The sequence below is a fragment of the Streptomyces purpurascens genome, from assembly GCF_045040895.1.
Classification (GTDB): Bacteria; Actinomycetota; Actinomycetes; order Streptomycetales; family Streptomycetaceae; genus Streptomyces; species Streptomyces purpurascens.
Window position 1 is genome coordinate 2,271,479 of record NZ_CP108341.1, and the last position, 112,359, is coordinate 2,383,837.

109 protein-coding genes, 1 tRNA gene and 1 pseudogene (2 of these 111 only partly in view) are annotated in these 112,359 nt (G+C 71.1%); 52 read left to right on the forward strand and 59 right to left on the reverse strand.

All coding sequences use genetic code 11. The features are described from left to right. Both OHU35_RS10375 and OHU35_RS10380 read left to right on the forward strand, forming a co-directional pair. Positions 1-391, forward strand: partial view of a LacI family DNA-binding transcriptional regulator gene (locus OHU35_RS10375; protein WP_189730991.1) — the 3' portion only. The gene continues 683 nt to the left of window position 1, outside the view; only the last 391 of its 1,074 coding nucleotides appear in the window; its start codon lies off the left edge, out of view; the stop codon is at positions 389-391. A gap of 57 nt (positions 392-448) precedes the next feature. Beyond that, positions 449-1,357 carry a carbohydrate kinase gene (locus tag OHU35_RS10380; RefSeq protein ID WP_189730989.1) on the forward strand — a complete coding sequence of 303 codons (909 nt, stop codon included), beginning with the start codon at positions 449-451 and terminating at the stop codon, positions 1,355-1,357. Positions 1,358-1,363: 6 nt separating this feature from the next. Here the strand turns inward: OHU35_RS10380 and OHU35_RS10385 are convergent, their stop codons facing one another. Next, positions 1,364-2,227, reverse strand: a complete 864-nt coding sequence (locus OHU35_RS10385; RefSeq protein WP_189730987.1) for a helix-turn-helix domain-containing protein — start codon at positions 2,225-2,227, stop codon at positions 1,364-1,366. Between the two features lie 101 nt (positions 2,228-2,328). Here OHU35_RS10385 and OHU35_RS10390 point away from each other — a divergent pair, with 101 nt between their 5' ends. Beyond that, entirely contained in the window at positions 2,329-2,892 is a 564-nt protein-coding gene (locus tag OHU35_RS10390; protein WP_189730985.1) for a YceI family protein, read from the forward strand. A 65-nt stretch (positions 2,893-2,957) separates the two neighbouring features. On the opposite strand, the gene uvrA is transcribed toward OHU35_RS10390, so the two are convergent. After that, positions 2,958-5,990, reverse strand: coding sequence for an excinuclease ABC subunit UvrA (gene uvrA, locus OHU35_RS10395; RefSeq protein WP_189730983.1), 3,033 nt, complete (start codon positions 5,988-5,990; stop codon positions 2,958-2,960). 222 nt (positions 5,991-6,212) lie between these two features. Between uvrA and OHU35_RS10400 the strand changes: the two genes are divergently transcribed. Further along, positions 6,213-6,902, forward strand: a complete 690-nt coding sequence (locus OHU35_RS10400; protein WP_405505190.1) for a maleylpyruvate isomerase family mycothiol-dependent enzyme — start codon at positions 6,213-6,215, stop codon at positions 6,900-6,902. A 35-nt stretch (positions 6,903-6,937) separates the two neighbouring features. Then, positions 6,938-7,591 (forward strand): MBL fold metallo-hydrolase, encoded by a 654-nt coding sequence (locus OHU35_RS10405; RefSeq protein WP_189730979.1) that lies wholly within the window; start codon positions 6,938-6,940, stop codon positions 7,589-7,591. 558 nt (positions 7,592-8,149) lie between these two features. Here OHU35_RS10405 and OHU35_RS10410 read toward each other — a convergent pair. Both OHU35_RS10410 and OHU35_RS10415 read right to left on the reverse strand, forming a co-directional pair. After that, positions 8,150-9,781: an MFS transporter gene (locus tag OHU35_RS10410; RefSeq protein ID WP_405505191.1), complete on the reverse strand. Its 1,632-nt coding sequence runs from the start codon at positions 9,779-9,781 to the stop codon at positions 8,150-8,152. Between the two features lie 94 nt (positions 9,782-9,875). Then, positions 9,876-10,892 carry an NAD(P)/FAD-dependent oxidoreductase gene (locus OHU35_RS10415; RefSeq protein ID WP_405509203.1) on the reverse strand — a complete coding sequence of 339 codons (1,017 nt, stop codon included), beginning with the start codon at positions 10,890-10,892 and terminating at the stop codon, positions 9,876-9,878. A 25-nt stretch (positions 10,893-10,917) separates the two neighbouring features. Between OHU35_RS10415 and OHU35_RS10420 the strand changes: the two genes are divergently transcribed. From OHU35_RS10420 to OHU35_RS10445, 6 genes and pseudogenes are all read left to right on the forward strand, one after another. Further along, positions 10,918-11,217: a hypothetical protein gene (locus OHU35_RS10420; protein ID WP_405505192.1), complete on the forward strand. Its 300-nt coding sequence runs from the start codon at positions 10,918-10,920 to the stop codon at positions 11,215-11,217. 90 nt (positions 11,218-11,307) lie between these two features. Next, positions 11,308-11,931 (forward strand): TetR/AcrR family transcriptional regulator, encoded by a 624-nt coding sequence (locus tag OHU35_RS10425; RefSeq protein ID WP_359895285.1) that lies wholly within the window; start codon positions 11,308-11,310, stop codon positions 11,929-11,931. 14 nt (positions 11,932-11,945) lie between these two features. Beyond that, positions 11,946-12,056: pseudogene (locus tag OHU35_RS10430) on the forward strand (MBL fold metallo-hydrolase); the annotation flags it as partial. Between the two features lie 368 nt (positions 12,057-12,424). After that, positions 12,425-13,297 carry an ABC transporter substrate-binding protein gene (locus OHU35_RS10435; RefSeq protein ID WP_405505193.1) on the forward strand — a complete coding sequence of 291 codons (873 nt, stop codon included), beginning with the start codon at positions 12,425-12,427 and terminating at the stop codon, positions 13,295-13,297. After that, a complete protein-coding gene (locus OHU35_RS10440) occupies positions 13,294-14,196 on the forward strand; it encodes an amino acid ABC transporter permease (RefSeq protein WP_405505194.1) in 903 nt (300 codons plus the stop codon). The genes OHU35_RS10435 and OHU35_RS10440 overlap by 4 nt, the downstream gene beginning before the upstream one ends. Then, positions 14,193-14,945 (forward strand): amino acid ABC transporter ATP-binding protein, encoded by a 753-nt coding sequence (locus tag OHU35_RS10445; RefSeq protein WP_189730968.1) that lies wholly within the window; start codon positions 14,193-14,195, stop codon positions 14,943-14,945. Before OHU35_RS10440 ends, OHU35_RS10445 begins: the two co-directional genes overlap by 4 nt. A 53-nt stretch (positions 14,946-14,998) precedes the next feature. Here the strand turns inward: OHU35_RS10445 and aroQ are convergent, their stop codons facing one another. Further along, positions 14,999-15,472 carry a type II 3-dehydroquinate dehydratase gene (gene aroQ / locus OHU35_RS10450; protein ID WP_184596819.1) on the reverse strand — a complete coding sequence of 158 codons (474 nt, stop codon included), beginning with the start codon at positions 15,470-15,472 and terminating at the stop codon, positions 14,999-15,001. A gap of 103 nt (positions 15,473-15,575) precedes the next feature. Here aroQ and OHU35_RS10455 point away from each other — a divergent pair, with 103 nt between their 5' ends. Beyond that, positions 15,576-16,622, forward strand: a complete 1,047-nt coding sequence (locus OHU35_RS10455) for a S66 peptidase family protein (protein WP_405505195.1) — start codon at positions 15,576-15,578, stop codon at positions 16,620-16,622. Between the two features lie 95 nt (positions 16,623-16,717). Beyond that, positions 16,718-18,016 carry an MFS transporter gene (locus tag OHU35_RS10460; protein ID WP_189730964.1) on the forward strand — a complete coding sequence of 433 codons (1,299 nt, stop codon included), beginning with the start codon at positions 16,718-16,720 and terminating at the stop codon, positions 18,014-18,016. On the opposite strand, the gene OHU35_RS10465 is transcribed toward OHU35_RS10460, so the two are convergent. The 7 genes from OHU35_RS10465 to OHU35_RS10495 all read right to left on the reverse strand — a co-directional run bounded on the left by OHU35_RS10465 (position 18,006) and on the right by OHU35_RS10495 (position 26,699). Beyond that, the gene (locus OHU35_RS10465; protein ID WP_189730962.1) at positions 18,006-19,106 is read right to left on the reverse strand and encodes a calcium:proton antiporter; all 1,101 of its coding nucleotides are present in this window, start codon (positions 19,104-19,106) and stop codon (positions 18,006-18,008) included. The genes OHU35_RS10460 and OHU35_RS10465 overlap by 11 nt on opposite strands. Positions 19,107-19,169: 63 nt before the next feature. Next, the gene (locus OHU35_RS10470; RefSeq protein ID WP_189730960.1) at positions 19,170-19,472 is read right to left on the reverse strand and encodes a hypothetical protein; all 303 of its coding nucleotides are present in this window, start codon (positions 19,470-19,472) and stop codon (positions 19,170-19,172) included. A 129-nt stretch (positions 19,473-19,601) separates the two neighbouring features. Continuing rightward, positions 19,602-20,603, reverse strand: coding sequence for a TerC/Alx family metal homeostasis membrane protein (locus OHU35_RS10475; RefSeq protein ID WP_189730958.1), 1,002 nt, complete (start codon positions 20,601-20,603; stop codon positions 19,602-19,604). Positions 20,604-20,827: 224 nt separating this feature from the next. Further along, positions 20,828-22,846, reverse strand: a complete 2,019-nt coding sequence (locus OHU35_RS10480) for a TerD family protein (protein WP_405505196.1) — start codon at positions 22,844-22,846, stop codon at positions 20,828-20,830. 77 nt (positions 22,847-22,923) lie between these two features. After that, positions 22,924-23,502: a TerD family protein gene (locus tag OHU35_RS10485; protein ID WP_189730949.1), complete on the reverse strand. Its 579-nt coding sequence runs from the start codon at positions 23,500-23,502 to the stop codon at positions 22,924-22,926. Positions 23,503-23,641: 139 nt separating this feature from the next. Further along, positions 23,642-25,789, reverse strand: coding sequence for an excinuclease ABC subunit UvrB (uvrB, locus tag OHU35_RS10490; protein WP_405505197.1), 2,148 nt, complete (start codon positions 25,787-25,789; stop codon positions 23,642-23,644). 40 nt (positions 25,790-25,829) lie between these two features. Beyond that, positions 25,830-26,699, reverse strand: coding sequence for an MHYT domain-containing protein (locus OHU35_RS10495; protein WP_189730945.1), 870 nt, complete (start codon positions 26,697-26,699; stop codon positions 25,830-25,832). Between the two features lie 285 nt (positions 26,700-26,984). On the opposite strand from OHU35_RS10495, the gene OHU35_RS10500 reads away from it, so the two are divergent. Next, positions 26,985-27,857: a glycerophosphodiester phosphodiesterase family protein gene (locus OHU35_RS10500; RefSeq protein WP_189730943.1), complete on the forward strand. Its 873-nt coding sequence runs from the start codon at positions 26,985-26,987 to the stop codon at positions 27,855-27,857. 82 nt (positions 27,858-27,939) lie between these two features. Then, the gene (locus OHU35_RS10505; RefSeq protein ID WP_189730941.1) at positions 27,940-28,494 is read left to right on the forward strand and encodes a methylated-DNA--[protein]-cysteine S-methyltransferase; all 555 of its coding nucleotides are present in this window, start codon (positions 27,940-27,942) and stop codon (positions 28,492-28,494) included. A gap of 39 nt (positions 28,495-28,533) precedes the next feature. On the opposite strand, the gene OHU35_RS10510 is transcribed toward OHU35_RS10505, so the two are convergent. Further along, positions 28,534-28,962, reverse strand: coding sequence for a VOC family protein (locus OHU35_RS10510; RefSeq protein ID WP_189730939.1), 429 nt, complete (start codon positions 28,960-28,962; stop codon positions 28,534-28,536). Positions 28,963-29,064: 102 nt separating this feature from the next. Between OHU35_RS10510 and OHU35_RS10515 the strand changes: the two genes are divergently transcribed. Next, positions 29,065-29,970 (forward strand): pseudouridine-5'-phosphate glycosidase, encoded by a 906-nt coding sequence (locus tag OHU35_RS10515; RefSeq protein ID WP_405509204.1) that lies wholly within the window; start codon positions 29,065-29,067, stop codon positions 29,968-29,970. After that, positions 29,967-30,920 (forward strand): carbohydrate kinase family protein, encoded by a 954-nt coding sequence (locus OHU35_RS10520; RefSeq protein WP_405505198.1) that lies wholly within the window; start codon positions 29,967-29,969, stop codon positions 30,918-30,920. The genes OHU35_RS10515 and OHU35_RS10520 overlap by 4 nt, the downstream gene beginning before the upstream one ends. 112 nt (positions 30,921-31,032) lie before the next feature. On the opposite strand, the gene OHU35_RS10525 is transcribed toward OHU35_RS10520, so the two are convergent. Beyond that, positions 31,033-31,827 carry a methyltransferase domain-containing protein gene (locus OHU35_RS10525; RefSeq protein WP_405505199.1) on the reverse strand — a complete coding sequence of 265 codons (795 nt, stop codon included), beginning with the start codon at positions 31,825-31,827 and terminating at the stop codon, positions 31,033-31,035. A gap of 240 nt (positions 31,828-32,067) precedes the next feature. Here OHU35_RS10525 and OHU35_RS10530 point away from each other — a divergent pair, with 240 nt between their 5' ends. Continuing rightward, positions 32,068-33,195: a magnesium and cobalt transport protein CorA gene (locus tag OHU35_RS10530; protein ID WP_405505200.1), complete on the forward strand. Its 1,128-nt coding sequence runs from the start codon at positions 32,068-32,070 to the stop codon at positions 33,193-33,195. 59 nt (positions 33,196-33,254) lie between these two features. Here the strand turns inward: OHU35_RS10530 and OHU35_RS10535 are convergent, their stop codons facing one another. Both OHU35_RS10535 and OHU35_RS10540 read right to left on the reverse strand, forming a co-directional pair. Then, positions 33,255-33,680, reverse strand: coding sequence for a CBS domain-containing protein (locus tag OHU35_RS10535; protein WP_189730931.1), 426 nt, complete (start codon positions 33,678-33,680; stop codon positions 33,255-33,257). Between the two features lie 134 nt (positions 33,681-33,814). Then, positions 33,815-34,456: a uridine kinase gene (locus OHU35_RS10540; protein WP_405505201.1), complete on the reverse strand. Its 642-nt coding sequence runs from the start codon at positions 34,454-34,456 to the stop codon at positions 33,815-33,817. Between the two features lie 159 nt (positions 34,457-34,615). On the opposite strand from OHU35_RS10540, the gene OHU35_RS10545 reads away from it, so the two are divergent. The 3 genes from OHU35_RS10545 to OHU35_RS10555 all read left to right on the forward strand — a co-directional run bounded on the left by OHU35_RS10545 (position 34,616) and on the right by OHU35_RS10555 (position 37,656). Then, a complete protein-coding gene (locus OHU35_RS10545; RefSeq protein ID WP_359895304.1) occupies positions 34,616-35,299 on the forward strand; it encodes a DUF2293 domain-containing protein in 684 nt (227 codons plus the stop codon). Between the two features lie 281 nt (positions 35,300-35,580). Next, on the forward strand, positions 35,581-36,060 hold the full coding sequence (locus tag OHU35_RS10550) for a DUF1772 domain-containing protein (protein WP_189730925.1): 480 nt from the start codon (positions 35,581-35,583) through the stop codon (positions 36,058-36,060). 105 nt (positions 36,061-36,165) lie between these two features. Further along, on the forward strand, positions 36,166-37,656 hold the full coding sequence (locus tag OHU35_RS10555) for a glutamate synthase subunit beta (protein ID WP_189730923.1): 1,491 nt from the start codon (positions 36,166-36,168) through the stop codon (positions 37,654-37,656). A gap of 21 nt (positions 37,657-37,677) precedes the next feature. On the opposite strand, the gene OHU35_RS10560 is transcribed toward OHU35_RS10555, so the two are convergent. The 3 genes from OHU35_RS10560 to OHU35_RS10570 all read right to left on the reverse strand — a co-directional run bounded on the left by OHU35_RS10560 (position 37,678) and on the right by OHU35_RS10570 (position 39,666). Further along, on the reverse strand, positions 37,678-38,031 hold the full coding sequence (locus OHU35_RS10560; protein WP_405505202.1) for a transposase: 354 nt from the start codon (positions 38,029-38,031) through the stop codon (positions 37,678-37,680). 67 nt (positions 38,032-38,098) lie between these two features. Then, entirely contained in the window at positions 38,099-38,227 is a 129-nt protein-coding gene (locus OHU35_RS10565; protein ID WP_267944485.1) for a VOC family protein, read from the reverse strand. A 203-nt stretch (positions 38,228-38,430) separates the two neighbouring features. After that, the gene (locus OHU35_RS10570) at positions 38,431-39,666 is read right to left on the reverse strand and encodes a glycosyltransferase (protein WP_189731276.1); all 1,236 of its coding nucleotides are present in this window, start codon (positions 39,664-39,666) and stop codon (positions 38,431-38,433) included. 245 nt (positions 39,667-39,911) lie between these two features. Here OHU35_RS10570 and OHU35_RS10575 point away from each other — a divergent pair, with 245 nt between their 5' ends. Next, on the forward strand, positions 39,912-40,784 hold the full coding sequence (locus OHU35_RS10575) for an IS5 family transposase (RefSeq protein WP_405505203.1): 873 nt from the start codon (positions 39,912-39,914) through the stop codon (positions 40,782-40,784). A 48-nt stretch (positions 40,785-40,832) separates the two neighbouring features. Here the strand turns inward: OHU35_RS10575 and OHU35_RS10580 are convergent, their stop codons facing one another. Next, positions 40,833-41,321, reverse strand: a complete 489-nt coding sequence (locus tag OHU35_RS10580) for a carboxymuconolactone decarboxylase family protein (RefSeq protein ID WP_189728809.1) — start codon at positions 41,319-41,321, stop codon at positions 40,833-40,835. Positions 41,322-41,368: 47 nt separating this feature from the next. Here OHU35_RS10580 and OHU35_RS10585 point away from each other — a divergent pair, with 47 nt between their 5' ends. The 4 genes from OHU35_RS10585 to OHU35_RS10600 all read left to right on the forward strand — a co-directional run bounded on the left by OHU35_RS10585 (position 41,369) and on the right by OHU35_RS10600 (position 45,667). Further along, the gene (locus OHU35_RS10585; protein ID WP_405505204.1) at positions 41,369-42,790 is read left to right on the forward strand and encodes a PLP-dependent aminotransferase family protein; all 1,422 of its coding nucleotides are present in this window, start codon (positions 41,369-41,371) and stop codon (positions 42,788-42,790) included. Positions 42,791-43,523: 733 nt separating this feature from the next. Further along, positions 43,524-44,267, forward strand: coding sequence for a hypothetical protein (locus OHU35_RS10590; RefSeq protein WP_405505205.1), 744 nt, complete (start codon positions 43,524-43,526; stop codon positions 44,265-44,267). A 70-nt stretch (positions 44,268-44,337) separates the two neighbouring features. Beyond that, positions 44,338-45,420: a hypothetical protein gene (locus OHU35_RS10595; protein ID WP_189728814.1), complete on the forward strand. Its 1,083-nt coding sequence runs from the start codon at positions 44,338-44,340 to the stop codon at positions 45,418-45,420. Then, positions 45,413-45,667: a hypothetical protein gene (locus tag OHU35_RS10600; RefSeq protein WP_405505206.1), complete on the forward strand. Its 255-nt coding sequence runs from the start codon at positions 45,413-45,415 to the stop codon at positions 45,665-45,667. Before OHU35_RS10595 ends, OHU35_RS10600 begins: the two co-directional genes overlap by 8 nt. 57 nt (positions 45,668-45,724) lie before the next feature. Here the strand turns inward: OHU35_RS10600 and OHU35_RS10605 are convergent, their stop codons facing one another. From OHU35_RS10605 to OHU35_RS10615, 3 genes are all read right to left on the reverse strand, one after another. Beyond that, a complete protein-coding gene (locus OHU35_RS10605) occupies positions 45,725-46,537 on the reverse strand; it encodes an SAM-dependent methyltransferase (protein ID WP_359895317.1) in 813 nt (270 codons plus the stop codon). A gap of 108 nt (positions 46,538-46,645) precedes the next feature. Next, positions 46,646-46,900, reverse strand: coding sequence for a DUF397 domain-containing protein (locus OHU35_RS10610; protein ID WP_184596785.1), 255 nt, complete (start codon positions 46,898-46,900; stop codon positions 46,646-46,648). Next, positions 46,901-47,761 carry a helix-turn-helix transcriptional regulator gene (locus tag OHU35_RS10615; RefSeq protein ID WP_189728819.1) on the reverse strand — a complete coding sequence of 287 codons (861 nt, stop codon included), beginning with the start codon at positions 47,759-47,761 and terminating at the stop codon, positions 46,901-46,903. 243 nt (positions 47,762-48,004) lie between these two features. On the opposite strand from OHU35_RS10615, the gene OHU35_RS10620 reads away from it, so the two are divergent. The 3 genes from OHU35_RS10620 (at position 48,005) to OHU35_RS10630 (ending at position 51,422) form a co-directional block, all read left to right on the forward strand. Continuing rightward, positions 48,005-48,664 (forward strand): ATP-binding protein, encoded by a 660-nt coding sequence (locus OHU35_RS10620; RefSeq protein ID WP_405505207.1) that lies wholly within the window; start codon positions 48,005-48,007, stop codon positions 48,662-48,664. Next, positions 48,661-49,095, forward strand: a complete 435-nt coding sequence (locus OHU35_RS10625; protein WP_405505208.1) for a hypothetical protein — start codon at positions 48,661-48,663, stop codon at positions 49,093-49,095. Before OHU35_RS10620 ends, OHU35_RS10625 begins: the two co-directional genes overlap by 4 nt. A gap of 353 nt (positions 49,096-49,448) precedes the next feature. Continuing rightward, positions 49,449-51,422 (forward strand): ABC transporter ATP-binding protein, encoded by a 1,974-nt coding sequence (locus OHU35_RS10630; RefSeq protein ID WP_405505209.1) that lies wholly within the window; start codon positions 49,449-49,451, stop codon positions 51,420-51,422. 24 nt (positions 51,423-51,446) lie between these two features. Here OHU35_RS10630 and OHU35_RS10635 read toward each other — a convergent pair whose 3' ends face one another. The 6 genes from OHU35_RS10635 to OHU35_RS10660 all read right to left on the reverse strand — a co-directional run bounded on the left by OHU35_RS10635 (position 51,447) and on the right by OHU35_RS10660 (position 57,981). After that, positions 51,447-51,629 carry a hypothetical protein gene (locus OHU35_RS10635; protein ID WP_189728827.1) on the reverse strand — a complete coding sequence of 61 codons (183 nt, stop codon included), beginning with the start codon at positions 51,627-51,629 and terminating at the stop codon, positions 51,447-51,449. 155 nt (positions 51,630-51,784) lie between these two features. Beyond that, the gene (locus tag OHU35_RS10640) at positions 51,785-52,474 is read right to left on the reverse strand and encodes a DUF899 domain-containing protein (protein WP_405505210.1); all 690 of its coding nucleotides are present in this window, start codon (positions 52,472-52,474) and stop codon (positions 51,785-51,787) included. Positions 52,475-52,553: 79 nt separating this feature from the next. After that, positions 52,554-53,735, reverse strand: coding sequence for a cytochrome P450 (locus tag OHU35_RS10645; RefSeq protein WP_405505211.1), 1,182 nt, complete (start codon positions 53,733-53,735; stop codon positions 52,554-52,556). 17 nt (positions 53,736-53,752) lie between these two features. Continuing rightward, complete coding sequence (locus tag OHU35_RS10650) at positions 53,753-55,117, reverse strand: amidohydrolase (RefSeq protein ID WP_405505212.1); 1,365 nt, start codon at positions 55,115-55,117, stop codon at positions 53,753-53,755. 23 nt (positions 55,118-55,140) lie between these two features. After that, the gene (locus OHU35_RS10655; RefSeq protein ID WP_405505213.1) at positions 55,141-57,039 is read right to left on the reverse strand and encodes an FUSC family protein; all 1,899 of its coding nucleotides are present in this window, start codon (positions 57,037-57,039) and stop codon (positions 55,141-55,143) included. Positions 57,040-57,204: 165 nt separating this feature from the next. Continuing rightward, positions 57,205-57,981, reverse strand: coding sequence for a nucleotidyltransferase domain-containing protein (locus tag OHU35_RS10660; protein WP_405505214.1), 777 nt, complete (start codon positions 57,979-57,981; stop codon positions 57,205-57,207). A gap of 185 nt (positions 57,982-58,166) precedes the next feature. Here OHU35_RS10660 and OHU35_RS10665 point away from each other — a divergent pair, with 185 nt between their 5' ends. After that, positions 58,167-58,580, forward strand: a complete 414-nt coding sequence (locus OHU35_RS10665; RefSeq protein WP_189728840.1) for a RidA family protein — start codon at positions 58,167-58,169, stop codon at positions 58,578-58,580. 10 nt (positions 58,581-58,590) lie between these two features. Continuing rightward, entirely contained in the window at positions 58,591-59,196 is a 606-nt protein-coding gene (locus OHU35_RS10670; RefSeq protein ID WP_359895329.1) for a gamma carbonic anhydrase family protein, read from the forward strand. A 1-nt stretch (position 59,197) separates the two neighbouring features. Here the strand turns inward: OHU35_RS10670 and OHU35_RS10675 are convergent, their stop codons facing one another. Next, positions 59,198-59,920 (reverse strand): aspartate/glutamate racemase family protein, encoded by a 723-nt coding sequence (locus OHU35_RS10675; RefSeq protein ID WP_189728844.1) that lies wholly within the window; start codon positions 59,918-59,920, stop codon positions 59,198-59,200. 5 nt (positions 59,921-59,925) lie between these two features. After that, positions 59,926-61,401, reverse strand: a complete 1,476-nt coding sequence (locus OHU35_RS10680) for an NCS1 family nucleobase:cation symporter-1 (RefSeq protein ID WP_405505215.1) — start codon at positions 61,399-61,401, stop codon at positions 59,926-59,928. 147 nt (positions 61,402-61,548) lie between these two features. Here OHU35_RS10680 and OHU35_RS10685 point away from each other — a divergent pair, with 147 nt between their 5' ends. Further along, positions 61,549-62,214, forward strand: a complete 666-nt coding sequence (locus OHU35_RS10685; protein WP_359895532.1) for a GntR family transcriptional regulator — start codon at positions 61,549-61,551, stop codon at positions 62,212-62,214. Positions 62,215-62,239: 25 nt separating this feature from the next. On the opposite strand, the gene OHU35_RS10690 is transcribed toward OHU35_RS10685, so the two are convergent. The 3 genes from OHU35_RS10690 to OHU35_RS10700 form a co-directional block, all read right to left on the reverse strand. Beyond that, positions 62,240-62,962: a uracil-DNA glycosylase gene (locus tag OHU35_RS10690; protein WP_189728849.1), complete on the reverse strand. Its 723-nt coding sequence runs from the start codon at positions 62,960-62,962 to the stop codon at positions 62,240-62,242. Positions 62,963-63,034: 72 nt separating this feature from the next. Continuing rightward, positions 63,035-64,366, reverse strand: coding sequence for an MFS transporter (locus tag OHU35_RS10695; protein ID WP_189728851.1), 1,332 nt, complete (start codon positions 64,364-64,366; stop codon positions 63,035-63,037). Next, positions 64,363-65,052: a helix-turn-helix transcriptional regulator gene (locus OHU35_RS10700; protein WP_229873345.1), complete on the reverse strand. Its 690-nt coding sequence runs from the start codon at positions 65,050-65,052 to the stop codon at positions 64,363-64,365. Before OHU35_RS10700 ends, OHU35_RS10695 begins: the two co-directional genes overlap by 4 nt. 122 nt (positions 65,053-65,174) lie before the next feature. On the opposite strand from OHU35_RS10700, the gene OHU35_RS10705 reads away from it, so the two are divergent. Next, positions 65,175-65,693 (forward strand): RNA-binding S4 domain-containing protein, encoded by a 519-nt coding sequence (locus tag OHU35_RS10705; RefSeq protein WP_189728853.1) that lies wholly within the window; start codon positions 65,175-65,177, stop codon positions 65,691-65,693. Positions 65,694-65,732: 39 nt separating this feature from the next. Here the strand turns inward: OHU35_RS10705 and OHU35_RS10710 are convergent, their stop codons facing one another. The 4 genes from OHU35_RS10710 to OHU35_RS10725 all read right to left on the reverse strand — a co-directional run bounded on the left by OHU35_RS10710 (position 65,733) and on the right by OHU35_RS10725 (position 67,326). Further along, complete coding sequence (locus OHU35_RS10710) at positions 65,733-65,858, reverse strand: hypothetical protein (RefSeq protein ID WP_267943667.1); 126 nt, start codon at positions 65,856-65,858, stop codon at positions 65,733-65,735. A 12-nt stretch (positions 65,859-65,870) separates the two neighbouring features. Then, positions 65,871-66,329, reverse strand: a complete 459-nt coding sequence (locus OHU35_RS10715) for a DoxX family protein (protein WP_359895337.1) — start codon at positions 66,327-66,329, stop codon at positions 65,871-65,873. Between the two features lie 66 nt (positions 66,330-66,395). Beyond that, positions 66,396-66,635 (reverse strand): hypothetical protein, encoded by a 240-nt coding sequence (locus OHU35_RS10720; RefSeq protein WP_359895339.1) that lies wholly within the window; start codon positions 66,633-66,635, stop codon positions 66,396-66,398. A 10-nt stretch (positions 66,636-66,645) separates the two neighbouring features. Beyond that, positions 66,646-67,326, reverse strand: a complete 681-nt coding sequence (locus tag OHU35_RS10725) for a class I SAM-dependent methyltransferase (RefSeq protein ID WP_359895341.1) — start codon at positions 67,324-67,326, stop codon at positions 66,646-66,648. 161 nt (positions 67,327-67,487) lie between these two features. Here OHU35_RS10725 and OHU35_RS10730 point away from each other — a divergent pair, with 161 nt between their 5' ends. Further along, positions 67,488-67,751 carry a DUF6343 family protein gene (locus OHU35_RS10730; RefSeq protein WP_189728859.1) on the forward strand — a complete coding sequence of 88 codons (264 nt, stop codon included), beginning with the start codon at positions 67,488-67,490 and terminating at the stop codon, positions 67,749-67,751. Positions 67,752-67,788: 37 nt separating this feature from the next. Here OHU35_RS10730 and OHU35_RS10735 read toward each other — a convergent pair whose 3' ends face one another. The 4 genes from OHU35_RS10735 to rpsA form a co-directional block, all read right to left on the reverse strand. After that, positions 67,789-68,169 carry a M48 family metallopeptidase gene (locus tag OHU35_RS10735; RefSeq protein ID WP_189728861.1) on the reverse strand — a complete coding sequence of 127 codons (381 nt, stop codon included), beginning with the start codon at positions 68,167-68,169 and terminating at the stop codon, positions 67,789-67,791. A gap of 50 nt (positions 68,170-68,219) precedes the next feature. Further along, the gene (gene coaE / locus OHU35_RS10740; protein WP_405505216.1) at positions 68,220-68,858 is read right to left on the reverse strand and encodes a dephospho-CoA kinase; all 639 of its coding nucleotides are present in this window, start codon (positions 68,856-68,858) and stop codon (positions 68,220-68,222) included. A 30-nt stretch (positions 68,859-68,888) separates the two neighbouring features. Then, complete coding sequence (locus OHU35_RS10745) at positions 68,889-69,827, reverse strand: PAC2 family protein (RefSeq protein WP_189728865.1); 939 nt, start codon at positions 69,825-69,827, stop codon at positions 68,889-68,891. A gap of 233 nt (positions 69,828-70,060) precedes the next feature. Then, entirely contained in the window at positions 70,061-71,566 is a 1,506-nt protein-coding gene (gene rpsA, locus OHU35_RS10750; RefSeq protein WP_189728867.1) for a 30S ribosomal protein S1, read from the reverse strand. 346 nt (positions 71,567-71,912) lie between these two features. Between rpsA and OHU35_RS10755 the strand changes: the two genes are divergently transcribed. Further along, positions 71,913-72,767 (forward strand): class I SAM-dependent methyltransferase, encoded by an 855-nt coding sequence (locus tag OHU35_RS10755; RefSeq protein ID WP_189728869.1) that lies wholly within the window; start codon positions 71,913-71,915, stop codon positions 72,765-72,767. A 16-nt stretch (positions 72,768-72,783) separates the two neighbouring features. Then, positions 72,784-75,345, forward strand: coding sequence for an ATP-dependent helicase HrpB (hrpB, locus tag OHU35_RS10760; protein ID WP_405505217.1), 2,562 nt, complete (start codon positions 72,784-72,786; stop codon positions 75,343-75,345). Here the strand turns inward: hrpB and OHU35_RS10765 are convergent. From OHU35_RS10765 to OHU35_RS10775, 3 genes are all read right to left on the reverse strand, one after another. After that, positions 75,335-76,327, reverse strand: a complete 993-nt coding sequence (locus tag OHU35_RS10765) for a DUF3068 domain-containing protein (RefSeq protein ID WP_405505218.1) — start codon at positions 76,325-76,327, stop codon at positions 75,335-75,337. The genes hrpB and OHU35_RS10765 overlap by 11 nt on opposite strands. Before the next feature lie 25 nt (positions 76,328-76,352). Then, a complete protein-coding gene (locus tag OHU35_RS10770; protein WP_184596728.1) occupies positions 76,353-76,487 on the reverse strand; it encodes an SPW_0924 family protein in 135 nt (44 codons plus the stop codon). Between the two features lie 138 nt (positions 76,488-76,625). After that, positions 76,626-78,371 (reverse strand): lytic transglycosylase domain-containing protein, encoded by a 1,746-nt coding sequence (locus OHU35_RS10775; RefSeq protein WP_405505219.1) that lies wholly within the window; start codon positions 78,369-78,371, stop codon positions 76,626-76,628. Positions 78,372-78,686: 315 nt separating this feature from the next. Between OHU35_RS10775 and OHU35_RS10780 the strand changes: the two genes are divergently transcribed. Further along, entirely contained in the window at positions 78,687-79,544 is an 858-nt protein-coding gene (locus tag OHU35_RS10780) for a DUF4184 family protein (protein WP_405505220.1), read from the forward strand. Here the strand turns inward: OHU35_RS10780 and OHU35_RS10785 are convergent. Both OHU35_RS10785 and polA read right to left on the reverse strand, forming a co-directional pair. Then, positions 79,462-79,941 carry a hypothetical protein gene (locus OHU35_RS10785; RefSeq protein WP_405505221.1) on the reverse strand — a complete coding sequence of 160 codons (480 nt, stop codon included), beginning with the start codon at positions 79,939-79,941 and terminating at the stop codon, positions 79,462-79,464. The two genes, OHU35_RS10780 and OHU35_RS10785, sit on opposite strands and share 83 nt — an antisense overlap. A gap of 294 nt (positions 79,942-80,235) precedes the next feature. Then, on the reverse strand, positions 80,236-82,962 hold the full coding sequence (polA, locus tag OHU35_RS10790) for a DNA polymerase I (protein ID WP_405505222.1): 2,727 nt from the start codon (positions 82,960-82,962) through the stop codon (positions 80,236-80,238). Between the two features lie 178 nt (positions 82,963-83,140). On the opposite strand from polA, the gene OHU35_RS10795 reads away from it, so the two are divergent. From OHU35_RS10795 to OHU35_RS10825, 7 genes are all read left to right on the forward strand, one after another. Then, on the forward strand, positions 83,141-85,432 hold the full coding sequence (locus OHU35_RS10795) for an FdhF/YdeP family oxidoreductase (RefSeq protein ID WP_405505223.1): 2,292 nt from the start codon (positions 83,141-83,143) through the stop codon (positions 85,430-85,432). A 57-nt stretch (positions 85,433-85,489) separates the two neighbouring features. Continuing rightward, a complete protein-coding gene (locus OHU35_RS10800) occupies positions 85,490-85,978 on the forward strand; it encodes a PaaI family thioesterase (RefSeq protein ID WP_189728884.1) in 489 nt (162 codons plus the stop codon). A 591-nt stretch (positions 85,979-86,569) separates the two neighbouring features. Further along, the gene (locus tag OHU35_RS10805) at positions 86,570-87,796 is read left to right on the forward strand and encodes a branched-chain amino acid ABC transporter substrate-binding protein (RefSeq protein WP_189729206.1); all 1,227 of its coding nucleotides are present in this window, start codon (positions 86,570-86,572) and stop codon (positions 87,794-87,796) included. Positions 87,797-87,933: 137 nt separating this feature from the next. After that, positions 87,934-88,863, forward strand: a complete 930-nt coding sequence (locus OHU35_RS10810; RefSeq protein ID WP_189728886.1) for a branched-chain amino acid ABC transporter permease — start codon at positions 87,934-87,936, stop codon at positions 88,861-88,863. Between the two features lie 4 nt (positions 88,864-88,867). Then, complete coding sequence (locus tag OHU35_RS10815; RefSeq protein ID WP_405505224.1) at positions 88,868-90,679, forward strand: branched-chain amino acid ABC transporter permease; 1,812 nt, start codon at positions 88,868-88,870, stop codon at positions 90,677-90,679. Positions 90,680-90,684: 5 nt separating this feature from the next. Then, entirely contained in the window at positions 90,685-91,551 is an 867-nt protein-coding gene (locus OHU35_RS10820) for an ABC transporter ATP-binding protein (protein WP_189728890.1), read from the forward strand. After that, positions 91,548-92,264, forward strand: coding sequence for an ABC transporter ATP-binding protein (locus OHU35_RS10825; RefSeq protein ID WP_189728892.1), 717 nt, complete (start codon positions 91,548-91,550; stop codon positions 92,262-92,264). Before OHU35_RS10820 ends, OHU35_RS10825 begins: the two co-directional genes overlap by 4 nt. 69 nt (positions 92,265-92,333) lie before the next feature. Here the strand turns inward: OHU35_RS10825 and OHU35_RS10830 are convergent, their stop codons facing one another. Further along, positions 92,334-92,990 carry an ANTAR domain-containing response regulator gene (locus tag OHU35_RS10830; RefSeq protein WP_189728894.1) on the reverse strand — a complete coding sequence of 219 codons (657 nt, stop codon included), beginning with the start codon at positions 92,988-92,990 and terminating at the stop codon, positions 92,334-92,336. A gap of 103 nt (positions 92,991-93,093) precedes the next feature. Here OHU35_RS10830 and OHU35_RS10835 point away from each other — a divergent pair. Then, positions 93,094-93,168: transfer RNA gene (locus OHU35_RS10835), tRNA-Leu, on the forward strand. Between the two features lie 107 nt (positions 93,169-93,275). Beyond that, the gene (locus OHU35_RS10840; protein ID WP_189728895.1) at positions 93,276-94,022 is read left to right on the forward strand and encodes a helix-turn-helix domain-containing protein; all 747 of its coding nucleotides are present in this window, start codon (positions 93,276-93,278) and stop codon (positions 94,020-94,022) included. 3 nt (positions 94,023-94,025) lie between these two features. Here the strand turns inward: OHU35_RS10840 and pyk are convergent, their stop codons facing one another. Both pyk and OHU35_RS10850 read right to left on the reverse strand, forming a co-directional pair. Continuing rightward, complete coding sequence (gene pyk, locus OHU35_RS10845; RefSeq protein ID WP_405505225.1) at positions 94,026-95,447, reverse strand: pyruvate kinase; 1,422 nt, start codon at positions 95,445-95,447, stop codon at positions 94,026-94,028. 165 nt (positions 95,448-95,612) lie between these two features. Further along, positions 95,613-96,332 (reverse strand): SIMPL domain-containing protein, encoded by a 720-nt coding sequence (locus OHU35_RS10850; protein ID WP_189728899.1) that lies wholly within the window; start codon positions 96,330-96,332, stop codon positions 95,613-95,615. 163 nt (positions 96,333-96,495) lie between these two features. On the opposite strand from OHU35_RS10850, the gene OHU35_RS10855 reads away from it, so the two are divergent. Next, entirely contained in the window at positions 96,496-98,304 is a 1,809-nt protein-coding gene (locus OHU35_RS10855) for a bifunctional UDP-sugar hydrolase/5'-nucleotidase (protein ID WP_189728901.1), read from the forward strand. Positions 98,305-98,329: 25 nt separating this feature from the next. Here the strand turns inward: OHU35_RS10855 and OHU35_RS10860 are convergent, their stop codons facing one another. The 7 genes from OHU35_RS10860 to OHU35_RS10890 all read right to left on the reverse strand — a co-directional run bounded on the left by OHU35_RS10860 (position 98,330) and on the right by OHU35_RS10890 (position 106,579). Continuing rightward, positions 98,330-99,769: a lysine N(6)-hydroxylase/L-ornithine N(5)-oxygenase family protein gene (locus OHU35_RS10860; RefSeq protein ID WP_189728903.1), complete on the reverse strand. Its 1,440-nt coding sequence runs from the start codon at positions 99,767-99,769 to the stop codon at positions 98,330-98,332. Continuing rightward, a complete protein-coding gene (locus OHU35_RS10865; protein WP_405505226.1) occupies positions 99,766-101,430 on the reverse strand; it encodes a pyridoxal phosphate-dependent decarboxylase family protein in 1,665 nt (554 codons plus the stop codon). The genes OHU35_RS10860 and OHU35_RS10865 overlap by 4 nt, the downstream gene beginning before the upstream one ends. A 103-nt stretch (positions 101,431-101,533) precedes the next feature. Continuing rightward, a complete protein-coding gene (locus tag OHU35_RS10870; RefSeq protein WP_405505227.1) occupies positions 101,534-102,367 on the reverse strand; it encodes an NAD(P)H-binding protein in 834 nt (277 codons plus the stop codon). Between the two features lie 113 nt (positions 102,368-102,480). Then, on the reverse strand, positions 102,481-104,973 hold the full coding sequence (pepN, locus tag OHU35_RS10875) for an aminopeptidase N (RefSeq protein ID WP_405505228.1): 2,493 nt from the start codon (positions 104,971-104,973) through the stop codon (positions 102,481-102,483). 67 nt (positions 104,974-105,040) lie between these two features. Then, positions 105,041-105,592, reverse strand: a complete 552-nt coding sequence (locus OHU35_RS10880; RefSeq protein WP_189728912.1) for a two-component system response regulator — start codon at positions 105,590-105,592, stop codon at positions 105,041-105,043. Positions 105,593-105,733: 141 nt separating this feature from the next. Beyond that, positions 105,734-106,081, reverse strand: a complete 348-nt coding sequence (locus OHU35_RS10885; protein ID WP_189728915.1) for a chorismate mutase — start codon at positions 106,079-106,081, stop codon at positions 105,734-105,736. Between the two features lie 45 nt (positions 106,082-106,126). Continuing rightward, positions 106,127-106,579 carry a GNAT family N-acetyltransferase gene (locus tag OHU35_RS10890; protein WP_229873347.1) on the reverse strand — a complete coding sequence of 151 codons (453 nt, stop codon included), beginning with the start codon at positions 106,577-106,579 and terminating at the stop codon, positions 106,127-106,129. A gap of 122 nt (positions 106,580-106,701) precedes the next feature. Here OHU35_RS10890 and OHU35_RS10895 point away from each other — a divergent pair, with 122 nt between their 5' ends. Next, on the forward strand, positions 106,702-107,592 hold the full coding sequence (locus OHU35_RS10895; RefSeq protein ID WP_189728917.1) for a hypothetical protein: 891 nt from the start codon (positions 106,702-106,704) through the stop codon (positions 107,590-107,592). 53 nt (positions 107,593-107,645) lie between these two features. On the opposite strand, the gene OHU35_RS10900 is transcribed toward OHU35_RS10895, so the two are convergent. Both OHU35_RS10900 and OHU35_RS10905 read right to left on the reverse strand, forming a co-directional pair. Beyond that, entirely contained in the window at positions 107,646-108,569 is a 924-nt protein-coding gene (locus OHU35_RS10900) for an SDR family oxidoreductase (RefSeq protein WP_189728919.1), read from the reverse strand. Between the two features lies 1 nt (position 108,570). Beyond that, a complete protein-coding gene (locus OHU35_RS10905; protein WP_405505229.1) occupies positions 108,571-109,311 on the reverse strand; it encodes an SDR family oxidoreductase in 741 nt (246 codons plus the stop codon). A 55-nt stretch (positions 109,312-109,366) separates the two neighbouring features. On the opposite strand from OHU35_RS10905, the gene OHU35_RS10910 reads away from it, so the two are divergent. The 4 genes in view from OHU35_RS10910 to OHU35_RS10925 are tightly spaced (each overlapping or abutting the next) and all read left to right on the forward strand, a layout consistent with a single transcriptional unit that may run on beyond the window. After that, entirely contained in the window at positions 109,367-110,152 is a 786-nt protein-coding gene (locus tag OHU35_RS10910; protein ID WP_189728924.1) for an enoyl-CoA hydratase family protein, read from the forward strand. Next, positions 110,153-110,989 carry a CoA transferase subunit A gene (locus OHU35_RS10915; protein ID WP_189728926.1) on the forward strand — a complete coding sequence of 279 codons (837 nt, stop codon included), beginning with the start codon at positions 110,153-110,155 and terminating at the stop codon, positions 110,987-110,989. Beyond that, positions 110,986-111,729: a CoA-transferase subunit beta gene (locus OHU35_RS10920; protein WP_189728928.1), complete on the forward strand. Its 744-nt coding sequence runs from the start codon at positions 110,986-110,988 to the stop codon at positions 111,727-111,729. Before OHU35_RS10915 ends, OHU35_RS10920 begins: the two co-directional genes overlap by 4 nt. After that, positions 111,729-112,359, forward strand: the 5' portion of a protein-coding gene (locus tag OHU35_RS10925) for a nitronate monooxygenase family protein (protein WP_189728935.1). Its footprint extends 419 nt past the window's final position; the window shows 631 of its 1,050 coding nt (coding positions 1-631); its start codon is at positions 111,729-111,731; its stop codon lies off the right edge, out of view. Before OHU35_RS10920 ends, OHU35_RS10925 begins: the two co-directional genes overlap by 1 nt.

The following is a 112,359-nucleotide window of genomic DNA, read 5'->3' on the forward strand; positions in this document are numbered from 1 at the left end:
CGGTGGCGAGCAGGCCACCGCGGCCCTGCTGTCCCTCGCCGTGCCGCCCACCGCGCTCGTCACCGGCAACAACGCCATGACCATCGGAACCCTGCGTGCCCTGCGCGCCCGCGGCCTGTCCGTACCGGGCGACATCGCGCTGTGCTGCTTCGACGACTTCGCGTGGGCGGATCTGTTCTCGCCGCGGCTCACCGCGATCGCGCAGCCCAGCAAGGACATCGGCGCCCGGGCCGTACGCGTGCTCCTGGAGCGTCTCGCCGAGCCGGACCGGCCGGCGCGGACCGTGCGGCTCCCCTCCGCCTTCGTCCATCGCACATCGTGCGGCTGCCCGGAGGAGCCGACGCGATCCGAGCATCCCGAACGGCCTCAGCAGGCCCAACAGCCCCAGTAATCCGCGCGGTCCGCGCGATCCGCGCGAGGCCGGGCAGTCCGAGAGAGGAACCGTCGCATGATCGTCGTCGCCGGTGAGGCACTGATCGACCTGGTACCGCGGGGCGCGGGTGCCCTGGCGGCGCTGCAGCCGGCGCTCGGCGGCGGCCCGTACAACACGGCCGTGGCGCTGGGCCGCCTCGGCTCCCCCGCCGCCTTCTGCTCCCGGGTGTCGTACGACGCCTTCGGGGAGGCGCTGCTGGACAGGCTGAGCGAGACCGGGGTCGACGTGGCGTCGGTGCAGCGCGGCGCCGAGCCGACGACCCTCGCCGTCGCCACGGTCGGGGTGGACGGCTCGGCGGCGTACTCCTTCTACGTGGACGGGACGGCGGACCGGCTGTTCGCGGCGCCCTCCGCGCTGCCGTCGGGCACCCGTGCGGTCTCCTTCGGCACCTGCTCGCTGGTGCTGGAGCCGGGGGCGAGCGCGTACGAGGAGCTGATGCGTTCGGCGGCCGCGCAGGGCGTGTTCACCGCGCTGGACCCGAACATCAGGGCCGGGCTGATCCCGGACGCGGACGCCTACCGGGCGCGGTTCAAGAGCTGGCTGCCGTCGGTGTCGCTGCTGAAGCTGTCCGCCGAGGACGCCCAGTGGCTCGGTGGCACGCCCCGGGAGTGGCTGGCGGCCGGCCCGGCAGCGGTCGTGATCACCCGGGGCGGCGACGGGCTGACCGTCTTCACCGCCGACGGCGGCGAGTACGCGGTGCCGGGCGAGCGAGTGGAGGTCGTGGACACGATCGGCGCGGGCGACACGGTCAACGCGGCGCTGCTGCACGGTCTCGCGGTACGCGACGCCCTCAGCGAGCGGGCCCTGGCCGCACTGGGGTCCGACGGCTGGACGGAACTGCTGGGCTTCGCGGCCCGCGCCGCGGCGGTCACCTGCTCACGGGCGGGGGCGGAGCCGCCGTTCGCGCACGAGCTGGACGGCTGAATCCGCTCAGCCGGCCTCGCCCACGGCCCGCAGCGCGCCGGGGCGGCGGCCGTCGAGGCGGTCCAGGGCGGCGGCCGTGGCATCGTCGGCGGGCAGGTGGACGATCACGCGCTGGCCCTCGTCGGGCAGTACGAGCGTCTCTTGCAGCAGGCGCAGCGATCCGGCCTCCGGGTGCTCGATGTGCTGGGTCGCCGTCCGCCGTGGCACCACGGCCAGGTCCATGAACCGGTCGGCGAAGTCCGCCCCCGCCGTCACTGTCAGCTCGTCGGCCAGCTCAGCGACGTACGGGTCCCGGAGAGGGGCCCCGTGCCGGAGCCGGGCTACGAGGTCGTCGGCCACCCGGTCCCAGTCGCGGTAGGCGCTGCGGGCCCGCTCGTCGGTGAACAGGTATCGGAGCAGGTTGGGCCGCTCGTCGTCGAGCAGGCCGATGGGGCCGGCCAGCCGCTCGTAGCCCGCGGTGTGGGCGAGGATGTCGCCGATCCAGTTGACCACCAGCGCGGGGGTCGGCTCCAGGCGGTCCAGCACGGACCGGACGGTGGGGCGCGCCGTGCGGCCGAGCGACGGGGCCGCCGCGCAGATCAGCGGGTCGCCGCCGTTCGCCTCCTTGGTCAGGCGGCGCAGCAGCATCCGGTCGTTGAGCGACAGGTGCAGGGCGTCCGCGACGGCACCGAGCACCTGGGCGGAGGGGTTGCTGTCGCGTCCCTGTTCCAGCCGGGTGAGGTACTCGACGCTGATGCCCGCGAGCGTGGCCAGTTCGGCGCGCCGCAGGCCCGGGGTGCGGCGCCGCTGCCCCTTGGGCAGCCCCACCTCGGCGGGGCTGACGGCTTCACGCCAGGTGCGCAGGAAGGTGCCCAACTCGTTGTCGCTCACCCGTCGAACGTACAACGCGCGCGGGCGCGGATCGTGGCCCTGCCACTACCAGGCTCCGGACGGTCTCCCTCCTGGGCCGCCCGGCCCTCAGGGTGGAGCACATGACGAATGACATCGCTGCCGCCGCTTCCGCCACCGCCCTGCCGCTCGCTCCGGGGAACTGGGCCCTGGACCCGCTCCACTCCTCCGTGAACTTCACCATCCGTCACCTGGGCATCGCCAAGGTGCGGGGTCGTTTCGAGCGGTTGGAGGCCGAACTCTCCGTCGGGGAACGGGTCGAGGACGTGCGGGTCTCCGCGACCGTCGACCTGGCCTCGATCGACACGGGCAACGCCGACCGGGACGCGCACGTCCGCGCCTCCGACCTGCTCGACGTAGAGAAGCGCCCGACGATGACGTACCGCTCGACGCGGGTGTCGGGTGAGGGTGAGGACTGGACGATGGAGGGTGAGCTGACGATCGGCGGGGTGACCCGGCCGGTGACGCTCGCCGTGGAGTTCGGCGGGCTGGTCGAGGTGCCCATGGACGGCAGCCGGCATGCCGGGTTCGAGGCGACGGGCGAGATCCGGCGCAGCGAGTTCGGGCTCGACTTCGCTCCCGGTCTGCTCGGGGAAGTGGTGAAGATCCAGCTCGACATGCAGTTCGTGGAGCCGAAGAACGACTGATCAACACACCGACGCGCCGTGCCCCACGGGAACTTCCCATGGAGCCCGGCGCGTCGGCGCAGCCCTCAGCCCTTGGTCGTCCGCGTCGTCTTCTTCGCGGCGGCCTTCGCGGTCTTGGTGGTCTTGGCCGCCGCCTTCTTGGTGGCGGTGCTGTTGACCCTCTTGGTGGCGGTCTTCTTCGCCGGGGCCTGCGCCGCGACCGTCTTCTTCGCCGCCGTCCTGCGCGGTGCCGGCACCGAGGCCGCGTCGCTGATGCGGTCGGCGCCGAGGACCTCCTGGAGGAACTTGCCGGTGTGGCTGGTCGGGACCGCGGCGACCTGCTCGGGGGTGCCCTCGGCGACGACCAGGCCGCCGCCGGCACCGCCCTCGGGGCCCATGTCGACGATCCAGTCGGCGGTCTTGATCACGTCGAGGTTGTGCTCGATGACGATGACCGTGTTGCCCTTGTCGACCAGTCCGGACAGGACCGTCAGCAGCTTGCTGATGTCCTCGAAGTGCAGACCGGTGGTCGGCTCGTCCAGGACGTAGACCGTGCGGCCGGTGGAGCGGCGCTGCAGCTCGCTGGCGAGCTTGACGCGCTGGGCCTCACCGCCGGACAGGGTGGTCGCGGACTGGCCGAGCCGGACGTAGCCGAGGCCGACGTCCTTCAGGGTCTTCATGTGGCGGGAGATCGCGGGGACCGCCTCGAAGAACTCCGTGGCCTCCTCGATCGGCATGTTCAGGACGTCGGCGATGGACTTGCCCTTGTAGTGGACCTCCAGGGTCTCCCGGTTGTACCGGGCGCCGTGGCAGACCTCGCACGGGACGTACACGTCCGGGAGGAAGTTCATCTCGATCTTGATGGTGCCGTCGCCCGAGCAGTTCTCGCAGCGGCCGCCCTTGACGTTGAAGGAGAAGCGGCCGGGCATGTAGCCGCGGACCTTCGCCTCGGTGGTCTCGGCGAACAGCTTGCGGATGTGGTCGAAGACGCCGGTGTAGGTGGCCGGGTTGGAGCGCGGGGTGCGGCCGATGGGCGACTGGTCGACATGCACGACCTTGTCGACGAGGTCGTCGCCGTCCACGCGCGTGTGCCGCCCGGGCACGCTCCTCGCGCCGTTCAGCTCACGGGCCAGGTGCGTGTACAGGATGTCGTTGACCAGGGTCGACTTGCCGGAGCCGGACACGCCGGTGACGGCGGTGAGCACGCCCAGCGGGAAGGACACGTCGATGTCCTGGAGGTTGTTCTCCCGGGCGCCGTGCACCGTGAGCTGCCGGGAGGGGTCCAGCGGGCGCCGGATGTCGGGCAGCGGGATGGCCTTCTTGCCGGACAGGTACAGACCGGTCTGGGACTCGGCGTTGGCGAGCAGCTCCTTCAGGGAGCCGCTGTGCACCACCTTGCCGCCGTGCTCACCGGCGCCGGGGCCGATGTCGACGATCCAGTCGGCGGTCTTGATGGTGTCCTCGTCGTGCTCGACGACGATGAGCGTGTTGCCCATGTCGCGCAGCCGTACCAGGGTCTCGATCAGGCGGTGGTTGTCGCGCTGGTGCAGGCCGATGGACGGCTCGTCGAGGACGTACAGGACGCCGACCAGGCCGGAGCCGATCTGGGTGGCCAGGCGGATGCGCTGGGCCTCGCCGCCGGAGAGGGTGCCGGCCGCGCGGTTCAGCGAGAGGTAGTCCAGGCCGACGTCGACCAGGAACCGCAGCCGTTCGTTGACCTCCTTCAGCACGCGCTCGGCGATCTTCTTGTCGCGGGCCGTGAGCTTCAGCTCGCCCAGGAAGTCCGCGCAGTCGCTGATCGACATCGCGGAGACCTCGGCGATGGACTTGTCCATGATCGTGACCGCGAGGACGATCGGCTTCAGACGCGTGCCCTCACAGGTCGGGCAGGGCACCTCGCGCATGTAGCCCTCGAAGCGCTCACGGCTGGAGTCGCTCTCGGCCTCGCTGTGCCGGCGCTTCACGAAGGGGACGGCCCCTTCGAAGGCCGTGGTGTACCGGCGCTCGCGCCCGTAGCGGTTGCGGTAGCGGACCTCGACCTGGGTCTTGTGGCCGTGGAGCAGGGCCTTCTTGGCGCGCTGCGGCAGGCCCGCGAAGGGGATGTCCGTACGGAAGCCCAGCGCGTCGGCCAGGGCGCCGATGAGGCGGCCGAAGTAGTCCTTGGTGTGGCCGTGCGACCAGGGGTGGATGGCGCCTTCGTCGAGGCTCTTGTCCTCGTCCGGGACGATCAGCTCCGCGTCGACCTCCATGCGCGTGCCGATGCCGGAGCAGTCCGGGCAGGCGCCGAAGGGCGAGTTGAAGGAGAAGGAGCGGGGCTCCAGCTCCTCGAAGGACAGGTCGTCGTACGGGCAGTACAGATGCTCCGAGTACATGCGCTCGCGCTCGGGGTCGTCCTCGGGGAGGTCGACGAAGTCGAGCACGACCATGCCGCCGGACAGGCCGAGGGCGGTCTCCACGGAGTCGGTGAGACGGCGCTTGGCGCCCTCCTTGACCGTGAGGCGGTCGACGACCACCTCGATGGTGTGCTTCTCCTGCTTCTTCAGCGTGGGCGGGTTCGACAGCTGGATCGTCTCGCCGTCCACCCGCGCGCGGGAGTAGCCCTTGGTCTGGAGCTCGGCGAAGAGATCGACGAACTCGCCCTTGCGCTCGCGCACCAGCGGCGACAGCACCTGGAAGCGGCTGCCCTCCGGCAGCTCCAGGACCTTGTCGACGATGGCCTGCGGCGACTGGCGGGAGATCGGGCGGCTGCACTCGGGGCAGTGCGGCTTGCCGATGCGCGCGAAGAGCAGACGCAGGTAGTCGTAGACCTCGGTGATGGTGCCGACCGTGGAGCGCGGGTTGCGCGAGGTCGACTTCTGGTCGATGGAGACCGCCGGGGAGAGGCCCTCGATGAAGTCGACGTCCGGCTTGTCCATCTGGCCGAGGAACTGCCGGGCGTAGGAGGAAAGCGACTCCACGTAGCGCCGCTGTCCCTCGGCGAAGATGGTGTCGAAGGCCAGCGAGGACTTGCCCGACCCCGACAGGCCCGTGAAGACGATGAGCGAGTCGCGCGGGAGGTCGAGCGAGACGTTCTTGAGGTTGTGCTCGCGCGCTCCACGAACGATGAGACGGTCGGCCACGCCGGTCCGCACCTTTCTTGAGAGAAGTGACAGGGGCGGGGCCCCCGTCTTTCTCAGACTAGGGGGAGCCACTGACAACGCCGGTCGGATTCACGGGTTGCCAACAAACCCCGGCTCTCCAGCATGCCCGACGCCACGTCCGACCCTATAGCACGTGCATTCGATTTACGGCACTCGTTCACCACCTTCACCCAAAGGTGTGGCGGGGCTAGGGTCAGCACCATGATTGATCACGGTCATGACCTGGCGTCTGTACGTGACGCTACGGACCGGCTGCTCATCGCAGTCGGCAAACTGGACAACGCGTCTGTGACGCAGCCGTCACGGCTTCCCGGCTGGACCCGCGGCCACGTCCTCGCCCACCTCGCCCGCAACGCGGACGCCCTCGTGAACGTCCTCGAGGGGCGTCCCATGTACGTCTCCGGCGAGGCCCGGGACAGCGACATCGAGCGGGACGCCCCGCGCGCCCTGGACGTCCAGCTCGCCGACCTGCGCGAGAGCGCGGCCCGCTTCCAGGAGACCGGGGCCGCTCCGGCGGACTGGTCGCGCACGGTGAAGCTGCGCAACGGGGTCACGGACTCCGCGTCCCGGGTGCCGTTCCGGCGGTGGGTGGAGGTGGAGCTGCATCACGTGGACCTGGGAATCGGGTACGAGCTGGAGGATCTGCCGGCGGAGTTCACCGAGCGGGAGATCGTCTTCCTGGCCGACCGGTTCGCCGGGCATCCCGACGTACCGCCCACCCGCCTCACGGACGGCACGCGCGCGTGGAGCACCGGACGGGAGCAGGGCGACGGGCCCGAGGTGACCGTCACCGGCTCCCCGGCCGATCTGCTGGGCTGGCTCGCCGGCCGCCGCGCCGGAACCGGCCTGACCGCGGCCGGGGGCCGGCTTCCGGCGCTGCCCCCGCTCTAGGACCCGGACCACCCCCCGGCTATAGGCTGGCGGACATGACGTACAGCGGAGAGGTGACGGTCGGCGGGCCTGCCGACGTGCACGAGCTCAAGGACCTGATGATCACCAAGATCGCGGTCGGTCCGATGAACAACAACGCCTATCTGCTGCGCTGCCGGGCCACGGACGAGCAGTTGCTGATCGACGCCGCGAACGAGGCGCACACACTGCTCGGCATGATCGGTGGCGACGGCATCGCGTCCGTCGTCACCACCCACCAGCACGGCGACCACTGGCAGGCGCTCGCCGAGGTCGTGGCGGCCACCGGCGCCCGCACGTACGCGGGCCGGGAGGACGCCGACGGCATCCCGGTACGGACCGACGTGCTGGTCGACGACGGCGACACCATCCAGGTGGGGCGCGTGGAACTCACCGCGCGCCACCTGGTCGGGCACACGCCCGGCTCGATCGCCCTCGTCTACGACGACCCGCACGGGCATCCCCATGTGTTCACCGGGGACTGCCTGTTCCCGGGCGGTCCCGGTCGGACAACACGTCCGGAAGAGTTCAACTCCCTGATGGGCGGCCTGGAGACCAAGCTCTTCGACGTCCTGCCCGACGAGACGTGGATCTACCCCGGCCACGGCAACGACACCACCATCGGCACGGAGCGGCCCCACCTCGCGGAGTGGCGCGCACGAGGCTGGTAACCGTCCACCGACGACCGCCCCAGTTTCGAAACCGAAGACGGGGCGGTCGCGCGTTCAGGCCCGTTCCGCGCTCGGGAGGGTCATACCCCACGGACGGTGGCCTCCAGAGCACCGTCACCGACGCCGGCAGCAGTGACCGCCAGGGTCGGGGGGGGACTGTTGCATGGGCTGCGGTCTGCCGGGCCGGGTTCACCTGGCAGGCAGCGGAACCTCCCACTTCTCCGCAATCCATCCCTTCGGCTCTCAGCCGTACTACGGGCCCGAAACACCCGCACGCAGATGGAGGCCGCGCTCAAGCGGGCTGCGACCGCCGCTGTCACCTCACCGCCCTTGGCCTCCGGGCCGCCCAGGAGAGCCCCGGGGCGGCCCGGAGGCCGAGGACGGTGAGGTGCTCCGGCAGAGGATCCGCGGGGCCGTGGACCGTGGACCACGCCCGCGCCCTGCGCGTCTCGCCGCGGGGCTCCTGCCCGACGCGCCTGGCGGGTGATCAGGCGGAGGCGGTGCCCGGCGACCCGGCGGACGCGTCCCCGGCGATCCAGTGGACGCCCCGCCGGCGATCTAGCGGGTGGACCCGGTGTGCTCCCGCACAGTCGCCGCCTCGCTCGCCGTCGTCCCGGCCCCCGGCTCGGCGCTCTTCCTCGCGAACCCGCGCCGGCCCGGCAGGACCGCGAGGACGATCAGTGTTCCGGCGGCCATGATGATCCCGCCGATGAGGCTGGTCTGGGCGACTCCGTGGGCGAAGGCCTGGTGGACGGCGTCCACGGCGGCCTGGGCCTGCTGGGGTCCGGCGGAGGGATCCTGCGCGACCCGCTCCGCGACGGCCAGGCCGGCGCCGACCGAGTCCTTGGCGGTCTCCATCGCCTCCGCCGGGAGCCGGTTGCCCACCAGGTCGGTCAGCTCGTCCCGGTAGGCCGTGCCCAGCAGCGAGCCCAGCACCGCGATGCCCAGCGCCCCGCCCAGCTCGAGCGCGGTGTCGTTGACACCGCCGCCGACGCCCAGCTCGGACTCGGGGAAGGAGCCCATGATCGTGTCGGTCGCCGGGGAGATGGCCAGTCCGAGCGCGAGGCCCAGCATCATCAGCGGCGCCAGGAAGTCCCCGTACGTCGACCCCTTGTCGATCTGGGTGAGCAGGAACATGCCCGCCGTGCCGACGGCCATGCCGGTCACGGCCATCACCCTCACACCCAGCTTCGGGGTGAGCATCCCGGTCAGTGCGGACCCGAGGAACACCGCACCGCCCAGCGGCAGCAGCCGTACACCCGTGTCGAGGGCGCCGTAGCCGAGGACGAACTGCAGGAACTGCGTCGCGTAGTAGATCACGGCGAACATGCCGAAGAAGAAGAACATCACCGCGAGCATCGAGCCGGTGAAGGGCCGCAGCGCGAACTTTCGGACGTCCAGCATCGGGTGCGGGTGCCGCAGCTCCCAGGCGACGAAGGCGACCAGACCGACACCGGCGACCACAGCGGCGGTGACGGGGCCGGCGCCCCAGCCGGAGTGCGGGCCCTCGATGGCGGCGTAGATCAGGGAGCCGACCGTGACGATCGACAGCAGACCACCGACGTAGTCGATCCGGCCCATGCCCTCCGCCTTGGACGGCGGTACCAGGGCGAGCGCGCCGAACACGGCGAGGACGGCGATCGGCACGTTGATCAGGAAGGTCGAGCCCCAGGCGTGGTCCTCGAGCAGCCAGCCGGAGACCAGCGGGCCGACGGCTACCGCCACCCCGGAGGTCGCGGCCCAGGCGGTGATGGCCTTGGCCCGCTCGCTCCGGGGGAAGGTCGCGACCACCAGGGACAGCGTGGCCGGCATCACGACCGCGGCACCGACACCCATGATCGCGCGGGCCACGATGACCAGTGAGGTCTCGTCGACCATGCTCCCCATCACCGAACCGCCGGCGAAGATCAGCAGACCCAGCACCAGCGCGCCGCGCCGGCTGTACTTGTCGCCGATCGCGCCCAGCACCAGCATCAGCGCCGCGTACGGAACGGTGTAGGAGTCGACGACCCACTGCAGATCACTGCTGCTCAGGCCCAGGTCGGTGGTCATATCGGGGGCGGCGACGATCAGCGACGTGTTCGCCATCACCGTGATCAGCAGGCTCAGGCACAACACGAGCAGCGCCCACCAGCGCCGCGCGTACGGCCCGGTCATCTTCTCCACGGGGGTGTTCGCAAGGAAGGGCATCAGTAGCTCCTAAGAGGGACGGGGCGGACGAGCGGAATCACGTAATTGCCCGTGAGGCGAGCGGGCGACGGGCTGAGATCTCCGGGCTTCAAGATCATCCTGTGGCCGCTTGTGGGCTTCCCCCGGCGATCCCCTGGAGGGCCGCGTCGGTGTCCGCGATGGCCAGCGCGCTGTTGATGTCGGCGCCGGCCAGTGCGCCGGCCGCTGCGGAGGCCCCGACCTGGGCGACCAGATCGGTGGCGTTGCCTGCCACCCACACACCCGGCACCTCAGTGGTGCCGGCCGTGCCGGAGGCGTAACCGCGGCCCTTCGGCAGGTCCTGCACCGGCAGGCCCAGACCTTCCAGGCCCTGGGTGCGGGCCTGCATCGGCGCGGCGACCGCAACGACGCGGCGGGCCACGACCTGGCCGTCGGCCAGGCGCACCCCGGCCAGGGCACCGTCCGTATCGTTGACGACCTCGGTGACCGTGGTGTCGATGACGCGGATGCCGCGGGCGGCGAAGCGGGCGCGGCTGTCCTCGTCCAGGTCGGTGCCGTGGGTGAAGTAGGTCAGGTCCTCGGTCAGCTGACGGAACAGATACGCGTGGCCGATGGAGGCCGGGCCGGTGGCGAGGATGCCGATGGGCTCATCGCGCACCTCCCAGCCGTGGCAGTACGGGCAGTGCACCACACTGTGCCCCCAGTGCTCGGCGAGCCCGGGCACCTCCGGCAGCACATCCGTGAGGCCGGTGGCCACCAGGATGCGGCGGGCGGTGATGCTGCGGCCGTCGGCCAGGGTGACGGTGAACCGCAGGTCCCCGTCCGCCGACGGGGCGGCGGACTCGGCCGAGACAACCTTGCCGAATACGACGCGTCCGCCGTACTGGCGTACCTGTTCCCGGCCCCGTCGAAGGATCTCGGACGGCGGGGTGCCGTCCAGGGCGAGGAGGCCGTGCACGGCCTCGGCGGGCGCGTTGCGCGGGGAGCCGCTGTCGATCACGACGACCGAGCGGCGGGAGCGGGCGAGGATCAGTGCACCGTTCAGCCCCGCGGCGCCCCCGCCGATCACCACCGCGTCGACGGTCCCCTCGGCCAGTGCGTCGCTCGCGTACGGAGGAGTCGCCACAGCCATGGCCTCCTGCGTTTCCTTATCAGTCATGGTTCGGTCAACCCTTCGAGTTCTGGGTGGTTGGAGGGGGGCAGCTGTTCAGAAAGCCGAGGATGTGGTCGGCGACCGTCTTGGGCTGTTCGAGGTTCAGGAAGTGCCCCGCGCCGAGGACAGCCCGACGTTCGTGATGTACAGATCCAGTCCGGCGATGAAACTCGCCGTCGCCAGGATCGCGAGGATCAGACCGGGCCTTGCAGGCCTGGAAGGCGTCGCAACGCCGGGCGCGGAGGAGTTCAAAAGCATGGGTTGCTCTCCATCGCGCCAGGCGTACACACACCCTGTCCGGTGAGCTCAGGATGGTTGTGTACTGAACAGTCAGAAACCTAGATGGTTCTGTACTGGGTTGTCAATAACGGCGGGTCGGCTTTACCTTCGGTGTATGGCGAGACCGCGAAGCTTCGACCCCGACCACGTCCTCCACGCCGCCGAGCGGCAGTTCCGCACCTCGGGCTACAACGGCACGAGCGTCGACGACATCAGCGCCGCCACCGGCCTGGGCCGCGGCAGCCTCTATGCCGCGTTCGACGGCAAGCACGGCGTGCTGCTGCAGTCGATGGCCGGCTACTTCGCCCGGCTGGGGCAGTTTGCGCCGAAGGCGCTCGCCGGACCGGACGAGGGTGCCCTGGAACGACTGCACGCGTACTTGCTCCGCGCCGTCCACGGGGTGCCACTCGCCGCCGACGTACCCCCCGCCCCTGACCGGGCGGCGGCGGCCTGCTTCGCCGCCAAGATGGCCCTGGAGATCGGCGCCTCCGACTCCGAGGTGAAACGCCTGGCCAACGACTGCTTCTCCGTGCTCGCGACGGCGGTAGCCGAGTGTGTGCGAGCGGCGCAGCGCAACGGCGACATCGACCCCGACGCGGATCCCGACGACCTTGCGTACCTTCTGCTGACCATCATCCGCGGGACCGATGTCGTAGGCGCGTACGGCCACAGTCCCGCCCGCCTGACCTCGATCGCGGAGAGCGCGTTCGCCTTGCTGCCTCGCCCGCGCCACCACTGACAAGGGCACGGCCGATCTTCGACGTCCTCCCGGACGAGACGTGGGTCTACCCGGGGCACGGCAACGACACGACGCTGGGCACGGAGCGCCCGCAGCTGCCGGAGTGGCACGCGCGCGGGTGGTGAGGCGCGCGGACGGCGAGGCCGGCGGGTGATGCCGCCCGCGGGTGAGAAGCCACGCAGGGGCGCAGGCGCGGTGAGTCGCGAGCCGCGCACGCGCCCCGTGTGAACGCTTCACACACGCCGGTGTCGTGCGCGCGCTCCCCCTCCATGTAGTTGCGCGGTCAACTGGTAGGAGCCCCGCGCAGGATGACGGCTCCTGGGCGGATGGGCCGCCGGCCTGTCGATCCCCGCCCTCGGCCGGCGGCCCCGGCACCCGCCCGGCACGGCGCGCGGCGGGAAGTGTTCACAAGAACGCAACACCCGCTCCCACGATGCGAGCACTTACCGTCGTGACCTCGACAAACGGGCCCGTCGGCTGCCAATCTCGCGCCATGCATCCTGCCCCGCGCGCCCTGCGCCGCGCTGCCGCCGCCGTCGTCCTTCTCGCCGCCGCCGTGAGCTGTGCTCCGCAGCCGGAGGCGTCGGACGGGCCATCGGCTTCGGCCGGAAGCACCTGCGCCAAGGGCAAGTTGGCCACCCACACCTCGGGCAAGCTGACGATCGCCACCGACGAACCCGCCTACGAGCCGTGGTTCAAGGACGACGACCCCGCCGGCGGCAAGGGCTTCGAGTCGGCGGTCGCGTACGCCGTCGCCGAGCGGCTCGGGTACGGCAAGGACAAGGTCGCCTGGCAGACCGTCCCGTTCAACAAGGCCTTCGCGCCCGGCGAGAAGACCTTCGACTTCGACATCAACCAGGTGTCCGTCAGCGCCGAACGCAAGAGGGCCGTGGACTTCTCGTCCGGCTACTACGACGTGCGCCAGGCCGTCGTCGCGCTGAAGGGCTCCAAGGCCGCGAAGGCGAAGAGCATCGCCGACCTGAAGGACGTGAAGCTGGGCGCCCAGGTCGGCACCACCAGCCTCGACTACATCGACGACGTGGTGAAGCCGAAGCAGACGGCGGCCGTCTACGCCAAGAACGACCAGGCCAAGTCCGCGCTGAAGAACGGCCAGGTCGGCGCCATCGTCGTCGACCTGCCGACGGCCTTCTACATCACCGGGGCCGAGATCACGGACGCGACGATCGTCGGCCAGTTCGAGAGCCAGGGCGGTACGCCGGAGCAGTTCGGCCTCGTGCTCGACAAGGGCAGCGCGCTCACCCCCTGTGTCTCGCGGGCCGTGGACGCGCTGCGCGAGGACGGCACGCTCGCCAAGCTCGAGCAGCAGTGGCTGTCGGACGCCGTCGACGCCCCGGTGCTCAAGTGACGGTGAACAAGGAGGAGCTGGCGGAGGGCTCCGGCGAGCACGAAGCGCCGGACGGGTACGTCCCCTCGCAGCGGCGCCTGGACCGTGAGCGTTACAAGCGCGCCCGGGCCCGGCGTGCCACCGCGATCGGCGCGCTCTCGACCCTCGTCACCGGAGCGGTCCTCTACCTGGTCGTCGTCAACGCCCCGGGCTGGCCGCGCACCAAGGAGACCTTCTTCGACTGGGGGTACGCGCGCGAGGCGTTCCCGAAGGTCCTCGACGGGCTGTGGCTGAACGTCCGGCTGCTGCTGATCTGCGGTGTCGCGGTGCTCGTCCTCGGCATGCTGATCGCCGTCGCGCGGACGCTGCGCGGCCCGGTGTTCTTCCCGCTGCGCGCCCTGGCCGCCGCCTACACGGACTTCTTCCGGGGGCTGCCGCTCATCATCAACCTGATGATCGTGGTCCTCGGCGTCCCGGCGCTGCGGCTCCAGGGGGTGACCGTCGACCCGGTGCTCCTCGGCGGCACCGCGCTCACCCTGACGTACTCGGCGTACGTCGCCGAGGTGTTCCGCGCCGGCATCGAGTCCGTGCATCCCTCGCAGCGCGCCGCGGCCCGCTCGCTCGGGCTCAGCAACCGTCAGGCGCTGCGCCACGTGGTGCTGCCCCAGGCCGTACGCCGCCAGGTGCCGCCGCTGCTGAACGACCTGGTGTCGCTCCAGAAGGACACCGGGCTGGTCTCGATCGGCGGTGCGGTGGACGCCGTACGGGCCGCCGACATCATCGTCGGACGCAGCCTCAACTACACGCCGTACATCGTCGCGGGGCTGGTCTTCGTCGCGCTGACCATCCCCATGACCCGCTTCACGGACTGGGTGACGGCACGGATGGACCGCCGACAGGCCCAGGGAGGAACCACATGAGCGAGGCGCCCGTGCTGCGCATGGAGTCCGTCCGCAAGACCTTCGGCGGCTCGGTCGTCCTGCGGGACGTCGACCTGGAGGTGGCCCCGCACACGGTCACCGCGCTGATCGGCGCCTCCGGCTCCGGCAAGTCCACGCTGCTGCGGTGCGCGAACCTGCTGGAGGAGATCGACGACGGGGCGATCTGGCTGGACGGCGAGGAGATCACCGACCCGCGCGTCGACCAGGACGCCGTGCGCCGCCGGATCGGCGTGGTCTTCCAGTCGTACAACCTCTTCCCGCACATGACGGTCCTGGAGAACATCACGCTCGCTCCGCGCCGGGTGCACGGCCTGCCCCGCGCCGAGGCCGAGGCACGCGCGCGTGAGCTGCTGGAGCGGCTGGGGCTGGGCGGGAAGGCGGGCGAGTACCCGGACCGGCTGAGCGGCGGCCAGCAGCAGCGGGTGGCGATCGTGCGTGCCCTGGCCGTACGCCCCCGGCTGCTGCTGCTCGACGAGATCACCGCCGCGCTCGATCCCGAGCTGGTGGGCGAGGTCCTCACGGTCGTCCGCGATCTGAAGGACGAGGGCATGACCATGGTGCTGGCCACGCACGAGATGGGCTTCGCACGGGAGGTCGCCGACCAGGTGTGCTTCCTGGAGGGCGGCGTGGTGCTGGAACGCGGCACCGCCGAGCAGGTCTTCGGGGAACCGCGGCAGGAGCGCACACGGCGCTTCCTGCGGCGGATCGTGGAGGCGGGGCGGCTGTAGCGGATGTAAGGGGCGCTCGCCCTGTGCGTCGGGGCTTACACCGCGGGCGGGGCCTAGGCGTCCGCCTGTCCCGCCCCCGCCAGCGCCGCGACGCGCTCCACCCCGAACACATAGCCCTGGACTCCGCAGCCCGCGATGACCCCGTCCGCACGCAGCGAGACGTAGGAGTGATGCCGGAACGACTCGCGCTTGTGGATGTTGGAGATGTGGACCTCCAACACCGGCATGCCGTCACAGGTGTTGAGGGCATCCAGGATGGCGACGGACGTGTGCGAGTAGGCGCCCGGGTTGATCACGATGCCGCAGTGGTTCAGCCGCGCCTCGTGGATCCAGTCCACCAGCTCGCCCTCGTGGTTGGACTGGCGGAAGTCGACCGTGCCGCCGTGGGCGGCCGCCGCCTTGGCGCACAGGGCCTCCACGTCGGCGAGCGTGTCGGAGCCGTAGATCTCCGGCTGACGCTGGCCGAGCAGGTTCAGGTTGGGGCCGTTGAGGATCATGATCGGGGCGTTGGCCAGGGTGCGGGGCACGGTTCCTCCGGTCCGTTCAGGGTCGGGCGGCCCGTGACGGACCGCTGCTCGGACCCGGTTTATCACGGTGCGCCGACAGCCCGCCGGGCCGTAGCCTCCCGGCATGACGAGCCTCTCCTACCCGCCCAAGCCGTCCCCCGGTGACCGTATCGCCGTGATCTCCCCCTCCTCCGGCCTGCCGGGGCTCTTCCCGCTCCCCTACGAGCTGGGGCTGGAGCGGCTGCGCAAGGAGTACGGGCTGGAGCCGGTCGAGTATCCGGCGACGCGCAAGATGGGCTCGACGCCCCGGGAGCGGGCCGACGACATCCACGCCGCCTTCTCCGATCCGGACATCAAGGCGGTCATCGCTTCGATCGGCGGGGACGACCAGATCACCGTGCTGCCGCTGCTGGACCGGGAGTTGATCCGGGCGAACCCGAAGCCGTTCTTCGGGATGAGCGACAACACCAACCTGCTCGCCTTCCTGCGCAACAGCGGCATCGTCGGATTCCACGGCGCGAGCGTCATGTGCGAGCTCGGCCGTCCTGGTGCCCTGCACCCGCAGACCGCCGACTCCCTGCGTGCGGCCCTGTTCACCTCCGGCCCGTACGAGCTGAAGCCCGCCGAGCGATGGCGTGACATCGACCGGGACTGGGCTGATCCGGAGACCTTCGATGCCGAGCCGGAGACCCGGGACGGGACCGGCTGGACCTGGGTCAACGCCGACCGTGTGGTGGAGGGCCGCAGTTGGGGCGGCTGCCTGGAGATCCTCGGCTGGCTGCTGATGGCCGACCGCGAGATCGCGCACGACCCGTCCGAGTACGACGGCGGTGTGCTCCTGCTGGAGACCTCGGAGGACATGCCGAGTGCCACGGAGGTCTTCAGCACCCTGCGCAACATGGGCGAGCGCGGGCTGCTCCGGCGCTTCCCGGCGCTGCTGATGGGCCGCCCGAAGACCTGGTCCTTCGAGCGGCCCAACACCCCTGAGGAGGCCGCTCGTTACGCGTCCGACCAGCGGGAGGCGGTCCTGCGCGCCATGCGGGCCTACGCTCCCGACACCACGATCGTCTTCGACGTGGACTTCGGGCACACCGATCCGCAACTGGTGATCCCCTACGGGGGCACCGTGCGCGTGGACGGACCGGAGCGGCGCATCACGGTCACATACTGAGGACCCCCCGAACCCTCCGCGCGCCCCCGTAACCGGCCGTCACCGTGGGTAGTTGACGCGGCATGCACGACGTACGCACCGTAAGGGCACCCTCCATGCCGCGCCTCGCGGCCGCCTCGCTCGCCGGCACGGCCATCGAGTTCTACGACTTCTTCGTCTACGGGACCGCGGCGGCCCTCATCCTGGGGCCGCTGTTCTTCCCGACCTTCTCGCCGGTGGCCGGGACGCTGGCCGCCTTCGCCACGTTCGGCGTGGGTTTCGTGGCGCGGCCGCTCGGGTCGGTGCTGTTCGGGCACATCGGGGACCGGCGCGGACGACGGCCGGTCCTCGTCGCCTCCCTGCTGCTCACCGGCGCCTCCACGGTCGCGGTCGGCTGTGTGCCGACCTACGACACGATCGGCGTGACCGCTCCCCTGCTGCTCCTGGTGCTGCGCTTCCTGCAGGGGCTGGGGCTCGGCGGGGAGTGGGGCGGGGCGGTGCTGCTGACGGTGGAGCACGCGCCCGCCGATCGGCGCGGACTGTGGTCGAGCTTCCCGCAGGTCGGGCCCGCCCTGGGGTTCCTGCTCGCCAACGGTGTCGTGCTGGGGCTGTCGGCGACGCTCTCCGAGGCGCAGTTCGCCGCGTGGGGGTGGCGAGTGCCGTTCTGGGCGGCGGGGGTGCTGGCGATCGTGGGGCTGTGGCTGCGCTCGTCGCTCGCCGAGAGCCCCAGCTTCCTCGAGCTCGATGACCACGCGCGCGTGCCGATCGCCGAGGTCATGCGCGACCACTGGCGCCTCCTCCTGCTGACCGGCGGAGCGCTCGCGATCGGCTACGCGATCTTCTACGCCGTGACGACCTGGTCCCTCGCCTACGGGACGGAACGGCTCGGGGTGAGCCGCAGCGTCATGCTGACCTGCATCATGGGCGCGGTGGTGGTGAAGGGCGCGCTCACGCCGCTGGTGGCGATGCTCGGGGACCGCTACGGCCGACGACCCATGTGCCTGGCCGGGTGCGCGGCGGCCGCCCTGTGGATGTTCCCGATGGTCGCGCTCCTCGCCACCGGAAGGCCGCTGCCGATGTTCCTCGGCTTCCTCGGCGCGATGCTCTCGTTCATCACGATGTTCGCCGTGATCGCCGCGTATCTGCCGGAGCTGTACGAGCCGCGGGTGCGCTGCACCGGCGCCGCCGTCGGCTACAACCTCGGCGGCGTCCTCGGGGGCGCTCTCACGCCGATCGTGGCGACGGCGCTCGCCGAGCAGGGCGGGCGGGTGCCCTGGGGCGTGGCCGCGTATCTGACGGCGATCGCACTGGTCAGCCTGGGGTGCTTCGCGCTGCTGCCGGAGACGCGTCCGGTTCCGGTGGATGCGGGGGCGAAGGCAGAGGCCGGGGCGGAGGCTGAGGCGCCTACGGGTTGATCGCCAGCTCCAGGTACGCCGCGAACAGCACCAGATGGACCCCGCCCTGGAGCGGTGTGGCCCGGCCAGGGACCACCGTCAAAGAGGCCACCACCACGGTCAGGGCGAGCAGCACCATGTGCGTGGCGCCGAGGCCGAGCACCAGCGGGCCGGACAGCCACACGGACGCGAGCGCGACGGCCGGGATGGTCAGGCCGATGCTGGCCATGGCCGAGCCGAGGGCGAGGTTCAGGCTGGTCTGCACGCGGTCGCGGCGTGCGGAGCGCAGCGCGGCGATGGTCTCCGGGAGCAGTACCAGCAGCGCGATGATCACGCCGACCACGGCCTGGTGCAGCCCGGCGGCCTCCACCCCGGACTCGATGGTGGGCGACACGCCCTTGGCCAGGCCGACCACGCCGATCAGCGCCAGGCCCAGCAGTCCCAGGCTGATCAGGGCGGTACGGGCGGTCGGCGCCGCGGCGTGCTCCTCAGCGGTGATCACGTCGCCCTGCCGGGTGATCGGCAGGAAGTAGTCCCGGTGCCGCACGGTCTGCGTCGCGACGAACAGGCCGTACAGGATCAGCGAGGAGACCGCCGCGAAGGTCAGCTGGACGGTGGAGAACTCCGGGCCCGGTTTGCTCGTGGTGAACGTCGGCAGCACCAGGCTGAGCGTGGCCAGGGTCGCGACGGTCGCGAGTGCGGCGCCGGTGCCCTCGGGGTTGAAGACGGCCGTGCCGTGCCGCAGCGAGGCGACCAGGAGGCACAGGCCGACGATGCCGTTGCAGGTGATCATCACGGCTGCGAAGACCGTGTCGCGGGCCAGTGTCGAGGTCTTGTCCCCGCCGTCGACCATCAGGGTGACGATCAGGGCGACCTCGATGATCGTGACGGCGACGGCGAGAACGAGGGAGCCGAACGGTTCACCGACCCGGTGCGCCACCACCTCGGCGTGGTGGACGGCGGACAGAACAGCTCCCGCCAGGACCAGGGTCACCAGCGCGACGACAGCCGCGGGCAGGTCGCGCCCCCAGGTGAGGGCCAGCAGCACGGCCGCGAGCACGGGCACCAAGGTCGTCCACTGTGCCGTGAGCGGCCTGCGCCGAGCGATCATGCAGTGATCGTCGCAGAGGTGCAGGGGCCCCGCACTCCGGTCGCGCGGGGCCCGAGCCGGGGCCTACTTGAGCTCGCTGGCGTCCAGAAGGTCGCAGTTGGTGTAGACCCGCTCGCCGATGCACAGCGCGCCCAGATGCTCCGCCATCCTGCCGGTCTCGGGGTCCTCACTGTTGCGCATGGCCTCGTCGAACGACTCGAACTCGATCAGCGCCAGATAGCGGCGGGGGTTGTCGCGGTCCTTCAGGAGCGTGCGGTGGGTGGGGCCGCCCGTCCGGCCGGCGAAGCGCCGCTCCGCGTCCTCGAAAATCTGCTCCATCTCGTCCAAGCGCTCGGTCTCGAAGTCGATGATCTGCACGAACTTCATGGCACCTCCAGCCGGCCACGGCGCCCCCAGGCCGGGAAACGCGCTCAGGAAACAAGCAAGCACCGGGACCGGCAGTCGGCAATTCGCCGACCACCGGTCCCGGTGATGGTTGTTCCTACGTCCGAGCGGTCAGACGTCGACGCTGTCCTTCGGAGCGCTTCCGCTCTCGCCCTGCGCCGCCTCGGCCGCCGCCTGCTTCTTGGAAGCCCGCAGGCTGGTGATCGTGGTGACGATCAGGACGGCACAGATCACGCCGAGCGATACCGGAATGCTGATCTCGGGGACGTGCACCCCGGACTCGTGCAGAGCGTGGAGCACCAGCTTCACGCCGATGAAGCCCAGGATGATCGACAGACCGTAGCTGAGGTGGACCAGCTTCCTCAGCAGACCGCCGATGAGGAAGTACAGCTGCCGCAGACCCATCAGGGCGAACGCGTTGGCCGTGAAGACGATGTACGGGTCCTGCGTCAGGCCGAAGATCGCGGGGATGGAGTCGAGGGCGAACAGGACGTCGGTGGTGCCGATCGCGAGCATCACGACCAGCATCGGGGTCATGACCCGCTTGCCGTTCTCCTGGATCCACAGCTTGGTGCCGTGGTAGCGGTCGGCCACACCGAAGCGGCGCTCGGCGGCCTTGAGCAGCTTGTTCTCCTCCCAATCCTCGTCCTCCTCGTCAGCGCGGGCCTCCTGGATGAGCTTCCAGGCGGTCCAGATGAGGAAGGCGCCGAAGATGTAGAACACCCACGCGAAACTGGCGAGGATCGCCGCGCCGGCCGCGATGAAGATGGCCCGCAGGACCAGGGCTATGAGGACACCGATCAGGAGAACGCGTTGCTGGTACTGCGAGGGCACCGCGAACTTCGCCATGATCAGGACGAAGACGAAGAGGTTGTCGACGCTCAGCGACTTCTCGGTGATGAAGCCCGCGAAGAACTCGCCGGCGGGCTGGCCGCCGCCGAACACCAGCAGACCGAGCCCGAAGAGCGCGGCCAGCACGATCCAGACAACCGTCCAGATCCCGGCTTCCTTGATCGACACGTCGTGCGGTTTGCGGCCGATGAAGAAATCGACCGCGATCAGGGCGGCGAGGCCCACGATCGTCAGGACCCATAGGGTCACGGAAACATCCACTGCGCCTCCGGCAGTCGTTAACGGCAAATGTCAGCGTCGTCGCTGCCGGAGGTCTCTTCCACCCAAGGATGGGCCGACGCCCCGGGATCTGGCCTGATCCGTATTGACGGGTACGCCGCAGCAGATAGGGAGTACTCCCCTCCGTGCCGATAACAGTACCTCAATCACCAAGAAAAGGTAAAGCGCTTGGCAAAAGAAGGATCAAAACCCCAGTTCAGGAGGCTTTACAAGCGCTTGGTGCGGGCTGTCGCGACCTGGGTGAGCACCTGCTGGAGGACCTGACTGCCCGGCGGCAGCAGCGACGGCTCGTACGTCCAGGCATGACCGACCCACGGGTCGGCGAGGTGGTCGTCGGGCACCGGCGTCAATCGCAACAGCGAACGCCACAGCGGGTCGAGCAAAGGCCCGTATCCGGAGGACTCCTCACGGTCGGCCACCATCATCAGATGGACACCGAAGGCGGGGCCCTCGTCGGCGAGATAGCGCAGCTGGTTCACGGCGCGGTCGTCGAAGCCGTGCGGGAAGTCGTTGACGATCAGCAGCTGCTGCGAGGTGTCGAAACCGGGCGGCAGGGAGTCGGCGGCGCCTCCGCGCACCGCCATCTGCACCAGGTCGACCCGCTGGGTGAGCCGGCCCAGCACGTCCGCCACCCCTGCGGCGCCGAGCGCGGGCGGGGCCGCGAGCACACCGCTCTGCACGAGAGGTGCCAGCGGCTGCGCCCCCGAGCCGGCCGGGTCGATGACATGGACGGTGAACTCACCCGCCGGATAGACGGCGAGCAGCCGGGCCGCGTGCGCGACCGCCGTCTCCATGCCGAGACGCCCCAGGGCGTGCGAGTCGGTGAACGAACCGTCGGATGATCCGGTGTGGCCGCTGTCGATCCACAGACCACGCTCCAGCGGCAGCCGGACCAGCATCGGGATGCGGATCCGGTCGGCCTCCGGGAGATGGAGGTCACCCAGGCGCAGAGCCATGGGAATCTCCATCGGCACCCGGTAGCCATGCCACACGGGGTTGTCCCAGCGGGCGTACGCCGGCGGCAGAGCCGGTTCGACGACGTCGGCCTCTGCCGTGAGCTGGGCGATGTCCCGGTCGAGGGCCTCCCTGGCCTGGTCGACGAGTTGTGCGTGCCGGGCGCGGGCCGCCTCACGGGCGGCGTCACCCTGCCCGCCGATCCGGCTGCGCGGGTCGGACAGGACCTGCTCGAGCTCCTTGTCCATACGGGACTCGGCGAAGTCGACGGCGCTGCGGTAGGCAGCGGTGGTGCGAGCCAGGTCCTCGAACATGCCCCACACCTGGTTGTAGAGCCGCTCCTCCATGGACCAGCCGGTCGCGTCGCCCGCGACGGGCTGAGCGGGCTGCCCGGGCGCGGCCGGGGGTGCGGTGGGCGGCGGGGGCGGAGCGGCGTTCTGGCGGCGCGGATGGCTGTAGTCGATCGGGCTGCCCGCGGTCGGCACGGACGGCTGGGTGACGGCGGAAGTGTCCGGTGCCGTGCCGGGATACGTCGGCTGCGGTGCGGGCTGTCCCGGCACGCCCGGCGGCTGTCCGCCGTACGGGGACGTGGGCGGTACGGAGCCGGGGGCGCCCTGGGGCGCGGTGCCGCCCTGGTCCGGGCCCAGGGCCGGGGACGCTGTCTGGCGGGAACGGTCGTTGTCCGCGGTGCGCGGCGGGGGCGCCTGCACCGAGCGGGCCAGCCCTTGGGCCACCGCCTCGTTGATGCTGCCGGCCAGTTGGTGGGCCTGGGGCAGGCCCTGGTCGGTGAGGAGTTCCGCGAGGCCTCCCGCGTACCCCTGGCCGACGGCGCGCACCTTCCAGGCGCCCTGCCTGCGGTAGAGCTCCAGGGCGACCACGGCCGACTCGGTGTCCAGACCGGTGAGGGTGTAACTGGCGATCTCGCCGCCGTCGAGGCCGGTGACGGCGACGAACGGGGCGGCGACGGCGCCGAAGCGGACCGGGCCCGCCCCGCCGGCGGGCAGGGAGAGCAGCACGCCGACACGGTGGACGGCCTCCGGCAGGGCGTCCAGGTCCACCGCGAGGCGGTGGTCGGCGGCGGCCTGCCGGGAGACCTCGAGCCCGGGCTGGGTGGGTGCGCCCGGATGGGCCACCCATTCCACGCCGTGGATCCTGCCGGTCTCGTCGCTGAGCGCGGCCGCGGCCACGATCGGCGTGCCGGCCGAGACCCGGATCTCGAGACGGGCCTGGGAGAGCGGGTGGTTCTGCCCCCGCACCAGCTCGGCCGTCATCGCCTTCGTCCCCCTGTGTCGTTGTGTGGTGTCGTGTGCCGCTCGCCGGCCCGCCCCGAGCGGTTGCCCCTGAGGCCTTAGAGGACGGGCAGAATCGTCGGCATGAGGTCCTGGAAGGTGCGGCCGTTGGCCGGGTTGCCCAGGGCCGTCATCGACCAGCCCGGGCCCGAGCGGTGCACCTTCGCCATGATCTGGGCCGTGTACTGGCCGCCGCCGGCCAGCGTGTAGCGGGCGAGCTCCTGGCCGTTGGTCTCGTCGACCAGGCGGCAGAACGCGTTCTGCACCTCCTGGAACGTCTGGCCCGTGAAGGAGTTCACGGTGAAGACGATCTGGTCGATGTGGACCGGGACGCGGGAGAGGTCGACGAGGATGGCCTCGTCGTCGCCGCCCTGGCCGACACCGCCGACGAGGTTGTCGCCGGTGTGGCGCACCGAGCCGTCGTCGCTCACCAGGTGGCGGAAGAAGACGACATCGACCGGCTGCTTGTCCGCGAACAGGACGGCGGAGGCGTCGAGGTCGATCTCGCGCGTCCGTGAGCCGAACAGGCCGCGCCGGGGAGCCGCCTGCCAGCCGAGACCCATCCGCACCGCGGTCAGGCTGCCGCCGTCGTTCTTCTGAAGACTGATGGCCTGACCCTTGGTCATGTTGACGGTCACGCGCTGATTCCCCTCTCGAACGTCCCCTGTTGCCGCGCATTCGCGGTTGACCAGAACCCTACGCAGCGGCACTGACAGTGACGTACCCCGGTCGGCGCTTTGTGTCGGTCTTGCAACACTGCGCGTACGCGGTCCGTTGTCAGGCCAGGCCCGCCTCCTTCATCTGGCGCAGTTCCTTCTTCATCTCGGAGACCTCGTCGCGCAGCCGGGCCGCGATCTCGAACTGGAGGTCCGCGGCGGCGGCCCGCATGCGCGTGGTGAGCTCCTCGATCTGCTCGGTGAGTTCGGCCGCGGGGCGGTCGGTCGGCACCGTCTCCTTGGCCCTGCCCCTGCCCTTGGCGGGCTTGGCTCCCTCGGCGGACTTGCCGCCCAGGGAGGGCACGGGTGCCGTGGCGCCCCCGCCGTCCTTGCGGCCCTTGCGGTAGCCCGAGCCGAGCAGCTGCTCGGTGTCGATGTCCTCGCGGGCGATCTGGGCGACGATGTCGTTGATCTTCTTGCGGAGGGGCTGGGGGTCGATGCCCTGTTCCGTGTTGTACGCGATCTGCTTCTCCCGGCGCCGGTTGGTCTCGTCGATGGCCTTCTCCATCGCCGGGGTGATCTTGTCGGCGTACATGTGGACCTGGCCCGAGACGTTGCGCGCGGCGCGGCCGATGGTCTGGATCAGGGAGGTGCCGGAGCGCAGGAAGCCCTCCTTGTCGGCGTCCAGGATCGCCACCAGGGACACCTCGGGCAGGTCGAGGCCCTCCCGCAGGAGGTTGATGCCGACGAGCACGTCGTACTCGCCGGCGCGCAGCTCACGCAGCAGCTCGACGCGGCGCAGGGTGTCGACGTCGCTGTGCAGATAGCGCACCTGGATGCCCAGCTCCAGGAAGTAGTCCGTGAGGTCCTCGGCCATCTTCTTGGTGAGCGTGGTGACCAGGACGCGTTCGTCCTTGTCGGTGCGCGTCCGGATCTCGTGCACCAGGTCGTCGATCTGGCCCTCGGTGGGCTTGACGACGACCTCCGGGTCGACCAGGCCGGTGGGGCGGATGATCTGCTCGACGACGCCGTCCCCGCGGGAGAGCTCGTACTTTCCGGGGGTCGCCGACAGGTAGACCGTCTGGTCGATGCGCTCCTGGAACTCCTCCCACTTCAGGGGGCGGTTGTCCAGGGCGGAGGGCAGCCGGAAGCCGTGGTCGACGAGGGTGCGCTTGCGGGAGGCGTCGCCCTCGTACATGGCGCCGATCTGGGGCACCGTGACGTGCGACTCGTCGATGACGAGGAGGAAGTCGTCCGGGAAGTAGTCCAGCAGGGTGTTGGGCGGGGAGCCGGGCAGGCGGCCGTCGAAGTGCATCGAGTAGTTCTCCACGCCGGAGCAGGAGCCGATCTGGCGGAGCATCTCGATGTCGTACGTGGTGCGCATCCTGAGGCGCTGGGCCTCCAGGAGCTTGCCCTGCTTCTCCAGTTCCGAGAGGCGCTCGCCCAGCTCCTTCTCGATGTCGTTGACCGCCCGCTCCAGGCGCTCGGGCCCTGCGACGTAATGGGAGGCCGGGAAGACGTACAGCTGCTGGTCGTCGCTGATGATCTCGCCGGTGAGCGGATGGAGGGTGGACAGCGCCTCGATCTCATCGCCGAACATCTCGATACGGACGGCCAGCTCCTCGTAGACCGGGAAGATCTCGATGGTGTCGCCCCGGACGCGGAAGGTGCCGCGGGTGAAGGCCATGTCGTTGCGCGTGTACTGGATGTCCACGAAGCGGCGCAGCAGCTCGTCCCGGTCGAACTCGTCGCCGACCTTGAGGGGGACCATGCGGTCCACGTACTCCTGCGGCGTACCGAGGCCGTAGATGCAGGAGACCGAGGCGACCACCACGACGTCGCGGCGGGTGAGCAGCGAGTTGGTCGCGGAGTGGCGCAGGCGCTCGACCTCCTCGTTGATCGAGGAGTCCTTCTCGATGTAGGTGTCCGACTGCGGGACGTACGCCTCAGGCTGGTAGTAGTCGTAGTACGAGACGAAGTACTCGACGGCGTTGTTCGGGAGCAGCTCGCGGAACTCGTTCGCCAGCTGGGCGGCCAGCGTCTTGTTCGGCGCCATCACGAGTGTGGGGCGCTGAAGCTTCTCGATCATCCACGCGGTGGTGGCGGACTTGCCGGTGCCGGTCGCGCCGAGCAGGACGACGTCCTTCTCGCCTGCCTGGACGCGCCGGGCGAGATCGGCGATGGCCGTCGGCTGGTCGCCGTTCGGCTGGTAGGGGCTGACGACCTCGAAGGGCGCCACCGTGCGTTCGATCTGGGAAACGGGCCGCATGGGATCCACCGTACGACCCCGCACTGACAACGGGCTCCGATCAGCGCTTCTGCGGGGTTCGGGAGCGGCTGTGCTCCACGGGACGGCGGGGGCGGAACCGCAGCCGGTGCGCGGAGTGGTGGACGGCGCTGTGGGTGTGGGCGGGGATGCCGGGCCTCTGCTCGACGGGGACGGTGGGCTTCCCCATGACCATCAGCGGGTCGAACATCACCACGACACCCGCGAGCAGGAGGAAGGCGAGCGGGCCGATCAGCATGGGCGCGAGCAGGGCCGCGGGCGACTCTCCCGAGGCGGGTGCGGAGGTGCCGTGGAGGTGGACGTCGAGGGCGGCCATGCCGGTGTAGTGCATGCCGCTGACGGCGAGCCCCATGACGAGGCTGGCACCCACGCTCCACAGGAATCCCCTGACCTGGCCGGCCGCCCACAGCGCGGCGGTGGCGGCACACATCGCGATCGCGACGGAGATGCCGACGGTGAGGGTGTTGTACTCCAGCTTGCCGTCCAGGCGCATGCTGGCCATGCCGAGGTAGTGCATCGACGCGATGCCCAGACCGGTGATGGTGCCTCCGGTGAAGAGGGCCGTTCCCCGGGCGCCCTTGTAGCCCACGATGAAGACCCCGACGCCCACCATGACGATCGCCACGGCGAGGCTCGCGAAGGTCATCGCCTTGTCGTAGTGGATCGGGGTCCCCCGGACCGTGAACCCCATCATCGCGACGAAGTGCATGGTCCATATGCCGGAGCCGATGGCGGCCGAGCCGAGGGCGAGCCAGCCGGGGCGCCACGACTGGGCGACGAGCATGGATCTGGTGGTGCACCGCAGCCCCAGGGCGCCGCCTAGGCAGGCCATGAGGTAGGCCACCAGGGGTGTGACCAGGCCGTAGCTGAATCCGTCGACCGTGCCCTGCATGCGCGGCTGCCCTTCCCGCCCTTTGCGTCCCGGAATTCCTGATGTGCCCCCTCCCAGGACCGCACGAGCGGTCAGGGTTGACGCAGAGAGTATGACTCCCACCGGAATGGTCGAACGACTTTCCGGCAAAGAAACACGGCCTTGCCCCAGTTGTGCGGCACCAGTGACCGGAGTTGGGGCATCTGCGTTCAACCTGTGGCCATCCTGCACCCCTCTCGCGTTGACCCTCTGCTGTCACAGTTGATCTGTCTGTGATGTCGCCGAACGCTCACGCGAGGAGTACGCATGCACGCGCGCGCCGTTGCCGCCTCCACCACCGCACTCCTGGGGACCGCCGCTCTCCTCGTCCCCGTCTCCCCCGCCGGGGCCGCCGACGCCGGGGGTGTGCCGCTGGTCATCGCCCATCGGGGCGCTTCCGCGTACGCGCCCGAGAACACGCTGGCCGCCGTGGACAAGGCGGCCGAGCTGGGCATCCCCTGGGTGGAGAACGACGTCCAGCAGACCAGGGACGGAGAGCTCGTCGTCGTCCACGACGACAATCTGCGGCGCACCACCGATGCCGAGGAGGTCTTCCCCGGGCGGGCCCCCTGGAAGGTGAAGGACTTCACCGCCGCCGAGATCGCCCGTCTCGACGCGGGCAGTTGGTTCGGCCCCGCCTACGCGGGCGCGCGCGTGCCGACGCTGGAGCAGTTCGTGGACCGCATCGAGCGGCACCACCAGAAACTTCTCCTGGAGATCAAGAACCCGGAGCTCTATCCGGGCATAGAGCGCCAGACGCTCAAGGTCCTGAGCAACGAAGGCTGGCTCGACAAGTCGCATCTGGCGGGCCGGCTGATCGTGCAGAGCTTCAGCGCGGACAGCGTGCGGACGGTGCACGAGCTGAAGCCAGGCGTGAAGACCGGCTTCCTGGGGACGCCGCCGGTGTCGGACCTGTCGGCCTACGCCGGCTTCGCCGACCAGATCAACCCGTCGTACGGCTCAGTCTCCACGGCGTACGTCTCCGCCGTGCAGGGGTTCGACGGACCGCACGGCACACCCTTGGAGGTCTTCACCTGGACGGTCGACGACGCGGCCACGGCTCGGCGGGTCGCCCGGTACGGCGTCGACGGGATCATCACGAACAAGCCCGATGTGGTGCGGGAGGCCGTGGGCGGGTGATCCGTCGCGCCGGCGGTCGGCAGCCGCCTGCCGGCCTTCCCGCCGCGGGGGCGTTGTCAGTGGTGGGTCGTACGGTGGGCGCATGGACAGTCATGGGCAGGTCGAGCAGCGGGTCGTGTGGTGCGTCATCGACAGCGGCATCGGTCCGCTGCTGCTGGCCGCGACCCGCGAGGGCCTGGTCAGCGTGGTGTTTCATGCCACGGACGCGGTGCGGGACCGGGCGGTCGAGCGACTGGCGTCGCGCCTCGGCACCGAGCCCGTCGAGGCGCCCGGCTCCCCGCTGCTGGCCGAGGCGATACGTCAGGTCGCGGCGTACTTCGCGGGTGAGCGACGCGACTTCGACCTGCCGCTGGACTGGTCGCTGATCTCCGGCTTCAACCGGGAGGTCCTGCGCGAACTGGCCTCGGGCGTGCCGTACGGCACGGTCGTGGGGTACGGCGATCTGGCCGGGCGGGTGGGCCAGCCGGGCGCCGCGCAGGCCGTGGGCATGGCGATGGGCGCCAATCCGCTGCCGGTGGTGGTGCCCTGCCACCGGGTCGTCGAGAGCGACGGCGGCATCGGCGGCTTCGGGGGCGGCCTGGAGACCAAGCGGAAGCTGCTCGCCCTGGAAGGGGTGCTGCCCGAGCCTCTCTTCTGAGGTCTCGCGCCTGGTCGGTCGTAGTGCCGCGCCTCGAAGTCAGTCGTAGTGCCGCGCCTCGAAGACGTTGCCGTCCGGGTCCCGGAAGTAGAAGCTGCGGGTGGCCTTGCCCCGGGCTCCGAAGGAGTCGTACGAGAGCTCCGACACCGGTACGGCGCGTTCCTCGAGGCGTCCGAGAAGGGCGTCGAAGTCGTCTCGGGGCAGGGACAGGCAGACGTGGTTGACGGGGTGGCCGGCGCTGTCGGCGGCGCCGGGCAGCATCGTCATGCGTTCCGCGAAGGTCAGCGGCATGAGGTCGAGGATGGTCTCGTCGTTGACGCGCACGGAGGGGAACGGCACCCGGCCCGCGGCGAACTCGGTGAGCCTGAGCGGCTCCATGCCGACGGCCTTCTCGTAGAAGTCGGCGGCGGCGACCGGGTCGCGCACCCAGAGGACGACGTGGTCGAGACGTGCTGTGTGGTCCGTCATGCACTCCAGGCTCGTGACCTCCGCGACAGCCCGCAAGGGTTTGGCCCGGCGTGCCGCCCGCCAGAGATGAGGGAGGACCGACTGACAGGAGGCAGGCGCGTGGTGCTGGTGATGTCGGAAGAGGTGCGGGCGGCGCTCGAGGCGCGGCAGCCCGTGGTGGCCCTGGAGTCCACGATCATCGCCCACGGGCTGCCCCGGCCGCGCAACCTCCAGGTGGCCCTGGAGCTGGAGACGGCCGTGCGGCAGGAGGGGGCGGTGCCCGCGACCATCGCCGTGCTGGACGGGCGTCCCCATGTCGGACTGGACAAGGAGCAGCTGGAGCGGGTCGCGAACGAGGACGGGATCCGCAAGCTGGGCCACCGCGATCTGCCGCTCGCGCTGGCTTCCGGGGCGAGCGGGGCGACCACGGTGTCGGCTACCGCGCTGCTGGCGGCGCTGGCGGGCGTCCGGGTGTTCGCGACCGGCGGGCTCGGCGGGGTGCACCGGGAATGGACGGTGACGCAGGACGAGTCGGCCGATCTGGGGCTGCTGGCGCGGACGCGGATCACCGTGGTGTGCGCCGGGGTGAAGTCGATCCTGGACGTGCCGGCGACTCTGCAGCGGCTGGAGACACTGGGTGTCGCGGTGGCCGGTTACGGCACCGACCGGTTCCCGGGATTCTATCTGTCCGACTCGGGGCATCCGGTGGACTGGACGCTGCGGACGCCGGAGCAGGTGGCGGACGTCATGCGGGCCCAGGACGCACTCGGCGAGCCGGAGTCGGCACTGATCGTCGCCAACCCCGTCCCCGAGGAGGAGCAGCTCGATCCGGAGCTGCACGCGCGCGTGCTCGCGGACGCGCTGCACGCGTGCGAGGCGGAGGGGGTCACCGGCCAGGCGGTCACGCCGTTCCTGCTCGACTATCTGGTGCGGCACACCGACGGGGCCTCCCTGAGCGCCAACCTGGCGGCGGTCCGCGGCAATGTGCGCCTGGCGGCGCGGATCGCGGCGGCCTGGGCCCGGGGGTGACCGGGACCGGGGCCGGTCACCCCACGGGCTGTGAAGAGCGCTCTGGGGAGGGCGCGGCGCTGCTGGTGGTCGGGGACGTCGTCACCGATGTCGTCGCGCTGCACCGGGGGCCGCTCGCGGCGGGCACGGACACGGTTGCCTCGGTCCGGACGGTACCGGGCGGGGCGGGAGCCAATGTGGCGTGCTGGGCGGCACACCGGGGTGCGGCGGAGGTACGGCTGCTCGGGCGTGTGGGCGCGGATACGGCCGTCTGGCACGAGCGCGAACTGGCGGTCCACGGCGTGCGCCCGCAGCTCGTCGTCGACCCGCGGGCGCCGACCGGCACGGTGATCTGTCTGGTGGACCGGGACGCTTCGGCGGAGCGGACGTTCCTCACCGACAGCGGCGCGTCGTTGCGGCTCGAACCCGCCGACTGGTCGGACGCGCTGCTCGACGGGGTGGCCCGGCTGCACCTGTCGGGCTACCTGCTGTTCTCCGAAACGGGTCGCGCCCTGGTGACGGTGGCTCTGAAGACCGCACGCGCGCGTGGCGTGCCGGTGAGTCTGGACCCGGCGTCGGCCGGGTTCCTCACCGAGCTGGGCGTCGAGCGTTTCCTGGCGCTCGTCGAGGGCGTGGACGTACTGCTGCCCAGCCGGGACGAGGCGTGCCTGCTGACGGGACTGGCCGACGCGGCCGACGCGGCGGCCGAGCTGAGCCTGAGCATCCCGCTGGTCGTCGCCAAGCAGGGGCGCGAGGGAGCACTCGTGGCCCGTTCGGGGAAGGTGTGCGCCCGCGTTCCCGCCGTGCCGGCGACGCCGCGGGACACCACGGGCGCCGGTGATGCCTTCACCGGCACGTTCCTCGGCGCCCTGCTCGCGGGCGCCGGGCCGGAGGAGGCGACGGAGGAGGGCTGCCGGGCGGGTGCGCGGGCAGTGGAGCGGGTGGGCGGCAGGCCGCCTCTGCCCGGCTGATACGGAGCAGACCGCCTCTGCCCCGCTGATGCGGAGCGGCCGCCTCTGCCCGGCTGATGCGGGGCAGACCGCCCCGGCCCGGGCTGATACCCCACGCCCGCACCACCCCTGGCTACTGCTTGCGTCCCCACGCCGAGATCATCGGTGGCGTCGTGAGGTCGAGCGCGCCGGACGTGACGTTCGTGAGGTGCCGCTGGATGTCCTGGTCCGTGGCGAGGCCCGCGGTGACCAATTGGTCGCGGATCTGGCGGATCGTTGCGGACTCCAGGGCCGCACAGGCCGGTGAGGCGAGGGGGAAGTAGGCGTCGGCGTGGACGCGGGTCAGGCCGGCCTCCCGGAGCAGGCGCGGGAGGGTGCGGCCGCAGGGGAGGTCGGTCCCGCGGTCGGCGAGCAGTTTGCGGAAGCTGTGCCGCAGCCGGTTCGCGAGCTGCTGCTCGGGGCCGTACTCGTCGGGGCAGAGCAGGGGCTGAAGGGCGGGGTCGACGTCCTCGACGAGGAGGCGCCCGCCGGGGCGCAGAGAGCCGGCCATGGACCGCAACGCCCGCTGCCGGTCGGTGACGTGGACGAGGGCGAGGCGGGCGTGCACCAGGTCGAAGCCCTCCCCCGGCGGGTCCTGCGTGCCGAGGTCGTGGACGCGGACCTCGACGGGCGGCCGGGCGCCCCGGGCGAGCCGTGAGGTGTCGGTGTCGGTCGCGACGACGCGTCCGGTCGGGCCGACCCTCTTCGCCAGCCAGGACACCACGGACGGGCCGCCGGCGCCGACCTCCCAGCACCGCCAGCCGGATCCGACGCCGAGTGCCTCGAGATGCCGGAACGTCGTTGGGTCGAAGAGAGCGGCGAAGGCGCTGAAATGCTCTGCCGCCTCGGTCTGCCGGTTGTCGAGGAGGTGCCCATCGGTTCGCATCATGCCGCGATCATCCCAGTTGTCCGACTTATCCGTAATGGTCGACGCTCCGGTAAGGAGAACCGCACCGCGCCGGCACGCGTCGATGTCTCAGAACCAGGGCACCGGCGAGTCGTTCGTCCACAGCCGGGAACAAAGCGGAATGAGTCGTTTCCACAGGCTTACCCGCAGCTCACGTGGGCCTGGCAGACTGGCGCGCCAAGGCGCAGGAACGGCGCGAGGAGTGCACGCAAGGAGATCCGGATGTCCATGGCAGGGAATCTGCGGAAGGTCACGAGCCTCGGCGGGGTCGGCGGCCTTCGCAAGGTGGCAGGGCTGGCCAGGCGGCGCCCGCGCGTCGACCTGAGCCACCCGGCCCGCTCCCCGCTGGGCTCCTCTGTGGTGAACTGCGTGACGTACCGGGACGGTGTCCGCACCCCCGCGCGCGGGGATCTGGTGGATGTCGTGGAGCGGGTGCGCAAGCGCCGGGAGGGCTTCGTCTGGCTCGGGCTGCACGAGCCGACCGACCAGGAGTTCGCGGGCATCGCCGAGCTCTTCGACCTGCACCCGCTGGCCGTCGAGGACGCCGTCGAGGCCCACCAGCGCCCCAAGCTGGAGCGGTACGGGGAGACGCTCTTCGCGGTGTTCAAGACGGTCTGCTACGTCGAGCACGAGGAACTCACGGCCACCAGCGAGGTGGTGAACACCGGCGAGATCATGGTGTTCGTCGGCCAGGACTTCGTGATCACGGTGCGGCACGGCCGGCACGGCTCGCTGGGTCCGCTGCGCGAGGAGCTGGAGTCCGATCCCGGCCAGCTGGCCAAGGGCCCGTCCGCGGTGCTCCACGCGATCGCGGACCACGTGGTCGACGACTACCTGACCGTCACGGACTCGATGCAGGCGGACATCGACCAGGTCGAGACGGATGTCTTCGCGGAGACCGGTGCGCGGGCCGACCCGGGGCGCATCTACCAGCTCAAGCGTGAACTCCTCGAGCTGAAGCGGGCCGTGGTGCCGCTCAGCCGCCCGCTCGAGGATCTCGCCACCCGGCCGATCCGAGCGGTCGACCCGGAGATACAGGCGTACTTCCGCGATGTCTCGGACCATCTGCTGCGGGCGAAGGAGCAGATCGCCTCCTTCGACGAACTGCTCAACTCCATCCTGCAGGCGCACCTCGCGCAGGTCACGGTCGCTCAGAACGAGGACATGCGGAAGATCACCGCCTGGGCCGCGATCATCGCCGTGCCGACGATGGTCTGCGGGGTGTACGGCATGAACTTCGAGCACATGCCGGAGCTGCACTGGCGGTACGGCTACGGCATGGTCATCGGCGTCATATCCGTCGCGTGCGTGACGCTGTACCGGGCGTTCCGGCGCAGCGGCTGGCTCTGACGCGGGCCGTGACGCGCGGGGGGTGACCCGCGGGCGGGACCTCCGGGTGCCCCGCGGGGTCAGCGTGTGGTGGTGGAGTAGACGCTCTCGGCCCAGGAGGCGATCTGGTCGTCCGCCAGGTGCCGGGCCAGGTCGGCTTCGCTGATCATGCCGACCAGGCGCTTGTCCTGGATCACGGGCAGCCTGCGGATCTGGTACTCCCGCATCTCGCGGAGCACTTCGCCGACATCGGCGTTCGCGTCGATCCAGCGCGGGGTGCCCTTGGCCATCTCACCCGCGGTGATCCTGGCGGGGTCGTGTCCCATGGCGACGCAGCCGACGACGATGTCGCGGTCGGTGAGGATGCCGCAGAGCCGCTCGTTCTCGTCGCTGATGGGCAGGGCGCCGACGTTCAGTTCGCGCATGAGCTGGGCGGCGCGGTCGAGGGTTTCGTGGGCGGGGATCCACTGGGCGCCGCGGTGCATGATGTCTCCGGCGGTGGTCATGAAGTACCTCCCGGGGCCGGACGGCCGGCGCGGCGCGGGACGCACCGCGAGTCCCGACGCACTTCATTCTCGCCGCGCCACCGGATGCCCGCACACGGAACCCGTCGCCGCACACCCGCCAGCGAGCAGCGAGCTCAACCGCTCCACGCCGGATGGCGCGGATCGTCGGCTCGTACCAGGACGTCGGCCGTGCCGGCCGGGTCCGTCTCGTGCTCGTAGCGCTCGAAGGCCGGGAGGGTCCAGTGCTCGGCGTCAGGCGTGCGGCGGCGCAGGGCGCCCGTGGAGAGCAGGACGTGAACGCTCAGGTCGAAGGGGAACCAGTGCCGAAGAAGGAAGGGTCCGTGCAGCAACAGGACGCCGCCGGGCGGGAGTTGGGTGTAGGGGCTGCGGGTGGCGCGGTCGGCGGCCGGGTCCCAGAGGTCGGGCAGGACGCGGCCGTCGCCGCCGGCTTCGAGAGGGCCGAACACCTCGCGCCACAGGGCGCCGGTGTCGTACCAGCCGTTGTAATAGGCCTCCACGTCCCGGTGGCCGTACTCCAGCCGCACCGAGGCGGGGCGCAGAAAGCCTTCCGTGCCCACGACGAGCGACGGGCGGCCGCGTATGCGCAGTGCCTCGGAGACGCGCTGGGCGAGATCCCCGGGGCGGGCGGCCGGGGCACCGTCGAAGGCGATGCGGGGCCAGGGAGCGCCGTCGGCGGGCTTCAGGTCGAGGAGGCGCTCGGCGAGCAGGTCGCCGAGCCGGTCCCAGGTGATCGCTTCGAGTCGCACACGGCCCATGATGCGTCAGGCCGGGGCAGGAGCTGCCACGTCCGCGGGCTCCTCGGACGGCGAGGAGGGACGGGCCGCAGGGAGGCGTCGAGATGGCCGGGCTCTGTCGTGGCGGACGTAGTTCGTCCCGTCGTCAGGGGGAATGAACCACGTATGGTCCCCCGCGCGATGCTTCCGCCCCTCACCGGGCTCCTCGTCTTCCAGCCTCTCAAGCGCCGGTACTGCGCCGAGTGCCGGCGAGGGCCGCTGCCGCTGCTCGTCCTGGAGGACGACGCCCCGCGCTGCCTCGACTGTGCCGACCTCGGGCATCTGGTGTTCCTGCCGAGCGGCGACACCGCGCTGACGCGCAGATCACGGGAGGAGAGCACGCTGTCGGCGGTGGTCGTGCGGTTCAACCGGCGCAAGAGCCGTTACGAACGGCAGGGCGTTCTGGTCGAGGAGGCGGCGCTGTCGAGGGCCGAGCAGCGGTGTCTCGCGGACGCCGAGGCACGGCGGCGGCGCCGGGTGCGGGACGCGCGGCGGCGGGCGGCTCAGGACGAACTGTTCGCTCTGACGTTCGCGGCGGAGATACGGCGGCTGTATCCCGGATGCCCCGCCGACCGGGCGCGCGCCATCGCCGCACACGCCTCGGAGCGGGGCAGTGGGCGGGTGGGCCGCAGTGCGGCGGGACGGGCGCTGACCGAGGGGGCGGTGACCTCGGCGGTCGTGGCGGCCGTGCGGCATCTGGACACGCCGTACGACCGGCTGCTGATGAGCGGGGTGCCGAGACACGAGGCGCGGCGGCGGATCGCGGCGGCCGTGGAGACGGTGCTGAGGGGGTGGACCGAGGCAGGGCTCGGTTCCGCCGGGTGACCCGGCCGGGCGTCGGCGGGCGCCGAGCACGGCCGGAGGCTCGACTGCTCGGCGGGGCGCCTGCTCGGGCAGGTCGTCGCGACGGTCTGGCGGCGTGGCGGCACACAGCCAGCGGCCGGCGGCCCCGCGCTGTCCGGTGGACACGGCCGTTCGGGGGATCGTGGACGTTCGCTTATGGCCCCGCGCCGCTCGGCCATGGTCACTGTGCTCGTACGGGAATTCACTTGTGGTGAGGATGGGTGCCGGGCAGGATCCCGGCTCGACGGGCGGGAGAGGCTGACATGATCGACGGACCGTACTTCGTGCTGACGGTGCTGGGGGTGCTCGGGACCGGACTGGTGGCCGGGGTGTTCTGCGGCTTCTCGACCTTCGTCATGCGAGGCCTGGCCACGCTGCCGCCCGCGCAGGGGGTCGCCGCGATGAACGCGATCAACGTGGCCGCGGTGACGCCGCCCTTCATGGTCGTGTTCCTCGGGTCGGCGGTGCTGTGCGCGGTGATCGCCGTGGTGACGTTCGTGCTGTGGCCGGAGGAGGGGACGGTGGAGCTGCTGGTGGGCAGCGCGCTGTACCTGTTCGGCTCGTTCGGGCTCACCATGGTCGCGAACGTGCCGCGCAACGACGCGCTGCTCAAGCTGGAGCCGGGCTCCTCTGAGGCGGCCGCTTACTGGCCGGCTTATGTGCGCGAGTGGACGATGTGGAACCACGTCCGCACGGCCGCCTCGGCCGGGGCGGCGCTGGCCTACGTGCTGGCACTCACCTGACGCCCCGCGGCGACAGGCACTGGCCCGGAGGCGGACGTATCGTGGCCGAAAGAGTGCCGCCCGACAACGCACGGCCTGTCACACGCGCACGCAAGGAAGACGGCCATGGCCGATCCCAAGGGTTTCATGACCACGCCCCGCCAGGACTGGCCCCGGCGGCCGGTGGAGGAGCGGGTGCGGGACTGGGACGAGGTCTACGTCCCCGGGGCGCTGCTGCCGATCATCAGCAAGCAGGCCGACCGCTGCATGGACTGCGGCATCCCCTTCTGCCACGACGCCTGCCCGCTGGGCAACCTGATCCCCGAGTGGAACGACCTGGTGTCGAGAGAGGACTGGCGGGCGGCGGCCGACCGGCTGCACGCGACGAACAATTTCCCGGAGTTCACCGGCCGGTTGTGCCCGGCGCCGTGCGAGGCGGGATGCGTGCTGGCGATCAACCAGCCGGCCGTCACCATCAAGAACGTCGAGTGCGCGATCGCCGACCGGGTGTGGGAGGAGGGCTTCGCGCCGCCGAGGCCGCCGGAGCGGCTGTCCGGCAAGACGGTCGCGGTGATCGGTTCGGGGCCGACCGGGCTGGCCGCGGCCCAGCAGCTGACCCGGGCCGGGCACACGGTCGCCGTGTACGAGAGGGCCGACCGGCCCGGTGGGCTGATGCGGTACGGCATCCCCGAGTTCAAGATGGAGAAGCACCATCTGGAGCGGCGGCTGGAGCAGATGCGGGCCGAGGGGACCAAGTTCCGTACGTCGACATCGGTCGGACAGGACATCGGGGCCGATGAGCTCAGGACCCGATACGACGCCGTGGTGCTCGCCACTGGGGCGACCGCGTGGCGTGAACTGACCGTGCCGGGGCGGGAGCTGACGGGGATTCACCAGGCGATGGAGTACCTGCCGCTGTCCAACCGGGTGTGCGCGGGCGATCTGGAGGCCTCCCCGTTGTCGGCCGCCGGGAAGCACGTCGTCATCGTCGGCGGCGGCGACACCGGGGCGGACTGCCTGGGCACGGCCGTCCGGGAGGGTGCCGCGTCCGTGACCCAGCTGGACATCTACGCGCTGCCGGAGGTGGAGCGCGACGAGGACGCCGAGCCCTGGCCGACGTATCCGATACGGATCTACCGGCTGTCCGCCGCGCACGAGGAGGCCCGTGATCTGCGGACCGCTCCGGTCGCCGACGCGGACGCGCGGCTGTTCGCGGCGTCCACGCTGCGCTTCGACGGGGACGCGGAGGGGCATGTGCGGTCGCTGCACCTGGTCGAGGTGGACGCGCGGCGCCGCCCGGTGGACGGCACCGGGCGGACGCTCCCCGCCGACCTCGTGCTGCTCGCCCTCGGCTTCTCCGGGCCCGACCGGCAGGACGGGCTCGTCGACCAGCTGGGGCTGGCGATGGAGCCCCGCGGCACCGTCGCGCGAGACGCCGGTTTCGCCACCAACGTGCCCGGGGTGTTCGCCGCGGGCGACGCCGCCCGGGGGCAGTCGCTCATCGTCTGGGCGATCGCCGAGGGGCGGGCCGTGGCGGCCGCGGTCGACCGTCATCTGACGGGCAGTTCGCGGCTGCCGTCACCGATCGGGCCGTACGACCGGCCCATGGTGGTCTAGGGCGTGTATCGAATGTGCTGGTCACAGCCACTCGTTGATGGCTGCGACGAGGACGGTCGCCTCGTGGCGGACCGCGAGCTTGTCGTAGCGAGTTGCCACCGCACGGTGCCTTTTAACGCGATTAATGCCGCACTCGACCGCGTGTCGAGCCTTGTAGTCCTCGGCGTCGAACTTGGGCGGCCGGCCGCCGCGAGAGCCGAGCTTCTTGCGGTTGCGAGCCTGGTCGGCCTTGTCCGGGATCGTGCAGCGGATACCGCGGCGTCGCAGGTAGGCGCGGTTCTTGCGGGACGCGTACGCCTTGTCGGCGCGGACCCGGTCGGGCCGGGTGCGCGGACGCCCCGAACCCTGGCGGGCGACGCGGACTTTCTTCAGCACGGGCTCGAACTGCGGGGAGTCGCCTCGCTGCCCGGCAGTACGAACAGCAGCCCGCTGCCCGCAGCGGTCACCAAGGCTTCGGGTCGCCCGGCAGGACGTCCTCGGCGAGCGAGCCGTCCAGCACCTCGGCCCAGAACTGCGCCAGACGGTAGGGATCGGCGCAGTGGATCGTGATGTGGTGTACCAGGGATGTCATGCGGTGCCTTTCGCGGAAGGGTGACCACTGCCAGGACCCCACACCCTCACCAGCGGAAAGTGAAGTAAGGCTTATCCGGAGTTGCTTCGGCATGGCACCCTATGCGCTCCGGGGGCGGGCCGGGACAAGACGACCTGGAAAGCGCGGTGTTGGCTATGCAGCCCGGTGCCGGACGCCTCCCCGACCCGATGATTCCGCATCGTTCAGACGGACTTGGGCGGCGTTTCCCCGCCGACCGCATCGAGCAACAGCCTCGCAGCCACCGTCGTCCCGTCGGTGCGGATCGTGCCGGCCACGGCCGTCGCCCGCGCGCGGGTCTCAGGGGCTAGGGCCGTCCTGAGCGCAGCCGACAGGGAAGCGAAGGTCGGCGTCGGACCGTCATGTGCCGCGCCGATGCCCAGGTCGGCCACCCGGCCGGCCCAGTACGGCTGATCCGTCGCCTGAGGCACCACCACCTGGGGCGCGCCGGCCCGGGCGGCCGTGGTCGTGGTGCCCGCGCCGCCGTGGTGCACGACGGCGGCCACCCGGCCGAACAGCGCCTGGTGATTGGCCTCACCGACGACGAAGCAGTCATCGGCGTCGTCGATCAGGGCGAGGCCGGCCCAGCCGCGGGAGACGAGCGCGCGGTGGCCCTGTGCGCGGATCGCCTCGATGACCACCTTGGGGAGGTCCTCGGAGGTGTGCATGGGCATGCTGCCGAAGCCCACGTACACCGGTGGTGTGCCCATCTCCAGGAACGCCACCAACTCGGCCGGGAGCGGACGGACATCGGGCAGGATCCACGCACCGGTCTGGACGACATCCAGGTCCGGCGTCTCCCGCCACGGGTCCAGGACCGGGTCCGTGGCCAGCCACGGTCGGTTGCCGATGACGTGGTCGCGGACGTGGGCCACCGGTGGTAGGCCGAGCGACGCCCGGTTGGAGTTGAGCGCCTCACCGAACAGTGCGTCCACGCTCTGCGCGTCCAGGTCCCACAGCACCCGGTTGTCCGTCACCTCCGGCGGGAACGGCCGACCTGGATACGCCAGCGGCGCGTGGTGCGGAGACGGCAGGACCCTCTTCTGGAAGCTCGCGTACACGGGCCGGATGCCCAGTTTCTCGGCCACCGACAGCGCGCCGGCCGCGGCGGGAAACATGCCGGTTGCCAGCAGCACGTCACATCCCTCGGCCGCCGCGGTGACCGTGTGGAACTGCGCGGCGATCAACTCGGCCGCGTGCTCGGGCAGGGACGAGGGCGGCGGCGCTGCGGTCGTCAGCGCCCGCGCCGACCGACCGACCGGCACCAGGGGCACGCCCACACCGGCCAGCAGCCGGGCGAAGTCCTCGTCCGGCGGCGCGCACACCCGCACCTCCGCGCCGAGTTCCCGCAACTGCACCGCCAGTCCCGCCATCGGCTCGACGTCCCCGCGCGACCCATACGTCGACAACAACACACGCACCGTGCGACTCCCCATTCCTCAACTTCCGGGCCTCGGAGGGTGATTCTGCGGCACCACCAGGGCCTTGCCGCAAGCCCCCCGGTGCGCTATAAGTTGAGCATGGAAAGGAGCGGGGAACTCCTTTCCTATTTCTTTTTGCCGCCCGGTACGGCGGACCGGCCCTCGCGAACCGACGCGCGCTGCGTACCGGCCCTGCCCTAGGGCGGGTATCGGAAGTGGATCTCGAGGTGAGATGATCTTGCTTCGTGGCACGTGGAGATCTGACGGATGCGCAGTGGGCCCGCCTGGAGCCGCTGTTGCCCAGGGGCAACAAGCCCGGCCGCCCGCCGATATGGACCAGGCGGCAGCTGATCGACGGCATACGGTTTCGCACCCGCACCGGTGTCCCGTGGCGGGACGTGCCGGAGCGGTACGGGCCCTGGGCCCGGGGGTACGACCTGTTCCGACGCTGGCAGCGGGACGGCACCTGGCAGCGGATCTTCGCCGCCTTGCAGGCCCAGGCCGACGCCAAGGAGCTCATCACGTGGGACCTCAACATCGACTCCACCGTGTGCCGGGCACCAACACGCCGCTGGGGCGCGGAAAAAGGGGATCTGCAGGCCGAGCCGCCCGGCGGCATCGCCGTCGAGCCGGACGACCACGGCCTCGGACGCTCGCGCGGCGGCCTGACCACAAAGCTCCACCTGGCCATCGAGCAAGGGCAAAAGCCCATGTCCATCGTGATTACTGCCGGGCAGCGAGGCGACTCCCCGCAGTTCGAGCCCGTGCTGAAGAAAGTCCGCGTCGCCCGCCAGGGTTCGGGGCGTCCGCGCACCCGGCCCGACCGGGTCCGCGCCGACAAGGCGTACGCGTCCCGCAAGAACCGCGCCTACCTGCGACGCCGCGGTATCCGCTGCACGATCCCGGACAAGGCCGACCAGGCTCGCAACCGCAAGAAGCTCGGCTCTCGCGGCGGCCGGCCGCCCAAGTTCGACGCCGAGGACTACAAGGCTCGACACGCGGTCGAGTGCGGCATTAATCGCGTTAAAAGGCACCGTGCGGTGGCAACTCGCTACGACAAGCTCGCGGTCCGCCACGAGGCGACCGTCCTCGTCGCAGCCATCAACGAGTGGCTGTGACCAGCACATTCGATACACGCCCTAGAAGGACGGCCGCCCGGAAGGCGATCACCGCTCGTCCGTGCCCGCCACCTTCGCCGTGGACAGCGCCACCCGGTTCCAAGTGTTGATCGTGCAGATCACGGCGAGGACCTGGGCCAGTTCCCGTTCCTCGAAGAGGGCCGCGGCCTGTGCGTAGACGTCGTCCGGGACGCCCGCGTCGGCGACGAGGGTCATCGCCTCCGTGAGGGCGAGGGCCGCCTGTTCCCGCTCGGTGAAGAAGTGGCGGGCCTCGCGCCATACGGCGACCATGTGCAGCCGGTCCTCGCTCTCGCCGGCCTTGCGGGCGTCGTTGGTGTGCATGTGGAGGCAGTACGCGCAGTGGTTGAGGTGCGAGGCGCGGATCTGGATCAGTTCCACGAGGGCCGGGTCGAGGCCCTCACGGGCGGCGGCGTCGAAGGCGATGAGGGCCCGGAAGGCCTTCGGGGCGGACTGGGCGAACTCCAGCCGGGCCGTTCCCGTCGAGTGCGCCCGCGTCGTGTGCGTGTTCGTCGTCATGTCCCTCAACCTACGAGCCACAAAGACCCGCTGTAGGGTGCATTCTCATGGCGAATTCGTGGGTCAATTCCGCGGAGCGGATCGGGTCCGACCTGCATCTGGAACTGTCCGGGCCGGGCGGCCGGCGCACGGCGCTGATCCGGGCGCTGCGCGAGGCCGTGCGCGACGGGCGGCTCGCTCCGGGCACACGGCTGCCGCCGTACCGCTCGCTCGCGGCCGACCTCGGTGTCGCCCGCAACACGGTGGCCGACGCGTACGCGGAACTCGTCGCGGAGGGCTGGCTCACCGCCCGTCAGGGCTCGGGCACCCGGGTCGCGGAGCGTGCCGAGCCGCTGCGTCCGGCCGCTCGCGTGCCCAAGAAGGCACCTCCACGCGCGCGTGGCCCCCGGCACAACCTTCTGCAGGGCACGCCGGACATCTCGGCGTTCCCGCGCGCGGCCTGGCTGGCCTCCTACCGGAGGGCGCTCCAGCAGGCGCCCAACGAGGTGTTCGGCCCGGGCGACCCCGCCGGCCGGGCCGAGTTGCGGGAGGCGCTCACGGAGTACCTGGCCCGCGCGCGTGGCGTGCGCACCGAGCCCGGCCGGATCGTGATCTGCTCCGGCTTCGCGCACGCGCTGCGGCTGCTGTTCGGAGGCGGCGTCCTGCGCGGGCCACTGGCGGTGGAGGCGTACGGGCTCGGATTCCACCGGGAGGTCCTCGCGGCCGCCGGGGTGCGTACCGTGCCGCTCCCCCTCGACGAACACGGCGCCCAGGTCGACCGGTTGGGGCGCGAGCGTGCCGTGCTGCTCACGCCGGCGCACCAGTTCCCGACCGGCGGGCCGCTGCACCCCGCGCGCCGGGCCGCCGTGATCGACTGGGCACGCGCGCGTGGCGGGCTGGTTCTGGAGGACGACTACGACGGGGAGTTCCGCTACGACCGCCGGCCGGTCGGCGCCGTCCAGGGGCTCGATCCCGAGCGCGTGATCCACATCGGCTCGGTCAGCAAGAGCCTGTCACCGGCGGTGCGGCTGGGCTGGATGGTGCTGCCGGAGCGGTATGTCGAGGACGTGCTCGCCGTGAAGGGCGAGCGCGAGGCGTGGGCGAGCGTCCTCGACCAGCTGAGCCTCGCCGACTTCGTCGTCTCCGGGTCGTACGACCGTCACGTACGGCGGATGCGGCAGCGGTACCGCAGCCGCCGGGACCGGCTCGTCGCGGCGCTCGCCGAGCACGCGCCGCAGGTCGAGGTCACGGGCGTCGCGGCCGGGCTGCACGCGGTGCTGCGGCTGCCGCCCGGCACCGAGGCGTCCGCGGTCAAGGCCGCCGCCTGGCAGGGCATCGCCCTCGACGGCCTCGGCGCCTTCCGTCACCCGGACACGGACATGGCGGTGAGCGACGGCCTCGTCGTGGGATACGCGACTCCCTCCGAGCATGCCTACGGGCCGGCCTTGGAGGCGCTGTGCGGCGCGCTGCCGCCGCCTGCCACGAGGTGAGCACCGCCGTGACCGCCGGGCGTCCGTACGGCAACAGGCTCGGCAACGTGCGCAAGCGGGCCCCGGTCACATGGTCATCTGCGATGCCGGGTGCGGGCTCTGATGCGTACGGAGAGTCGTACTGACGTCGCGGACCGGCCCGCGTTCGCCACCGGGTGTGTCCAGCCGTCATGCCCTCGGCGCCGGTGAAGCGTGCAGGCCAACCCGGGGGAGCCCGGTCGCCAAGTTGTTCCGCGGGAGTCGTACGCCGTGGGAGCGCGCGCCCCGACCACTCCCGGAAAAGGGAGGTTTCGCCTTGTCACGGGTTACCGGCAACGGGATCCTGCTTGCTGTTCAGAACCGCGGGCCCACGACAGCAACGGTGTCGGCCCGTGGCGTGGAGCGGTCGTGAAGCGGGGGAACATCCGTGACGGACTTTGTTTTTGACCCGCCTGACCCGCCTGAGCCGCCTCCACCCCCGCCTCCCCTGCCGGATCCCCCACCACCTCCGCCTCCCCTGCCGGATCCCCCTCCGCCGGCGCCTCTCCCGGCGCCGGAGCCGCCGCAGGCGCCCGATCCGCCGCCCGTTGCGGATCTCCCCTCTCCTGTCAGTGAACCGGCCGGCCCGGCCGTCGATGCCTGGGAACCTCCGGACGTCTGGGAGCCTCCGGAGCCGGCGAAGGCTCCTGATCCGCCCCAACAGCCGGATCCTGCAGACAACGCGGCTGTCGAAGCGCGGGACGAAGCGCAACGCGTGGAGCGTCAACTGGGTGCCGCCGCAGGGCAAGGAGCCAACGCGGCCAACGAACTGGCTGCCGCGGCCCAGGCAGACAAGGCTGTCATCGAGGCCGATGCGACCGCGAACCTCTTGCAGCGACAGGCGCTGGAGGACCAGGCCGCAGAGGCGGCACGCCGGCAGGACCTGGAAGTGGATCGCGCTTTCGCCGAGCGGGACCAGAAGGAAACGGTGGAGCAGTCCGCGTACGAGACCACTCAGCGGCTCGCCAAGGGACTGGGGGGAGAGAAGGCTGCTGCTGAAGCGTTGGGACGCGAGGGTTATGACGTGCTGTACTACAAACCTGATATCGCGGGCACGAATCAGGGCGGAATCGATATCGTCGTCCAGAAGGACGGACAGCTCTATCTGGTGGACAACAAAGCACTGGAGGGCTGGCGAAACGTCAGTTCCGTGAGCGCCCTGGACAAGAATTTGACGGCGAACACGCAGTCCATGGCCGAGCTTTTCGATACGTACGCGAACGATCCCGCGAGGCCGACCGCCGAGCAGGACATGTACAGCACCGCGGCCGAAAAGCTCCGCAGCGGCGGCTACGAGAAGGTGGTCACCAACGCGAACCTGGCCGCTGTCTCCGGTTTTCCCCAGGATGTCTCCGCCCAGCTGGACGAACTCGGTTTCAAAATGTGGGATCTGATGGGGAAGGCGAGGCTGCACGACCCGGACAGCGGTACGGGAGACCTAGGCACACAGCAATCCTGAAGTCCGGAAGAGGATCATGGCTCCACATGGTAGGAACTCTCTGGGCGCGGCATGGCGTGAAGCGCGCAAGTTGACGAGTGATGCCGTCTCGGCCGGAGTGTCCCGCGCCGAGACGGCGAATCCGGAGTACGTGCAGCGCATGAAGGACGCACGTGCCAAGGCCGCACAGCGCGCCAGAGAACTCGGCCGCACGGCTTCGCGCAAGCGCGGCGAGTTGACGCTGCGCTTCGCCGCCACCTCGATGGGTACGGCCACCGGGCGCGGCATGGCCAAGCTGGGCAGCACCATGAGCACCCTGCCCGTACTCTCTCTGCCTTCGGATGTCTTCAATGAGCGAAACGGCATCAACTGCCTTTCCGAGAGGCTGCAGGAATCTCCTGACGATCCTTTCGTCAACCTGGTCCTTGCGGAGTCCATCGCGCGCATGCAGCGGGAGATGTTGACTCTGACAGCAGTGCGCACCGCCGTCACCATGTCTCCGGTGGCCTTGCTGATGCGGGAAAGCATGAAGACCGCAAGCGCGTTGAACAGGGCGAATGAATTACCCCTGGTCGACAAGCTGCTGAAGCGGGCCTACGGCATGGCGATGACCCAGCTGCGCTCGCACCCCGGCGAGCCGGCATCGCTGCACATCATCTCCCGCGTCTACCTTGCGAAGCGCAATCCGCAGGGATGTCTGAAGCCGGCCTTGCTGGGAGTCTGCCGGGACACCCCGAGCGAATCCGGACCGATCTTCTACACCATGAGCAGGGCCTATCAGGCCCTGGGGGACACGGAGAACGCGCGGTCGTCCGCCCGGGCCGCGATCGACAGCGAATTCTCTCTCGGCTGGCTTACACTCAGCGACCTGATCTACGAAGACCCGGAGCTGGCGACCGTCACCGCGCGCCACAAGGCCTATCTTGAGGCGCTCTCCAACGTCACACCGGAGGACCTCGCCTCCTACGCCGGCATTGACCCGCAAGCCAAGGAAATCGCCAAGAGCGTCTATGCGCTGCAGAAGACCAAGGCTCTCACTGCGTACGCCAACGTGAACCAATCCGTGAAGCGCGTCCATGAAAACGTGACCCAGCGCCTTTCGGCTGCCAGGCAGGTGACTGACGAGCACAAGAGTCCACCGTCCCTGCCCGCGGGTGGAGGGTCCGATGGATGACATTTTCGCGATGCTCGATGAGCTGTTGATCGATCTCGGTGACGTTGAGTCATTGCCACCGGACCTTGATTTCGGTCACGAAGCGCATTGGGCACCAGTGGAGCTTCCCGCGCAGCTCCCCGGAGAGCTCACCGACCTCTTCGAGCTCTCCGACTCGCCGCCTCTCTCTGATGCTGAGACCGGTGACGCCGACGACGGAATCAAGTGGGTGATGTTTCCCAATCCGTTCCACAGCGAGGGGCCCTGATCGGCGACGCCGGGCGGTCTGATCCGGCAGTCGAACAGCGCGAGGGCCCCCCGAAGGCTACGGCTTGCGCGCCACCGCCCCATATCCCGGAATCACCCCGTCGTCCTGCCCGGGCACGGGCTCGCCCAGCTCGGGGTGCCAGTGGTGGGGCACCTCGACACCGGGTTCGACGAGGTCGAGGCCGTCGAAGAAGCGGGTGAACTCCTCGCGGGAGCGCAGGGCCAGGGTGACGCCGGCGGCGCGGAGCTTCTCGGTCGCCGCCCTGGACTCCTCCGGTGTGAAGTCGGCCGTGGCGTGGGTGATCACCAGGTAGCTGCCGGAGGGCAGTTCGGCGAGCAGCCGGCGGACCAGCTCGTGCCCGCCGTCCTCGTCGGAGACGAAGTGCAGCAGCGCGATGAGTGACAGCGCGACGGGCCGGGTGAGGTCCAGGACCTTCCGCGCGCCCTCCAGGATGGCGTCCGGGTCGCGCACGTCGGCCTGGAGGTACTCGGTGGCGCCCTCGTCCGTGCCGCGCAGCAGGGCCGCCGCGTGGGCCAGCACGATGGGGTCGTTGTCGCAGTAGACGACCCGGGCGTCGGGGGCGATCTCCTGGGCGACCTGGTGGAGGTTGGGCTCGGTCGGTATGCCGGTGCCGATGTCCAGGAACTGCCGTACGCCGTTCTGGGCCAGCCAGCGCGTGGCCCGGTGCATGAAGGCGCGGTTGACGCGCGCCATCACCGGCACCCTCGGGTCGAGGGTGAGCATCTGCCGGCCCATCTCCTCGTCGACCGGGTAGTTGTCCTTGCCGCCGAGGTACCAGTCGTACATCCGCGCGGGATGGGGTCTGGTCGTGTCGATCTGGACGGCCGTCGTGGGGTCCTGCCCGGTCATGAGGCACTCCGTAAGGCGCAAAGGGTGGTCAATTCGGCACCAGCGTCAAAAAGTCGAGCATCAGGGAGTCGAGCATCAGCAAGCCGAACGTCGGCAAAGGCAATCACGTCAGGACAGCAGGAAGTCCGCCTTCCCCGCCTTCGCCCCCTCGATGAAGGCCGTCATCTCGTCGGTGGTGTAGATCAGCGCCGGACCGTCGGGGTCGGTGGACTGGCGGACGGCGATCCGGCCGTCGGCGAGCTTCATCGCCTCCAGGCAGTTCCCGCCGTTCCCGCCGCTCCACGGTTTGTGCCAGCCTTCGCTGCCCAAGTCACGCGCGGGCATGCCGTTGTAGACCTGTTTGCGCGGCTTGATGCGATCCATTCACAGCTCCTTGCGGAGATCCCGGAGGATCTCCTTCGTGCGATGTGCCGTAGCGGCCTGCGCCGCCATGCGGTCCATGACCTCGAGGTGGGTCGCCACCTCGGCGCGCGCGTCGAGATAGACCGCGCCGGTCAGGTACTCGCTGTAGACCATGTCCGGCAGTTCGGGCATGGCGAATCGGAACAGCACGAACGGCCCGTACGTGCCCGGGTGCGGCCCATTGGCGAACGGGGCGACCTGGAGCGTCACGTTGGGCAGCTTCGTGGCCTCGAGCAGTCTGTCGATCTGGGCACGCATCACCTCCGGGCCGCCGACCGGGCGCCGCAGCGCGGTCTCGTCCATCACGACCCACAGCCGGGGCGCGTCCTCGCGGGTGAGCAGGTCCTGGCGCTGCATGCGCAGGGCGACGTGGCGCTCGATGTCGTCGGGCCGGGTCTGGCCGATGGCGCCGGAGCGGAGCACTCCGCGCGCGTAGTCCTCGGTCTGCAACAGGCCGGGGACGAAATGGGGTTCGTAACTTCGGATGACGCCGGCCGCGCCCTCCAGGCTCACGTACATCGAGAACCAGCCGGGCAGGATGTCATGAAAGCGCTGCCACCAACCGGGCTTGTTCGCGTCCTCGGCCAGCTGGACGAAGGCGTCAGCCTCCTCGTCGGAGATTCCGTAGGCCTTCAGGAGCAGTTGCAGATACGGGATTTTGAGCGCGACCTCGGCCATCTCCATACGACGGACCGTGGCGGGGGCGACGCGGAGGATGCGGGCGGCCTCCTCGCGCTTCATCCCGGCGCGCTCCCGCAGGTCCAACAGGCGTCGGCCGAGGACGACCTGACCGACCGTCGGCGCGGACCGCGGTTCGCTCACGCTCCACCTCCACGAAGAGTTCTGACGAGCCGGCCACAGAAGAACGCTGACAGCCCGGCGGCGCCATTCGAAGACCTTTCGAAGAGCTGATCCGAACTGACGTTTCGAACGAATCTTCGACGATCTCAACTGGCGCCGCGCGGAGTGCTGTTGCGATGCAGTGTGCCACGGTCTTCCAGACCGTCACAGCGCACTCTGCAATTTTCAGAGTGACACTTGCCAAGTGTTCACGGCGGGGCGATAGTGGCAAGCGTGATTCCGTCCGCGCCCTTAGGAACAGACGCCGCCGCAGGCCCTCTCGGCCTCGGTACCGCCGGAGTCGGCCCCGTCGGGGCCGCTGCCGAGCGCCGGTTCCGTTTCGAGCTGGCCGCACATCCGGGTTCCCCCGCACAGGCCAGACGCCTGACGCGGGCCCGGCTGGCCGGCTGGTCGGTGTGCGAGGACACGTGCGACAGCGCGGCCCTGGTGGTATCCGAGCTGGTCACCAACGCCATCGTGCACACGGCGAGCACGCACATAGTGTGCGAGCTGCACGACGGCGACGACCTGGTGCGGATAGCGGTGCGTGACGAGGGCTGCGCCCCTGGCCAGCCCCACGCGGCCGGCCGGACGCGGCCCGAGGAGGAGCACGGGAGGGGACTGCTTCTCGTCGACGCCCTCTGCGAGGCCTGGGGTGCCCATGAGCACGACCTCGGGCTGCTGGTCTGGGCCGAGCTGCCGCGCACGGCGGACACCCCGTGCGACCCCTCGGGGCCCCGGAACGACCTGGGCTGGGGCGCCCGCCCGAAGCCGGGTCCGTCCGACGACTCGGGCGACGGGGACGGAACCCACCAGGCGCGTCACACGAGGAGCGCGCCGGAGGTACCCGCGCAGGGGCGACGCCGAGAGCAGGGGGCGGCATGACGTCCGCGCAGGGTGGCCGCGTACTGAACCTGGACACACTGGCCCGCCTCCGGCGCGGGCTGCGTACGCCGGGGCCGGCCCTGCGCCTGCCCGTGCCCGACGGCATGACCGCGCCGCTCGGCTGCGACGCGGTCGCGGTTCCCTCCCGTCTCGGTCGGCTGGTGATGCCCCGGCTGCCCCGCGCGGGCTGCGTCTACGCCGACGGGACGCACTGGTGGTGGCTGGTGCCGGCCGACTCCGACCACGCCCTGGAGTGGCCGGCTCCCGCGCGGTACGCCACCGGCGCGGTCGTCCCTGACGCCCCGGAGATCCCCGAACTGATCCACCGCCCGGACGGCAAGCTTCCGTACACCCCGCCGATACCGCTGTACCTGGCCCTGTGCCGCGTCACGGGGACGGCTCCGGCGTGGTCCCGGCCGGTCAGCGCGTAGGGCTCGTCGAGCGTGGCTGGGCCGAGGCCCGTGTTCGGTGAGCCTGGCGGGCTGAACGGCCCGCGTGCGACAAACCCTGCGCCTCCGACGCGCAGGACGCATCAAGCACGACTCCGCCGGCGTGCAGGGCCGGCCATGCAGGACCCGTCCGGCGCGTAAGACCCGCCGAACACATCCCGGTCGGGGCATACGCACCACCCCCACGACCTCGCGCCGCCCCACACCTCCCCCGGTCCGGTCGTGCGCCCGCGCGCATCCGGCGCCCCGGGCTGCGCCCTGCCCGGGCGGGCTCCGCCCCCGCGATAGTGGCCGTTCGTTCACGAGCGGGGCCTGAGCGGGGAGGTCGGTCGACGGTGGGGAAGAAGCGGACCGCGCCGGAGGTGTCCGAGTCGGAGCGGCTGCTCTTCGGCGGGCCGCTGCGCTACGACATGGGCTGGAACCAGCACGCCGACGCGTTCCTGGAGCTGAACTTCCGCGCCATGGTCACCCGATTGCCGTCCCTGCTGTCGTCCAGCCTCCGGCTCGCCCGGCAGGCCGACCGGGGCGCCGCGCGGATCGTGCTGGCCTCCGAGGCGGGCCGGGGCGCGGCCCAGGCGGTGAGCCTGCTCGCGGTCAACAGCGTGCTGGCCCGGCTGATGGGCGGCGGGCCGATCGACGACCGGCTGCGCGGAGCCGTCCCCGCGCTGGTCACGGTGGCCCTCGTCATGCTGCTCGCGGCACTGCTGCGGGCCGCGAGCACCTACGCCACCGGCCGCCTGGAGCCCAAGGTGGAGCGGGTGGCGACCGAGCGGTACCTGGAGCGGGCCGCGACCGTGGAGCTGGCCGCGATCGAGGACCACGCCTTCCACAAACTGCTGGACACCGCGCAGTACGGCGCCGCCTCCGCCCGCCGGATGATCATGTACGGGACGCGTGTGATCAACGCGATGATCTCCCTGGTCGCGGCGGCCGGTGTGCTGACCGTGCTGCATCCGGCCCTGCTGCCGCTGCTGGTGACGATGACGCTGCCGAGCGCCTGGAGCGCGCTGACCGTGGCCCGGCGGCGCTACGAGTCCTTCCACGCCTGGGTGCAGCATGCCCGCGCGGGCCGGCTGCTGGGCAACCTGCTGATCGAACCCGAGGCGGCCCCCGAGATCCGGGTGCACGGCGTGGGCGCGTTCCTGCTGCGGCACTTCCGCGCGATGTCGGAGACGGCCGAGGCCGAGCAGGCCCGTCTGGCCGGGCTCGCCGCCCGCACGGGCCTGATCGCGGCGGCGTGGACGGGCCTGGCGACGGTGGCGACGTACGCGACGCTCGGCGGACTGCTGCTGACGGGTTCGATGGCTCTGTCGGTGGCGGGTACGGCCGTGATCGCGATCCGGACCGGCTCGCAGAGCCTCGACACGCTCGTGGTGGAGGTCAACGCGCTGCACGAGGAGGCTCTCTTCGTCGGCGACCTGCAACGGCTGTACACGGAGGCGGCACAGCGTGCGATCCCGGCGGGCGGCCTGGCCATGCCGGAGGACCCGCGCGAGATCCGCTTCGAGAACGTCACGTTCCGCTACCCGGGCGACTCGGCCCGCCCCGCTCTCGACGACGTGACGCTCGCCCTCCCGCTGGGCCGGATCGTGGCCCTGGTCGGCGAGAACGGCTCCGGCAAGACGACCCTGGTCAAGCTGCTCGCCGGGCTGTACACCCCGGAGCGGGGGCGGATCCTGTGGGACGGCGTGGACGCGGCGACCGCCGACCGGCATCTGCTGGCCGAGCGGATCGCGATGGTGGCGCAGGACTTCAAGCGGTGGCCGTTCACGGCCCGGGTGAACGTCGCCCTGGGGCGTACGTCGGCGCCGGTGTGCGAGGAGCGGCTGGCCGCGTCGATCGCCGAGGCCGGAGCGGAGACGGTGGTCGCGGACCTGCCGCGCGGCCTCGACACGCTGCTCGCCCGCAACTTCAGCGGCGGGCACGAACTGTCGGGCGGCCAGTGGCAGCGGCTCGGCATCGCCCGGGCGGCCTACCGCAGGGGCCGCATCCTGATCGTGGACGAGCCGACGGCGGCTCTGGACGCACGGGCCGAGCTGGAGGTGTTCGAACGGATCCGCGCCCTGGCCGACAGCGGCCAGACGGTCGTACTGATCACGCACCGGCTGGCGTCCGTACGCCATGCCGACCTGGTGCACGTCCTGGATCAGGGCCGGCTCGTGGAGTCCGGGACGCCGGACGAGCTGCTGGCCACCGGCGGGCTCTACGCCGAGCTGTACGCGCTCCAGGCGGAGCAGTTCACCAAGCCGCCCACGACGGCCCCGCCGATCACGCCGGTCTCGAAGGTGCCGGCACCGAAGGCGGGCTGAGCCACGCCTTCGTCGGGCCGTCCGTCAGGCCGTGGCGTCGGCGCTGTCCCCGCTGCGCACGATCACCAGGAACATGTCCGTCGCGAGGTCCATGACAACCTCGGCCGGCAGGCCCTCCAGACGCCGCGCCTGCGCGAACTCCTCCGCCGGCCAGGAGCCACGCGGCCCGCCGGCGGGAAAGCGCTCGAGCACCGTTCGCCCGTTCACCCTGCACCTCCATGTCGCGCTGTACTCGTAGAGTTAAACGCCAACCATGGGGTGAACGGCTCGCGAAGTGACGGTTCTGAGACGTAGTTGACACTCGTTCACCGCCAAGTGTGACCAACCTCTCAGCCTCTTGGCGGATGTGGTCACTTTGCGTATCAGTCGTCGTACTCGTCGTGATAGCGGATGCGCTCGCTTCCCGCAGGCGCCCCAAGAGCCGACGAGCGCCCCTTGGGCTCCTCCCACACCTCCTGCCTGCCCAGCGCGGTGAGGTCCAGCAGGCTGGTGGTCGAGCCGAGGCCGTCGAGGCCGCGCTCGTACGTCGAGTAGGTGTGGAAGACCCGGTCCCGGTCCCGCAGGAAGCAGCTGAGGCCAGGCCGCTCCACGAGCTCCCCCTCGTGTTCGAGCGTCACCTCGAAGTCGCGGTTGAAGTCACTCCCGTGCGACGAGTACCAGGGCACCGTCCAGCCCATCCGGGCCTTGAAGGGCAGGATCTTCGGGAAAGGCGCCCGGGAGACGGCCGCGAACGACGTGCCACGGGCCTTGAGATGGGCGAGATGCCCTATTTGGTCCAGGAACCCCGAGCAGCTGCGGCAGCCGGCGTCCCACTCGGGCGCGAACATGAAGTGGTAGACGACGAGCTGGTGCCGCCCCTCGAACAGGTCGAGCAGGGCGGCCTTGCCGTCCCCGCCCTCGAACACGTACTCCTCGTCGACCTCCACCATGGGCAGTCCGCGCCGCTCGGCGCCCAGCGCGTCCCGTGCGCGGGTGGCGGCCTTCTCCTTGACCAGCAGTTCCGCGCGCGCCGCGCGCCACCGGTCACGCGAGACGATCTCCGGAAACGACATGAACCCCTCCTGTACCCCTCCTGTGGCAACGGTCCGTCCGGGGTGGTGACCGGCGGGAGGGGCGGAACTCATCGCCGGCTCACGAAGTTTTTTCCGCGTACGTCACCGGCAGCGCGACCAGACCCCGGGCGCGCAGGGAGGGGCGCCACCGCCGGGCGTCGGAGGCGAGGGCGAGGTCCGGGAACCGCTCCAGCAGCGCGGCCAGGGCGATTTCGGTCTCGGCACGGGCCAGCGGCGCGCCCAGGCAGTGGTGGATGCCGTGGCCGAGGGCGAGATGACCCGAGGTGTCCCGGCCGAGGTCGAGCCGGTCGGGGTCGGGGAAACGGGCCGGGTCGCGGTTGGCGGCGGCCAGGGACAGCAGGACGGTCTCGCCGGCGGGCACGGTGACGCCCCCGATCGTCACGTCCTCGGTCGGGAAGCGCCGGATGGCGAGCAGGGCGGGCCCCTCGTAGCGGGCGAACTCCTCGACGGCCACCGGGATGCGTGCCGGGTCGGTGCGCAGGGCGGCGAGCTGCTCGGGGTGCTCCAGAAGGCTCAGCACGGCGTTGCCGATGAGCTGGACGGTGTTCTCGTACCCGGCGAAGAGGATGAGGAAGGCCAGGGACATCAGCTCGTCCTCGGTGAGCCGGTCGCCCTCCTCGCGGACCGCGATCAGATCGGAGAGCAGATCGCCGGCGGGCTCCGCGCGCTTGGCCGCGATCAGCCCGGTGAAGAAGCCGAGCATCGCCACGACCGCCTCCTTGGCCGCCGCCGGGCGGGCCGGGTCGGGGGCGACGAGCGCGTCGGTCCAGGCGCGGAAGTCCCGGCGGTGGTCGTCGGGAACACCGAGGAGATCGCAGATGACCGTGATCGGCAGGGGCGCGGCGTAGGCGGTGATCAGGTCGGTGGTGCCGTGCGGGCCGAGCGCGTCCAGGAGGAGGTCGGCGGTCCGGCGTATGGGGGCGCGGAGGTGTTCGACGCGGCGCGTGGTGAAGGCCCGTGCGACCAGGCGGCGGATGCGGGCGTGGTCGGGCGGGTCCATGTTGAGGAGGTTGGCGTCCAGGGCCGGCGGCAGGGAGAGACCCCGGTAGCTCCCCTCCTTCGCCCGCGCCTTGTCCAGGGAGAGCCGGGGATCGGCGAGGGCCGCGCGGACGTCCTCGTACCTGGTCACGAGCCAGGCGGGGCTGCCGTCGGGGCCGGCGGTGCGGTGTACCGGCGCGCTCTCGCGCAGGCGCCGGTACACGTCGTGGGGGTTTTCGAGGAGGCCGTGGGCTGGATCCATCGGGCCAGCCTATGAAATCAGGTGTCGTACTCCTGGATGCGGCGGCCGTGACCGCGGTCGACGAGCGCGGGCAGGCGCTCCTCCAACTCCCCTGCCACCGCGGGCACATCGATCGTCAGCAGCGTCCGGTCGCGCATCAGGATCCGTCCGTCGACGATCGTGGTGCGGACGTCGGCCGAGCGGGCGCTGTGCACGAGGGTGGCGGCGAGGTCGTGGACGGGCCGGGTGTGCGGGCCGGTGAGATCGACCAGGACGATGTCCGCCCTGCGGCCCGGCGCGATGCTGCCGACGCTGTCCCCCAGCCCCACGGCACGGGCGCTCTGCAGGGTGGCGTGGTGCAGGGCCTGGCGGGAAGTCAGCCAGCGGGGGTCGCCCTCGGCCGACTTCTGGACCAGCGAGGTGAGGGCCATGGACTCCCACACGTCCAGGGAGTTGTTGGAGGCGGCGCCGTCGGTGGCGAGTCCGACGGGGACGCCGATGTCGCGCAGGGCGCGGACCGGTGTGGTGTCGGGCCAGGCGAACTTGAGGTAGCCGCGGGGCGCGGTGGCGACGGCCGTACGACCGCCCGCCCGCTCCAGGACCGGCAGGTCGCGGTCGGTGATGCCGGTGCCGTGGGCGAGGAGCACGTCCGTGTCGAGGATGCCGGTGCGGGCCAGGACCTCGATCGGGGTGACGCCGTGCCGGGCGAGGCTGGTGTCCGTCTGGTCGCGGTTCTCCGCGGCGTGGAGGTGCACGGGCAGGCCGTGCGCGCGGGCGAGCTCGGCGGTGGCGGCGAGGTCGGTGTCGTCGACCGTGTAGGGGGCGTGGGGCGCGAGCGCGGTGGTGATACGGCCGTCCGCGGAGCCGCGGTGCCGCAGCGCGAACTCCAGTGACCGCTCCCGGCCCTCGGGGCCCTGCGAGGAGAAGTAGGCCTCGCCCAGCAGCGCCCGCATGCCGCACTCGGCGACCACCGCTGCGACCGCGTCCATGGCGAAGTAGTGGTCGGCGAAGCAGGTGACGCCGGCGCGGATCATCTCGGCGCAGGCGAGCCGCGCGCCCAGCTCGACGTCCTTCGCCGTGAGGTTGGACTCGACGGGCCAGACGACGTCGTTGAACCACTCCTCGATGGGCAGGTCTTCGGCGATGCCGCGCAGGGCGACCATCGGCGCGTGGGTGTGACAGTTGATCAGGCCGGGCAGGGCGACCTGGCCACGGGCGTCGAGCCGCTCGGCGGCGGCCAGGTCCGCCACCGCGGAGGTGCTCGTGACGGCCTCGACGATCCCGTTCCGTACGACGATCGCGGCGTCCTCCTCGAAGCCGATCCGCTCTTGATCGTCGTGCACGAGGACGGTGCACGCGCTGATGATGAGGTCGGCGGGACGGTCCGCGGCAGAAGGCGTCATCACGCCAACGTACGACGAGGGCGCTATCCGGCGAGGGGTGTCCGGGGCAGTCGGAGCCCCACCCGTTCCCCGGGTCCGGTGAGTTCGTCGAGGACCGCGGCGAGCCGTTCCGTGTGGCGGGGGCCGATCCGGCCCGTGTCGTCGAGGTGCACGGCGCAGGCGGTCGTGGTGTCGACGAGGCGTTCGAGGAGGTCGGCCACCTCGTCCGCGCCCTCGGTGTGCCGGGCGAGGGCGGGCAGTTCGTGTGCGGAGAGGGAGATGGCCGTGCGGGCCTCGGCGAGGGTGCGGTAGGCCTCGCGGCGCAGGGTCCAGCGGGTGGCGCGGTGGTCGGAGGGGGTGCCGGAGCCGCCGATGCGCGGGGCGTCGGCCTCGTCGAGGACGTGGGTGAGGTAGGCGTACGCGGCTCGGCTCGCCGCCGCCAGCCGGGCACGCACTCCCCCGCCGCGCTGTCCGGGCATCGGCAGGTGCCCGACGATCAGCACGATCGCGCAGGCCAGCAGCGTTTCGCCGATCCGGCCGGCGGAAGCCTGTGGCTCGCCGCCGACCATGACCAGGGCGAGGACGAGGACGGTGACGACGGCGGTCTGGGCGGCGAAGTGCCGGGTGGCGACGGGTATCAGCGCGCCGCTGAGGGCGACGAGCGCGATGAGCCCTTCCGGGCGGGGCAGGACGACGGCGAACCCGGCGAAGAGGAGAGCGCCGAGGACGGTACCGGCGGCCCGGTTCAGCACCCGTGAGGCCAGCGGCCCCAGGTCGGGCTTGACGAGGAAGACGGCGGTGGCGGGCAGCCAGTACCAGTGCTCGTGCTCCCCGTACCACTGGGTCTGGTGCAGTGCCTGGGCGACCGCCGAACTGGCCCCGAAGCAGAGGGCGACGCGCAGTCCGTACTCGCGTCCGGCGGTACCGAAGGCGGCGCGCAGCCGGTCCCCGGCGGTACGGGGCCGGGTGTGCAGATCGCCGCCCCCGCCCTGGTCGAACACCTCGGCGGCCTGGAGCAGGGCGTCGTCGAGGGCGCGCAGGGCGGGCACCGAGCGGGAGGGGGCGGGCAGCGGCCCGGTGTGGGTGTTGTCGCGTACGGCGGCGGCGAGCCGCCGGGGGCCTTCGGAGGCCCGTTCGGAAACGGCCTCTTCGGCCCAGGCCAGCGCGGTGGCGGCCTCGGCGAGGGGCAGCGCGGCGGCGTACTGCGCGTGCAGCCGCCGCTCGGTGGAGGAGGAGGCGTACCGCCGCAGCCGGGGCCCGGCGAGCGCGTCCTGGGCGTGGTCGAGGGCGGCGGTGAGCGCGGCACGGCGGCGGATGGCGTCCGGCCCGCCGACGGCGTCGAGGAGCGCGGCGACCGCGTCGTACACACCGGCCACGGCCGCCCGCTCCCCGTCGAAGCGGAAGTCACCGGCGAGGGAGCCGGGCGTGGGCAGCACGAGCCGGAGCACGAGCAGCCAGCCGGCGCCGGCGAGGAAGGCGAGCGCGCGCTCCCACCCGGTCTCGGGCAGGGGCATCCCCGCGCCGATCGCCGCGCCGACGAGCAACTGCGTCCCGGAGGCGGAGGCGACGGGCCCCACGGCGCTCATCCCCCCGGCGACGAGCCCGACGAGCGTGAGGACCACGGTCAGCACGACCGCGCCGGTCTCGTCCCCGGTATACGTCCCGATCACCAGCCCCAGGGCACCGCCCAGCGCGGGCACCCCGAGCCGCTTGACCGAGACCCGCCGGCTCCCGGGCCGGTCGTTGATCCCGGCGAGCATGGCGGCGATGGCGGCGACGACACCGAGCGACGTACGCCCCGTCTCCACGGCCACCAGCAACAACGGCCCGGCGGACAACGCCCCCCGCGTCACCGCGCTCCAGGGCACCGGCCCCCGCTGAGCGCGCAGGGCGTGCGCGAGCCAGGGCGGCAGCACAAGGGAAAAGCGGCGGGACCGGGACACGGGGCTCCTGTCGTCTCATCGAGGGCAGGGGTGAGCCTTCGGGCGACGGTGGCCGGGGCGGGGTGTGGGTGTCCACGGTAAGCGGGGTTCCTGGAGGAAAGGTTTCCGGAACGTGACGGAGTACGGGAGAGCCGGGTTCTTTATGAACGCAATCGGCTACCGCGGTCAGCTCCGCGCCGCCTCCAGGGCCCGGGCGAGGAGCGTCTCCGCTTCGGTGATCGTCCGGGCGAGCGCGCCCGGGTCGTCCGTCAGGCTCCGGACGAGCTCGTCCACGTCACGCAGACCCGCCCGCGCGACAAGCCCCTTCTCGTTGGTGACCCACTCCCCACGCGCCGCCAGCACCGCGTGCGCGGTCTGTGCCGTGGCGAGGGCGATCGCGCCCGCGACCTGGGTGAGGGCGCTCTTCGGGGCGTGGCCGGCCCTGGCGTAGGCGAGGGTGGCGGTGGCCATGCCGTGCCAGTGGGCCGGGGCGGTGTCGCGCAGGGCCGGTGGGTAGATGCCGGGGCGTGGCAGCGTGCCCCGCAGCACCTTGTTGATCGCGAGTTCGGCGACGAGCAGATACGTCGGGATGCCCGCCAGATGGAACATCAGCGGCTCGACGCGGAAGCGGCCTGCCTCGGCCTCCGTCCGCTCGTGTTCGACGACGTCCAGATCGCGGTAGTGGACGTCCACGCGCTTGCCGTCGATCGTCAGCCAGGCACCTCCGTTGAAGACACCGCCACCCCAGGCGCCGATCGCGGACACCTCGCCCTCCCAGCCGACCGCGCGGAGATCGGCCGGGTCGAAGGCGCCGCGGTAGTAGACCGCCAGGTCCCAGTCGCTGTCGGGCCGTTCGGTGCCCTGGGCCCGGGAGCCGCCGAGGGTGACGGCCTCGACGGCGGGGAGGGCGGCGAGACGGTCGGCGGTGGTGTCGAGGAAGGCCTGGTCCGGGAGGGCGGTCACGGGGGCGGCTCCTGGGGCGGGCGGGTGTGGGGTCCGAGAAGCGTAGGGGGATCGGCCGGATCGCGTGAACCGAAATCGCGCGCGGAGCGGGACACGGGTGAACCGAAATACGGGTGCGGCCGCGTTCCGGGACCCGCATGATCGGTCGAACAGCTGCCCAGTCACCGCCCCAGATCGGAGCCCGCGTGATCCGCCGCGTCACCGTCCCGAGCCTCTTTCCGCCGCCCACCTACTCCCACGCCTCCGTCGTCGAAGCCGGCACGCGGCTGGCGTTCCTCGCCGGGTCCGTGCCGCTCGACGCGGGCGGTGAGCTCGTCGGACCCGGAGACCCCGCACGGCAGGCCGAGCAGGTGATCGCCAATCTGCGGGAGCAACTGCACGCCGTCGGCAGCGACCTGGCGCACGTCGTGGCGACCGAGGTGTACGTCGTGAGCGGTGAGCCGGCCGTGCTGTCCGCCGTCTGGGAGGTCGTCGAGGCGTCCGGGCTCAGCGCGGGCCCGCACTCGTCGACGCTGATCGGCGTGGCGTGCCTCGGGTACACGGGGCAGCTGGTGGAGATTACGGCGACAGCCGTCGTGCCCGACGGGGCGCCGACCTGAGGAGAACTCCATGCTGATCGAGCACCGCGGGCGGCGCCCTGTCGTCCCCGAGTCGGCGTACGTCGCCCCGACGGCCGTCCTGTGCGGGGCCGTCGTCCTCGGTGAGCGCAGCCGCGTGCTGCACGGGGCCGTGCTCACGGCGGAGGACGGGGAGGTGCGGGTCGGCTCGGACGTCGTCGTCATGGAGAACGCGCTGGTGCGGGGGCGGGCCGCGCACCCCGCCGTGATCGGTGACGCCGTGCTCGTCGGCCCGCACGCCCATGTCAACGGGGCGACCCTCGAGGACGAGGTCTTCGTGGCCACCGGCGCCTGCGTCTTCCCCGGGGCCGTCGCGAGCACCGGCTCCGAGCTGCGGATCCACAGCGTGCTGCACGTCAACTCCGTACTGCCGCCCGGCACGGTCCTGCCCATCGGCTGGATCGCGGCGGGAGCACCCCGCGCCCGGCTCTTCGCCCCCGGCGAGCACGACGAACTGTGGCAGATCCAGGAGGCGCTGGACTTCCCCGGCACGGTGTACGGCATCCCGCGCGGCACGTCGATGCGGGAGGTCATGGCCCGCCAGGTGGCGTTCTACGGGGCACATGGCGACGACGTCACCCTCGACGGCCCGTCATGAGCTACCGCCGTTCGGGCCTCCCCCACACCCGCCGTTTCGGCAGCGCCTCCGCATAACTCCCCACCCGGCTGGTCGTCAGCCCCAGCGCCAGCAGCGACTCCGCGAGTTTGACCGCCGCGGCGACCCCGTCGACGACCGGCAGGCCCAGCTTCTCCCCGACCGCCCGCTGCAAGCCGGTCATCCCGGCGCAGCCCAGCACCAGCACCTCCGCCCCGGCCGCACAGGCCCGTTCGGCGGCGGCGAGGAACGCCGTCTCGGTGCGTTCGTCGTCGCCGAGGTCGAGCACGTTCAGGCCCGTGCCGACGACCGCGGCGCAGTTCCGCGCCACGCCCGCCGTCTCCAGACTGTCCTCGATCTGGCCGCGCGACCGCTCCAGCGTGGTGACGACCCCGTAGCGGCGGCCCAGCAGGCAGGCGAGATGCGCGGCGGCCTCGGTGATGTCGACGACGGGTACGTCCACCAGCTCCCGCACGCCCTCCCGCCCGTGCTCCCCGAAGCCGGCCATGACCACGGCGTCGTACGGCGGTCCGTCGTAGGTCCGCAGCGTGTCCAGGACGGCCGCTGCGGACAGGTAGCTGTCGAGCCAGCCCTCCGCGGACTCGGGGCCCCAGGCGGGGGTCAGTCCGGTCACGGTGGTGCCCGGGCCTGCGGCGGCCCGGGCACCTCGTACGATCTCCTCGGTCATCTCCTGCGTGGTGTTGCAGTTGGTGACGACGATCCGCACGTCTCTCAGACCTCCATGGCAGGGCGCTCGGCGGTGTGTTCGGCAGTGCGTTCGCTGCGGCACAGGGTCGCGTACAGCCCGGCCGCGAGCGCCGTGCCGATGAACCAGGAGTACGGCGCCACATCGCTGAAGGTCTTCACCAGCGCGAGGACGGCGGCGACACCGGCCGCGGGCAGGAACGCCCACAGCGCCTTGGGGTTGACGCCCTTGCGGTAGTGGAAGCGGGAGCCGGGGGTCGCGTCGAACAGTTCGTCCACGTTCACGCGGCCGCGCTTGACCCAGTAGTAGTCGACCATGATCACGCCGAACAGCGGACCGAGGAAGGCACCGAGGCCGCCGAGGAAGTAGTTCACGACGGTCGGGTTGGAGAAGAGGTTCCAGGGGGTGACGAGCAGCGCCGCGACCGTGCTGATCATGCCGCCGACCTTGAAGGTGATCTTCTGCGGCCAGACGTTGGCCAGGTCGTACGCCGGCGAGACGAAGTTGGCGACGATGTTGACGCCCATGGTGGCGATGGCGAAGGTCAGCGCGCCCACCACCAGCACCCAGGTGTTGCCGATCTCGGCGACCAGGTAGGCAGGGTCGGTGATCTCCTTGCCGAAGACCTCGAAGGCGCCCGCGGTGACGATGACCGACACGATCACGAAGGCCGTGGAGTTGATGGGCAGGCCCCAGAAGTTGCCGCGCTTGACCGTCTTGTAGTCGGGCGAGAAGCGGGAGAAGTCGCAGAAGTTGAGCATCAGCGTGCCGTACGTGGCGAGGACCAGGCCGATCGCGCCGAACCACTGGCGCCACTGCTCGCCCACGGAGACCGGGTGCGGTGTCGAGGTGAGCGAGATCGTCCAGCCGGCCTTGGCCAGGATCCACACGGCCAGCGCGATCATCACGAGCCAGATCGCCGGCCCGCAGAAGTCCTGGAACTTCCGCACCGATTCCATGCCCCGGCTGATGATCGCCGCCTGCACCAGCCACAGGGCGATGAAGGAGACCCAGCCGAGTGCGTCGAGGCCCAGGAAGGAGTTGTGCGTCCACGACTCCAGGCCCGGCCAGGCCGCGAGCAGCATCACGTTGACGGCGACGGAGGCGAGGTAGGTCTGGATGCCGTACCACATGATGGCGATCACGGCCCTGATCAGCGCCGGGATGTTGGCACCCCAGACGCCGAAGGCGATACGGCTGACCACCGGGAAGGGGACGCCGTGGCGCTGCCCGATCTTCCCCATCCAGTTCATGCCGATGTAGATGATCACGAAACCGACGAGCAGGGACGTGAAGATCTGCCAGACGTTCATGCCGAGGAAGAGCAGTCCGGCGGCGAAGGTGTAGTTGCCGAGGTTGTGGACGTCTGACATCCACATGGCGAAGAGGTCGAAGACCTTCCAGTTGCGCTTCTTCGCGGGCGCGAGGTCTTCGTTGGTGAGCCGGGGATCGGGGACGAACGCTGGGGTGCCGGTGGTCGCGGCACGGTCGGCGAGGGACACGGGGGCCTCCATGAGCAAGGGGACGACGGAGGACTGCTCTGCGGGGGGCTTTGGTATACCAAACTGCGCTCATGGTCTCCCCGTCAACCGTTCTGACCGATGTCCCTCTTGTTAACGCTGCGTAAAAGACACCCCGTGTCGGCGAAGATGGGCTCCATGACGAAGATCGAACCTCTCGGAGCGGTCCGCGAACGCGTCACGGCTGAGCTGCGGCAGGAGATCATCGCGGGCAGCCTCCGCCCCGGCGACCGATTGGTCGAACGCGAGCTGGCGGAGCGCCTCGGCGTCTCGCGCGTTCCGGTCCGGGAGGCGATCCGGGCCCTCGTCGCCGAGGGCTTCGTCCACTTCGAGACCCCGCGCCGTACGGTCGTACGCCGCCTCACCCCGACCGACGTCAAGGAACTGTTCGAACTGCGCGAGGCGCTCGAGGTCTACGCCGCCGGACTCGCCGCGTCCCGCGCGACCCCGGAGGATCTGGCCGAGGTCCAGGAACTCCTCGACCGCGCCGCCGCCGCGACCGAGGCCGAGGACGCCGAGGCGATCACGGACGTCAACAGCCGCCTGCACGACCGCATCGTGGCGATGGCGGGCAACAGCCTGCTGACCGAGGCCCTGGAACCGGTCGCCGGCCGGCTGCGCTGGATGACCCGGCGCAACGAGGAGTGGCCCCAGCTCCTCGTCGAGCACCGCGAGTTGTACGAGGCGATCGCCTCGGGCGACCCGGACCGGGCCCGTGCGCACGCGCTCACACACGTACGGACCAACTACCGCTCCACGGTGCGGCAGCTGTTCGGGGACGAAGAACTCCCGTAGAACTCATCGCCCTCCCCGCAGAACCTCATCGCCCTCCCGTGGAATCTCCTTCGGCCTGGGGCAGCCCCGCCGCCTCCGCGGCCGTCCGCAGGACGTCGCGCAGCATCGCGGGGGTGAGCCGGCCGGTGAAGGTGTTGCGCTGGCTGACGTGGAAGCAGCCGAAGAGCTCCAGGCCGTCGAGGACGTAACGGGCCCCATGGGCGAAGGCGGGGCGTGGCCGGGGCACGGACCAGCCCGCCTCGGCGAACGCCGGCAGCGCGGCCTGCCAGCCGAAGGCACCGAGCACGACGACGGCACGCAGCGTCGGACGCAACAACTCCAGTTCCCGCACGAGCCAGGGCCGGCACGTGTCCCGCTCCTCGGGGGTGGGCTTGTTGGCGGGCGGGGCGCAGTGCACGGGCGAGGTGACGCGTACGCCGTACAGCTCCAGGCCGTCATGGGCGTGCACGGCCGTGGGCTGGGAGGCGAGGCCGACGTCGTACAGCGCCTCGTACAGGACGTCCCCGGAGCGGTCGCCGGTGAACATCCGCCCGGTGCGGTTGCCGCCGTGGGCGGCGGGGGCGAGCCCCACGATCAGCAACCTTGCGTCCGCCGGCCCGAACCCGGGCACCGGCCGGCCCCAGTACGTCCAGTCCGCGTAGGCGGCTCGCTTGGCACGGGCCACCTCCTCACGCCAGGAGACCAGCCGCGGGCAGGCCCGGCAGTCCGCGATGCGCCGGTCGAGGAGAGGAAGGCCGCTGGCGTCCATCCCTCCACGGTAGGCGCGGGTGGGGGTCGCGGCCGTCCCGGGGCCCGGGGCATGATCCTCGGGGCCGTCCGGCTAGGCCGGTGCGCCGGACTCGGACACCGGCGCCTGCGGGGCCCGTTCGCCGCCGCGGCGGATCCAGAGCAGGGCTCCGGACAGCAGCACGGCACTCGTCAGCAGCCAGGGCAGCGGCCCCGGGCGCAGGAGCCCGGCGGCCAGGCCGGTGAGCGCGCCGACCAGTTGCTGGGCGAGGGACTGGACGGACAGGGCGGTGGCGCGGCCCTCGCTGGGGACGCGTCGGTGCAGCAGTTCGTTCTCGTTCGGGCCCGCCGCGCCGAGACCGAGGTAGATCAGGCAGAAGCCGACGACCGCGAAGGTCGTGGCCACCGGATGTACGGCGGACGCGGTGACGCCGAGCAGGAGCAGGCCGCTCGCCCCGGCCCCGAGGCAGACCAGCACGGCCCGCCCGCCGCTGCCCGCGACCCGGGCGACGAGCGAGGCGAGGTGGCTGCCGACACCGGAGCAGACGAAACCCGCGCAGGAGAGCGCGGCGTAGACCAGCGCCCCGGACCCGGTCGCCCCGGTCAGCGCGACGGTACGGACCGGTACGAGCAGTTCGATGACGGCCAGGGCGCTTCCGGCGGCCGCGGCGCTGAGCATGACCCGGCGAACCAGCGCGTCCCGTCCGCCCAGCCGCAGCCCGCCCAGGACGGTGACCGGCACGCCGCGCAGCACAGATCGCAGGGTGGCCGGCGGTCGCGGCGGCTCCCGCAGGACGGCCAGCACATAGCAGACGAGGACGGCCCTGACCGCGGCTCCGAGCAGCACGGGCACGGCCAGGGGCGGCACCGCGCCGGACGTCGCCTCGCTCAGCCTGGCACCGAGGTCGGGTCCAAGGCCGAGCAGCCAGGGCAGGGCCCCGCCGAGCAGAAGGCCGACCGCGAGCGCGGCGGAGGTCGCGGATCCGCCTCGGGCCAGTCCCGTCCGCAGCTCGGCGTCGGGGCCGGACACCTCCTGCACGGCGTCGACGTACCAGGCCTCTGCGGTACCGCTGGCCAAGGCCCGGGCCACGCCCATGAGCACCATGCCGGCGGTGAGCACCCAGGCGGTGGTGCCGAGGCCGACCAGGAGCGCGGCGAAGAAGTTGAGCACACCGGCCATGGCCAGGACCGGCCGGCGCCCGAGGACGTCGGAGAGCCCGCCCGTGGGCAGCTCCAGCGCGGCCACGGTCAGCGAGTGAGCGGCGAAGAGGCCCGCCACCGCGGCGAGGGACATCCCGCGCTCGCCGAACAGAAGGACCATCGAGGCCATACCGAGGCCCGGTGGCAGCCATAAGAGCGCGCAGACGGTGACGTAACGGCGTCGAGCGGTCCGTATCCCGGGCGCCTCGGCGACGAGGTGCGTCATGAGGCGCCCTCGTGGGCGCCGCCCTCACGGCCGTGCAGGTCTGCGTCCTCACGGCCGGGCGGGTCTACGCCCTCACCGCCTTGCCGGTCTTCGTCCTCACGGTGGTGCGCGGCGAGCGGCAAGCCTGCGGTGAGGAGCACGACGTGTTCGGCGCGCGGGTCGTCCGCGTCCCGGGCGGTCAGTTCCTCCAGCTTCCCGGCGATCGTTTCCCAGAGCTCGGTGAGCGACCCGGCCGTCAGGCGGGGCATGAGGTCGCTGATCCCGGACGACTCCACCCACTCCTGACCGAGTCGCCCGCCGGCCATGTCCGCCTCGTGCCGGGCGAGGGACGACTCGAGGTGCTCCAACTGCCGCCGCCGCGCCAGGCTGACGAAGGCCCGGCCCGCCTCGGAGGACTCCATCGCCTCGTTGCTCCAGGAGGTCATGGTGTGCAGCGCCCGCCAGCGCCGCTCCCGCCCGTCACGATGCTCGGCCTCGGCGATGAAGGCGTACTTCGCCAGCACCCGCAGGTGGTAACTGGCCGACGCCGACGACTCCCCCGTCCGCGCGGCGAGCTCGCTGGCCGTGGCGGGCCCGTCCTGCCGCAGCAGCCCGAGCAGCCGAATACGCAAGGGGTGGGTGAGGGCCTTCAGGGCGGCGGTGTCGTGCTCAGGGTCGAGTACGCGTTTGTGCTCGTCGCTGTCCATGCCGGGAGGGTAGGCCGCCACGACCATTCAGCAAAAGACATTTTGCAAAACTTGTTTTGTAGATGTCGTCGGAGGAGAATTCCCCACCCGATCGGACCACGCGGAGGACTAAGGTCGGGGACATGGCTTCACAAGGTGCGGCGAACAACTCCGGCAACGGAGAGGCGAAGACCCTCGACCCGAAGGTCGCCGAGGCGATCGCCGCCGCCGACGCGGCCGGGCCGCAGAGCGGCGAGACGGTCCGCGTCGACAGCTGGATCTGGTCCGTACGTCTCGTCAAGACCCGTTCCATGGGAGCCACCGCCTGCCGCGGCGGGCACGTCCGCGTCAACGGCGACCGCGTGAAACCCGCACACGCCGTGCGCGTCGGCGACGAGGTACGCCTGCGGCACGAGGGCCGGGAGCGAGTCGTCATCGTCACGCGGCTGATCCGCAAGCGGGTCGGCGCCCCCGTGGCCGCCCAGTGCTACATCGACAACTCCCCGCCGCCCCCGCCCCGCGAGGCCGTCGCCCCGGCCGGCATCCGCGACCGCGGCGCGGGCCGCCCGACGAAACGGGACCGCCGCGAAATGGAACGCCTGCGCGGACTGACCGGCCCCGGCGACGATCTCGGCAGCGACATCGGCAAACCCACGCCGTGAGCAGACCGTCCCGGCGGACACGACGAGCCGCACAACACGTCAGCCGCCCTGGCCCAGACGCCGGAACAGCCCGGCCCGGTCCCCGCAGCCGACGCCCCACCACGCGTCGGCGCCCGGGACGAGCCTCTCGGCCCGCCCGGACGCCGTCGGCGTCGCACGCGACACGGTGTCGACCGGTCACGCCCGTCGTCGCAGCAGTCGCAGCAGATCCGCGTTGTGCCCCCGCCGCGCCCAGGCGATGAGGGCGAGCGGCACGATCAGGATCAGCGGCGTCGCCGCGTACTGCCCGTCGAACACGGCTACCTGCACGACGAACGCGCCCACCATCAACGCGCTCAGCGCCATCGCCGCCACCGACTGGAGCACCGGGATCAACAGGGCGACCGCTCCGGCCAGTTCGAGCGCCCCGATGGTGTACATCCCCGCGCTGCCCCAGCCGAGCTTCTCGAAGGACTCGGCGGCGGACGGGTGTGCGATCAGCTTGGGCAGGGCGCTCGGGATCGCGTAGAAGAGGGCGAGCAGCACCTGAAGACCGCGCAGGGCGATCCGGGCGCGCCGCCCGCGAGCGGTCGCGGACTCGGCGACCACGCCGGCAGGAGCGGAGGCGGCGGTGACGGAAGCGGTGGTCTCGGACATGAAGGTCTCCTGGGGGAAGCGGTCCGTGGTGGTGTCGAAGAGGTAGACCGCCGCTCGCCCGCGAACTCATCGCCGCCCGGCGGAATTTCTGCCCTTCCAGCTCGACTTCCCCCCGAAGCACCAGCGGACGGACACGTCCAGCCGGGCCGGCTTCCCTCCGATGCCGGTGCCCAGCGGCGTCGCCGCCTCCACCAGCTCCCGCAGCTCGGCGCCCCCGCGGGCGCGGCGCAGCGCCAGGGACGTCGAGACCGTGTCGTAGCCGATGAGGCGGCCGGGCGACGCCACCCCGTACACCCCCTCACGCACCTCGGGTCGCCTAGGCCGCCCGCACCGCCCTCACCCAGATCCCGTCCTCCGTCAGATACCGGTCCACCTTCAGGCCCGCCTCCTCCAGCGCCTCCTCGAACTGATCCTTGGTCAGCGGTCGTGCCCGGAACGTCTGTGTCCAGACCGCGTCCGGGAACTCGTATTCCGCGCGCACCGAGTTGACCCCGTCGCCGACCGGCTCCGCCGACACGATCCGCACGGTGAAGCCGCTGGGGTCCACGCGCTCGCGCGGCAGGTTCGTGTGGTAGTCCGCGCCCTCCCGCTGGATCAGGACGCTGCCGCCCTCCGCGACATGGCGCACACAGGTGCGCAGCAAGCCCCGCCGCACCTTGACGTCCCCCGCGTGCACGAGGAACGACGCGAGCAGCACCACGTCGAACGTCTCGCCCAGGTCCAGGTCCTCGATCGGGCCGCATATGGTCCGCGCCCCGCGCACGCGCTCCAGCATCTCGGCGGACTCGTCCACCGCTGTGACCGTGAACCCGCGCTCCAGCAGTCCATGGGTCATGCGACCGACCCCGCTGCCCAGCTCCAGGATGCGCGCTCCCTTGGGCACCGCTGCGGCGATGATGTCAGGTTCGTCCCCGACGGGCAGTCGTGAGTAGAGCTCCACCGCGCAGCCGTCCGGGGTGATCGCCCCTGGTCCCGTCCCCTCGTACCCCTCACGCATTTTCATCTCCATGCCGGTCCAACGGGCCACGCCCGCACGCCAGTTCCTGTCCCGGCCGCCTTCACCCGACCGAGTGAACGATGTCCCGCACGAGCCCCGGCTCCCCCTGGTGGTCCGCATCCGCGGTGGAGAGTACGTTGCAATCAGGAGTGGAGTTCGCGATGCGTACAGGCAGTGAACCGGCGACTGCGCGCAGTGCCCTGCGGGCGCGCTTCTGGCTGAGCGTGTGGGGGCTGGTCTGGGCGCTCTTCGGGACGATCGCGTTCACACTCGCCGGGCGGCCGGGCTGGGCCATCGCCTGCGGTGTGCTGCTGCTGGTCGTCACGGTCGACCTGGCCGTCATCCTCAGGCACATCCGCCAGGGCCCGCACTGGCAGCCGGGCCCCGACATCCCGCCCTACCGGCCACCCGAGGACCACCGCTGAGGAAGACGAGGCACACGAGGCAGACGGGGACGGCCGCTCACGAGTCGAAGCGCGCGGCCTTCTGGAACTGCGGGTTCGGGTCCAGCGCGGCCGCCAGGCGGAAATGGCGCTTCGCCTGGTCGGGGCGGTTCTGCCGCTCATAGGTGCGGGCGAGCGCGAAGTGCGCGAACGCGTTGTCCGGCTCGCGCTCCAGGACGATCGAGAACTCGAGCTCGGCCGGCCGCAGCTGCGCCGCGGCGAAGAAGGCACGCGCGCGCAGCAGTCGCGCGGCGGTGTTCTCCGGGTGCGCGGCGATGACTCCGTCGAGCAGCTTCACCGCGCCCCGCGGGTCCCGCGCGGCGAGCAGCTGCTCGGCGGCGCGGAAGTCGATGACATGCGTCTCCGGGGTACGTCCGGTGGAACCGCTGGTCTCGGGCACGGCAGAGTCCTTCCCTCACTGGAGAGGTTCAACGCCCCCTCGGGGTGCCGCTATTCCTGTGGGGCCGGCCGGCCCTGAGGGCCCGGCCGGGACGCGTGGGACCTGCGTACCAGCTCGGCCCACACGTCCTTCACACGGCGCTCCAGTTCCTCCAGCGGGACGTCGTTGTCGACGACGACGTCCGCGATCTCCCGGCGCTGCTCGCGCGTCGCCTGGGCGGCCATCCGCGCGCGTGCGTCCTCCTCGGTCATGCCGCGCAGTCGTACGAGCCGGTCGAGTTGGGTCTCGGGGGCCGCGTCGACGACGATGACGAGGTCGTACAGCGGTGCGAGGCCGTTCTCCGTGAGGAGCGGGACGTCGTGGACGACGACCGCGTCCTCGGCGGCGGCTTCCTCCAGCTCGCGGGAGCGGGCGCCCACCAGCGGGTGCACGATCGAGTTGAGGGTGGCGAGTCTCGCCGCGTCGGCGAAGACGATGGAGCCCAGCTTGGGGCGGTCAAGGCTGCCGTCGGGGGCGAGCACCTGCTCGCCGAAGGCCTCCACGACCGAGGCGAGACCCGGGGTCCCCGGCGCGACGACCTCCCGCGCGATGCGGTCCGCGTCGATCAGCACGGCCCCGCACGCGACGAGCAGCCGTGACACCTCACTCTTGCCGGCACCGATGCCGCCGGTCAGGCCAACCTTCAACATGCCCGGAAGCCTAGACGCTCCCTCTTCCGGTCAGGTGTCGCCCTCTCGCTCCGCCAGGAAGCGTTCGAACTCCTTGCCGATCTCGTCGGCCGACGGGATGTCCACCGGCTCGGCGAGCATGTTGCCGCGGGTTTCGGCACCGGCGACGGCGTCGTACTGGTGCTCCAGGCCCTCCACCAGGGCGGTGAGGTCGTCGTCGCCCTCGCGGATCTGCCGGTCGATCTCCGTCTGGGTGCGGTGGGCGTCGGAGCGCAGGGCGTGGGCGATACCGGGCAGCACCAGTCCGGTCGCCGCCGTGATGGCCTCCAGGACCGTCAGGGCCGCGTCCGGGTACGGGGAGCGGGCGATGTAGTGCGGGACATGGGCGGCGACACCGAGGACGTCGTGCCCGGCCTCGAGCAGGCGGTACTCGATGAGGGACTCGGCGCTGCCGGGCACCTGCGCCTCCTCGAACGGGCTGCGGTGGCCCGGGACCAGGTCGGTGCGGTTGCCGTGCGGGGTGAGGCCGACGGGCCGGGTGTGCGGGACGCCCATGGGGATGCCGTGGAAGTTCACGGACAGGCGGACGCCGAGCCGCTCCACGATCTGCTTCACGGCCGCGGCGAAGCGCTCCCACTCCACGTCCGGCTCGGGGCCGGACAGCAGCAGGAACGGCGCTCCGGTGGCGTCCTGCACGAGCAGCACCTCGATGGCGGGCTCCTCGTAGTCGCTCCAGCGGTCGCGCTTGAACGTCAGCAGCGGGCGGCGGGCCCGGTAGTCCACGAGCCGGTCGTGGTCGAAGCGGGCGACGACCTGGTGGGGCAGCGAGTCGAGCAGCCGGTCGACGATCTGGTCGCCCGCCTCCCCCGCGTCGATGTATCCGTCGAAGTGGTAGAGCATGACAAGACCGGCCGACTCCTGGGCGAGCGCCATGTCGACGACAGCCAGCCCCTTCGGCTCCCATGCGTACAAACCCTGCGGATCAAGCACAGTGACCGCTCCTCCTCGTGTTCATACTGCACAACACCCTTGCGGCCATGGGCATTCCCGGAGGAGGGGAACTTCGATCTTGGCAGCGGAGGCAACGCCCTTCCTGGGGCGCGGGGAACTGCGCGACAAGCCCTCACCGGCCGACAGCCGACCGATCGCCCGGAAAGCGCTGAGGGGCCGCACCTCGAAAGGTACGGCCCCTCAGCTATCGGCTAAGCCTCAGCGGCAGGCGTTCAGCTCTGCCCACCCGCCAGCTTCTCCCGCAGTGCGGCCAGCGCCTCGTCCGAGGCCAGCGCACCGGAGTTGTCCGCGCCCTCGGAGGAGTACGAACCGCCACCGCCACCGCTCGCGGCCGGAGCCGCACCCGCGGCGTCGCCGCCCTCGGCCGCAGCAGCGGCGTCGGCCTCGCGGGACTTGATGACCTGGGCCTGGTGCTGCTCGAAGCGCGTCTGCGCCTCGGCGTACTGGCCCTCCCACGCCTCGCGCTGGGTCTCGTAGCCCTCGAGCCAGTCGTTGGTCTCGGGGTCGAAGCCCTCGGGGTAGATGTAGTTGCCCTGGTCGTCGTAGGACGCGGCCATGCCGTACAGGGTCGGGTCGAACTCGACCGTGGCCGGGTCGGCACCGAAGGCCTCGTTGGCCTGCTTCAGCGAGAGGCTGATGCGACGACGCTCGAGGTCGATGTCGATGACCTTGACGAAGATCTCGTCGTTGACCTGGACGACCTGCTCCGGGATCTCCACGTGGCGCTCGGCCAGCTCGGAGATGTGGACCAGACCCTCGATGCCCTCGTCCACGCGGACGAACGCACCGAACGGAACCAGCTTCGTGACCTTGCCGGGCACGACCTGGCCGATCTGGTGGGTGCGGGCGAACTGCTGCCACGGGTCTTCCTGGGTCGCCTTCAGCGACAGGGAGACACGCTCGCGGTCCATGTCGACGTCGAGAACCTCGACGGTGACTTCCTGGCCGACCTCGACAACCTCGGACGGGTGGTCGATGTGCTTCCAGGAGAGCTCGGAGACGTGGACCAGACCGTCGACGCCACCCAGGTCCACGAAGGCACCGAAGTTGACGATCGAGGAGACGACGCCGGAACGGACCTGACCCTTCTGGAGGGTCGTGAGGAACGTCTGGCGGACCTCGGACTGGGTCTGCTCCAGCCAGGCACGGCGGGACAGGACCACGTTGTTGCGGTTCTTGTCCAGCTCGATGATCTTCGCCTCGAGCTCCTTGCCCACGTAGGGCTGAAGGTCGCGGACGCGGCGCATCTCGACCAGGGAGGCCGGGAGGAAGCCACGGAGGCCGATGTCGAGGATGAGACCACCCTTGACGACCTCGATGACGGTACCGGTGACGATCCCGTCCTCTTCCTTGATCTTCTCGATGGTGCCCCAGGCGCGCTCGTACTGGGCGCGCTTCTTCGAGAGGATCAGGCGGCCTTCCTTGTCCTCCTTCTGGAGAACAAGGGCTTCGATCTCGTCACCGACGGCGACGACCTCGTTCGGGTCGACGTCGTGCTTGATCGAGAGCTCGCGGCTCGGGATAACGCCTTCGGTCTTGTAACCGATGTCGAGCAGGACCTCGTCCCGGTCGACCTTCACGATGACGCCGTCGACGATGTCGCCGTCGTTGAAGTACTTGATCGTCTCGTCGATCGCGGCGAGGAAGGCTTCCTCGTTACCGATGTCGTTGACCGCAACCTGCGGGGTCGTTGCGGTGGTCTCGGTGCTGCTCGTCATGTGGGAAAGGGCTCCGGTACGGACATTGAAGTCGTAGGTACTGCTACGCCGGGAGCCCGTTTCGCTCTGCAGAAGCCGGACAGCCAAGGAAGCGCCACAGAAAAACGGTGGCGCCTCGAGAACCGAGGGGACATACATACAGATGCGAGCGCAGCCTGCTACGTCTGAGGTGCGCAGGCCCGCAGCGCAACTTGTAGCATACGGGGGCAGCCGGGCAGGGTCAATGCGCGAAGCCGCCCACCCGGGGCAGATCGCCGCATAACCGGCACAAGTCCTGTCCTGCGAGGCCACGCGGGCCGTATGGCACCCCTTCGCGACGCCTCCGGGACGGGCTGAACGGAAGAGTATGACGAGGGAGCCGATCATCCAAGAGCCCGAAGCGTCCGAACCCGAGGCGACCCGGCGTGCCGCCGGGGTCACGGAGAGCTCCCGCGCCAATCGTGGCTGGTGGGACCGTAACGCGGACGAGTACCAGGTCGAGCACGGCACGTTCCTCGGCGACGACCGATTCGTGTGGGGGCCCGAGGGCCTCGACGAGGTGGAGGCCGAGCTGCTCGGCCCGCCGGAGGATTTGAAGGGCAAGGACGTCCTGGAGATCGGCGCGGGCGCGGCGCAGTGCTCGCGCTGGCTGGCCGGCCAGGGTGCGCGGGCGGTCGCCCTGGACATCTCGCACCGGCAGCTGCAGCACGCGCTGCGCATCGGCGGACCGGTCCCCCTGGTGTGCGCCGACGCCGGTGCGCTGCCCTTCGCGGACGGCGCGTTCGACCTGGTCTGCTCGGCGTACGGGGCGCTGCCCTTCGTGGCCGACCCGCGCCTGGTCCTGCGGGAGGTGCGCCGGGTGCTGCGGCCCGGCGGCCGTCTCGTCTTCTCGGTGACGCATCCGATCCGCTGGGCCTTCCCGGACGAGCCGGGGCCTGAGGGGCTGTCGGTGTCGGGGTCGTACTTCGACCGCACGCCCTACGTCGAGCAGGACGAGGAGGGCCGCGCGGTCTACGTCGAGCACCACCGGACGCTCGGCGACCGGGTCCGGGACGTCGCGGCGTCGGGCTTCCGCCTGGTGGACCTGGTGGAGCCGGAGTGGCCGGCGTGGAACACGTCCGAGTGGGGCGGGTGGTCGCCGCTGCGCGGGAACCTGATCCCGGGGACGGCGATCTTCGTGTGCGAGCGAAGCGAGATGGGGGCACCCCCGGCCGGAGGCTGAGGGAGAGACTGAGCGCGTGATCCGCTACGACGCCCTGGACGCCCTGCCCGTACGTGGTGCCCTGCCCGCCCTCGACGACGCTCTGGAGGGGCACGGCACCGCCGTCCTCGTGGCGCCGCCCGGCACCGGCAAGACGACCCTGGTGCCGCTGGCCCTCGCGGGACTGCTCGGTGAGGGCCCCGAGCGGCGGGTGATCGTGGCCGAACCGCGGCGGATCGCGGCCCGGGCGGCGGCGCGGCGGATGGCGTGGCTGCTGGGCGAGAAGCCCGGCGGGAGCGTCGGCTACACCGTGCGCGGGGAACGGGTCGTCGGGCGGCACACGCGCGTGGAGGTCGTCACGACCGGTGTGCTGGTGCAGCGGTTGCAGCGGGACCAGGAGCTGACCGGTGTCGACGTGGTGGTGCTCGACGAGTGCCACGAGCGTCATCTGGACGCGGACACGGCGGCGGCGTTCCTGTGGGACGTGCGGCAGACCTTGCGGCCCGAGCTGCGGCTGGTGGCCGCCTCGGCGACGACCGACGCGCAGGGGTGGGCCGCGCTGCTGGGCGACGCTCCGGTGGTGGAGGCCCAGGGGGCGGCGTATCCGGTGGAGGTGGTGTGGACGCCGCCGGTGCGGCCCGTACGGCCGCCGCACGGGATGCGTGTCGACCCGGCACTGCTGACGCATGTGGCGTCGGTGGTGCGGCGGGCACTGGCCGAGCGGGCCGGGGACGTGCTGTGTTTTCTGCCGGGCGTGGGCGAGATCGCCCGGGTGGCCGGGCAGCTCGGGGATCTCGCACGGCCTGGGGACGTCGATGTGCTGCAGGTGCACGGGCGGGCGCCGGCCACCGTGCAGGACGCGGTGCTGGCCCCGGGTGACCGGCGGCGGGTCGTGCTGGCCACGTCCGTGGCGGAGTCGTCGTTGACGGTGCCGGGCGTGCGGGTCGTCGTGGACTCGGGGCTGGCGCGCGAGCCGCGGGTGGACCACGCGCGCGGGCTGAGCGCGCTGACGACGGTACGGGCGTCGCAGGCGGCCGGGCGGCAGCGGGCGGGGCGGGCCGGGCGTGAGGCGCCGGGGGCGGTGTACCGCTGCTGGGCGGAGGCCGAGGACGCTCGTCTGCCGCGTTTCCCTTCGCCGGAGATCAAGGTGGCCGACCTGACGGCGTTCGCGCTTCAGGTGGCGTGCTGGGGGGATCCTGACGCGTCCGGGCTGGCGTTGCTGGATCCACCGCCCTCCGGGGGTATGGCGGCGGCTCGGGATGTGCTGGGCGCTGTCGGGGCGGTCGACTCCGTCGGGAGGGCCACAGAGCGGGGTGTGTCGCTGGGGCGGTTGGGGGTGCATCCCCGGCTGGGCAGGGCCTTGGTCGATTCCGTGCCGTTCGTCGGTACTGAGCGGGCTGCGGAGGTTGTCGCACTGTTGAGTGAGGAGGCGCCGCGGGCGTACGGGGATGATCTCGCCGCTGCTTTGCGAGGGGCTCGGCGTGGGGGTGACGCCTATGCCTCGCGATGGCGTAGCGAGGTTCGGCGGCTGCGGGCCGTCGTTACCGGTGTTTCCCACGCACCCACCCGTAACTGCCCTCCAAATGCGGAAGCAGAGGCCGAGGCTCAGGCGTGGGCGGATGTCTCGGAGGACCGGCAGGTCGGGCTCGTCGCCGCTCTCGCCTTTCCCGAGCGCCTTGCCAGGGTCGACGGAGGGTCGTGCCTCATGGTGTCCGGGACCCGGGCCGAGCTCGGTGAGGGGAGCGGGCTGCGAGCGGCCGGCTGGATCGCCGTCGCCGTGGCGGACCGGCCCGTCGACAAGGGGCACGCGCGCGTGCAGTCGGGGGCCGTGGTCGACGAGGGGATCGCCCGGCTCGCCGCGGGGGCGTTGCTGGACGAGCGGGACGAGGTGTGCTGGGACGGTGGGGACGTCGTGGCGCGGCGGGTGGAGCGGCTGGGGGCGGTGCGGTTGGCGGTGCGGTCGCTGAAGGACGCCGATCCCGGGCTCGTATGCGGCGCGCTGCTGGACGGGCTGCGGCGGGAAGGGCTCGGGTTGCTGCGGTGGTCGGTGGATGCCGAAGTCCTGCGGCAGCGGCTCGCGTTTCTGCGGCTGCACCTCGGTGAGCCCTGGCCCGATGTCTCCGACGACGCGCTTCACGCGCGCGTGGACGAGTGGCTGGAGCCGGAGCTGAGCCGGGCGCGGCGGCGGGCCGATCTGGCGCGGATCGATGCCGGTCAGGCGCTCGGCCGGCTGCTGCCCTGGGCCTCCGGGGAGGCCGGGCGGCTCGACGAGCTCGCCCCGGAGCGGATGGCCGTGCCGAGCGGGTCGAAGATCCGTATCGACTACTCACGGCCCGAGCAGCCGGTGCTCGCGGTGAAGTTGCAGGAGATGTTCGGGCTGCAGGAGTCGCCCCGGGTCGCCGGGGTGCCGCTGCTCGTCCATCTGCTGTCCCCGGCCGGGCGGCCGGCCGCCGTCACCGCCGACCTCGCCTCGTTCTGGCGGGACGGCTACAAGGGCGTACGGGCGGAGCTGCGCGGGCGGTATCCGAAGCATCCGTGGCCCGAGGACCCGGCGGGTGCCGAGCCGACCCGGTACACCAACGCGCGGCTCAGGCGCTGACCTGTGACGGCTCCTGCGACGCCGTCGGTGCCGGGCCGGAGGGGCGGCGGCCGCGGGCCTCCAGGTACAGCGCGAGGGCCAGCAGGAGGACGCCGAGGGTGAGCGAGCCCCAGGGCAGGTAGGACGTCATCAGCAGGATGAGCAGGCGCTGGGACTTCACCAGGTCGACCGTGTGCGTGATGTAGTCCTCGCGCATCTTCACGTGGCCGGCGAACGCGGTGACCTTGTCGCGGTCGCCGAGGAGGGCGCCGCCGCGCAGTTCCTCCTTGTGGATCTCCTCGCCGTAGACGGGGGCGCCGGTGAGGGGCTCGACCCAGAACTTGCGGACCGTGGTGTACCAGCGGGTCGTGCCCGTCTGGGCGACGGACTCGGGGGTGAGCCCCTCCACGGGCAGGGTCTTCGGGATCTTCACCTTGGTCCAGGGGATGGTCTGCTCGAAGTAGTAGACCTCCAGGCCGCGGAAGTTCCGGGTGTCCTGGTAGTGGATGGGGGCGGTGACGCGGGCCTGGGCGTCGAAGTACTGGTAGGCCCGTTTCTCCGTGAGGAACGGCCATTTGAACTCGATGCCCTCGCGGCGCACCGGATCGCCGTCGACCGTCTCGCCGGTGGCGTGGACGGGTTCCTGGGTGTGGGCGTCGAAGATGTAGCGCTCGGGGATCTTCGACACCATCTCGCCGTCGGGGCCGACGACGTAGGACAGGCCGTCCCAGACGACCACGTCCCGGCCCGCCGACTCCTCGATCCTCTCGGAGGCCTCGACGTTGCCCTTGAGGGTCTGCACGATGGTGACCTTGGGGACCTTGCGGGCCCGCATGGTGCCGTAGTCGAGGAGGGTGGCGTCGCGAGCCTCCAGGACCATGTCCTGGTACTGGTTCGCGGGCACCTTGGCGAGCCGCGGGAAGGCGTACCAGCGCAGCAGCGGGGCCAGTGCCGCGAAGAACACGGCGAGGGCGAGCAGGATCAGAGCGGCCTTGCGACGCATCTCGGCCTCCGTCCCGGGCGGGCGGTCAGGGGTGTGCGGGCACCGTCGTCAGCAGCGGCTTCGGGGACGTCCCGCCCGAGGGGGAGCCGAGGGCGGTCAGCGTCAGGACCACGGCGAACGCGACGGCGAGACCGGTGGCGGCGGCGACGAGGGTGCGCATACGGGGGCCTCCCCACGGTTGAGCTGATACACCGTCAGGTTTCTCGGCACCGTAGCAACGCGCGGCGGAGATGAGAACACGTTGCACACACAACGACGCCCCTCCTCTGAGAGGGGCGTCGTCCGTACTACCTGCGAACTACGCGCTGGGGCTCGTGGACGGGCTCGGCGAGGACGTCTCGGCCGCCGCCACGGTCAGTTCGACGGTGAGTGTCGCTCCGCCCGCGGTGTTGACGCGGAGCAGGAACGTGCCGGTGGTGTCGTCCGCGTACAGCTTCGGCAGCTTCAGCAGGCCCTTCGTGTCCGTCTTCAGGGCCTTCAGGGTGCGTACGGCCTTGCCGTCGGCGTCCTTGAAGTAGGGGCCCTTGTCGTTGGCGGTCGGGTCGTCCGCCGACTTGATCAGCGTGGCGGTGGCCGCGACGCCGTCGGCGACGGCGCCCTTGTACGTGGCCTTCACCTCGACCTGGTTCGCGAACTCACCGCCCGGGGCGCAGGTCAGCGCGGCGTCACCGGTGCGGGCGAGGGCGTCGGCGGCGCGCTCGGTGACGGTGGCCGTGTAGTCGAGGCCGGCGACCGTGCGGCCCACGACGGTGGCGCGGACGGTGACCTCACCCGTCTTCTCCCCGGCCTGCAGGGCGGGAGCGACGGCGACGCCGGAGCTGTTGGTGGCGACCGTGGCGACGTTCTCGCCGCCGGTGAAGGTGGTGTCCGTGGTGCCGATGATCGTGAAGCGGACCCTGACCTTGCCCACGGCCTTGCCGGCCTTCGTCTCCGCGCGGGTGCTGATCCGCTTGGTGAACGCGTCGCCGGCCATGGCGGTGAGCTTGGCGGTTCCGGCGTCCTCCAGATGGTCCACCGTGTCGGTGTTCGTGGGAGGCGTCGAGGGGGGCGTGGTCGGGGTGCTGCCGGGGTCGGTGGGCGGCTTCGGAGTAGTCGTGCCGCCGCCGGGCTTCTCGGGCTTGGGGCTGGGCCTGGGCTTCGAGCCGCCCGGAACCGGGGTGGTCGGGGTGGTCGGCGTGCTCGGCGTGGAGGGCGAAGGGCTCGCCCCGGCCCCGTCGTCGCTGCGGTTGCCGGGCAGTGTGCCGGTGCCGTCGGGGATCTCGTGCGTGCCCTTGCGGTAGTACTCCACCCAGCGCATGACCAGGTTCAGATACTCCCGCGAGTTGTTGTAGCTGAGGATCGCGCGGTCGAGGTCGTCCTGGTCGGACAGGTCCCAGTCGAAGCGGCACAGGTAGTGGCCGGCGGCGAGTGCCGCGTCGTAGACGTTGTTGGGGTCCTTCTTGCCGTCGTCGTTGCCGTCGCGGCCCGCCCACGCCCAGGTGGACGGGATGAACTGCATGGGTCCGACGGCCTGGTCGTAGGAGCTGTTGCCGTCGTAGGCGCCGTCGTCGGTGTCCCTGATGAGGGCGAAGCCGTTGCCGTCGAGCTGCGGGCCGAGGATGGGCGAGAGGGTCGTGCCGTCGGCGTCGACGCGGCCGCCGCGGGCCTGGCCCGACTCCACCCGGCCGATGGCGGCGAGGAGTTGCCAGGGCAGGTTGCAACCGGGCTTGGCCGAGTTCAGCGCGGCCTCGGCCTTCTTGTAGGCGTCGAGGACGGTCGCGGGGATACCCGCCTCTGTGGTGCCGGGGGCGGCGGGGCCGGTTCCGGTGCTCGGGGACGGGTTCGGGCTCTTGAGCGGCGGCAGGTCCGTGTAGTACGGCGAGTTGCCGGTGGCACTGCCGTCAGAGGCACTCGCGTCGGGTGAGGGCGTGGCGTCCGCCGCGGTCTGTCTGCCGTGGTCGTTCACGCCCGGAGCCTGGGAGGCGGACAGCGCCGCGACCGCTACCGCGGCCACGGCGGTGGTTGCCGCCCCCTTGCGCAGCCTCCTGCCGAATTGCGCCGCCATAGAGTGAACCCCTCCCGTGGGCGCTCCAGCGCCCGTCTCTGCCTGTCGCGCACTTCTGTTGCGTTCGCGCTCTTCTGTTGCGTTCGCTCTGTTGTGACGATCGACCGGCCCGAGTGGTTGCCCTCCGACGGACCTGTCTCTCGCCCCCGGCACGGTGACCCTGGCGACCCTACGGCAACTTCCTTTGCCCGGGCACCCGTTCGTGCCCGGTTTTCACCGGTTGGTCATGGGGCGAGCGTGACGGGCGGCCGGTGTTCGGCATCCCGCATACTGGGCGGTCCGATCGCCTGGCAACGACCGTCACTAGGAGCAGAGTTGCCGTTCACGCTGAGCCACGCGGCAGCCGTTCTGCCCGCCGTACGCACCGACGGGACCGGCCGGGGCACGCTGGTGCCCGCCGTCCTCGTGGCGGGTTCCTTCGCGCCCGACATGACCTACTACGCGGCGAGTGTGCTGTCCGGGGCGATGGAGTTCGGTGACGTCACGCACGCGTTCTGGGGGGTGTTCACGGTCGATGTGCTCATCGCCTGGGCGCTGGTGGGGCTGTGGCTGCTGATGCGCGAGCCGCTGGTGGCGCTGCTGCCGCGGGCTCGGCAGGGGCGGGTGGCGGCCCTGGTGCGATGCGGGGCGCCACGCGCGCGTGTGACGCCCTCCCTGATGGTGCGGTGGTACGGGTCCGCGGTGCTCGGCGCGCTGACACACGTCGTGTGGGACGCGTTCACGCACCTCGACCGGTGGGGGATGCGGCTGTTTCCGGTGCTGGGCCGTGAGGTGGCGGGCTCGCCGCTGTACTGGTACCTGCAGTACGGCGGTTCGGCGGTGGCCGCGGTGCTGATCGCCGTGTTCGTGGTGCGCGCGCTGCGGCGGATGCCCGTGCGCGAACCGGTGGGGATCCCGCTGCTGGCGGCACGGGACCGCTGGGCGGCCGGTGCCGTGATCGGCGGCTTCGCACTGGTGGGGGCGGTGCAGCGGGCGGCGCGGTGGTGGGCCTACTGGGGTTCGGCCGCGAAGCCGTGGGAGATCATTCCGACGGTGTGCTTCGGCGCGGGGGCGGGGCTCGTCCCGGCGCTGCTGTTGTACGCCGTCGTGGTCAGGGCGCGGCGCCCGGTTCCGGCCCCCGGCGGTTCTGACCGTGCCGGCGATACGGAGCCGAGCCGTCCGGCCGCTCGCTGAGGGGCTCGGTGGTCACGATGTACACCGTGATGACGGTGTGCCCGGGGCGCGGCCGTGGGAGCAGCGTGAGAACGAGGGTCAGGTAGCCGCGGGCCCGGTCTGCCCAGGCCCGGCGGGGGGTGGTTCTGCCGGTTTCGCCGGATGTCTCGGGACTGCCGGGCAGGTCGCCGGTCTCCGAGGGCCTGGTGGGGCCGGTGGTGGGCAGGCCACCGGGGCTGGCGGAGTCGGTGGGCCGGCGTCCGAGGGCCAGGCGGTTACGGAGATCCGCCGTCGTCCGGCGCAGGGCCGTGGCGAGGGTCGCGGGGACGCGGAGCGTGCTGGCGTCGGCCGCGTGGACCCGGACCGGCGGGAGTGCCACGCCTGGTGCCGTGCGGCCGAGGAGCGTGCGTATACCCATGCCCGCATCTTTGCGACGGTCGGAGGCGGGGGCGCCTTCACGGGGGCCACGCGAGTGATGGTTTTGATGGGGGTGGGCCCGGGGCGGGCCGGGCTCAGCTGAGGCGGATGCCCGGACGGGACCGGGGCCGGGGTGGGACTGGGCCAGGGGCCGGTGCCTCGGCGGAGGCGGGACGGAGCTGTGGCGGCTTTCTCCGGCAGCCCAACGAGTCCCCGGCCCCGAAGCGCCACCCCGCCCCTGCTCCCTGCCCAGCCCGGCCCAGCCCGGCCCGGCCCGGCCCAAGCAGCGCAGCGCCTAGTGCGCCGCCGACTCCCAGTCCGCCCCCGAGCCCACCGAGACGCCCAGCGGGACACGGAGGTGAACCGCGTCCGCCATCTCGCGGCGGACGAGTTCCTCGGCGGCCGCGCGCTCGCCCGGGGCGATCTCCAGCACGATTTCGTCGTGCACCTGGAGCAGCATCCGGGACTCCAGCCCGGCCTCCTTCAGCGCGTCGCCCACCTTGAGCATGGCGATCTTCACGATGTCGGCCGCCGTGCCCTGGATGGGCGCGTTGAGGGCCATCCGCTCCGCCGCCTCGCGACGCTGGCGGTTGTCGCTGTTGAGGTCGGGGAGGTAGCGGCGGCGCCCGAAGAGCGTCGCCGTGTAGCCCGTCGCCCGGGCCTCGTCGACCGCGCGGCGCAGATAGTCCCGTACGCCGCCGAACCGCTCGAAGTACGCGTCCATCAGGGCGCGGGCCTCCCCCGCCTCGATGTTCAGCTGCTGGGACAGGCCGAAGGCGGACAGGCCGTAGGCCAGGCCGTACGACATGGCCTTGATCTTGCGGCGCATCTCGGCGTCCACCGCGGTCGGCTCGACCGCGAAGACCTGGGAGGCGGCCGTGGTGTGCAGGTCCTCGCCCGAGGTGAAGGCCTCGATCAGGCCCTCGTCCTCGGAGAGGTGGGCCATCACGCGCAGCTCGATCTGGCTGTAGTCGGCCGTCATCAGGGACTCGAAGCCCTCGCCGACGACGAAGCCGCGGCGGATGGCGCGGCCCTCGTCGGTGCGGACCGGGATGTTCTGCAGGTTCGGGTCCGTGGAGGACAGGCGGCCGGTGGCGGCGACCGTCTGGTTGAAGGTGGTGTGGATGCGGCCGTCCGCGGCGATCGTCTTGATCAGGCCCTCGACGGTGACGCGGAGCTTGGCCTGCTCGCGGTGGCGGAGCATGATCACCGGCAGCTCGTTGTCCGTCTGGCCGGCGAGCCAGGCGAGGGCGTCGGCGTCCGTGGTGTAGCCGGTCTTCGTCCGCTTCGTCTTGGGCAGGGCCAGCTCGCCGAAGAGGACTTCCTGGAGCTGCTTGGGCGAGCCCAGGTTGAACTCGTGCCCGGCCGCCGCGTGGGCCTCCTTCACCGCCTGCTGGACGGCGCCGGCGAACATCTGCTCCATGGCCTCCAGGTGGGACCGGTCGGCCGCGATGCCGTGCCGCTCCATGCGGGCGAGCAGTGCGGACGTGGGCAGCTCCATGTCGCGCAGGAGGTCGGCGGCGCCGACCTCCTCCAGGCGGCCCTCGAAGGCCTGGCCCAGGTCGAGGACGGCGCGGGCCTGGATCATCAGGGCCTCGGCCTCGGCGCCTTCGTCCGCGCCGAAGGCGAGCTGGCCGTCGGCAGCGGCGGCGGGGGTCAGCTCGCGGTGCAGGTACTCCAGGGACAGCGCGTCCAGGTCGAAGGAGCGGCGGCCCGGCTTGACCAGGTAGGCGGCGAGCGCGGTGTCCATGGTGACGCCCTCGACACTCCAGCCGTGCTCGGCGAAGACCCGCATGGCGCCCTTGGCGTTGTGGAAGGTCTTGGGCCGGCCGGCGTCGGCGAGCCAGGCGGCGAAGGCCGTCTCGTCGGCCTCGTCCAGCTGGGAGGGGTCGAACCAGGCGGCCGGTCCGCCGGGCGCGGCGAGCGCGATCTCGGCGACCGAGCCGGTGCCGAGGGCCCAGGTGTCGACCGTGGCGATGCCGAGGGGCTGCGTGCCGTGCTCGGTGAGCCAGCCGGTCAGCTCGCCGGTGCCGAGCACCGTGCCGTCGAGCTGCACGCCCTCCGTGCTGACCGGGGTGGTCTCGGCCTCCTCGGCGCCGGGGTCGACGGCGAAGAGCCGCTCGCGCAGCGAGGGGTTGCGGATCTCCAGGGTGTCCAGGACCACCGCGACGGCCGTGCGGTCGTAGGCGGCCCGCTCCAGGTCGGTGACGCCCTTGGGGAGCTCCACCTGGCGCTCCAGCTCGGTGAGCCGGCGGTTGAGCTTGACCGCTTCGAGGTGGTCGCGGAGGTTCTGTCCGGCCTTGCCCTTGACCTCCTCGACGCGCTCGACGAGGTCCGCGAAGGAGCCGAACTGGTTGATCCACTTCGCGGCGGTCTTCTCGCCGACGCCGGGGATGCCGGGGAGGTTGTCGGAGGGGTCGCCGCGCAGAGCCGCGAAGTCGGGGTACTGCGCGGGCGTCAACCCGTACTTCTCGAATACCTTCTCCGGGGTGAAGCGGGTCAGCTCGGAGACGCCCTTGGTCGGGTACAGCACCGTGGTGTGCTCGCTGACCAGCTGGAAGGAGTCGCGGTCGCCGGTGACGATCAGCACCTCGAAGCCCTCGGCCTCGGCCTGGGTGGCGAGGGTGGCGATGACGTCGTCCGCCTCGAAGCCGTCCACCGCGAAGCGGGCGGCGCCCATCGCGTCGAGGAGCTCGCCGATCAGCTCGACCTGGCCCTTGAACTCGTCCGGGGTCTTGGAGCGGTTCGCCTTGTACTCCGTGAACTCCTGCGACCGCCAGGTCTTGCGGGAGACGTCGAAGGCGACCGCGAAGTGCGTGGGCTCCTCGTCGCGCAGCGTGTTGGCCAGCATCGACGCGAAGCCGTAGATCGCGTTCGTCGGCTGGCCCGTCGCGGTGGTGAAGTTCTCCGCGGGCAGCGCGAAGAACGCGCGGTAGGCCAGCGAGTGCCCGTCCATGAGCATCAGTCGCGGGCGGCTGCCGCCGGAGGTCTTGTCGGTCGTCTTCGATGCTGTCTCTGCCACGCCCCCGATCCTGCCACGCCCCACTGACACTCGGCCCCGGCCCCGGCCTCGCGGGCTCCGGGGCGGGACATCGCACCGGGCCCGCCCCCACTCGATGTCACCACCCCGTGCGAGGATCGGAGACCTGTCTCACAGCGCAGGAGACCTGTCTCACAGCGCAGTCGAAGGGGAGCGTGCGATGGCGACGAAGCCGCCCAAGAGCGATCCGGTCCAGGACGCGCCGCAGGTCGCCGGGCCGAAGCACGCGGCAGCGGGCCTCCCCGCGATCGGGCACACCCTGCGCATGGCCCAGCAGCAGATGGGCGTGAGGCGCACCGCGCTGACGCTGCTGAGCGTGAACCAGAAAGACGGCTTCGACTGCCCGGGCTGCGCCTGGCCCGAGCCGGAGCACCGGCACAAGGCGGAGTTCTGCGAGAACGGCGCGAAGGCGGTCGCCGAGGAGGCCACGCTGCGCCGGGTCACGCCCGAGTTCTTCGCCGCGCACCCGGTCGCCGACCTCGCCGGCCGCAGCGGCTACTGGCTGGGACAGCAGGGGCGGCTCACCCACCCCATGTACCTCCCCGAAGGAGGCACGCACTACGAGCCGGTCACCTGGGAGCGCGCCTTCGGCATCATCGCCGAGGAGGTCAACGCCCTCGCTTCCCCGGACGAGGCCGTCTTCTACACCTCCGGGCGCACCAGCAACGAGGCCGCGTTCCTCTACCAGCTGTTCGCCCGTGAGCTCGGCACGAACAACCTTCCCGACTGCTCGAACATGTGCCACGAGTCGTCCGGCTCGGCCCTGTCGGAGACCATCGGCATCGGCAAGGGCAGCGTCCTGCTGGAGGACCTCCACAAGGCCGACCTGATCATCGTCGCGGGCCAGAACCCGGGGACGAACCACCCGCGCATGCTGTCCGCCCTGGAGAACGCCAAGGACAACGGCGCGAAGATCATCAGCGTCAACCCGCTGCCCGAGGCGGGCCTGGAGCGTTTCAAGAACCCGCAGACCGCCAAGGGCCTCACCACCGGCTCCGCCCTCACCGATCTGTTCCTGCAGATCCGCATCGGCGGCGACCAGGCCCTCTTCCGTCTCCTCAACAAGCTGATCCTCGGCACGGAGGGCGCGGTCGACGAGGCGTTCGTCCGGGAGCACACGCACGGCTACGAGGAGTTCGCCGAGGCCGCCCGCGCCGCCGACTGGGACGAGACGCTCGCGGCCACCGGGCTGACCCGGAAGGAGATCGAGGACGCCCTGCGGATGGTCCTCGCCTCCGAACGCACCATCGTGTGCTGGGCGATGGGCCTCACCCAGCACAAGCACTCGGTCCCCACGATCAGGGAAGTGGTCAACTTCCTCCTCCTGCGCGGCAACATCGGCCGCCCGGGCGCGGGCGTCTGCCCGGTGCGCGGTCATTCGAACGTGCAGGGCGACCGCACGATGGGCATCTTCGAGCGCCCCGCCCCGGCGTTCCTGGACGCCCTGGAGAAGGAGTTCGGCTTCGCGCCGCCGCGCGAGCACGGCTACGACGTCGTTCGGGCCATCCGCGCCCTGCGCGACGGCGAGGCGAAGGTCTTCTTCGCCATGGGCGGCAACTTCGTCTCGGCCTCCCCCGACACGGAGGTCACCGAGGCGGCGATGCGGCGGGCCCGGCTGACCGTGCACGTGTCGACGAAGCTGAACCGCTCGCACGCGATCACGGGCGCGCGTGCCCTGATCCTCCCGACGCTCGGCCGTACCGAACGCGACCTCCAGGGCAGCGGCGAGCAGTTCGTGACGGTCGAGGACTCGATGGGCATGGTGCACGCCTCCCGGGGCCGGCTGGAGCCCGCGAGCGCGCACCTGCTGTCCGAGCCGGCCATCGTCTGCCGCCTGGCCCGCGGCGTGCTGGGCGAGAACAGCCGCACGCCCTGGGAGGAGTTCGAGAAGGACTACGCGACGATCCGGGACCGGATCGCCCGCGTGATCCCCGGCTTCGAGGACTTCAACGCGCGCGTGACGGGTTCCGCCGGCCACCCAGGCGGCTTCGCCCTCCCCCACGCCCCGCGTGACGAGCGCCGCTTCCCCACCGCCACCGGCAAGGCCAACTTCACCGCCGCGCCCGTGGAGTACCCGGAGCTGCCCGAGGGCCGCCTGCTGCTGCAGACGCTGCGCTCGCACGACCAGTACAACACCACGATCTACGGCCTCGACGACCGCTACCGGGGCATCAAGAACGGCCGCCGGGTGGTGCTGGTCAACCCCGAGGACGCGCGGACGCTGAAGCTGGCGGACGGCGGTTACGTCGACCTGGTCAGCGAGTGGAGGGACGGCGTGGAGCGCCGGGCTCCGGGCTTCCGGGTCGTGCACTATCCGACGGCCCGGGGCTGTGCCGCCGCGTACTACCCGGAGACCAACGTGCTGGTGCCGCTGGACGCCACGGCGGACACCAGCAACACCCCGGCCAGCAAGTCCGTCGTGGTGCGTCTGGAACAATCGGCCACCGACTGAGCGTTTGCTCAGTCACAGAGGTAGCCGTAGTGACCAGGACGAACGGAGCCCGGCCCCATGGGTGAGCAGCAGCATGTGAAGTTCCCGCAAGAGGTCATCGACGAGTACGCCGCGCTCGGCGTGGACCTCCTGGCCCTGTTCTCCGCGGGCCACCTCGGGACCCGGATGGGCGTCCAGATCCTCGAGGCGTCGGCGGACCGGGTCGTCGGGACGATGCCGGTGGAGGGCAACACCCAGCCCTACGGACTCCTGCACGGCGGGGCCTCCGCGGTGCTGGCCGAGACGCTCGGCTCGGTCGGGTCCATGCTGCACGGCGGCAGCTCCAAGATCGCCGTGGGCGTCGATCTGAACTGCACCCACCACCGCGGGGCACGCTCCGGCCTCGTCACCGGCGTGGCCACGCCCGTGCACCGGGGACGCTCGACCGCCACCTACGAAATCGTCATCACGGATGAAAGCGACAAAAGGGTGTGTACCGCCCGACTCACCTGCATGCTGCGCGACGTGAATCCGGGCGACGAGGAACTGATCCGCGCCGCGCGCTGATCCGCCCGCACCACACATTCCGGCTCGACGCCGCCGCGAGGGAACACCCGAGCGGCGGCGTCCGCGCGTGGACACAGAACCGGACCCTTCAACTCCCCCGTCGAAACAGCCAGGTTCCGCTTCACCCACGGCATCACCGTGGAATTAACTGTTTCCAATTGTTCGGAACTCCCCCTGGACACGGGTCGCCCCTTTCTCGGCGTAACGCTCCGTAACGCGCGCGCAATACAACACCTCGGCCTCCTCGTCGACCCGCGCCCGCTCCCGGGACCTTTCCGATCCCGCCCTCCCCGCCTGCGCCACGTCGACCGCACGATCTCGGCCATGGCCAACCGGAAGTGCGGGTTCTCAGAATGCGGACTTCGGAGAAAGTCGGCCAAACCCACCGAGAGGGCCCTCCGGAGAAGCCGGGCATCCACCGCGTCATAACAAGAAAGTCACAAGCCGTCCCACGCCGCTGACCCTGCCTCCACACCGGGCTTAGAGTCACGGCCAGTCACCGCTCCATCGGGAGTTCGGTACCAGCGCGGCACTACCCCCCGACCAAGGGCGGGCCTGCCTGTGAAAGGACTGATCGTGCGACAGCGTTCCTTGGTGATTCTTACCTCCGTTCTGACGACCGGAGCTCTGACTCTCACCGCCTGCGGGTCCCGAGACGGCAGCGGCGACAAGAGCGGAGACAGCGGCGGCACCACGCTGACCATCGGCGTCGACGCCCCCCTGTCCGGTGAGAACTCCACCACCGGCCTCGGCATCCAGTACGGCGCCCAGATAGCCGTCGACGACGCCAACAAGAACAACTGGGTCCCGGGCGTGAAGTTCAAGCTCAAGGCCCTGGACGACAAGGCGCAGCCCGCCACCGGCCAGTCCAACGCCACCAGCATCGTCGGCGACAAGACCGCCGTCGGCGCCGTCGGCCCGCTGAACTCCGGCGTCGCCCAGACGATGCAGCAGGTGTTCGCCTCGGCCAACATGGTCCAGATCTCCCCGGCCAACACCAACCCCGAGCTGACCCAGGGCAAGAACTGGCAGACGGACAAGAAGCGTCCCTACAAGACGTACTTCCGCACCGCCACCACCGACGAACTGCAGGGCAGCTTCGCCGCCGGCTACGCGTACAACGGCCTCAAGAAGAAGAAGGCCTTCGTCGTCGACGACAAGCAGACCTACGGCGCCGGCCTCGCGAAGATCTTCGCCGAGCAGTACAAGAAGTACGGCGGCAAGGTCGTCGCGACCGACCACGTCAACACCGGCGACAAGGACTTCGGTTCGCTCGCCACGAAGATCAAGAACTCCGGTGCCGACCTGCTCTACTACGGCGGCCAGTACGACGAGTCCGCACTGATCACCAAGCAGCTCAAGGACACCGGCGTCAAGATCCCGCTGTTCGGCGGCGACGGCATGTTCGCCTCCACCTACATCGAGGCCGCCGGCAAGTCCTCCGAGGGCGACCTCGCCACCGCGATCGGTGTCCCCGCCGACACCCTGCCCGCCGCCAAGCAGTTCATCCAGACGTACAAGGACAAGGGGTACAAGGGCGACTACGGCGCCTACGGCGCCTACGCCTACGACGCCACCACCGCCATCATCAAGGCCGTCAAGGCCGCGGCCGACGCCAACGGCGGCAAGGTGCCCACCGACATCAACGACCTGCGCTCCAAGGTCGTCGACGGTGTCCAGAAGTCCGACTTCGAAGGCCTCACCGGCAAGATCTCCTTCGACCAGTACGGCGACACCACCAACAAGCAGCTGACGGTCTACCAGGTCGAGAAGGGTGCCTGGAAGGACGTGGAGACCGGCACCGCCGACCTGAAGTAGTCGGCCCGCCACAACGCCGCACCACGGGCCGCGCGGAAGGAAGACCCCGACCGCGCGGCCCGTTTCCACACCCCCCACAGCACACGACCACGCACACATCCAGTGCACACGACCACCAGCGACATGGAGGCCATGCGGTGAACACCCTGCCGCAGCAGCTGGCCAACGGGCTGCTTCTCGGCTCGATGTACGGGCTGATCGCCATCGGCTACACGATGGTGTACGGCATCGTCCAGCTCATCAACTTCGCGCACGGCGAGATCTTCATGACCGGGGCGTTCGGCGCCCTCACGGTCTACTTCTACATCCTGCCCGACGGCACCTCGATGGCCCTCGCCGTACCGCTGATGCTCATCGGCGGCGCCCTCGTGGCCATCCTCATCGCCGTCGGAGCGGAACGGTTCGCCTACCGGCCACTGCGCGGAGCACCACGCCTGGCACCGCTCATCACCGCCATCGGCCTCTCCCTGGCCCTCCAGGAAGTCGTCCGCAACTTCTACCCCGGCGCCGACCGCGCCCGCGCCTTCCCCGGGCTCGACGCCACCCACGACATCGGCTCCATCACCATCAAGGACGCCGACATCTTCCTCATCCTGGCCGCCGTCGTCTGCATGGCCGCCCTCGCGATCTTCGTGCGCCGCAGCCGGACCGGCCGCGCCATGCAGGCCACCGCGCAGGACCCCGACACCGCGCAGCTGATGGGCATCGACACCAACCGCATCATCGTCATCGCCTTCGCCATCGGCGGCTTCTTCGCCGCCGTCGCGGCCGTCGCCTACGGACTCAAGTACGGCAACGTCGACTACCGCATGGGCTTCCTGATGGGCCTGAAGGCCTTCACCGCGGCCGTCCTCGGCGGCATCGGCAACATCTACGGCGCCATGCTCGGCGGCGTCGTCCTCGGCATCGCCGAGACCCTCGCCTCCGCCTACATCGACGAGATCCCGGGCATGAACCAGCTCGGCGGACAGAGCTGGGCCAACGTGTGGGCCTTCTGCCTCCTCATCCTCGTGCTCCTGTTCCGGCCTCAAGGCCTGCTCGGCGAGCGCGTCGCGGACAGGGCGTGATCACATGACCGAGACGACCAAGACCCCCGCCCCGGACGCCGTCCCCGCCCCGCCCGTACCGCGCGGCCTCATCCCGCTGCCCGCCGCGGCCGCCCGCGCCCTGCTGCTCGCCGGCGGCATCGCCACCGCTGCCTCCGCGTTCCTCGCCTGGACCTGGACCGACGAGTTCCCCGGCGACCTCACCATCAACGGCTACCCCGGCGGCCTGCAGTGGCTCACCTTCACCGCCGGCGTCCTCACCGCCCTGTTCGCCCTCGCCTCCTACGGGCCGCACGGACTCGGCTGGCTGCTGCCCGCCCGTAACAACGCACCGCTCGTCCTCACCGCCCTCGGCGGCTTCGTCGTCACCTGGTTCACCGTCATCGCCATCAGTGCCGAACTCGGCGGCGTCGTCAACCTCGAACCCGGCGGCTGGATAGCGGCCATCGCCTCCCTCCTGCCCGTCCTCGGCGCCTTCGCCCTCCCCCAGGAGAAGACCGGCGCCGACGGCACCAAGGCAGCCCTCAAGGCCTACATCGCCAAACCCGACCGCATCCCCGCCCCCCAGGCCACCGCGCCCTGGGTCCAGCGGGCCGTGATCACGGTCGTCACGATGATCGGCCTCGGCGTCTTCACCTACGGCATCGACACCGAGTACGGCGAACTCTTCATCGGCTACCTCTTCGTCGTCACCTTCGCCATGTGGGCCGTGCACACCGCCGGCCTCATGGACCGGTTCTCGTCGCTGGTCGCGGCCAACCGCAGCTTCACCCTCGCCATGGGCTTCGCCGCGGCCATCGCCTTCCCCTTCACCCAGACCGACGACCACTACGCCAACATCGGCGTCAACATCCTGATCTTCGGGACGGTCGCCCTCGGCCTGAACATCGTCGTCGGCCTCGCCGGCCTCCTCGACCTCGGATACGTCGCCTTCCTCGGCGTCGGCGCCTACACCGCCGCCCTCGTCTCCGGCTCCGAGTTCTCCACCATCTCCGGCGTCCACCTGCCGTTCTGGGCCTCCGCCCTGGCCGGCGCCGCCGCCTCCCTGGTCTTCGGCGTCCTCATCGGCGCCCCGACCCTGCGCCTGCGCGGCGACTACCTGGCGATCGTGACGCTGGGCTTCGGTGAGATCTTCCGCATCGCGGTCAACAACATGGACGGCGACTCCGGACCCGACGTCACCAACGGCCCCAACGGCATCCCCTCCATCCCGGACCTGAACCTCTTCGGGTTCAACTTCGGCCAGGCGCACGACATCGGCGGATTCACCCTCGGCCGGTTCGCCAACTACTACCTGCTGATGGTGCTGATCATGGCCATCGTGGTCCTGGTCTACACGCGTGCCGCCGACTCCCGCATCGGCCGCTCCTGGATCGCCATCCGCGAGGACGAGACCGCCGCCACAGCCATGGGCATCAACGGCTTCCGCGTCAAGCTCATCGCCTTCGCCCTCGGCGCCGCCCTGGCCGGCCTCGCCGGCACCGTCAGCGCCCACGTCACCTACAGCGTCGTCCCCACCCCGTACCAGTTCGCCGGCTCCACCCCGCCCAACTCCGCGTTCCTCCTGGCCGCGGTCGTCCTCGGCGGCATGGGCACCGTCGCCGGTCCCCTCCTCGGCGCGGCCCTGCTCTACCTGCTGCCCGAGAAGCTGGTGTTCCTCCAGGACAAGTCCCTGCTCGCCTTCGGTGTCGCGCTCATCCTGCTGATGCGCTTCCGCCCCGAAGGCATCATCGCCAACCGCCGGCGCCAGCTCGAATTCCACGAGACCGGCCAACTCGACGTACCGAAACAGACCACGCTGACCGACGAACCGGCCGTCACCAAGGCGGGGGCGTAAGAATCATGACGACACCTGTACTCGAAGCACGCGATGTCACGATGCGCTTCGGCGGCCTCACCGCCGTCCGCTCCGTCGACTTCACGGTCAACGCCGGCGAGATCGTCGGACTCATCGGCCCCAACGGCGCCGGCAAGACCACCTTCTTCAACTGCCTGACCGGCCTGTACGTCCCCACGGAAGGCACCGTCTCCTACAAGGGCACGGTCCTGCCGCCCAAGCCCCACCTGGTCACCCAGGCCGGCATCGCCCGCACCTTCCAGAACATCCGGCTCTTCGCCAACATGACAGTCCTGGAAAACGTCCTCGTCGGCCGCCACACGCGGACGAAGGAGGGCCTGTGGTCGGCCCTGCTGCGCGGCCCCGGCTTCAAGAAGGCCGAACGCGCCAGCGAGGAACGAGCCATGGAACTCCTGGAGTTCATCGGCCTCTCCCACAAGCGGGATCATCTGGCGCGGAACCTGCCGTACGGCGAGCAGCGCAAGCTGGAGATCGCCCGCGCTCTCGCTTCGGAGCCCGGCCTGCTGCTGCTGGACGAACCGACGGCCGGCATGAACCCCCAGGAGACGCGAGCCACCGAGGAACTGGTCTTCGCCATCCGCGACAAGGGCATCGCCGTCCTCCTCATCGAGCACGACATGCGCTTCGTCTTCAACCTGAGCGACCGCGTCGCCGTCCTCGTCCAAGGCGAGAAGCTCGTCGAGGGCACCTCCGAGGTCGTCCAGGCCGACGAGCGCGTCATCGCCGCTTACTTGGGTGAACCCTTCGAAGGCGACCCCGGTGAGGCCGAAGCCGCGGAGGTCGAGGCCGCCGAAGCCGCCGCGGAGGCGGCACCCAGCACCACCAGCAGCACCAAGGGAGAAGCCAAGTGACCGCACTCCTCGAGGTCGAGGACCTCCGGGTCTCCTACGGCAAGATCGAAGCCGTCAAAGGCATCTCCTTCAGCGTCGAAGCCGGCCAGGTCGTCACCCTCATCGGCACCAACGGCGCCGGCAAGACCACGACCCTGCGCACCCTCTCGGGACTGCTGAAGCCGACATCAGGCAAGATCTCCTTCGACGGCAAGCCACTCACCGGCGTCGCCGCCCACAAGATCGTCGCCCTCGGCCTCGCCCACTCCCCCGAGGGCCGGCACATCTTCCCCCGCCTCACCATCGCGGAGAACCTCCAGCTCGGAGCGTTCCTCCGCAAGGACAAGGAAGGGATCGAGAAGGACATCCAGCGGGCCTACGACCTCTTCCCCATCCTCGGGGAACGCCGCAAGCAGGCCGCCGGAACCCTCTCGGGCGGTGAGCAGCAGATGCTCGCCATGGGCCGCGCGCTCATGTCCCAGCCGAAACTGCTCATGCTCGACGAGCCCTCCATGGGCCTCTCCCCGATCATGATGCAGAAGATCATGGCGACGATCTCGGAGCTCAAGTCCCAGGGCACGACGATCCTTCTCGTGGAGCAGAACGCCCAGGCGGCGCTCTCCCTGGCCGATCACGGCCATGTCATGGAGGTCGGCAACATCGTCCTCTCCGGCACGGGACAGGATCTGCTGCACGACGAGTCCGTGCGCAAGGCGTACCTCGGCGAGGACTGACAGAGGCTGGTCATACGACGAGGCCCGCACCCCGGATGGGGTGCGGGCCTCGTGTGGTGTGCGGGGTGATCAGCCCTTGTTGGACTTCTTCTCCTCGGCGTCCTCGATGACCGCCTCCGCCACCTGCTGCATCGACATGCGCCGGTCCATCGAGGTCTTCTGGATCCACCGGAACGCGTTCGGCTCCGTCAGCCCGTACTCCGTCTGCAGGATCGACTTCGCCCGGTCCACCAGCTTGCGCGTCTCCAGCCGCAGCGTGAGGTCCGCGACCTCCTTCTCCAGCTCCTTCAGCTCCGTGAAGCGGGAGACGGCCATCTCGATCGCCGGCACGACATCGGTCTTGCTGAACGGCTTCACCAGGTAGGCCATGGCACCGGCGTCCCGGGCCCGCTCCACGAGGTCGCGCTGCGAGAACGCGGTCAGCATCAGCACCGGCGCGATGCTCTCCTCGGCGATCTTCTCGGCCGCGGAGATACCGTCCATCTTCGGCATCTTCACGTCCAGGATCACCAGGTCCGGGCGGTGCTCACGAGCCAGCTCCACGGCCTGCTCACCGTCCCCGGCCTCGCCGACGACGGTGTACCCCTCCTCCTCCAGCATCTCCTTGAGATCGAGCCGGATCAGGGCCTCGTCCTCGGCGATGACGACACGGGTCGTCAGCGGAGGCACGTGCGACTTGTCGTCATCGGGCACGTCAACAGGCTGGGGCGACTCGGGGGCGCTCACGTGGGCTCCTTGGTACGGGGCAGGCCGGTACTGCTCCCAAGAGCGTACCTAGCTGCGGTATGGTGGTCAGGCAGTGGGTCGAGGTCATCCTTCGATTCCCTGGGCCCCGGTAGCCCAATTGGCAGCAGGCAATGGATTCAAAACCCATACAGTGTCGGTTCGAGTCCGACCCGGGGCACTTTTCCTTCCTTTCCAAGATCACCATTTGCAAGCGGATGTCCACGTTCTCGTGAACATCCGCTTATTGCTGCGTGTCGCCATGACCGCACTCTCACAGTGGCTTTCATGTACGACCTCCGCACGCGCAAGCGGGCACTCGCACTGGTGGCCCAGGGCCGCAGCCTGAACTCAGTGAGCCGGGAAACGGGCATCTCACGGGCCGCAATCCGTTCCTGGCAGGAACGCCTGGAGCCGCTGCCCCGGCTGACGCCTCCAGACGCCGGCCCCCCTGCCGATGAGTGCGCGTACGCCTACCTGCTGGGCCTCTATCTCGGCGATGGCTGCATCAGCGGCCACCCTCGCAGCACCGGCTACTACCTGAGAATCGCTTGCGCGAACTCATGGCCTGGCCTGATCGACGCCTGCGAGATCGCGATGCGCGCCATCAACCCGACGGGGTGCGCTTCCCGCACGCAGGCTCAGGGATACGTCTCGGTGGTCAGCTACAGCAGGCACTGGCCGAGCCTCTTCCCGCAGCACGGCCCCGGTGTGAAACACGAACGCCGGATCGCGCTCGAACCATGGCAGCAAGCCATCGTCGACGCCCACCCCTGGGAGTTCATCCGCGGACTCATCCATTCCGACGGTTGCCGGATCACCAACTGGACGACCCGGATCGTCGGTGGGCGGCGAAAGCGCTACGAGTATCCGCGGTACTTCTTCACCAACCTCTCGGCCGACATCATCCACCTGTTCACCACGGCCCTCGATCACGTCGGCGTCGAGTGGAAACAGGCGAACGCACGCAACATCTCCATCGCCCGCAAAGCCTCCGTAACGCTCATGGACGCCCACGTCGGACCCAAGTACTGACGGCTACTCGGCGATGTGGTGGACGCGGACCAGGTTCGTCGAGCCGGAGACTCCGGGAGGGGAGCCGGCCGTGATGACGACCGTGTCGCCCTTTCGGCAGCGGCCGTACTTCAGCAGCAGTTCGTCGACCTGGTCGACCATCGCGTCCGTGGAGTCCACGCAGGGGCCGAGGAACGTTTCCACGCCCCACGTCAGGCTGAGCTGGGAGCGGGTGGCCTGGTCGGGGGTGAAGGCGAGGAGGGGGATCGGGGAGCGGTAGCGGGAGAGGCGGCGGGCGGTGTCGCCGGATTGGGTGAAGGCGACCAGGAAGCGGGCGCCGAGGAAGTCGCCCATTTCGGCCGCGGCCCGGGCCACGGCTCCGCCCTGGGTGCGGGGCTTGTTGCGTTCGGTGAGCGGCGGGAGGCCCTTGGCCAGGATGTCTTCCTCCGCCGCCTCGACGATGCGGGCCATCGTGCGGACCGTCTCGATGGGGTGCTTCCCGACGCTCGTCTCACCGGACAGCATCACCGCGTCGGTGCCGTCGATGACAGCGTTGGCGACGTCCGAGGCCTCCGCACGTGTCGGGCGGGCATTGTCGATCATCGAGTCGAGCATCTGGGTGGCGACGATGACGGGTTTCGCATTGCGCTTCGCCAGTTTGATCGCGCGTTTCTGGACGATCGGGACCTGTTCCAGTGGCATTTCGACGCCGAGGTCTCCGCGCGCGACCATGATGCCGTCGAACGCCGCGACGATTTCTTCGATGTTCTCGACGGCCTGCGGTTTTTCGACCTTGGCGATGACGGGGAGGCGGCGGCCTTCCTCGTCCATGATGCGGTGGACGTCCTGGATGTCGCGGCCGGTGCGGACGAAGGAGAGGGCGATGACGTCGGCGCCGGTGCGCAGGGCCCAGCGGAGGTCGTCCTCGTCCTTCTTGGAGAGGGCGGGGACGGAGACGGCGACGCCGGGGAGGTTGAGGCCTTTGTGGTCGGAGATGACGCCGCCCTCGACGACCGCGGTGTGGACGCGGGGTCCGTCGACCTCGGTGACTTCGAGGCAGACCTTGCCGTCGTCGACGAGGATGCGTTCGCCGGGGGTGACGTCGGCGGCGAGGCCGGCGTAGGTGGTGCCGCACATCCGGCCGTCGCCTTCGACGCCTTCCTCGACGGTGATGGTGAAGGTGTCGCCGCGTTCAAGGAGTACGGGGCCTTCGGTGAAGTGGCCGAGCCGGATTTTCGGGCCTTGAAGGTCGGCGAGGACGCCGACGCTGCGGCCGGTCTCGTCGGCGGCCTTCCGCACCCGGTGGTAGCGCTCCTCGTGCTCGGCGTGGCTGCCGTGGCTGAGGTTGAATCGGGCGACGTCCATTCCGGCGTCGACCAGGCCTTTGATCTGGTCGTACGAGTCGGTGGCGGGGCCCAGTGTGCAGACGATCTTTGCTCGGCGCATAAGGCTGAGCCTATGAGTTACCGGCGGGTAGGGAATTGGTCGTGAGTGACTACTCAACAGACTTTGAATGAAGCGTTATGGCCAAGTGTTGAATTGTGCGGCGGGGCGCTCCGATGAGCGTCAGGAATCTCTCGGTCGCGTTTTCGAAATGGCCCGGATAACCGGCTACAGCCGCGGCGGCACCATCGTGAAGCGGGCGTTGATCTGGGCGTGGACCCGCTGGCGTTGGGGTTCGAGGTCGAGGGGGGCCGCCGCGGTGTCCTCGGCGGCGCCGCCGTAGGCCGCGGAGCGCATGCGGCCGGGGGCCTGGGGGTAGGGCGGCGTGGCGTTCTCGGCGCCGATGTCGGCGAGTTCGACCAGGGCGGAGAGGGTGGTGTCGAGCGCCTCGGCGTACTCGCGGGCGCGCTGGACGGCTTCCCGTACGGCCTTCTTTCTGGCCTCGCGGTGGGCGGGTGAGTCGGGGCGCAGGGCCCACCAGGGGCCGTCGACGCGGGTGAGTTCGAGGTCGGCGAGGCGGGTGGTGAGTTCGCCGAGGGCGGTGAAGTCGGTGAGTTCGGCGGTGACATGGACGCGGCCGTGGTAGGTGCGGATGCGTTCGCCGCGCCCGTGCTTGGTGAGTTCGGGCGTGATGGAGAAGGCGCCGGTCTCCAGGCGTTCGACGGCGTCGCCGTAGGACTTGACCAGGTCGAGGACGCCTGCGTTGCGGCGGGTGAGGTCGTCGAGGGCGGAGCGGCGGTCGCGGCCCCGGGCGGCGACGGTGATGCCGATGCGGGCGATCTCGGGGTCGACTTCGAGGCGGGCCTCGCCGCGGACGGCGATGCGGGGAGCGTCGGGTGTTCCGTAGGGGACGGCGGGCTGGGAGGCGTCTCCGGTGGGCACGGTCATACGCCCCACTCTGTCATGTTGTGGCTGGCCGGAGGCCTGGAGTCGGCGGGCTGAGTCATCAGATCGCAACCTGCCGGGGCTGTTGCGGCCGGTCATGACCGGGTCAGAATCTACGCGCGTTATCTACGCGCGTCGTTCACAGATTCCGCAAGGGGAGCCAGACATGCCGTTGAACCGCCGGAAGTTCCTGGAGAAGTCCGCCGTGACCGGGGCGGGGGTGGCGCTGGCCGGTGCGGTCACGGCGCCGGGTGCTCAGGCGGCCGAGGCGCGGGGTGGGACGAAGCGGGGCGTGAAGCGGTACGCGTTCACCGTCATGGGAACGACGGACCTGCACGGCAACGTCTTCAACTGGGACTACTTCACGGACAAGGAGTTCGACGACAAGGACCACAACGACATCGGTCTGGCGAAGATCTCCACCCTGGTGAACCGGATCCGCGAGGAGAAGGGCCGCCGCAACACGCTGCTCATCGACGCGGGCGACACCATCCAGGGCACGCAACTGTCGTACTACTACGCCAAGGTCGACCCGATCACCGCCAAGGGCGGCCCGGTGCACCCGATGGCGCAGGCCATGAACGCCATGGACTACGACGCGGCGGCGCTCGGCAACCACGAGTTCAACTACGGCATTCCGGTGCTGCGGAAGTTCGAGCAGCAGTGCCGTTTCCCGCTGCTGGGCGCCAACGCGCTCGACGCCAAGACGCTGCGGCCGGCGTTCGCGCCGTACAGCATGCACCGGCTGCGCACGCCGTTCGGGCGGGATGTGAAGGTGGCGGTGCTGGGTCTGACCAACCCGGGGATCGCGATCTGGGACAAGGCGAACGTGCAGGGCAAGATGACGTTCCCGGGTCTGGAGGAGCAGGCGGCGAAGTGGGTGCCGAAGCTGCGGTCGATGGGCGCGGACGTCGTCATCGTCTCGGCGCACAGCGGTTCGTCGGGGACGTCGTCCTACGGTGACCAGCTGCCGTACATCGAGAACGCGGCGGGTCTGGTGGCGGAGCAGGTGCCGGGGATCGACGCGATCCTGGTGGGGCACGCGCACACGGAGATCCCCGAGTACTTCGTCACCAACAAGAAGACCGGCCAGCAGGTCGTGCTGTCCGAGCCGTTGAAGTGGGGGCAGCGGCTGACGCTGTTCGACTTCGAGCTGGTCTGGGCGAAGGGCTGCTGGAAGGTCGAGAAGGTGGGCGCGAAAGTCCTGAACTCCAACACGGTGGAGGAGGACCGGAAGATCGTGCGGCTGCTGTCGGACGAGCACGAGAAGGTCGTGGCGTACGTCAACCAGGTCATCGGCACGAACGCGGCGGAGATGACGTCGGCCGAGGCGCCGTACAAGGACGTGGCGATCATCGACCTGATCAACCACATCCAGGCGGACACGGTGAAGCAGGCGCTGGCGGGCACGGAGCACGCCTCGCTGCCGGTGCTGTCGCAGGCGGCGTGCTTCTCGCGCAGTGCCCGGATCCCGGCGGGCGAGGTGACGATCCGGGACGTGGCGGGTCTGTACGTCTTCGAGAACACGCTGGAGGCGCGTCTGATGACGGGTGCGCAGATGAAGGCGTATCTGGAGTTCTCGGCGAACTACTTCGTGCAGACGGCGCCGGGCGCGCAGGTGGATCCGGCGAAGCTGACGAACGCGAACGGCACGCCGGACTACAACTACGACGTGGTGAGCGGGCTGGCCTATGAGATCGACATCGCCGAGCCGGCCGGTTCGCGGGTGACGAACGTGCGGTTCGAGGGGCAGCCGCTGGCGGACGACGCGAAGTTCGTGTTCGCGGTGAACAACTACCGGGCCAACGGCGGCGGGAACTTCCCGCATGTCGCCGCCTCGCAGCTGCTGTGGTCGAACTCGGACGAGATCCGCAACACCATGATCGCCTGGGTGAAGGCGAAGGGGGCCGTCGACCCGGCCGAGTTCGCCGCGGTGGACTGGAAGCTCACGCGGAACGGCACGCCCGTCTTCTGAGAGCTGTTCCTTCCCGAGGGCCGCGTCACCTTCGGTCCACGAGCGGGGTCAGCGCCGGTGCTTCACGGGCCGGCGGGACCTGCTGCCGCTGTGTGAGGCCGAAGGTGGTGAAGGCGGTGCGGCGCGGGAGGGCGTACGCCTCCCTGCCCGTCAGGGAGTTGAGGATGATCGCGCTGCGCCAGGCGGCGAGGCCGAGGTCGGGGGCGCCGACGCCGTGGGTGTGGCTCTCGGCGTTCTGGACGTACGCCGTGCCGGTGACGGACGGGTCGAGGACGAGGCGGTACTCCTCGTCGATACGCGGGCGCTCCCGGCTGTCCCGGCGCAGGTAGGGGTCGAGGCCGGCGAGGACACGGTCGAGGGGGCGTTCGCGGTAGCCGGTGGCGAGGACGACGGCGTCGGTGGTGAGCCGGGAGCGGCTGTCCTGCCGGCCGTGCTCCAGGTGCAGTTCCACCTTGGTCGTGGCGACGCGGCCCGCGGTGCGGACGTGGACGCCGGGGGTGAGGACGGCGTCGGGCCAGCCGCCGTGCAGGGTGCGGCGGTAGAGCTCGTCGTGGATGGCGGCGACGGTGGTGGCGTCGATGCCCTTGTGCAGCTGCCACTGGCCGGTGACGAGCCGGTCGCGGGCGGACTCGGGCAGGGCGTGGAAGTAGCGGGTGTGGTCGGGGGTGAAATGCTCCAGGCCGAGCTTGGAGTACTCCATGGGTGCGAAGGCCTCCGTGCGGCCCAGCCAGTGCAGTTTCTCCTGGCCGGCCGGCCTGTTGCGCAGCAGGTCGAGGAAGATCTCGGCGCCGGACTGTCCGATGCCGACGACCGTGACGTGCTCGGCGGCGAGGAGGGCGGCGCGGTGGTCGAGGTAGTCGGCGGCGTGCACGACCGGGACGCCGGGCGCCTGGGCGAGGGGCTTGAGGGGTTCGGGGACGTAGGGCTCGGTGCCGATGCCGAGGACGACGTTGCGGGCGTAGGTGCGGCCGAGGGCCTCGGCTTCTCCGTCGGCGTCGAGCTGGGTGAAGTCGACCTCGAAGACGTCGCGTTCGGGGTTCCAGCGGACGGCGTCGACCTGGTGGCCGAAGTGGAGGTCCGGGAGGCTCTCGCCGACCCAGCGGCAGTAGGCGTCGTACTCGGCGCGCTGGATGTGGAAGCGCTCGGCGAAGTAGAAGGGGAAGAGCCGCTCGCGGGACCTGAGGTAGTTGAGGAAGGTCCAGGGGCTGGTGGGGTCGGCGAGGCTCACCAGGTCGGCGAGGAACGGGACCTGGATGGTCGCGCCCTCGATGAGCAGGCCGGAGTGCCAGCCGAAGGCGGGGCGCTGGTCGTAGAAGACGGTGTCGAGTTCGCCGAGCGGGTGGGCGAGGGCGGCGAGGGAGAGGTTGGCGGGGCCGATGCCGATGCCGACCAGGTCGCGGGGTGCGTCGGGCTCGTGGTGCGGGTGGGGCGTGGGGGTGGGGCCGGGGGTGGGCGCGGGGTTCATCGGGGGGTGTGTCCTTCCACGAGTGTGGCTCGGCGCGCTGCCACGAGGTGCAGCAGGGCGGCCAGGTCGTCGGGCCCGGTGGCGGGGTTGAGGAGGGTGGCCTTGAGCCAGAGCCGGCCGTCGAGACGGGTCCGGCCGAGGACGGCACGGCCGTCGGTGAGGAGCGCGCGGCGTACGGCGGCCACGGTGGCGTCGGTGGCGCCCGCGGGCCGGAACAGCACCGTGCTGATGACGGGCGGGGTGTGGAGTACGAAGCCGGGGTGGTCGTGGACGAGGGCGGCGAACTCCCGGGCCCGGGCGCAGACCTGGTCGACGAGCGTGCCGAGGCCGCCGCGGCCGAGGGTCTTGAGGGTGACGGCGAGTTTGAGGACGTCGGGGCGGCGGGCGGTGCGCAGGGACCGGCCGAGCAGGTCCGGGAGGCCGGCCTCGGTGTCGTCGGCGGCGTTGAGATAGTCGGCGCGCTGCCGCAGGGCGGAGAGGTCGCGGGGGTCCTTGACGGCGAGGAGGCCTGCGGCGATCGGCTGCCAGCCGAGTTTGTGCAGGTCGAGGGTGACGGTGTCGGCGGCGTCGAGCCCGGTGAGCGCGGTGCGGTGCCGGGTGCTGAACAGGAGGCCTCCGCCGTAGGCGGCGTCGATGTGCAGCCGGGCGCCGTGGGCCGCGCAGCGGGCGGCGATCTCGGGCAGCGGGTCGATGAGGCCGGCGTCGGTGGTGCCGGCGGTGGCGGCGACGAGCAGCGGGCCGGGCAGACGGGTGAGGGTCTCGTCGAGCGCGGCGGGATCGAGCGTTCCGGCCGGGGCGGGCACGACGATGGGTTCGGGCAGCCCGAGCAGCCAGGCGGCGCGCGCGAGCGAGTGATGGGCGTTGGCCCCGCACACGAGCCGCACGGATCCGCCGCACGCCTCCCGCGCGAGGAGCAGGGCGAGCTGGTTGGACTCGGTGCCGCCGGTGGTGACGAGACAGTCGGCCGCGCCCCTGCGGGCCTCTCCGACCGAGCGGAGCGCCCCTGCCGGGTAGTTCTCGGCGGGCTCGTGGACGTCCCCCGCCGGGCGGGTGTCGCCGGGCTCGGGGGCCTTCCCTGCCGGGCAGTTCTCGCCGGGCTCGGGGACGTCCGCTGCCGCGCCGCTCCCGGCGGGCTCGCGGGCCTCGCTCGCCGGGCGGCGGTGTTTCCCGGGCTCGTGGAGGTCCCCGGCAGGCGCTGCCGGACGGGCGGGCGGTGCCGCGAGGATCCCCGGGCGCGTTTCTGGCTCACCGTAGATCTCCCTGGCGAGCGCCGCCGCCACCAGGAGCTCCAGTTCCGACGCGGCCGGGGCCTGGTCCCAGGAGTCGAGGGAGGGGTTGAGGGCGGAGGCTGCCAGGTCGGCGGCTGTGGCGATGGCCAGGGGTGGGCAGTGGAGGTGGGCGGCGCACAGGGGGTGTGACGGGTCGGCGGCGCCCTCGGCGAACGCGTGGACCAGGGCGCGCAGGGCGTGCGGGTCGCCCTGGTCGGGGAGGACCTCCCCCACCGCCTCCCGGACGCGCGCCGCGACCGCCTCCGGTCCGCCCGCCGGCAGCGGTCCGCCGCGCGCCCGCGCGCCGGTGTCCAGTGCTTCGAGCACGGTGTCGAGCAACGGCCGCAGGGCGCGCGGGCCTTGGGGGCCTGAGGCGAGGGGCGGCGTGCTCATGGGCGTTCCTCCGGGGCGCGGGGCGACGCGCCCGGAAAGCCCAACGACCGGACCGGGGTGGAGGTACCTCCGTACGGGAAAACCTGTGGCGGTCCGGACCGCCTCAGCCCCTGAAGTCGTCCAGGTGGTCCTCGGCCCAGACCGCGAAGGGACGGGCCGGCCGACCGGTGATCTCCCGTACCGTGTCGGTGATCTCCGGCGGGGTGCCCACCGACGCGGCGAGGGTCTTCAGCAGGGCCGGGAGCACGTCCGGCGGGACGTGCGGGAAGAGTTCGGGGCCGGCCTCGTCGGGTGACAGCTCGTCGAAGCGCAGCTCGCGGCCGAGGGCCCGGCCGATCGCGGCGACCTGCCCGGCGTTGGTGATCGACTCCGGTCCGGTGAGGCGGTGGGCGGCGCCCTCGTAGCCGTCGTCGAGGAGGGCGCGTTCGGCGACGGCGGCGATGTCGTCCTCGTGGACCGGGGCGGACCTCCCGTCGGCGAAGAGTCCGCGGACGGTGTCGCCGGTGCGGATCTGCGGGGCCCACTGGAAGGCGTTGGCGGCGAACGCGTTGGGACGCAGGAAGGTCCACGTCAGGCCGCTGTCGCGGACGTCCCGTTCGGCGGTGGCGTGCATGACGTGGATGGGGTGGGTCTCGTCGGCGCCCGAGTCGATGATCCCGGAGGACAGCAGGACCACGTGTCGCACTCCGGCGGCACGCGCCGCCGCCAGGAGGCCGGGGGTGCGGTCGCCGCCCGCCTGGACGTACAGGAACAGCTCGGTCGCGCCCTCGAACAGGGCGGCCGGCTCGTCGAGGCCGAGTCGTACCGCCTCGGCGCCGGCGGGCAGGCGGGCGCGTTGCGGGTCGCGGGTGAGCGCCCGCACGGGCCGCCCGGCGGCGACGAGGCGTTCGACCAGGGCACGGCCGACGTTTCCGGTGGGACCGGTCACTGCGATCACGAAGGGCTCCTCGGGCTTGATCGTCCTTGTCCGCCCGAGGTTAGGAAGGGCGACCGGCCCGCCGCATCGGCGAAAGGGACCAGCCGCCCCGCCCGCGCCCTACGTCGCCGGTCCTAGACCTCCTTGCCCTGCCGTACCCGCAACGCCCGTGCCAGGTCGTCCAGTTGGTCGACGAGCTTGCGGCGCAGCGCCGGGACCGGTCCGGCGTCGCGCAGGCACTCCTCGCCCAGGCGGAGGTGCTCCGCGTCGACCGCGTGGGCGGGGAAGGCCGAGCGGCCGACGACCGTGGCGATGGCGGGGCCGCGGCGGTCGGCGACGGCCACCGCGTCGGTGTAGTAGCGCGGCACGTACGCGCGTACCAGATCGGCCTGTTCGGGCTGCCAGAAGCCCGCGGCGGTGGCGGTGAAGAGGTAGTTGGACAGGTCGTCGGAGCCGAACATCGCCTGCCAGGCGCTGTCCTTGGCCTCCGGGTCGGGCAGGGCGGCCCGGCAGCGGGCGGCGCCCTCCTGGCCGCTGGCGCTCGGGTCGCGTTCCAGTTCGGCGGCGATGGCGGCCTCGTCGGTGGCGCCGAGGACGGCGAGCCGGGCGAGGACGCGCCAGCGCAGCTCGGGGTCGAGCTCCGGGCCGCCGGGGACGGTGCCGTCGGCGAGCCAGGCGGCGATGGTGTCGGGGTGGGCCGCGACGTCGATGCGGTGGCGTACGGCGATCAGGCGCAGGCCGGGGTTGTCGCCGTCCTCGGTGCGGCGGATGAGGTCGCGGCACAGGTCGGAGAGGGTGGCGAGCGCGGCGGGCCGCTCCTCGGGCGTGAGGTAGTGGTCGGCGATGTACGTGGACGCGAAGGCGAGCACGCCCTGGACGACGGCGAGGTCCGTCTCGAGCGGGAGATGGGCCCGGGCGGTCTCCAGGTAGGCGGCGGGCGCCAGTTCGCCGTCGCGGACGGCGTCGCGCAGGGCGTTCCAGACGACCGCGCGGGTGAGCGGTTCGGGCAGGCCGGACAGCTCCTTGCGGATCGTCTCGAAGGACTCGGGGTCGAAGCGGACCTTGGCGTAGGTCAGGTCGCCGTCGTTGAGGAGGAGCAGGGCCGGGCGCTTGCCGATGGGGTGGGTGCCCGTCTGCGGCAGGTCCAGGTGGAGGCGTTCGCGCAGAACGAGGTGCCGGCCGTCGTCGCCGAGGTCCCGGTCGTACAGGCCGACGGCGATGTGGTGCGGGCGGCTGCCGGCGTGGTTGACGGTGAGGGCGCAGGTGCCGTTCTCGCCGGGGGCGACCTGGGGGGTGAGGGTGTCGACGCCGGTGGTGCGCAGCCAGGCGTCGGCCCAGGCGTGGACGTCGCGTTCGGTGGCGCCGGCGAGGGAGTCGATGAAGTCGGCGAGGGTGGCGTTGCCGAACTTGTGCCGGGCGAAGTGGGTGTTGATGCCGGCGAGGAAGTCCTTGTCACCGAGCCAGGCGACCAGCTGCCGCAGCGCGCTCGCGCCCTTGGCGTAGGAGATGCCGTCGAAGTTGAGCAGCGCGGAGGCGGTGTCGTCGACGGCATCGGGGGCCACGGGGTGGGTGGAGGGGCGCTGGTCGGCGTCGTAGCCCCAGGACTTGCGGGTGACGCCGAAGTCGGTCCAGGTGTCCGTGAAGCGGGTGGCCTCGGTGAGGGTCTGGTAGCCCATGTACTCGGCGAAGGACTCGTTCAGCCAGATGTCGTCCCACCACTTGAGGGTGACGAGGTCGCCGAACCACATGTGGGCCATCTCGTGGGCGATGACCATGGCGCGGGTCTGCCGCTCGGTGTCGGTGACGGCGGAGCGGTAGACGAACTCGTCGCGGAAGGTGACGAGGCCGGGGTTCTCCATCGCGCCCGCGTTGAACTCGGGGACGAAGGCCTGGTCGTAGGAGTCGAAGGGGTAGGGCTCGTCGAACTTCTCGTGGTAGCGGTCGTAGCACGCGCGCGTGACGTCGAAGAGTTCGTCGGCGTCGGCGTCCAGGTAGGGGGCGAGGGAGCGGCGGCAGTGCAGGCCGAAGGGCAGGCCGCGGTGTTCGGTGCGCACGGAGTGCCAGGGGCCGGCGGCGACGGCGACGAGGTAGGTGGAGATCAGCGGCGTGGGTGCCGCCTTCCATACGCCGCCGGTCTGTTCGGTGATGCCGTTGGCGAGGACGATCCAGCCCTCGGGGGCCTGGACGGACAGCTCGAAGATGGCCTTGAGGTCGGGCTGGTCGAAGGCGGCGAAGACGCGCTGGACGTCCTCCATGAACAGCTGGGTGTAGACGTACGTCTCACCGTCGGTGGGGTCGGTGAAGCGGTGCATGCCCTCGCCGGTGCGGGAGTAGCGCATCAGCGCGTGCACGCGCAGTTCGTGCTCGCCGGCGGTGAGGTTCTTCAAGGGGAGCCGGTTGCCGTCCAGGGCTTCCGGGTCCAGGGGGTGTCCGTCGAGGGTGACGGAGCGCAGCTCGTCCGGCCTGAGCTCGACGAAGGTGTCTCCGTCGGTGCGGGCGCTGAACCTGATCAGGGTGCGGGAGTCGAAGGTCTCGTCGCCGGCGGTCAGGTCGAGCTCGATCGTGTAGCGGTGCACGTCGAGGAGCTCTGCTCGGGTCTGCGCTTCGTCGCGCGTCAGTACGGACATGCGTGACATGCTGCCTGATGGCACTGGCATGGCACAGAGGCGGATCGGTACGTGCCCAATGTCCGGTCTACGTGCGGTCTTTTTCTAGCTCCCCGGCGTGCGCCCCCATGGGCCGCTGGGTCGGTACGCGCGCGTCGGGATGCGGCAGGGCGGGGCGCGCGGGGTGTACGGCGGCCTCGGTGTGCTCCCGTACGAGGGCGCGCAGTCGGCGCACTTCCCGCTCCAGGGCGAGGTGCCGCTGCTGGGCGTCGTAGAGGTAGCGGACCTTGGTGCGCAGGGCCCAGGGGTCCACGGGCTTCAAGACGAGGTCGGCGACGCCCAGCCGGAAGGCGGCGGTGGTCAGTTCGTGGTCGGCGCCGAAGCCGGTGAGCAGGAGCACGGGGATGTGCTGGGTCTGTTCGACGCGCCGCATGTAGCGCACCACCTCGAGGCCGCTGACGCCGGGCATGCGCACGTCGAGCAGCAGCAGGCCGACCTGGCCGCGGAGCACCTGCTTGAGCGCCTCGTCGCCGCTGGTGGCCCGGCCGAGCAGATAGCCCAGCGGGGCCAGGGCGCTCTCCAGTGCGTACAGCGTGTCCTCGTGGTCGTCGACGATGAGGATCCTGGTATCCGACGGCATGGCCCGACGCCCCTCCCTCGTGGAGGACCAGAGTAAGTCCGGGACACTGACGCGCAGTGCTCGTCAGCTGACATGCTGTGCACAGCGCAGCATGCCCCGCGCGGGCCGCCGTGTCACTCCCCTGGGAGCGGTCGTCGGAGGTCAGTTGGCGGACGCGGAGCCGTTGAGGGTCTCGTCGGCGATGCGCTCGTGGTGGCGGATGACCTCGGCGACGATGAAGTTCAGGAACTTCTCGGCGAAGGCCGGGTCCAGTTTGGCGTTCTCGGCGAGCCTGCGCAGCCGGTCGATCTGGCGGGACTCGCGGGCCGGGTCGGCGGGCGGCAGCTGGTGCCTGGCCTTGAGGTGGCCGACCTGCTGGGTGCACTTGAAGCGCTCGGCGAGCATGTGGACGACGGCCGCGTCGATGTTGTCGATGCTGTCGCGCAGCCGGGCGAGCTCCTCGCGGACGGCGGCGTCGACGTCACCGGTACCGGTGTTGCTGGTGGTCATGGGGCGTCAGCCTACGGGGAGGAGACCGGGCCGCCGCATGTCGTCTCACACCTCGGCCGCGCTGAGCCGCTTGTGGAAGTAGACGTCCTCGTGTCCGCCGGGTACGCCCTGGATGCGGGCCCGTTCCCGGTAGCCGAGCCGCGGGTAGAAGCCGGGCGCCTGGAAGCTGTATGTGGAGACGATCATGTCGGTGCAGCCGCGCCGGGCCGCCTCGGCCTCCGCCGCGCGCATCAGCCGGCCGCCCCAGCCGGCGTGCCGCTGGTCCTCCCGCACCCAGAGCATGTCCACGGAGCACAGGCTGCCCCAGGTCCAGGCGGTGAGTCCGCCGATCAGCTCGCCGGTCTCGTCGGTGGCGCGGACGGAGAGGGGCTCGGTGACGGCGCCGTCGGCGGCGGCGGTGTTGAAGGCGGTCAGCTCCTCGTCGAGCCGCGTTTCGAGGTCGTCGTCCTGGCCGCCCACCCGGAGCCCGGCGGCGACGGTGTGCTGTTCGCTGGTCACGCCCCGGATTCTGCCGGTGGGGCCCGGGCGGGACGACCGGTTTTCGCGGCGGCGGCGCGGCCCCGTGGCCGTCACACTTTCGTACAGTGGAACCGGATTCAGGGGCGTCTTGGGGGTGAGGCGTGGCGAACGACGGGCCGGTCGAGCACGGCTACCCGCATCTGGAGACGGTGCGGGCCGCCATCACGGCGTTGTACAAGCGTCTGTCGTACGACACGATCCAGACGTTCGCGACCAGCGTGGTCCCCGCCGATGTGGCGTTCTGCGACACCGACGACCTGCATCTGGGGGCGCAGCGGGTGGCGCACGAGCTGGTGCGGCACTACCGGCTTCCGGACGCCCGGCTGATCGTGAGCTTCCGGGAGATGCGGCACGCGGCGAACGTCGAGTTCGCGGCCGGGCCGGAGTACTTCGTGGAGCTTAACGACCGGTTCCGTACGCATCGGCGGGACATCGGGGCGGCCCTCGCCCACGAGGTGATGCATGTGTACCTGCACCGCCTCGACCTGTCCTTCCCGGGCGTCCGGGACAACGAGATCCTGACGGATACGGCGACGACGTATCTGGGCGCGGGCTGGCTGCTGCTGGACGCGTTCCGGGAGGACGGGGCGTCGTCGCAGAAGCTGGGCTATCTGACGCCGGAGGAGTTCGGGTACGTGCTGGCCAAGCGGGCGCTGGTCTTCGGGGAGGACCCGTCGGTGTGGTTCACCAGCCCTCAGGCGTACACGGCGTATGTGAAGGGGATGGAGCTGGCCCGGCGCGATGAGCAGCAGCCGCCGCTGACCGCGGCGGGGTGGGCGGGGCGGCGGCGGTATGCCCGGGACCGGCGGCACGCGTCGGCGGGGCCGCCTCCGCAGCCGGGTGCGCGGTACCAGTTCTCTCCCGACGGGGGTGGGCGGTTGCGGGTGTCGTTTCCGTGTCCTACCTGTCATCAGCGGATTCGGGTGCCGGTGCGGGGGCGGGTTCGGGCGCGGTGTGGGTTGTGCCGGAGTGTGCTGGAGTGCGACACGTAGGTTGGCGCGGGTGGGGTGTGCTGGGGGGCTCCGCCCCCCCCCAGAGCGCCGGCCTACGCCCCGTAGACGGCCCCGGGCTCTCCCGCCTCCGCCAGCAGCTTCCGCACCCTCTCCCCCGCCTCCGCCGGACTCCACCGCCCGCCCTTGTCCGCACTCGGCCCGGCCCTCCACCCCTCCATCACCGTGATCCGGCCCCCCTCCGCCTCGAAGACCCGGCCCGTCACCCCCGCGCTCGCCGCCGAGCCCAGCCAGACGACCAGCGGTGAGACGTTCTCCGGGGCCATCGTGTCGAAGCCCGCGTCGGGTGCCGCCATGGTGTCGGCGAAGGCGCGTTCCGTCATCCGGGTCCGGGCGGCGGGGGCGATCGCGTTGACCTGGACGCCGTAGCGGCGCAGTTCGGCAGCCGCGACCAGTGTCAGGGCGACGATCCCGGCCTTCGCGGCGCTGTAGTTGCCCTGTCCGACCGAGCCCAGCAGGCCGGCGCCGCTGCTGGTGTTGACGATCCGGGCCTCGGGCCGGCGGCCCGCCTTGGCCTCGGCCCGCCAGTGCGCGGCCGCGTGCCGCAGGGGCAGGAAGTGGCCCTTGAGGTGGACGCGTACGACGGCGTCGAAGTCGTCCTCGTCGAGGTTGACCAGCATCCGGTCGCGCAGGAAGCCCGCGTTGTTGACGAGGGTGTCGAGCCGGCCGTAGGCCTCCAGGGCCGTCCGGATCAGCGAGGCGGCGCCCTCGGTCGTGGCGATGTCGCCGCCGTGCGGCACCGCCTCGCCGCCCGCCGCGCGGATCTCCTCGGCGACCAGGGCGGCCGGACTGCCGGGGCCGGGTGCGCCGTCGCCCCCGGGCGTGCCGTCGAGACCGACGCCGAGGTCGTTGACGACGAGCCGCGCGCCCTCGGCGGCGAACGCGAGGGCGTGCGCGCGGCCGAGCCCCCGCCCGGCGCCGGTGACGACGACGACCCGTCCGTCGCAGAGTGCGCTCATCTCACAGCTCCTTGTTCGCGGTCGCGGCGTCCAGGAAGGCGGGGCGCTCCCCGCCCCCGTGGACGAGCAGGCTCGCCCCGCTGATGTAGGCGGCCGCGTCGGAGGCGAGGAACACCGCGGCCGCGCCGACGTCGGACGGCTCGGCGAGACGGCCGAGCGGGACGGTGCGGGAGACGGCGGCGAGGCCGTCCCGGTCGCCGTAGTGGAGGTGGGACAGTTCGGTGCGGACCATGCCCACGACAAGGGTGTTGACCCGGATGTCGGGCGCCCACTCCACGGCCATCGAGCGGGCGAGGCTCTCCAGGCCCGCCTTGGCGGCACCGTAGGCGGCGGTGCCGGGCGAGGGGCGGCCCCCGCTGACGCTGCCGATCATGACGATCGAGCCCTTGGTGCGCCGCAGGTGGTCGTGGGCGGCGAGGGACACGGTCAGGGGAGCCACCAGGTTGAGCTCCACCACGCGCGCGTGCCGCTCGGCGTCGGCCGCGGTGAGCAACCGGTGCGGTGCGCCGCCCGCGTTGTTGACCAGGACGTCCATCCGGGGCAGGCCGGCGAAGAAGCGGCGGACCGCGTCGGGGTCACGGACGTCCAGCGGTACGAACTCGGTCCCGGACTGCGGTACTTCCGGGGCCCGGCGGGCACAGACCACGACCTGAGCACCCGCCCCCACCAAGGCACGCGCGATGCCGGCACCGACGCCCCGGGTGCCGCCCGTGACGACGGCGACCTTCCCGTCCAGCTCCATGCGCTGCTACCTTTCCACCTAACAAACGTTTGGTGGAAAGGTAGCTGATGCGGCCATGGGTGTCTCCACCTCGTTCCCGGAAAAAGGCCTCGACGCGGAAAAGGCCGTCGCCGTCGTCACGGTCGACTTCCCGCCGGTGAACGCCTTGCCGGTGGCCGGCTGGTTCGCCCTGGCCGACGCGGTGCGCGCGGCCGGACGCGACCCGGAGGTGCGGTGCGTGGTGCTGGCGGCCGAGGGGCGCGGGTTCAACGCGGGCGTGGACATCAAGGAGATACAGCGGGACGGGAACAGCGCGCTGATCGGCGCCAACCGCGCCTGCGCGGAGGCCTTCGCGGCGGTGTACGACTGCGCGGTGCCGGTCGTGGCGGCGGTGCGGGGCTTCTGCCTGGGCGGCGGCATCGGCCTGGTGGGGAACGCGGACGTGATCGTGGCGAGCGAGGACGCGGTGTTCGGGCTGCCCGAGCTCGACCGCGGCGCTCTGGGCGCGGCCACGCATCTGGCCCGGCTGGTCCCGCAGCACCTGATGCGCGCCCTGTACTACACCTCGCGCACGGCGAGCGCGGCCGAGCTGCGCGCGCACGGCTCGGTGTGGCGGGTCGTGCCGCGCGAGGAACTGACGGCCGCCGCGATGGAGCTGGCGCGCGAGATCGCCGCGAAGGACGGGCAGCTGCTGCGCCTGGCCAAGGCCGCCATCAACGGCATCGATCCGGTCGACGTGCGCCGCAGCTACCGCTTCGAGCAGGGCTTCACCTTCGAGGCCGGTCTCAGCGGGGTGGCCGACCGGGTGCGGGCCGGCTTCGGGAAGGACGCGGGTTTCGGGCAGGAGAAGGAGGGTGCGTAGGTGAGCGACAAGACGATGACCGCCGACGAGGTCGTCTCCCGTCTGCACAGCGGCATGACCCTCGGCATCGGCGGCTGGGGCTCGCGCCGCAAGCCGATGGCCTTGGTGAGAGCGCTGCTCCGGTCCGGGATCACCGATCTGACCGTCGTCTCGTACGGCGGCCCGGACGTGGGCATGCTGGCCGCCGCCGGGCGCGTCCGGAAGCTGGTCACGGCCTTCGTCACCCTCGACTCGATCCCCCTGGAGCCGCACTACCGCGCGGCCCGCGAGCGGGGCGCCTTCGAACTGACGGAGGTCGACGAGGCGATGTTCATGTGGGGGCTGCGCGCGGCGGCGAACCGGCTGCCGTTCCTGCCGGTGCGGGCCGGGCTCGGTTCGGACGTGATGCGGGTCAACCCGGGCCTGCGGACGGTCACTTCGCCCTACGAGGACGGGGAGACGTTCGTCGCGATGCCGGCCCTGCGGCTCGACGCGGCCCTGGTGCACATGAGCCGCGCCGACCGGCTGGGCAACGGCCAGTATTTGGGCCCCGACCCCTACTTCGACGACCTGTTCTGCGAGGCGGCGGACACGGCGTACATCAGCTGCGAACGGATCGTCGACACGGCCGAATTGACGAAGGCGGGCCCGCCCCAGACGCTGCTGATCAAGCGTCACACGGTCACCGGCGTCGTCGAGGCCCCGAACGGGGCGCACTTCACGTCCTGCGCGCCCGACTACGGCCGGGACGAGGCCTTTCAGAAGACCTACGCGACCACACCCTGGCCGGAGTTCGCGGCCCGGTTCCTCGCCGGGGACGAGCAGGCGTACCGGTCGGCCGTCGAGGAGGGGACATGACGGGGGCAGGCCGCGCCGAGCACCGCGTGATCACTCGCGCCGAGTACTGCGTGATCGCCTGCGCCGAGGCCTGGCGGGACGACGGCGAGGTGCTGGCCAGTCCCATGGGGCTGATCCCCTCCGTCGGCGCCCGGCTCGCCCGGCTCACCTTCGCGCCGGACCTGCTGCTGACCGACGGCGAGGCGCTGCTCGTCCGCCCGGACGGTACGGCGGAGGGCTGGCTGCCGTACCGGCAGCACCTGGCCTGGGTCACCGGCGGCCGGCGGCACGTGATGATGGGCGCGAGCCAGATCGACCGGTTCGGCAACCAGAACATCTCCTGCATCGGCGACTGGGAGCGGCCCGAGCGGCAGCTGCTCGGCGTGCGCGGCGCACCGGTCAACACGCTCAACAACCCGACCAGTTACTGGATCCCGAGGCACTCCCGGCGGGTCTTCGTCGAGCGGGTCGACATGGTCTGCGGCGTCGGCTACGACCGTGCGGCCGGCGCGCGGCACCACCGCATCCCACGGGTCGTCTCGGACCTGGGCGTCTTCGACTTCGCCACCCCCGACCGCTCGATGCGGCTGGCGTCGCTGCACCCGGGTGTCACGGTGGAGCAGGTCAGGGAGGCGACGGGCTTCGAGCTGACCGTCCCGGACGAGGTGCCGCCGACCCGCGGACCGACCGCCGAGGAGCTCCGGCTGATCCGCGAGGTCGTCGATCCGGCCGGCGGGCGTGCCCGGGAGGTCGCCTCGTGATGGAGACGGCACTGACCCGGCTGACCGGCGTCCGCCATCCGGTCGTGCAGACCGGCATGGGCTGGGTGGCGGGACCGCGCCTGGTCAGTGCCACGGCGAACGCGGGCGCCCTCGGCATCCTGGCCTCCGCGACGATGACGCTCGACCAGCTTCGGGCGGCCGTACGGGAGGTCCGGGCCCGTACCGACGCGCCGTTCGGGGTGAACCTGCGCGCCGACGCGGCGGACGCCGGCGACCGCGTCCGGATCCTGGTCGAGGAGGGCGTCCGGGTCGCCTCCTTCGCTCTGGCCCCCTCCCGGGAGCTGATCGGCGAGCTCAAGGAGGCCGGCGTCGTCGTCATGCCGACCGTGGGGGCGCGGCGGCACGCCGAGAAGGTGGCGGCGTGGGGCGCGGACGCGGTGCTCGTGCAGGGCACGGAGGGCGGCGGGCACACCGGCGAGGTGGCGACGACGGTGCTGCTGCCGCAGGTGGTCGACGCCGTGGACATACCGGTCGTGGCGGCGGGCGGGTTCTTCGACGGACGCGGGCTGGTCGCGGCCCTCGCCTACGGGGCGGCGGGCGTGGCGATGGGCACGCGGTTCCTGCTCACGTCGGACTCGACCGTGCCGGACGCGGTGAAGGCGCGGTATC

Excerpts from the sequence above, each read along its gene's own strand:
- OHU35_RS10860 (WP_189728903.1), bottom strand. The coding sequence starts at position 99,769 with ATGAACCCCGCGCCCACCCCCGGCCCCACCCCCACGCCCCACCCGCAC.
- OHU35_RS10505 (WP_189730941.1), top strand. The coding sequence starts at position 27,940 with ATGGACAGTCATGGGCAGGTCGAGCAGCGGGTCGTGTGGTGCGTCATC.
- OHU35_RS10530 (WP_405505200.1), top strand. The coding sequence starts at position 32,068 with ATGTCCATGGCAGGGAATCTGCGGAAGGTCACGAGCCTCGGCGGGGTC.
- OHU35_RS10445 (WP_189730968.1), top strand. The coding sequence starts at position 14,193 with ATGAGCGAGGCGCCCGTGCTGCGCATGGAGTCCGTCCGCAAGACCTTC.
- OHU35_RS10540 (WP_405505201.1), bottom strand. The coding sequence starts at position 34,456 with ATGGGCCGTGTGCGACTCGAAGCGATCACCTGGGACCGGCTCGGCGAC.
- OHU35_RS10820 (WP_189728890.1), top strand. The coding sequence starts at position 90,685 with ATGACGACACCTGTACTCGAAGCACGCGATGTCACGATGCGCTTCGGC.
- OHU35_RS10410 (WP_405505191.1), bottom strand. The coding sequence starts at position 9,781 with ATGCCCTTCCTTGCGAACACCCCCGTGGAGAAGATGACCGGGCCGTAC.
- OHU35_RS10455 (WP_405505195.1), top strand. The coding sequence starts at position 15,576 with ATGACGAGCCTCTCCTACCCGCCCAAGCCGTCCCCCGGTGACCGTATC.
- OHU35_RS10420 (WP_405505192.1), top strand. The coding sequence starts at position 10,918 with ATGGTTCGGTCAACCCTTCGAGTTCTGGGTGGTTGGAGGGGGGCAGCT.
- OHU35_RS10905 (WP_405505229.1), bottom strand. The coding sequence starts at position 109,311 with ATGGAGCTGGACGGGAAGGTCGCCGTCGTCACGGGCGGCACCCGGGGC.
- OHU35_RS10865 (WP_405505226.1), bottom strand. The coding sequence starts at position 101,430 with ATGAGCACGCCGCCCCTCGCCTCAGGCCCCCAAGGCCCGCGCGCCCTG.
- OHU35_RS10705 (WP_189728853.1), top strand. The coding sequence starts at position 65,175 with ATGGCTTCACAAGGTGCGGCGAACAACTCCGGCAACGGAGAGGCGAAG.
- OHU35_RS10695 (WP_189728851.1), bottom strand. The coding sequence starts at position 64,366 with ATGACGCACCTCGTCGCCGAGGCGCCCGGGATACGGACCGCTCGACGC.
- OHU35_RS10405 (WP_189730979.1), top strand. The coding sequence starts at position 6,938 with ATGACGTACAGCGGAGAGGTGACGGTCGGCGGGCCTGCCGACGTGCAC.
- OHU35_RS10495 (WP_189730945.1), bottom strand. The coding sequence starts at position 26,699 with ATGCAGGGCACGGTCGACGGATTCAGCTACGGCCTGGTCACACCCCTG.
- OHU35_RS10555 (WP_189730923.1), top strand. The coding sequence starts at position 36,166 with ATGGCCGATCCCAAGGGTTTCATGACCACGCCCCGCCAGGACTGGCCC.
- OHU35_RS10465 (WP_189730962.1), bottom strand. The coding sequence starts at position 19,106 with ATGATCGCTCGGCGCAGGCCGCTCACGGCACAGTGGACGACCTTGGTG.
- OHU35_RS10920 (WP_189728928.1), top strand. The coding sequence starts at position 110,986 with ATGACGGGGGCAGGCCGCGCCGAGCACCGCGTGATCACTCGCGCCGAG.
- OHU35_RS10775 (WP_405505219.1), bottom strand. The coding sequence starts at position 78,371 with ATGGCGGCGCAATTCGGCAGGAGGCTGCGCAAGGGGGCGGCAACCACC.
- pepN (WP_405505228.1), bottom strand. The coding sequence starts at position 104,973 with ATGTCCGTACTGACGCGCGACGAAGCGCAGACCCGAGCAGAGCTCCTC.
- OHU35_RS10700 (WP_229873345.1), bottom strand. The coding sequence starts at position 65,052 with ATGGACAGCGACGAGCACAAACGCGTACTCGACCCTGAGCACGACACC.
- OHU35_RS10535 (WP_189730931.1), bottom strand. The coding sequence starts at position 33,680 with ATGACCACCGCCGGAGACATCATGCACCGCGGCGCCCAGTGGATCCCC.
- OHU35_RS10390 (WP_189730985.1), top strand. The coding sequence starts at position 2,329 with ATGACGAATGACATCGCTGCCGCCGCTTCCGCCACCGCCCTGCCGCTC.
- OHU35_RS10480 (WP_405505196.1), bottom strand. The coding sequence starts at position 22,846 with ATGACGGCCGAGCTGGTGCGGGGGCAGAACCACCCGCTCTCCCAGGCC.
- OHU35_RS10755 (WP_189728869.1), top strand. The coding sequence starts at position 71,913 with ATGACGAGGGAGCCGATCATCCAAGAGCCCGAAGCGTCCGAACCCGAG.
- OHU35_RS10380 (WP_189730989.1), top strand. The coding sequence starts at position 449 with ATGATCGTCGTCGCCGGTGAGGCACTGATCGACCTGGTACCGCGGGGC.
- OHU35_RS10640 (WP_405505210.1), bottom strand. The coding sequence starts at position 52,474 with ATGTCGTTTCCGGAGATCGTCTCGCGTGACCGGTGGCGCGCGGCGCGC.
- OHU35_RS10610 (WP_184596785.1), bottom strand. The coding sequence starts at position 46,900 with ATGGATCGCATCAAGCCGCGCAAACAGGTCTACAACGGCATGCCCGCG.
- OHU35_RS10470 (WP_189730960.1), bottom strand. The coding sequence starts at position 19,472 with ATGAAGTTCGTGCAGATCATCGACTTCGAGACCGAGCGCTTGGACGAG.
- OHU35_RS10510 (WP_189730939.1), bottom strand. The coding sequence starts at position 28,962 with ATGACGGACCACACAGCACGTCTCGACCACGTCGTCCTCTGGGTGCGC.
- OHU35_RS10815 (WP_405505224.1), top strand. The coding sequence starts at position 88,868 with ATGACCGAGACGACCAAGACCCCCGCCCCGGACGCCGTCCCCGCCCCG.
- OHU35_RS10690 (WP_189728849.1), bottom strand. The coding sequence starts at position 62,962 with ATGGACGCCAGCGGCCTTCCTCTCCTCGACCGGCGCATCGCGGACTGC.
- OHU35_RS10685 (WP_359895532.1), top strand. The coding sequence starts at position 61,549 with ATGGGCTCCATGACGAAGATCGAACCTCTCGGAGCGGTCCGCGAACGC.
- OHU35_RS10565 (WP_267944485.1), bottom strand. The coding sequence starts at position 38,227 with ATGACATCCCTGGTACACCACATCACGATCCACTGCGCCGATCCCTAC.
- OHU35_RS10765 (WP_405505218.1), bottom strand. The coding sequence starts at position 76,327 with ATGCGTCGCAAGGCCGCTCTGATCCTGCTCGCCCTCGCCGTGTTCTTC.
- OHU35_RS10435 (WP_405505193.1), top strand. The coding sequence starts at position 12,425 with ATGCATCCTGCCCCGCGCGCCCTGCGCCGCGCTGCCGCCGCCGTCGTC.
- OHU35_RS10460 (WP_189730964.1), top strand. The coding sequence starts at position 16,718 with ATGCCGCGCCTCGCGGCCGCCTCGCTCGCCGGCACGGCCATCGAGTTC.
- OHU35_RS10910 (WP_189728924.1), top strand. The coding sequence starts at position 109,367 with ATGGGTGTCTCCACCTCGTTCCCGGAAAAAGGCCTCGACGCGGAAAAG.
- OHU35_RS10850 (WP_189728899.1), bottom strand. The coding sequence starts at position 96,332 with ATGACCGTGCCCACCGGAGACGCCTCCCAGCCCGCCGTCCCCTACGGA.
- OHU35_RS10605 (WP_359895317.1), bottom strand. The coding sequence starts at position 46,537 with ATGACCGGGCAGGACCCCACGACGGCCGTCCAGATCGACACGACCAGA.
- OHU35_RS10525 (WP_405505199.1), bottom strand. The coding sequence starts at position 31,827 with ATGATGCGAACCGATGGGCACCTCCTCGACAACCGGCAGACCGAGGCG.
- OHU35_RS10625 (WP_405505208.1), top strand. The coding sequence starts at position 48,661 with ATGACGTCCGCGCAGGGTGGCCGCGTACTGAACCTGGACACACTGGCC.
- OHU35_RS10730 (WP_189728859.1), top strand. The coding sequence starts at position 67,488 with ATGCGTACAGGCAGTGAACCGGCGACTGCGCGCAGTGCCCTGCGGGCG.
- OHU35_RS10550 (WP_189730925.1), top strand. The coding sequence starts at position 35,581 with ATGATCGACGGACCGTACTTCGTGCTGACGGTGCTGGGGGTGCTCGGG.
- OHU35_RS10600 (WP_405505206.1), top strand. The coding sequence starts at position 45,413 with ATGGATGACATTTTCGCGATGCTCGATGAGCTGTTGATCGATCTCGGT.
- OHU35_RS10795 (WP_405505223.1), top strand. The coding sequence starts at position 83,141 with ATGGCGACGAAGCCGCCCAAGAGCGATCCGGTCCAGGACGCGCCGCAG.
- pyk (WP_405505225.1), bottom strand. The coding sequence starts at position 95,447 with ATGCGCCGAGCAAAGATCGTCTGCACACTGGGCCCCGCCACCGACTCG.
- OHU35_RS10770 (WP_184596728.1), bottom strand. The coding sequence starts at position 76,487 with ATGCGCACCCTCGTCGCCGCCGCCACCGGTCTCGCCGTCGCGTTCGCC.
- OHU35_RS10580 (WP_189728809.1), bottom strand. The coding sequence starts at position 41,321 with ATGACGACGAACACGCACACGACGCGGGCGCACTCGACGGGAACGGCC.
- OHU35_RS10400 (WP_405505190.1), top strand. The coding sequence starts at position 6,213 with ATGATTGATCACGGTCATGACCTGGCGTCTGTACGTGACGCTACGGAC.
- rpsA (WP_189728867.1), bottom strand. The coding sequence starts at position 71,566 with ATGACGAGCAGCACCGAGACCACCGCAACGACCCCGCAGGTTGCGGTC.
- OHU35_RS10725 (WP_359895341.1), bottom strand. The coding sequence starts at position 67,326 with ATGCGTGAGGGGTACGAGGGGACGGGACCAGGGGCGATCACCCCGGAC.
- OHU35_RS10880 (WP_189728912.1), bottom strand. The coding sequence starts at position 105,592 with ATGCCGTCGGATACCAGGATCCTCATCGTCGACGACCACGAGGACACG.
- OHU35_RS10715 (WP_359895337.1), bottom strand. The coding sequence starts at position 66,329 with ATGTCCGAGACCACCGCTTCCGTCACCGCCGCCTCCGCTCCTGCCGGC.
- OHU35_RS10585 (WP_405505204.1), top strand. The coding sequence starts at position 41,369 with ATGGCGAATTCGTGGGTCAATTCCGCGGAGCGGATCGGGTCCGACCTG.
- OHU35_RS10670 (WP_359895329.1), top strand. The coding sequence starts at position 58,591 with ATGCTGATCGAGCACCGCGGGCGGCGCCCTGTCGTCCCCGAGTCGGCG.
- OHU35_RS10415 (WP_405509203.1), bottom strand. The coding sequence starts at position 10,892 with ATGGCTGTGGCGACTCCTCCGTACGCGAGCGACGCACTGGCCGAGGGG.
- OHU35_RS10800 (WP_189728884.1), top strand. The coding sequence starts at position 85,490 with ATGGGTGAGCAGCAGCATGTGAAGTTCCCGCAAGAGGTCATCGACGAG.
- OHU35_RS10885 (WP_189728915.1), bottom strand. The coding sequence starts at position 106,081 with ATGACCACCAGCAACACCGGTACCGGTGACGTCGACGCCGCCGTCCGC.
- OHU35_RS10855 (WP_189728901.1), top strand. The coding sequence starts at position 96,496 with ATGCCGTTGAACCGCCGGAAGTTCCTGGAGAAGTCCGCCGTGACCGGG.
- OHU35_RS10840 (WP_189728895.1), top strand. The coding sequence starts at position 93,276 with ATGTACGACCTCCGCACGCGCAAGCGGGCACTCGCACTGGTGGCCCAG.
- OHU35_RS10900 (WP_189728919.1), bottom strand. The coding sequence starts at position 108,569 with ATGAGCGCACTCTGCGACGGACGGGTCGTCGTCGTCACCGGCGCCGGG.
- OHU35_RS10650 (WP_405505212.1), bottom strand. The coding sequence starts at position 55,117 with ATGACGCCTTCTGCCGCGGACCGTCCCGCCGACCTCATCATCAGCGCG.
- OHU35_RS10645 (WP_405505211.1), bottom strand. The coding sequence starts at position 53,735 with ATGGATCCAGCCCACGGCCTCCTCGAAAACCCCCACGACGTGTACCGG.
- OHU35_RS10785 (WP_405505221.1), bottom strand. The coding sequence starts at position 79,941 with ATGGGTATACGCACGCTCCTCGGCCGCACGGCACCAGGCGTGGCACTC.
- coaE (WP_405505216.1), bottom strand. The coding sequence starts at position 68,858 with ATGTTGAAGGTTGGCCTGACCGGCGGCATCGGTGCCGGCAAGAGTGAG.
- OHU35_RS10545 (WP_359895304.1), top strand. The coding sequence starts at position 34,616 with ATGCTTCCGCCCCTCACCGGGCTCCTCGTCTTCCAGCCTCTCAAGCGC.
- OHU35_RS10425 (WP_359895285.1), top strand. The coding sequence starts at position 11,308 with ATGGCGAGACCGCGAAGCTTCGACCCCGACCACGTCCTCCACGCCGCC.
- uvrB (WP_405505197.1), bottom strand. The coding sequence starts at position 25,789 with ATGCGGCCCGTTTCCCAGATCGAACGCACGGTGGCGCCCTTCGAGGTC.
- OHU35_RS10500 (WP_189730943.1), top strand. The coding sequence starts at position 26,985 with ATGCACGCGCGCGCCGTTGCCGCCTCCACCACCGCACTCCTGGGGACC.